The following is a 115,343-nucleotide window of genomic DNA, read 5'->3' as shown; positions in this document are numbered from 1 at the left end:
GCGTCGGGTACGTCATCGGGCGGCGCGGTTCTCTCGGGGAGAACGGGCGGGAGGTGCTGACGAAGCTGGCCTTCCATGTGGCGTCGCCCGCGCTGCTGTTCACGACGCTCGCGGGGGCCGACCTGTCGGTCGTCTTCTCCAGCCGGCTGCTGGTGACGGCGATGAGCACGGCCGCGGTGGCCGGGGTGTTCGTCACGGTGGGGGCCGTACGGGGCTGGGGCCTGGGCCGGACGACAATCGGCGCGCTCTGCTCCAGTTACGTCAACTCCGGCAACCTCGGTATCCCGATCGCCGTGTACGTGCTGGGCGACGCCTCGCTGGTGGCGCCCGTGCTGCTGTTCCAGCAGATCATGGTCACGCCGATCGCCCTGACCGTCCTCGATCTGTCCGGGGCGGGTGAGAAGGGCCCGCTGTGGCGGCGGCTGCTCACACCGCTGCGCAATCCCATCGCGGTCGGCTCGCTGAGCGGCGTCGCGGTCTCGGCGGCCGGGCTGAGCGTTCCGGGTCCGATCCTGGAACCGCTCCGGCTGATCGGCGGCATGTCGGTGCCCGCGGTGCTGCTGGCCTTCGGGATCTCGCTGTGCGGCAGTGCCCTGCCCGGGCGCGGCTCGGACCGGGGCCCGGTGCTGCTGTCGGTGGCGCTGAAGGCGGTGGGCCAGCCGCTGGCCGCCTGGGCGCTGGCCGTCGGCGTGTTCGGCCTCGGCGGCGCGCCGCTGCTCGACGTGGTGGTGACGTCGGCGCTGCCGGCCGCGCAGAACCTGTTCACGTACGCCTCGCGCTACCGGGTCGGCGAGTCCCTGGCCCGCGAGTCGATCCTGCTCTCGACGATCCTGGCCGTGCCGGTGCTCGTGGTGATCGCGGCCGCGCTCGGATGAGACGGCGACGGGGACCGGCGCGAAAGCACCGGTCCCCGTTCCTGGGTCTCGTGAGGATCAGGCGATCCGGTCCAGCACGATCGGCGTGGCCTTGAATTCCGTTCCGGCCGCGGCGACGTCGTACGAGCCCTCGACCGCCTGAAGCGCGTAGTCGAAGCGGTCCGGGGTGTCCGTGTGCAGGGTCATCAGGGGCTGGCCCGCCGTCACCGTGTCGCCCGGCTTGGCGTGCAGCTCGACACCCGCGCCGGCCTGCACCGGGTCCTCCTTGCGGGCGCGTCCGGCGCCCAGGCGCCAGGCGGCGATGCCGACGTCGTACGCGTCGAGGCGGGTCAGCACACCGGAGGCCGAGGCGGTCACGACATGCTGCTCGCGGGCGACGGGCAGCGTGGCGTCCGGGTCTCCGCCCTGGGCGGCGATCATGCGGCGCCACACGTCCATCGCGGAGCCGTCGGCGAGCGCCTTCGCCGGGTCGGCGTCCTTGACTCCGGCCGCGTCGAGCATCTCGCGGGCCAGGGCGATGGTGAGCTCGACGACGTCGGCGGGGCCGCCGCCGGCGAGGACCTCGACGGACTCGCGGACCTCCAGGGCGTTGCCCGCGGTCAGGCCGAGCGGCGTGGACATGTCGGTGAGGAGCGCGACGGTCCTGACGCCGTGGTCGGTGCCGAGGCCCACCATGGTGGAGGCCAGCTCGCGGGCGTCCTCGATGGTCTTCATGAAGGCGCCGGTGCCGACCTTCACGTCCAGGACCAGCGAGCCCGTGCCCTCGGCGATCTTCTTGGACATGATGGAGGAGGCGATGAGCGGGATCGCCTCGACCGTGCCGGTGACGTCGCGGAGCGCGTAGAGCTTCTTGTCGGCCGGGGCGAGGCCGTCGCCGGCCGCGCAGATGACCGCGCCGGTGGTGTCGAGGACGTGCAGCATCTCCTCGTTGGACAGCAGCGCGCGCCAGCCCGGGATCGACTCCAGCTTGTCCAGGGTGCCGCCGGTGTGGCCGAGGCCGCGTCCGGAGAGCTGGGGCACGGCGGCACCGCAGGCGGCGACGAGCGGGGCCAGCGGGAGGGTGATCTTGTCGCCGACGCCGCCGGTGGAGTGCTTGTCGGCGGTCGGGCGGGACAGGGAGGAGAACTCCATGCGCTCGCCCGAGGCGATCATCGCGGCCGTCCAGCGGGCGATCTCACGGCGGTTCATGCCGTTGAGCAGGATCGCCATGTTGAGGGCGGCCATCTGGTAGTCGGCGACCTCGCCGCGGGTGTACGCGTCGATGACCCAGTCGATCTGCTGGTCGCTGAGTTCGGCGCGGTCCCGCTTGGTGCGGATGACGGAGACGGCGTCCATGGCCATGACGTTCCTTCCGAAAGATGAGCGGCCCCTCCCGGATCGGTCGGTCGGGAGGGGCCGCGGGGCATTACTTGGTGAGATGGCCCGGCCCGAAGGCCTGCGGCAGCATCTCGGAGAGGGGCACGAGCCCGGCCGGCGTCTCCAGGATCAGGTCGTCCCCGCCGAACTCGAACAGCAGCTGCCGACAGCGCCCGCAGGGGACGAGGATCTCGCCCTGTCCGTCGACGCACGTGAAGTGCGTCAGCCGACCCCCGCCGGTGGTGTGCAGCTCCGAGACCAGCCCGCACTCGGCGCACAGGCTGAGACCGTAGGAGGCGTTCTCGACGTTGCAGCCGGAGATGACCCGGCCGTCGTCGACGCGGGCGGCGGCGCCGACCGGGTAGTGCGAGTAAGGGGCGTACGCGCGGGACATCGCCGTACGGGCCACCTCCCGCAGCTCGGCCCAGTCGACGTCCGCGGACTCCACGCCGGCGGCTGTCACTTGCCTTGTCCCTTCCGGTACGGCAGGCCGTCCGCCTTCGGCATGCGCAGGCGCTGCGCCGACAGCGAGAGGACGAGCAGGGTGATGACGTACGGGGTGGCGGAGACGATCTGGGTGGGCACCTCGTTGGTGTTGGCGTACCAGAGGAAGACGAGGACGCCGATGACCAGGGTGATGACGGCGGAGACGTACTTCTTCTTCACCGCGAGCCAGATCGCGCCGATGACGAGCAGGATGGAGCCGAGCAGCAGCAGGGCGTGGACGTTGTCCGAGCCGCCGCGCAGGTTGAGGCTGTCGGTGTAACCGAACAGACCGGCGCCGAGGGCGAGACCGCCGGGCATCCAGTTGCCGAAGATCATCGCCGCGAGACCGATGTAGCCGCGGCCGGCGGTCTGGCCCTCCAGGTAGAAGGGGTTGGCGACGATGGAGAGGAAGACTCCGCCGAGGCCGGCCAGTCCGCCGGAGATGATCACGGCGATGTACTTGTACTTGTAGACGTTCACGCCGAGCGACTCGGCCGCGACCGGGTTCTCGCCGCAGGACCGCAGGCGCAGACCGAACGAGGTGCGCCACAGGACCCACCAGGTACCGGGGATCAGCGCGATGGCGATCAGGGTCAGCCAGGAGACGTCGGTGACCAGACCGCCGAGCAGACCCGCGATGTCCGAGATGAAGAACCAGCCCTTGGAGTTCAGGGTGGTGAGCCAGTCGGAGAGCCCTGGCACGGTGAACTGGCCGAGCGAGTCGACCGGCGGGGACTGCTTGGCCGAGCCGCCCTGGACGCCCACGAAGGCGATCGGGGACAGGTAGCGGGTGACGCCGAGGGCCAGGATGTTGATGGCCACACCGGAGACGATGTGGTTGACGTTGAAGGTGACCGTGATGATCGCGTGCAGCAGGCCGCCGAGGGCGCCGCCGATGATGCCGACCAGGACACCGGTCCACGGGCCCCACTGGTAGCCGGCCCAGGCGCCGAACCAGGTGCCGAGGATCATCATGCCTTCGAGGCCGATGTTGACGACGCCGGAGCGCTCGGCCCACAGACCGCCGAGACCGGCCAGGCCGATCGGGACGGCCAGTTCGAGCGCGGTCGACATCTGGCTGACGTTGGTGATGCCGTCGGCGCCGGTGATGATGCGGACGATCGAGGTCAGCGCCAGGGCGCCCGCGATCACCAGCAGGAGGACGGGAAGCGACATCCGGCGGCCCTTGGGGGCCCCGGGCTGCAACGTGGGCTGGTTGACGTCGGTTGCGGTGGTCATCGACCCGCCACCTCCTTTTCGTTACCGGTGGCGCCGAGGACGTTGCCCGCGGCGAGTTCCGCGCCGACGCGGCGCTGCTGACGGCGCAGACCCCACTCGCGCACGGCCTCGTACGAGACCACGACCGCGATCACGATCAGGCCCTGCATGATGACCGCGATCTCCTTGTCGTACCCGTGGAAGTCGAGCTCGGGCGAGGCCTTGTCGAGCCAGGCCCACAGCAGGGCCGCGAAGGCGATGCCCACGGGACTGTTGCGGCCGAGCAGCGCGATACCGATGCCGAGGAAGCCGATGCCGACCGGGAAGTTCAGGCTGTACGTGTGGGTGTCGCCGAGCAGGATCGGCAGACCCGCGAGACCGGCGATGCCGCCGGAGAGCAGCATCGCGGTGAGCACCATGCGCTTGGGGTCGACACCGCTGGCCGCGGCGGCGGACTCGGAGGCGCCGGAGGCGCGCAGGTCGAAGCCGAAGCGGGTGCGGTTGAGGACGATCCAGTAGCCGATGCCGAGGACGACGGCGAGGATGACCAGACCGTAGATCTCGCCCGCGTCGCCCATGCTGAAGCCGGGGATCCAGCCGGACTTGTGCATCACGCCGGTGGTGTTGTTGTTGCCGAGCTTGACGCCGAAGACGTCGGGCAGCCACATGTAGGCGATGACGGAGGTCGCGATCGCGTTCAGCATGATCGTCGCGACGACCTCGCTGACCCCGCGGGTGACCTTGAGGACACCGGCGATGCCGGCCCAGAAGGCACCGGTGCAGATCGCGGTCACCATCAGCAGCGGGACCTGGAGCACGGCCGGCAGCGCGACGTGCGCGCCGACGATCGCGGCCATCATGGCGGCGAGCTGGTACTGGCCGTCGACACCGATGTTGAACAGGTTCATCCGGAAGCCGATGGCCACCGCGAGCGCCGCGATGTAGTACAGCGAGGCCTGGTTGATGATCAGGACCTGGATGTCGGAGTACGTCGCCTGCTGGAACATGATCGTGTACGGCTCGATCGGGTTCTTGCCCGAGGCGATCAGCACGATCGAGGTCAGCGCCACGGCGACGACGAGCGCGATGACCGGTCCGGCCACCCCGAGGAGCAGGCGCTCCTTGTCGAACTTCTTCATCAGCGGGCCTCGTCTTCCGGGGCGTCCGCCGGGTTCTCGGCGGGCTCTTCGAGCTCGGCCGCTTCGGCGAGCTCCTCGTTCTCCAGGTGTCCGGAGGCGGCGCCGGTCATGGCCGAGCCGAGTTCCTCCGGGGTGATGGTGGCCGGGTCCGCGTCCGCGACCAGCTTGCCGTTGTAGATCACCCGGAGCGTGTCGGACAGGCCGATGAGCTCGTCCAGGTCCGCCGAGATCAGCAGGACGGCGAGCCCTTCGCGGCGCGCCGCGCGGATCTGGTCCCAGATCTGCGCCTGCGCGCCGACGTCCACACCGCGGGTGGGGTGGGCGGCGATCAGGAACTTGGGCTTGTGGCTCATCTCGCGGCCGACGATCAGCTTCTGCTGGTTGCCGCCGGACAGGGAGGCCGCCGTGACGTCGATGCCGGGGGTGCGCACGTCGTACTCCTCGACGATGCGGCGGGTGTCCTGCTGGGCGCCCTTGATGTCGATCCAGACACCCTTGGCGTTGGGCTTCTCGGTGACGTGGCCGAGGATGCGGTTCTCCCAGAGGGGGGCTTCCAGGAGGAGGCCGTGACGGTGGCGGTCCTCGGGGATGTAGCCGATGCCGTTCTCGCGGCGCTTGCGCGTGGACTGGCCGGTGATGTCGTCGCCCGCGAAGCGGATGACACCGGAGTCGGCGCCCTTGAGGCCGATCAGCGCGTCGATGAGCTCGGTCTGGCCGTTGCCCTCGACACCGGCGATACCCATCACCTCACCGGCGTGGATGGTGAAGGAGACATGGTTGAGCACGAGCCGTACGGCACCGCGCTCCACCTCGTCCATGAGGAGGGCCGCGGAGCCCTTGCCCATCGACACGGAGCCCTTGGCGAAGACGACCAGGTCCTCGACCTCGATCACGGCCCGGTCGGTGACCGTCGACTCGGAGGTCTCGGGCGTCGGCAGTTCGCTGCCGACCATCAGCTCGGCGAGCTGACGCGGGGTCGTCTCGGACGGTACGGCGGTGCCGACCGTCGTACCGCGCCGGATGACGGTGATGTCGTCGGCTACGGAGAGGACCTCGCCCAGCTTGTGCGAGATGAAGATGACGGACAGGCCCTCGGCCTTGAGCTCGCGCAGGTTGTCGAATAGCGCGTCGACCTCCTGCGGGACCAGGACGGCGGTGGGCTCGTCCAGGATCAGGATGCGGGCGCCGCGGTAGAGGACCTTGAGGATCTCCACGCGCTGCCGGTCGGCGACACCGAGCTCCTCGACGAGGACGTCGGGGCGGGCTCCGAGGCCGTAGCGCTCGGAGAGCTCCGCGATCTTGCGGCGGGCCCTGGCGCCGATCCCGTACAGCTTCTCGCTGCCGAGGACGACGTTCTCCAGGACGGTGAGGTTGTCGGCCAGCATGAAGTGCTGGTGGACCATGCCGATACCGCGGGCGATGGCGTCACCGGGCGAGGAGAAGGTGACCTGTTCGCCGTCGACGGCGATGGTGCCCTCGTCCGGCTTCTGCATGCCGTAGAGAATCTTCATCAGCGTCGACTTGCCGGCGCCGTTCTCGCCGACGAGGGCGTGCACGGTGCCCTTGCGGACGCTGAGGTGGATGTCGTGGTTGGCCACGACGCCAGGGAATCGCTTGGTGATCCCGGCGAGTTCGACAGCGGTCGTCTGACCGTTGACCGCGCCGGCCGGAGGGCTGCTGGACGCGTTGATGGCGCACTCTCCTGAGGGAAAGGGGGTCGTCTACGCGCGTAGCGCCCCTACGGCAACGAAAGGGGCCACGTGCCGCGAGAACGGGACACGGGGAGCGAGGCTCCTCGTATCCCGTCGAACGGACGTAACCCCGCGATTACCAAGCGACTCCGGGGCGGAGCGGGCGCCTCCCCGTGCCGGACGGCACTGAGACTTGCCCGAACTTCCCCGGGACCGCATTGGCTGCTCCTGAGGTAACTCTCGTCAGCTGGTCTTGACCTTGATCGCACCGCTGATGATCTTCTCCTGGGCGGCCTTGACGGCGTCCTGGATCGCGGTGTTGCTCTTGAAGGACGGGTTGGAGTCGGCCAGGCCGACCTCGCCCGACTTCAGATCGCCCCGAACGATACCGCTCTCGGGCTTGCCGTCCTCGACCGACTTCGCCAGGTTGTAGACCGCCTTGGCGACATCCTTGGTCGCGGAGGTCAGGATCGAGTCCTTGTACTTGGCCAGCGCCTGCTGGTTGTACTGGTCCGAGTCGACACCGATGGCGAGGACCTTCGCGGCGGCGGCGGCCTCGATGACGCCCTGACCGGACAGACCGGCGGCGGCGTAGACGACGTCGGCCTTCTTCTCGATCTGGCCCTCGGCGGCCGTCTTGCCCTTGTCGGGGCTGGAGAAGCCACCCTCCTGGGCGGTCTGCGTCAGGTACTGCGAGAGGACCTTCACGCCCGGCTTGGTGTCCTTGACACCCTGCTCGAAGCCCGCCTCGAACTTGTGGATCAGCGGAACGTCCACGCCGCCGATGAAGCCGACCGTGTTGGACTTCGTGGCCTTGGCGGCGGTGACGCCGGCCAGGTAGGAGGCCTCCTGCTCGGAGAAGACCATGTCCGCGACGTTCTTCGCCTCGACGGTGGAGTCGTCGACGATGCCGAAGGTGGTCTTCGGGAGCTTCGCGGCGGCGGCCTTGACGGCCGGGCCGTAGGAGTAACCGATGCCGATGACCGGGTTGTAACCCTGCTTGGCCAGCGAGATCAGGCGCTGCGTCTTGTCCGCGTCCGTCTCGCCGTCGGTGGGCTCGAGGTCGGCGGTGTCGTACTTGAACTCGTCCTTCGCCTTCGTCAGACCCGCGAACGCGGCGTCGTTGAAGGACTGGTCGCCCTTGCCGCCGACGTCGTACGCGAGGGCGAGGCCCTTGTGACCGCCCTTGGAGTCCGAGGAGGACGAGCTGGAGGTCGAGGTGCCGCCACAGGCGGACAGAGCGAGGGCGAGAGAGGCGGTCGCAGTGCCTGCGAGCGCGATGCGGGTAACCCGGCGCATTACATGTACTCCTGTCGTACAGCGCCCGACGGTTCAGCTTCGGCGCTGGCTTCGCCGCAGATTAACGCGCGTAGACCAACTAGAAAACCCCTTCTGTCCACCTTGTTATCCGGCTGTGCCCGACGCCACTTGCCGGCGGGCCCGGGACGCGCCGATCGCAAAGGGAAGATCGCGGACGGTGACTCCGGGAGCGGACAGCGGAACGGGCGGGCACCAGGGGTGCCCGCCCGTTCCGCGGTACTTCGATCCTGTTCGCCCGCCCGGCGAGGGCCGGGCGGGCCGGGGCCCGCCGCGGTCACCCGCCGCTCACGCGACCGGTGCCGCCGCCCGCCTCGGCGTCGGACAGGTCCTAGGAGGTCTTGACCTTGATGTCACCGGCGATGATGGCCGCCTTGGCCTTGGCCACGGCGTCGTTCAGACCGGCGATCTGCGACATCTTCGGGTTGCTGTCGGCGAGGCCGACACCGTTGGCCTTGAGGTCGAAGGTCTGCGTGCCGGTCAGCGGCTTGCCGTCGTGGACCGACTTGGACAGCGTGTAGACCGCGCCGCCGACATCCTTGAGCGCGGAGGTCAGGATGAAGTCCTTGTACGACGCCAGCGCCGCCTGCTTGTACTGGTCGGAGTCGACGCCGATCGCCCAGACCTTCGCCTTGGCGGCGGCCTCGATGACACCCTGACCGGAGAGTCCGGCCGCGGCGTAGAGGACGTCCGCGCCCTTCTCGATCTGACCCTCGGCAGCGGCCTTGCCCTTGTCGGGGCTGGAGAAGCCACCCTCGGCGGCGGTCTGCGTGAGGTACTGCGAGAGGACCTTCACGCCGGGCTTGGTGTCCTTGACGCCCTGGGTGTAACCGGCCTCGAACTTGTGGATCAGCGGAACGTCCACGCCGCCGATGAAGCCGACCGTGTTGCTCTTGGTGGCCTTGGCGGCCGCGACACCGGCGAGGTAGGAGGACTCCTGCTCGGCGAAGACCAGGGAGGCCACGTTCTTGCCCGGCACGACCGAGTCCACGATGCCGAAGCTGGTCTTCGGGAACTTCGCGGCGGCCTTCTCCAGCGCGGGACCGTAGGCGAAGCCGATGCCGATGACGGGGTTGTAGCCCTGCCTGGCCAGCGACTCGAGGCGCTGCTGCTTGTCGGCGTCCGTCTCGTTGTCGGTGGGCTCGACGTCGGCCGTCTGGTAGCCGAACTCCTTCTTCGCCTTCTCCAGGCCGGCGAACGCGGCGTCGTTGAAGGACTGGTCGCCCTTGCCTCCGACGTCGTACGCGATGGCGAGGCCCTTGGCGCCGCCGCTCGAGCTGCTGTTGCTGCTGCTGTTGCTGTCGCTGCTGGTACCGCCGCAGGCGGTGGCGGCGAGTGCGAGCGACGCGACCCCCACCGCGACGCGGGTCAGGCTGGCAATCCGACGCATCTGAAGTTCCCCATTCTCCAAAGCCCCGCAGTGGGTGCTCAGTTCGGCGCACATTAACGCGCGTAGACAGTCCAGGGAACGGGATTCCGCCTGGCCGTTATCCATTCGTGCCGATGGCCGGTTACGTCCTTGTGAACCACGGGACCGAAAGGTGTGTTTGGGGATGCAGCGCCCACCACGTCCGACACGCGGGTTTCCGGAGGACGGAGCCCACGTGACGGAGCGGATGGTTCCTGCTCCACGGAGTGACTGCTGACGAAGAACTGCGGACCACGCTACTGCGGGCCACCGAGGGGCGCGACCGGAGTTCACCCGGCCGCGCACGGGGCTCGGACCCGGCCTGTCGCCCGCTGCGGTACTAGGACGAGGGCTGCTGGTCCAGGAGGGCGGCGGCGGTGAACATCTCGACGCCCACCGTGATCGCGTGCTCGTCGGCGTCGAAGTCGCCCCGGTGCAGATCGCGGGTGGTGCGGTCGCCGGGGCGCCGCACCCCGAGCCGGGCCATGGCGCCGGGCACGTGCTCCAGGTACCAGGAGAAGTCCTCGCCGCCGAGGCTCTGCTCGGTGTCCTCGATGGAGTGCGCGCCGCGCCGGGCCGTCATCGCGTCGCGGAGCAGGTCGGTGACGGCCGGGTCGTTGACGACCGGCGGGACGCCCCGGATGTAGTTGATCTCGGACTTGGCGCGGTAGAGGTTCGCGATCTCGTCGATGGCCGCGTGGACGAGGTCCGGCGCGGCGCGCCAGGCCTCGAGGTCCAGGCAGCGGATCGTCCCCGACAGTTCGGCGTGCTGGGGGATCACGTTGCAGGCGTGCCCCGACTCGATGCGCCCCCAGGTCACCGCGAGGCCGCTGCGGGCGTCCACGCGCCGGGCGACGAGCGCCGGCACGTCGGTGACGACCCGCGCGGCGGCGGTGACGAGGTCGGTGGTGAGGTGGGGGCGCGCGGTGTGGCCGCCCGCGCCGTCGAGGGACACCTCCAGCCGGTCGCAGGCCGAGGTGATGGCGCCGTGCCGCAGTCCGATGCGCCCCGCGTCGACCCTCGGGTCGCAGTGCACGCCGACGATCCGCCCGACCCCTTCGAGCACGCCCGACTCGATCGCGTCCGGGGCTCCGCCGGGCAGTACCTCCTCGGCGGGCTGGAAGATCAGCCGGACCCGCCGCGGCAGCAGGCCCTGGGCGTGCAGTCCGGCGAGTACGAGACCGGCACCGAGCACGACCGTCGTATGGATGTCGTGGCCGCAGGCGTGGGCGCGGTCGGGCACGGTCGAGCGATATGCGCAGTCACTCTTCGTGTCCGGGATGGGCAGCGCGTCGATGTCGGCGCGGAGCGCCAGCATGGGGCGTACGTCGTCCGCGTCCCCGATGTCACAGATGAGGCCGGTCCCGATGGAGAGGACCCGCGGCTCCAGGCCCGCCTGCTCCAGGCGCGCCTTGATGGCCGCGGTGGTGCGGAACTCCTGGTTGCCGAGCTCCGGGTGCATGTGCAAGTCGCGACGGAAGGCCACGAGTTCGGCGCGCAGTGCCTCGGGCAGCGCGCCCGGGAGCAGCGGCTCCCCGGGGAGATCGGCCTCGGACTCTCGGGACATCAGTTGGTTCACCCTTTGAAGGGTAGGACGATCGGGCGGCCAACTAACCCACGATCAACAAAAGTTCAGCCCGTTAGGGGAAGAAAATCTGGCCGCGCGGCGCATGGTCGGCTACGAGGATGGGTAAACTCGCCCGGCTCTTCGGGCGTTTGGATCTTGAACGGGTCCTGGTGACCGGCCGTGATCCGACCCGGCGGGTGGCGTCCGCCGATGTGCACCGGGGAACGCCCGGCGTGCCCGGGCCCATTCCCCTTCGTGGTCTCCACGGTCTCACACCCGGGCGGCCCGCTCCCGGAACCGTCACCGGCTCCGGCCTCCGAGGTGACGTTCCGTGATGTGAAGGCCCGGGGTGTCGGACTCGTGCCGTACGGCCGGGCGCGGTCCGGCCGGGTACGGCTCGACCCGGTACGGCTCGGCCCCGTACCGCTCAGCCGAAGCGGCCTGCCACGTAGTCCGCCGTGCGCTGGTCCTTGGGCGTGCCGAAGATGTCGGTGGTGGCGCCGTGCTCGACGATTCCGCCCGGGGTGCCCTGCTCGGCCAGGAAGAAGGCGCACTGGCGGGAGACGCGGGCTGCCTGCTGCATGTTGTGGGTGACGATGACGACGGTCACCTGGCCGGCGAGCTCGTGGATGGTCTCCTCGACGCGGCGGGTCGAGGTCGGGTCGAGCGCCGAGCACGGCTCGTCCATCAGCAGCACCCGGGGCCGTACGGCGAGAGCGCGGGCGATGCACAGCCGCTGCTGCTGGCCTCCGGAGAGCGCCCCGCCGGGCTGCCGCAGCCGGTCCCGGACCTCCTTCCACAGGCCTGCCCGGGTCAGGCTCTCCTCGACCAGCTCGTCCTTCTCCCGGCGGCTCGTACGCGTGCCGGTCAGGCGCAGGCCCGCGACCACGTTGTCGTAGATCGACATGGCCGGGAACGGGTTCGGCTTCTGGAAGACCATGCCGATCCGGCGCCGGGCCTCGGTCAGCCGCCGCTCGGGGGCGTAGATGTCCTCGCCGTCGAAGAGCACCTCGCCGGCCATCTGGGCGGAGGGGATCAGCTCGTGCATCCGGTTGAGGGTGCGCAGGAAGGTCGACTTGCCGCAGCCGGAAGGGCCGATCAGGGCGGTGACCTGTCCGGCGGGCATGGTGAGGGAGACCCGCTCAAGCACCAGGTGGCTGCCGAACCAGGCCGACACCTCGCGCGCGTCGAGCTCCGCCGGGGCCGCTCCCCGGCGGACCGGGAGGGGCACGTCCGAGTGGACGGGCGGGAGCGCGACGGTCTCGGCCGTGGCGGTCCCCGGGTCGATGACGGCGGTGGCGGTGTGGGCGGGGCCGGTCCCGGCTGTGGCGGCCGGAACGCTGTCGGTCGGGGCGGTCTCGGTCACGGCGCTGTCACGCGCGGCGGTCGCATCGGTCACGTCGGGCACCTCATGGCGGAATCGGGCCGGGCGGCTGGGTCCGGCGGGCGGGGCTGGGTGAGGCGGGGGCACATCGGGCGCCGGTTCGGGTCGGCTCGGGTCAGGTCGGCTCGGGCCGGCTCGGGTCTGGTCAGGTCGGGACGGAACGGGTCAGGTCGGGTCAGGTCGGGTCGGGTCGGGTCGGGTGAGATCACGTCAGGTTGGGGAGGAGTTCCGTGGCGCGGGTCGCCACTTGAAGGCCGAGGACCGCGACGACCGGGGCGAACACGATCCAGGTCTGGTGGCGGCCCCAGCGGTGCCAGGCCCACACCGCGGCGACCGCCATCGCCACCAGCGCCTGGAGCCACATCACCAGCGGCCACGGCATCCCGCCGGGCCGGGCCAGCGGCTGCTCGGACTCGGGGAGCGTGCCGGAGCGGATCACGGCGGACGGCGTCTGGGCCGGTGCGGAGACCAGCTCGGCGTCGACCCGCAGCACCCCGCCCGGCATGAAGTCCGTTCCGGTGGCCGTGAGGAGGACCATGCGGCCCTTGCCGGCGTCGAGCGGGGCGGGCGCGGGGTCCCCGGCGCGCCGGATGCCGAAGACCCGGTACTTCGCCCGGCCCTGTCCGGTGGTGACGCTGAACGTGTCGCCGGCGGCGAGGTCGCCGAGGCGTCCGAAGGCGCCGCCGTACGCGGCGGCGCGGCCCATCAGCACGCTGGTGCCGGCCTGCCCCGGCATCGGGGTGTCCCGGCGGTGGCCGGGGCCGTCGGTCATGACCCCGGAGTCGGTGCCCTCCAGGACCACCTGGCGGACGTGGAGGGCGGGGATGTCGATGAGCGCCACCGGCGTGCCGGGGGCGAGCAGGGCGCCCTCTTGGTCGGTCTGGGCCACCGGGGCGGTCCCCAGGGCCAGTTGGGCGCGCAGGGAGTCGTACGCGGCGTGCTGGACCGCTCGTTCCTGGAAGCCGCTGAGGAACAGCAGCTGCGCGGTGAGGCCGAGCAGCAGGGCCGCGAGGGTGAGCAGGCCGCCGCGGGCGAGATGCCGGACGGCGGTGACGCTGCGAACACCCGGTCGCGGCAGGGGTGTTGCGAGCGTGGTCTGTACGGCGACCGTCACGGCGGCACGTCTCCTTCACTCAACTCATGGAACGGGTGGGGCGGATCGGGGCCTCGCCGGGGGCGTCGAGCTGGACGCCCCCGGCGAGAGGGTGGTTCGACGGACCGTGGATCAGGTGGACTTGATCTTGAAGTTGGCGCCGTTCTTCGAGCTCACCGTGGTGGAACCCACGTACCAGACGTGCAGGGTGTGCGTGCCGCGGGACAGCTTGGGCAGCTTGACGGTGACCTTGCCGCCGCTCAGGGTGCCGGTGGCGATGACGCGCGAGCCCTCGTAGATGCGGACCGTGCCGGTCGGCGTGGTGCCCGTCGCGGTGACCTTGACGGCGACCTTGGCCTGCGAGAGGTGGCTGATCGAGGCCGGCGCCGTGGTGCCGACGCTCGGGGCCGCCTTCGAGACGGTCACCGAGGTGGTCGCGTTGGACGTCAGCAGCTTGCTGTTGCCGGCGTACGACACCGTGAGGTTGTGCTTGGCGACCTTCAGGTGGCTGGACAGGCTGACGGAGACCTTGCCGCTGCTGTCCAGGGTGCCCGTGCCGAGGGTGGTGGTGCCCTCCTTCACGGTGACCGTGCCGGTCGGGACGACGCCGTGCGTGTCGGCGACCGTGACGGCTACCTTCGGGGTCTTGCCGTACGCGGTCGTCGCGGTGGTCGCCTTCGTGGTGGTCGTGTACTTGATGTCGCCGGTCCAGGAGGCGGTGGCGCCGGTGCCGTTGAGGTTGGCGGCGGAGACCGTGGCCGTGTAGTGGCCGAGGGCCAGACCGCTGAAGGTGTACGAGGTGGTGGTGGCCGGGACGTCCTTGACGGCCACGACGGCGCCGTCCGAACCGGTCAGCGTCACGCGGTAGTCGGTGACGGGGAGGCCGGTGGCGGCCGGGGCGGTCCAGTTGAACTTGACGCTGCCGTCGCCGCGGGTGCCGCTCAGGGTCGGCGCGGCCGGCGTGGCGGCGTCGACGCCGGACTCCTCCAGGCCGCCGAGCTTGGCGTGCTTGGCGAGGTTGACCGAGCCGTTGTAGGACTCGTTCACGAAGCCGAACTTGGCGATGACGCCCTCGGCGGCGTCGGAGGCGAGGGCCGCCTCGTGGGAGCCGCTGGTGACGAAGACGTCGTAGAGGTCCTTGTCGAAGAAGATGCCGGTCGGGTCGATCGCCCGGCTCGGGACGACGTTGTAGACGTCGCGGCCGAAGGTGGCGTTCTCGTAGTAGGCGCCGACGGGGGCGAGCTTGCCGTTCACGGTGGCGATCGGGGTGGTGGCACCGGTGTCGCCGGGCAGCTGTACGGCGGCCAGGTGGGCGCCGGCGGCGGCCGCGGAGGTGCTGAAGTCCGGGGAGACGCCGTTGTTCTGGGCGATCCAGCTGCCCACCGAGAACGGGACGAGCGCGCCGTCCGCGTCGACGGCGCCGTTGGCCTGGTTCTCCTGGACGACCGCGACGGTCGGGGAGAGCGTGGCGTCGGTGAGGCCGATGGCGCCGAGGAAGAACTTGCGGGTGCCGGAGCCGCTCTGCGGGATCTTCGGGTGCACGGTCTGACCGTTCACCACGGTCAGCGAGCCCGAGTAGATGTCGTGCAGCTGGTCGACGGTCAGCGTGTTCAGGGCCGAGCCGCGGACCGCCACGCCGACCGCGTCACGCGCGAACGGAATGTAGGTGAAGGCGGTTCCGGAGGAGCTCGGGCCGCTGGAGGAGCGGGCAAAGTCGACCTGGCCCTTGATGGAGACACCCGAGCTGTCGGGGAACTTGTCGCCGGTCAGCGACATGCTCAGGGCGAGACGGCCCTTGCCGGAGCCGTTGGGGCGCAGGAAGGACGGGCCGCCCGTGCGGGTCTGGATGTTCGAGGTGGTGGAGCCGGTGCCGGGCTCGATCGCGTCGTAGGAGGCGACGCCCGCGCCGCTGGCCGCCTGCACGGCGGTGGCCGTGTAGGAGTTGCCGTTGACGGTGTCGCCGGCGAGGGCGTTGAGCACGTCCTGGGTGGTGTCCGAACCCACACCGACCAGCTTGCGGAAGGTTCCGGCGGGGGTGGGGTCGGCGGACGCCGGGCTCGCCAGAGCCAGCGTGCCGGACACCACGGCGGCGGCGACCATGGCCGCCGAAAGGCGCGTCGTGCGCATTGAGAGTCTCCAGAGGGTGTGCGAGTGACGTCGGGAGGATCTGGCAGGGTGGTACGGGCCGTCCGCCCCGACTGCCTTTCGGGGCGGACGGCCGTCTGTGGGGAGCGGGGCCCGGCGGGCCCGCGCTCCGGTGGGTCAGCTCCGGCCGGAGGGCAGCAGCCTGCGCAGCCACTCGGGCAGGGTGAACGCGGGGACGGTCACCGAACGCCCGCCGGGCAGCGGGACGCGCAGTGGGAGCCGGAGCCTGCCGCCGCCGGCGAACGGGGCGCCGATGCCGGCGAAGGCGCCGAGCGCGGCGCCGACCGGGACGGCGTACCGCAGGGAGTTGGCCGGGTCGTCGGGCGTGGTGCCCAGCGCGGTGGTCTGAAGCGCCTTGCCGCCGTCGTAGGACGGCGCGGCACTCGGCTTCGCGCTCGCGCCGGCGCTCGGCGTGGCACCGCCGCCGCCGCTGCCGCCGCCGGAGTCGCCGCCCGTGGAGCCGCCGGTGCCTGCGCCGCCCGATCCGCCGCCGGAGCTGTCGGAGCCGCCGCCGGTGGAGCCGCCGCTCGATCCGCCGCTGGAACCCGAGCCGCCGGTGGGCGTCGAGCTGGGTCCGGTGTAGTGGACGAGGGCGGCGGCGGCCGTGGTCGCCTTGGTGCGCAGGGCGGCGGAGAGCGGGGCGTAGCCGGCCGGGAGCAGGCCCGGGTCGGCGCCGCTGGTCTGTCCGTCACCGGCGGCGTACCGCAGCAGGGCCGCGTAGTCCTTGCGGGCGGCCGCGTCGACCCCGGCCGGCCGGACGGCCGCGTAGACGAGCTGGGCGAGCGGGTATGCGCCCGCGGCGTCGGCGCCCGCCGGGGTGATCTCGGGGGCTCCGGCGCCGGTGGCACCGGTGGCCGCCGCGGTCAGGGACGCCGTGGCGGGGCCAACGAACTTTCCGGCGGTGTTGCGCAGCCGGGCGGTCTGGAGGCCGTAGCGCGCCGCGGAGGCCGCGTCGGTGACGGTGATCACGAACCGGGAGCCGACGGTCTGGGGTCCGGGGCTCTTGAAGGCCGGCGGGTTGGCGAGCGCGTCCCAGCTGGACTTCCAGAGGGTGTCGGCGCGCCGGGTGTGCAGGGCACCGGAGTGCATGTCCTCGACGTAGGGGTGGAAGTCGGTCATGCACTGCTTGACGGTGGCGTCGGTACCCGGCGGGATCGTGCACCAGGGATCGCTCTTCGGGTAGTCGTCGGCGCTCGCGGGGTCGAAGGCGACGCCGGTCGGGTTCAGGGTCGCGGTGGTGCTGTAGTACGGGTTGACCCGGGTGCCCCAGGCGTCGGCCGTACCGGCCAGGAAGCCGCGGGCGTCCTTGTCGGCGAGGATCCACTGCCACAGCGCGCGGGCGGAGTCGCTGTGCCCGAGCGAGGTGATCAGGTCGGTGTCGGTGGACGGGGTCTCGGAGACCGACAGATCCGCGAACTCGGGGTTCAGGGAGATGAATTCGGGGTCACTGGCCAGGCCCGCGGGGTTGGTCCTCGCCCAGTCGTAGCCGGTGGCGGCGGACTCGCCGAGGACGGCTCCCCAGGGTGAGTTGCGGTACGACTCGGTGAGCAGTTTGGCGACCAGGCGCGGGGTGAGGTCGACGGACTCGACCTTGGTGCCCGCGAGCTTGCGGACGGAGTCCGGCGCGCCCGCCTTGGGCCTGCGTTCGACGGTGAAGCCGATGACGGTCCCGGAGAGCGCGACGGGCGCGTACACGGTCGGGTCGGAGGGTGCCGTGGTCCCGGTGTCGGCTCCGAGGGCGCGGGTGGTGAAGGCGAGCCCGGAGGAGCCGTCGTTGATGAGGCGGGCGCGGGTGTCCGGTTCGCCGAGCTCGGTGTAGCCGTACACCGTGCCGGTCGGGCACAGGGCCGCCTGCCAGCTGGTCATCGCGTCGGCGGCGAGCTCGCTGCCGGTGGTGGCGCGTTCCTTCGCGCCGAGCGCGCAGTTGGTGCCGACGGAGTTGAAGCCGAGCGGGATCGCCACCCGGTTCTTCCAGTTGGTGGAGGAGACGGGGGATCCGGCGTTGACCTGGCTGTGGTCGGCGTACGGGCTGCCGTCCAGGTCGAGGTGGCCCTGCGGGACGATGACCAGCCAGCAGGAACGGGGCCTGGTGCCCCCGTTGACCGTGACCGGCACACCGCAGCCCAGGTGCGGGGCCTCGTTGGCGGTCTGGACCTCGAAGTACTCCTTGCCGGAGCCGTCGGCGCCGGTGCGGGCGAAGTCGACCTCGTTGGTGGTGTTGCGGTTGAAGAAGGCGTTGTTCTGGGTGCCCGAGGTGATCACCGTGCCGTCGACGGACTTGAAGGGCACCTCGCCCGGGGCGTTGGGGTTGCCGGCCCCGTACCGGTTGTCCTGGCCGTAGTTGGTGGGTTCGGCGTTGTAGAAGACCTTGCGGGTGTCGTCGTAGTCGTTGCCCGGCCAGCTGCCGCGGTCGGTGGTCGGGGAGGCTCCGTACTGGCACTGGGTGCGGGCGGGGCCCGGGTTGTCAGGCACGGTGCCGTCGTCGTCGCCCCAGCACTGCATGATCTGCACGAAGTCGGTGTTGAACGACGTGCCGGCGAACGTGCTCGGGGTGCCGCCCGACCAGGAGACCGTGACCGCCTGGCTGGTCAGATGCGCGGTCTGGTCGACGGTGAACCTCATGTCCTTGAACTCGCCGCGGCCGGAGACCGTGATCGCCGAGGAGGTGGCGTCGGCGGTGCCCGCGGCGGAGGCGGGGCCGGCCGCCTGGGCCACCCCGAGACCGGCGAGGGCGCCCGCGGCCGCGCCGGCGACGACGCGCACGAGCAGCCGTCGTACGCGGGTTCCTGTGCTGCGGGAGCTCATCGCCGCCGCCCCTCTCCGGCGTCCTTGCCCGCGCCCCGCCCGGTGATCGCCCGGGACACCACGGAGGGCAGCAGGACGAGACCGAGCACGAGGAAGGCCGCGATCAGCATGAGCGTCTGGGTGGTGGTCCAGCCCTGGGTGCCGGACACGGAGACCGGCTGGGCGAGCGCGATGGTGTCGTTCACCGAGCCGTTCCCGCCGTTGCCGCCGCTGCCGCCGGAGGCGCCGCTCCCCGAGCCGCCGCCCGAGCCGGGCGAGAGCGTCTGGCCGGTGTCCGGGTCGACGACCGGTCCGGAACCGCCGCCGGTTCCGCCTCCCGAGGCGGTGCCACCACCGCCCGAACTCCCGCCGGTGGTACCGCCGCCGGAGCTGCCGCCGGTGGAGCCGCCGGAGCCGGAGCCGCCGCTCGTGCCGCCGGTGGATCCCGAACCGCCCGAGCCGCCGCCCGCCTTGGCGCCGCCGCTGCCGGTGGTGCAGGCCGGGGCGCCCTTCTTGTCGCAGGCGGCCGGATAGGGGGCGGTGTCGGCGAGCTTGTTGTGCCCGTCGCTGGAGAAGGTCGGGTTGTTGCAACCCTTGATGTTGACGCTCTGGGCCTGGACGCCGGGGATGCGGCGGATCTGGTCGAAGCCCGCCTTCACCAGGTTGATCGGCAGCGGCGAGTAGCCGAGCGAGGGCGCCTGTTGCTGGCCCTGGCACATGAAGTAGTACGAGAACGCGCCGAGCGTCTTGCCCTTGGCCTTGGTGAAGGTGCCCTGCACCTTCAGCGGCAGGATCATGTACGAGTAGCTGGACAGCGGGTAGTTGCGCTTGTCGGAGTCGTTGTAGACGCCGTCGAGCTTCTGGGTGAGGTAGTCCGCGGAGTTCTTGTCGTTGTTGATCCGCGCCTTGAGCAGCGAGACCGCGACGTTCTGCGGGGTCGGCTCGGTGTAGTAGCCCGCGTGGTTGAGGACCTTGGCGACCGGATAGTGCGCGTTCAGGGCGTACGAGTAGTTGACGTACCCGATCGCGCCCTCGCCGTAGTTCTGGGCGACGTAGCCCGCGACTCCGAGGTCGCCGGACTGGGCGATCATGCCGGAGACGGTCGGGTAGTACGAGGTCTGCCCGCAGGCTCCGGAGCGCCCGACCCTGCGGCAGTAGTCCTGCCACAGCGACTTGTGCTGGTTGGCCATCCACATCGTGAACTGGGCCGTGGAGCCCGAGCCGTCGGAGCGTACGACGGGGACGATGGTGCGGTGCGGGAGCTGGAGCCCGGGGTTGTCGGCCTTGATGACCGGGTCGTCCCAGGTCTTGACGGCACCGGTGAAGATCCTGGTGACCACGTCGCCGGACAGGCGCAGGTTGGTGACCCGCTTGCCGTTGACGGTCAGGTGGTACATGAAGACGGTGCCGCCGGCCACGATCGGCATGTAGGCGTACGACCCGGAGGCGGGCCGTTCGGCTGCCGAACCGTCGGTCGGGTGCGTCTGGAACGGGATGTCCGAGACGGCGAAGTCGACGGTGCCGCTGAGGAACTGACGGCGGCCGTCGGAGGATCCGGTGCCGGCGTAACTGATCCGCATGCCGTACTGGTTGACGGCGCGCCGCCATTCGTCGACGGCGTTCTCGGCCCAGGTGGAACCGGCGCCGGATATCGGCGTGTAGCTCTCTGCCGCGGCGGGGGCCGCCAGCGGACCGGCCAGCAGCCCGGCGATCACGCCGAGCAGCGCGCCGAGCGTCCCGAGCACCCGAAGGCGCCCGAGGGCGGTGTGGAGGTGGCTGCGCATCAGTCGGTCTCTCCGGTGGCGGGGGCGGACGGGGCGGTTCCCGCGGGCTGCGGTTCCCCGTGGGGCTCGAACAGGGACAGGCCGGGCGCGTGCAGATCCTCGAAGCGCCGTACGTCCGCTCGCGAGGCGCGGGCGGTGCGGCGGGCCTGGCGCTTGGTCTGGTGGCCGGGGCCGCGTCCGCCGATCACCCGGGCGATCACGAACAGCACCAGGACGAGGGCCATCAGCACGGCGGCGGCGCCGAAGCCACGGGCGATCATCGTGGGCTCGGGCGACTTGACGAAGTTGAAGACCGCGAGCGGCAGCGAGACCATCGGCCCGCTCGTCGCGTCCGCGTTGAGCGCGGCCGTGAAGCCGGCGGTGAGCAGGACGGGCGAGGTCTCGCCGATCCCGCGGGCGGTGCCGAGGATGACGGCGGTGGCGAGGCCGGAGCGGGCGGTGGGCAGCACGACGTGCCACACGGTGCGCCAGCGCGGCGCGCCGAGCGCCTCCGCCGCCTCGGTGAGGTTGCCGGGCACCAGGCGAAGCACCACGTCCGAGGCCCGGATCACGATCGGCAGCATCATCACGCTGATCGCGAACCCGGCCGCGAGGCCCGACTTCTGCATGCCGAGGCCGAGGATCCAGGTGGCGTACACCATCAGTCCGGCGACGATCGAGGGCAGGGCGGTCATCGCCTCGACGATCGTGCGGACGAACCGGGAGAACGGGCCCGGGATCTGGTTCAGATACACGGCGCAGGCGAGGCCCAGCGGCACGGTGATCGCGAGCGCGATGGTGATCATCGTGAGCGTGCCGAGCATCGCGTGGGCGATGCCGCCGTGGGTGAGCGGGTCGAGCGGGCCCGAGGCCTGCATGTCCTGGGTGAAGAAGTTGCCGTGCGGCAGTGCCTCGCGGCCGCGCCAGCCGGTGAAGCCGACGACCATGACGAGGCCGGAGAACAGCAGCGTGGCCGCCGTCCACAGCACGACGGTCATGACCCGGTCGCGTACGGCCTGGCCGTCCTCGTCCAGGCCGGTCAGCACCGCGTAGACCGCCAGGAAGACGAGGTAGGCGGTGACGGTGAAGCCCAGCGCGCCCGAGAACGGGGCGAGTTGGCCGAACAGCAGGATGGTGACGCAGAGTCCGGAGGCGGCGGCGCCGCACAGGGACAGCACCCCGGTGCGGGTGACCCCGCCGATGCGGCGCGGCCGCGGTGGCTGCGGCGCGTCCTCCACGGCGGGTTCCGCGGGTGCGGGCGCCGTGTCCCGTACGGCGGCCGGGGTCGTCTCTTCGATGACGGTCATCTCATGCCTCGCTCTGCGCGCCGGAGCGGCTGCGGGCCACCACGGAGGAGGCGGTGAAGTTGACCGCCAGGGTGAGCAGGAACAGCGCCAGGCCCGCGGCCATCAGCGCCGACATACCGAAGTCGGAGGCGTCTCCGTAGTGCAGGGCGATCAGCGAGGACACCGAGTTGGAGCCGGTCTGGAGGATGTGCGGCTGGATGACGAAGACCGGCGAGATGATCAGGTAGACCGCGATGGTCTCGCCGAGGGCCCGGCCGAGCCCGAGCATGGTGCCGCCGATGATTCCGCCCTTGCCGTACGGCAGGACGACCGAGCGGATCATGCCCCAGCGGGTGGCGCCGAGCGCGTAGGCGCCCTCGCGTTCGCCGGCCGGGGCCTGCGAGAAGACCTCGCGCATCACCGAACACTGGATCGGCGCGACCATCAGGGCGACGACGATCCCGGCGACGAAGGTGGACGCGGTGAACACGCTCTCGGAGGCGAGCGGTTCGCCGGGCTGGGTGCCGTCCACCTTGAACAGGGGGATCCAGCCCAGCCATTCGGACAGCCACCGCGACAGGCCGATCACGTGCTGCTGGAGGAAGAAGAGCCCCCACAGTCCGTAGACCACCGAGGGGACGGCCGCCATCAGGTCGACCATGGTCACCAGGGTGCGGCGCAGTTTGCGCGGGGCGACGTCCGAGATGAACAGGGCGGTCCCGACGGCCAGCGGTACTGAGATCGCCACCGCGACGCACGCGATCAGGACGGTGCCGGTGAGGACGGCCGCGATGCCGAAGTTGTGGACGTCCGGCTGCCATTGGGCGGTGGTGAGGAAGGCGAAGCCCCGGGCGCGCAGCGCCTGGCCGGCCCGCAGGAGGAGGAAGAGCCCGACACCCGCCATGACGGCGAGGACGGCGACGCCGGTGGCGGTGAGCTGGAGCCGGAAGACTCGGTCACCGAGACCGCGGGCCGCGTTGAGGCGCCGGGGAGTGAGCTCCCGGGACTTGAACCCGTACGCCGGTATACCGGACCCGGGTCTCCGGGACTCCGGTACGCCGGACCCCGGTCTGCCGGACTCCGGTCTGCCGGACCCCGATTCTTCGGACTCGGACTTTCCCGACTCCGGTCTGCCGGACTCCTCTTGCGCGGACGTCACGTACTGCCCCCAGTTCCGGAAACGGAATCCCCGCGCGGCCGACGGCCGGTACCGCGCGCTGCGATTCAATGGCCGGATCGTGTCGGTCCAACGCGCGCCTCATGGAGGACTGGTGAACACCACAAGACTGTTCGGTGCGTTCGTCGTGGAGGATGCGCGGAGGAATCCCGGGTGATGCGCGTAGATCATCGGGAGGACGAACGACGGAGCCCGGCGCGGTGCGCCGGGCTCCGAACGTCGAAATACTCGTGGCTCGAACTAGGACCCGTCCGGCCGATCAAGTTGCAGGGAACTGACGGTTCCGGGCAGTGCGGGTGAGCGGGGTCCGGTGCGTGTGGCTGCAAGGCGGAGGAGGGCGACGACGCGGAGCGTCGGCAACCGACGACAACGCCGCAGACGCGCGCACCGGACCCCGCGTCTGCGGCATGATCGGCCGGACAGGTCCTAGATAGCGGATACCGCTGACAGACGGTGCACGTCCCGGGCGGTGCCCGTGACGCCCGACAGGAAGCCCTGGGCCCTCGGCGAGGCGTTCTCCGTCAGCCAGGCCGGGTCGATGTCGCAGACCGCGACGCGCACCTCGGTGCCGACCAGGGCGAGCGGCAGCGTGTGGACGACCGTCGAGGGGAAGCTCAGGATCGTACGGCCGATGGGACCGCGCCGGGCGATCAGTTCGAGCGGCAGGTCGGGACGGACGATCTCCAGGCCCGTCTCGGCGGCCAGCCGGTGCAGTTTGTCGACGCTCTCGCGGCGGTGCGCGAAGTAGCGGGTCGCGCCGTGTGCCTTGGCGAGCGCGCGGACCGCGTCCAGATAGCGGTCGGGGTCGACCACGCCCGTCTCGACGAGCGAGGTTCCGACCAGGTCCGCGCCCTTGGTGATGCGCGGCGGGCCGAACCGGGCCCGGGTCCAGGAGAAGTCGTTGGCGGTGATCGTGACGCCGTGCGGAGCCGATTCGATCGGCATCGAGGAGAAGACCTCGACCTTACGGCGGTCACTGGGCGTCAGCCGGCGGCGGGCCGAGGCGGACACGGGGGCGAAGAGCACGTCCCGGAGGCCGGGGCGGCCACCGCGCCGGTGCCAGCGCACCAGGCGTTCACCGCGGGCCAGCTGGGAGACGAACTCCATCGTCGCCGTGCCGTCGTCGACCACGACCAGGTCCTGCGCCCTGGTGATGGTCAGCAGCAGCTGCACATAGCGGGAGAACGGGTCCCCCATGACGATCCGCCGGGCCCTGCGCAGCATCGGGGCCAGTCCCCCGATGGTGTGGAAGGGGGCCGTGGTGCCGCCGCGGGCCTCCTCCCAGCGGACCGCGTGGCCCTCGTCGCGGGCCAGTTCCGCCATCCGGCGGAGCTGGCCGCGGGTCATCGGGTCGTTGGGAGACAGGACGACGAGGGTGAGCCCCGCGCCGGGCGCCGCACCGTTGTGGGCATGTGTGTGCGCCCACTCCAGCACGTTCAGGACCTGTACCGGACTCTCGACGAAGGCGAGAGTGTGGGAGCCGGCGGAACCGGCGCGGGGGCTCATCGACGTACGACCGTCCCGTCGTAAGGAATTCAGGGTGTTCAGACCGAGACGGGCTCGCCCGCGGCCGCGGCGATCTCGGCCTCGGCGATGACGCCCGTGACGCGGCGCAGCTTCTTCATCGGGCCGAGCTCGGAGTCGTAGACCTTCTTGACGCCGTCGCCGAGGGAGGCCTCGATGGTGCGGATGTCGCGGACGAGGCGGGTCAGGCCCTGCGGCTCGACGGAGGCGGCCTGGTCGGAGCCCCACATCGCGCGGTCCAGGGTGATGTGACGCTCGACGAAGGTGGCGCCGAGGGCGACCGCGGCGAGCGTCGTCTGGAGGCCCGTCTCGTGGCCGGAGTAGCCGATCGGAACGTTCGGGTACTCGGCCTGGAGGGTGTTGATGACGCGGAGGTTGAGCTCCTCCGCCTGCGCCGGGTACGTCGAAGTGGCGTGGCACATCAGGATGTTGTCGCTGCCGAGGACCTCGACCGCGTGACGGATCTGCTTCGGCGTCGACATGCCGGTGGAGAGGATGACGGTGCGGCCGGTGGCGCGGAGCGAGCGCAGCAGCTCGTCGTCGGTCAGCGAGGCGGAGGCAACCTTGTGGGCGGGGACGTCGAACTTCTCCAGGAAGGCGACGGCCTCGGTGTCCCACGGGGAGGCGAACCAGTCGATGTTCTTGCTCTTGGCGTACTCGTCGATCTGGCGGTACTCGTCCTCACCGAACTCCACACGGTGGCGGTAGTCGATGTAGGTCATGCGGCCCCAGGGGGTGTCGCGCTCGATGTCCCACTGGTCGCGCGGGGTGCAGATCTCCGGGGTGCGCTTCTGGAACTTGACGGCGTCGCAGCCGGCCTCGGCGGCGGCGTCGATGAGCTTGAAGGCGTTCTCGAGCTCGCCGTTGTGGTTGATGCCGATCTCGCCGACGACGTAGACGGGGTGGCCGGGGCCGGCGGTCTTGGAACCGAAGGTGCGCAGACGGGAGTTGGTGCTCATGGTGGAGAAGTTCCTTACTTGTCGAGGGAGTCGAGAGAAGGGCCGAGGATCCAGCTGGCGATCTCTCGGATCGCGCCGTCGCCACCGGGGACGGTGGTGACCGCGCGTGCGGCGCCGCGCACGACGTCGTGGGCGCTCGCGACCGCCACCGGCCAGCCCACGAGGGCGAAGCAGGGGAGGTCGTTGACGTCGTTGCCGACATAGAGCACGCGCTCGGGCGCGATGCCCTGCTCCTCGCACCACTGCTTCAGTGCGAGGTCTTTCCGGTCGATGCCGTGCAGGACGGGGATCTTGAGCTTCCGGGCCCTGGCGGCGACGACCGGGTTCTGTTCCGTGGACAGGATCAGCATCGTCAGCCCGCTCTTGCGGAGGGCCGCGATGCCGAGTCCGTCCCCGCGGTGCACGGAGACGAACTCCCGTCCGTCGGAGTCGATCAGCACCCTGTCGTCGGTCTGGGTGCCGTCGAAGTCGAGGACGACCGCGTCGATGTCGTCGGCGGTCGGAAGCGAACCGGGGCGGTTCGCGTCGAAGAGGGGGGCCAGCGCGCGGGCGCGGGCGAGGTCGTGCGGGTCGTCGATCTCCAGCACACGGGCCGGGTCGGTGCGCACGAGTTCGGTGCGGCCGAAGAAGCGGTGCTTCGCCTCGCGGAAGCCGGCGGCCTCCATGGCGTAGACGGCTCCGGTCTCCAGGAGGTCCTGGGGCCGGTCCTGGCGGCGCGGACGGAAGGACTTGTCGTGGTTGACGCCGTAGCCGCCGCTGGTGGCGGTCTCGGCGACCAGGACGCCGGTGCCGCCGTCGAGGGCCGCGTGCCCGGTCTCGGCGGTCACCGCGGTGGCCTCGTCGTCGCCGTCGCGCCACACGAAGCCGTGGAAGGGGGCCACGGTCAGCGCCGTGTCCGCGCCGTTCGTGAGGATCGCGTCCACGACCCCGTCCACGTCCTCGCGGATGATGAACGGGCTGGTGCACTGCACGAGGAGCACCACGTCGACCGGGGAGCCGTGCAGCGCCTCGTGGGTGTCCATGGCGTGCACGACGGCGGCCTCGGAGGTGGCGGTGTCCCCGGCGATGGCGGCGGGGCGCAGCACGACCTCGGCGCCGGCCTGCCGGGCGGCGGCCGCGATGGCCTGGTCGTCGGTGGAGACGACGACGTCCGTCACGAGGCGGGCGGACCGGCACTCGCGCACCGCGCGGGCCACCAGCGGCACACCGCCGACGGGCAGGAGGTTCTTCGCGGGTACGCCCTTGGAGCCGCCGCGCGCGGGGATCACCGCGAGTACGCGGCGCACCGGCGCGGACTGACCCGCTTGCGAGTTGGTCATGCGCTGTTCTCCTTGACGAGGGAGGCGAGGAAGGCGTGGGGGGCGAGGGACCGCGGGCGGCCCGCTGCCGGGGCGCTCACAGTTCGCCCATCCGCCGGATCACCGGTGCCACGCGCTGGACGCCGTGGCGGTAGGCGCCGCGGGCGGCCCGGCGCACGAACTGCCGTACGGGGCTGGGTTCCCGGTCCGCCACCGGGGCGCCGGGCAGCGGACTGCCGTCGGGGCCGAGGTGGTGGCGGGCGAGGATGCCGGGCAGATAGCCGGGCGCGGTGACGGGGGTGTAGTAGGGGGCGAGGGGCGGCAGTTCGTCCGCCCCCAGCAGCGCGGTGATGCGCCGCCGTGCCGCGTCGAAGGCCGTCTCGTACGAGCCGTCGGCAGCGACTCCCTGGCGGGCCACCCAGGCGGCGTCGGGCGCCGGACGGTGTCCCGCGTCGAGCTGGTCCCAGGAGGCGAGGCAGCCGGAGCCCACGAAGTGGTGGTTGCCGAGCGCCTCGCGCACCCCGAGGTCGCTGAGGACGACGGTGGGGATACGGCGGTGCAGGGACTCCAGCGCGGCGGTGGAGCTGATGGTGACGAGCAGGTCGGTGCGGTCGAGGACCTCGCCCATGTGCCCGTACACCAGGCGGAAGTTGGCCGGCGGCTCCGCCTTCTGCACCAGCTTCTGGTACGGCAGTTCCTCGATGTGGGTGGTGTGTTCGCCCGGCTTGGAGCGCAGCTTGAGCAGGACCTCGCGGTCCGGGTGCAGCCGCGCGTGGCCGATCAGCCGGTCCAGCAGGTACGTACGGTCCTTGCGGCTCTCCGGTACGGAGGGCTGCGCGGCGAAGACGACCGTGTAGGGGTCGTTCCCCTTCGTGTACGCGGCCCCGCCGAGGAAGGGGAGCGCGACCTCGGTCACCGACCCGGCGTCCGCGCCGACCCCCTCGTACACGGCCCGGAAACGGTCCGCGTCCTGAAGGGAGTTGGCGAGGACGAGGTCCGCGCCGTGCCGCAGGAGCAGCCCGTCGGCGAGCTTCTCGTAGACGACGCCGACATAGCCGGTGACGACCAGGGGCCGCTTCGCCCGTCCGGCCCAGGCTCGGGCCAGGCCGTGCAGGACCGCCTGGACGGCACCGCCGACCAGGGCGAGGACGACCACGTCGTAGGCGTGGTCCTCCTTGCCCATCTCGCGCAGGAACTCGACGGCGGTGACCTCACGGAGGGAGTCCGCGCGGACTCCCACCTCTTCGAGCTGGCGGGCGGTCGGGGTGGCACGGCCGCGCAGGAGGAATCCGTCGAGGCGGATGTCCGATTCGGCCGGGGAGATACGGTTCGCGGTGAGCGAACCCCATTTCCACCTGGTGTCGGAATCCGCGAGAACGGCTACCCGTAGCGACTTCGTGGTACTTGCTGGCACGTCCTAGACGCTAGGAAGCCATTTCGAGGAGCGGCCCAACCTGAATACAACAAACGGTTAACAGCGCGTCGACGAATGGGGAATCAGCCCAGGATCGGCTGAGAAAACGATGTGGTTCACTGTTCCGCCACGCGTCGTTCACCTCGTATCTCACCAACAGTCAAGACGAATGCCGGGCCGCCCCCTAACGTCACAGGCGTGGTCAAGCTCTCCGTCATCGTGCCGTTCTACAACGTGCAGCAATATGCGCCCGACACCCTGAAGAGCCTGCGTGCGAACGCACGGCAGGATTTCGAATTCATTCTCGTCGACGACTGCTCGCGCGACGAGACACCGGACATCCTCGCGCGCGCGGAGCGCGAGCTCCCGGGTGCGGTGTATGTCAGACACGAGAAGAACGGAGGACTGGCCACCGCCCGCAACACCGGGATCGACAAAGCGCGTGGCGAGTACCTCACGTTCCTCGACGGGGACGACTGGCTCGCCCCCGGATACTACGAACAACTCGTCTCCTCCATCGAGGACCTGGGCTGCGACTTCGTCCGTACGGACCATGTCCAGTGCACCGCGCGGGCCCGCACCATCCACCGTGTTCCGCACGGGCGCCGCGGAGTCGTCATGAACCCCCGCGACGCCATCCTCCCCTCCGACCGTTCCACCTCCGTCGACTACGCCTACGCCTGGGCGGGCATCTACCACCGCCGACTGGTCGACCGGGGCCTGCTCCACTTCACCGACGGGCTGCGCACGGCCGAGGACCGGCCGTGGATCTGGAAGCTCCACCGGGAGGCGGAATCCTTCGCCACGGTGGGGCTGCTCGGCGTGTTCTACCGGCGTGGCGTGGCCTCCTCCCTCACCCAGATCGGGGACGTGCGCCAACTCGATTTCATTCGCGCATTCGACCAGGTCGTGGCGGAAACCGCCGGGGACCGGGACGCGGAAAAACTCCTCCCCAAAGCTGTGCGCACCTACTGCGCGATTATTTCCCATCACCTGGGATCCATCGAAAGGTTCGAGCCGGCAGTGGCACGGAAACTGAAGTCCATGAGTGCCGTCGCACTGCGCCGTATGCCCCAGGGCGTCCTCGACGAGGCCCTCGACTCGATGGACGTCCAGCGCGCCACCCGGCTGCGCCGGCTGCGCCGACGGCCCGCGCCCGCCGCGGGGGTGGCCGCGTGACCACCCAGATCTTCTTGGCGTCCACGCTGTACGGGACGGCCACGCTCGCCGCGGCCCTCGACACCGACAGCTTCGGACCCGCCGACCGGCGCATCCTCCTCGTCTCCAACAACGCGGCGACGCCCGAGACGACGTCCGCCGTGGACGAGATGCCCGGCTTCGAGAAGCTGCGCGGCCGCTTCGACGAGGTCATCTCGTGGAACGAGACCATCTCCCCCTTCCACCCGGGCGGCTGGGCCCCCCGGCCGGACGACGCGCCCTTGTGGGAACGGCATCTGCGGCTCGCCTGGAGCCTGGGCGACGACGACGTCGAACTGGCCGTGGAGTCGATCCAGGTCAACCCGGCGCTCGGCATCTCCCAGATCTTCATGGGCGCGCCCGTCACGGTGTACGCCGACGGCCTGATGAGCTACGGCCCCACCCGCAACAAGATCGACCCGCTGGTCGGCACCCGGGTGACCCGGCTGCTCCATCTGGACCTGGTCCCCGGCCTGACGCCGCTGCTGCTCACCGAGTTCGACGTCGAGCCGCAGATCGTGCCCACGGACGCGTTCGTGAAGGTGCTCGCGGAGCTGGTCGACACCGGTGACGAGCTGCCGTCGGCCGACGAGCCGGCCCTGCTGCTCGGTCAGTACCTCTCGGCGCTGGAGATCCTCACCGCCCAGGAGGAGGAGGAACTCCACGTACGGATGCTGAAGGGCGCCCTCGCGCTCGGCCACACCCGCGTGGTGTTCAAGCCGCACCCCTCGGCCCCTGCGCGCTGGTCGCGGATGCTGGAGAAGGAGGCCGAGAAGCTCGGCGCCGACCTCACCGTCCTCGACACCCCGGTCCTCGCCGAGGTGCTCTACCAGCGGATGCGTCCCGCGCTGGTCGTCGGCTGCTTCTCCACCGCGCTGCTCACGGCGTCCGCGCTGTACGGCCTGCCGGTCGCCCGGGTCGGGACCGGCTCGCTGCTGGACCTGCTCACCCCGTACGAGAACAGCAACCGGGTCCCGGTGACCATCGTCGACGCGCTGCTGCCGGACCTGGCGGACGGCGCGGCGGTCACCGGGCAGCACCCCGGCATGGACGTGGCGGACCTGACGAAGCTTCTGAGAGCCGTCGGCTTCGCGATGCAGCCGAAGATCTATCCGGAGCTGCGCCCGGCGGCCGAGAGCTACCTGACGACCCGGCTGACCCAGCACACCTGGCGCTACTTCAAGCGCAAGCGCCTCACCTCGCTGGCCCTGCCAGGCGCGGTCCCGGCCCAGCTCGCCTTCATCCCGCGCAACGCGACCGTGCGCCGGGTCGCCCGGCGGGCGCGCTCGCTGAAGCGGGCGGTGGGCCGCTGAGGCGGCCGTGCGGCGGGCGTTTCCCGCGGGACACCGAGGAGCGGGGCCGGGTCGGACACGACCGGGCCCCGCTCCTTTGCCATGACGGCCGTTCGGGGGCGTTCCGGGAACCCGGCACCACCGCTGCCGATTTGTCCTGATTCGGAAGAGTCCTCAACGCGAGAGCGTCACAGAGATGAACTCCCGTGGGCGAGACGACGAACCGGCCTCGCCGGGCCGTAAGTATCCCCGACTATCGGACTAACGTGCTGTGGGCCAGCTGAGTCCCACTGAGGGGAACCTTGTGATCGACACGCCCGAGGAGGCCCGCGGGACGTCGACCGGCACCGTGGTCCGTACCGTCCTGCCACCCGCCGAGACGTCCGCCGCCCCCCGACCCGCGGTGCGCCGGGAGAACCGGCTGCGCGCCCTCGACGGGCTGCGGCTCGTCGCGGCCCTGATGGTGGCGGGGTACCACTACGGCGGCCGGGACGGCGAGGTGGTCCAGGCCTGGGGCAGCTCGCCGAAGCACCAGTTCCCCACCCTGCACCATCTGTTCGCCTACGGCTGCCTGGGTGTGCAGGTCTTCTTCGTGATCAGCGGCTTCGTCATCTCCATGAGCGGCTGGGGCCGGCCGCTGCGCTCCTTCTTCGCCTCCCGGGCCTCGCGGCTGCTGCCCGCGTACTGGGCCGCGATCATCATCGTGACGGCCGTGTTCGCCCTGCCCGTCGTCGCGTATAAGGCGGTCTCCCCGAGCGACGCGCTGGTCAACCTCACCATGCTCCAGCAGCCGCTGGGCGTCGACCGGGTGCTGGGCGTGTGCTGGACCCTGTGGGCGGAGGTCCGCTTCTACGCCCTCTTCGCACTGTGCATCGTGCTGCCGGGGGCGAACCGGCAGCGCGTGATCCTGTTCTGCGCGGGCTGGACCCTGGCCGCGGCCATCGCGCAGGGCGTGAACGAGCCGCTCCTCAACATGGTCCTGATGCCCGAGTACGCCCCGTACTTCATCGGCGGCGTCGGCCTCTACCTCGTCCACCGCAACCGCCGTGACGCCTACGCCTGGGGCATCGTCGGCGTGAGCTGGCTGATCGGCCAGCACTACGCGGTCCAGCGCCTGTGGCACGCCCCGAACCCGGAGTTCTTCTCCAACCGTTCGTCCTTCGCCATCATCCTCGTCGTCACCTTCGGCTACGTCGCCGTCGCAGCGATCGCGCTGGGCTGGCTGCACTGGGCCAACTGGCGGTGGCTGACGGTCGCGGGCGCGCTGACGTACCCGTTCTACCTGGTCCACGAGCACCTGGGCTGGGTCGTCATCAAGGCCTACCACCGGACCCTGCACATCCCGTCGTACGGCACGCTCCTGGCCACGGTCGCCACAATGCTGCTGCTCGCCTGGCTGCTCAACCGCTTCGTCGAGAACCGGCTCACCCCGAAACTCCGCACGGCCCTGTCCAAGCCGCGCCTGTAGCCGGCTCCGGAGGTCCGGTGGCGGACGGGCCGGAGCCGGACGAGGAACCGCTCAGCCGATGCCGTAGCTCGCCTCGATGCCCGTGACGATCAGGGCGAGGCCTTCCTCGAAGTGCCGTTCGTAGTCCTCGAAGATCTCCGCGCCCGCCGCGGCCGACAGGGGGAAGTCGGCCATACGGCGGGCGCGTTCGTCCATGTCGTACCCCTCGCGGCGCTCACCCGGCAGTGGCTGGACGCCCTGCTCCTCGGTGACGAAGCCGATCGTGTAGAGGTACGTGGTGGAGGTCGCGCGCACCGCCTGCGTGAGGGTGAATCCCGCCCGGGTGAACAGCGTCAGCGTCCGCTCCATCTCGACGGCGTGCAGGGTGCCCGTGAAGCGTGAGCCGCTGAAGACCTTGGCGCCGTCGCGGTAGCTCAGCAGCGCGGCGCGCAGTCCCCGGTTGGCGGCGAGCAGCCGCTCCCGCCACCCCTCGCCCCCGGCCGCCCCGGGGGTGTCGACCATCCGGCGGTACATCTCCGTGGCCATCTCGTCGAGCAGTTCCTGCTTGTTCTTGAAATGCCAGTAGAGCGCCGGCGCCTGGACGTTCAGCTCCTTGGCGATGGCCCGCAGGCTGAGGCCGTCGAGGCCCGTCTCGTTGAGCAGCCTCAGTGCGGTCTCGACGACCTGCCTCTTGTCCAGCCGGGGGGACCGCGGGGGTCTCTGGGTAGCCACGCTTGACAGTTTAACGCTGTTAAGTGCATGCTCGCGGCATGGAACTTAACAGCGTTAAGGAAAGTGTCGCGGGCACCCCTCTGAACGGGGTGGACGTGGACGTACTCGTCGTCGGCGCGGGCCCGACCGGCCTCGCCCTCGGCGTCGATCTCGCGCGGCGGGGCGTGGACGCGCTCGTCCTGGAGCGGGGCGAGGGGCTCGCGCCGGGGTCGCGCGGCAAGGGACTCCAGCCGCGCACCATGGAGGTTCTCGACGACCTCGGCGTCCTGGAGGAGATCCGCGCGGCGGGCGGCGACTACCCGGTCGGGATGATCTGGCAGGACGGGAAACAGGCGGGCGAGCGGGCGATGTTCGACCCGGCCGAGGACGGCGAGGAGGGCTCGGCGTTCACCGAGCCGTGGATGGTTCCCCAGTGGCGCACCCAGGAGATCCTGCACGCGCGCCTCGCCGGACTCGGCGGCCGGGTCGTCTTCGGCCGCGAGGTGACCGCGCTCCACCAGGACGAGGACGGTGTGAGCGTGCGCTTCACCTCGGCCGACGGCGCGGGGACCGTCCGCGCGAGGTACGTGGTCGCCGCCGACGGAGGCCGGTCGGCCGTGCGCCGGGGCGCGGGCATCGCCATGACCGGCGCCGGGGCGGACGGCTCGGGCGTCGTGGCCCCGGAGCCGATCCTGGTCGGGGACGCCCGGATCGGCGGCCTGGACCGCGACCACTGGCATCTGTTCCCGCCGCGCGGGGACGGCGACGGCTTCATGGCCATCTGCCCGCTCGCGGGCACGGAGTACTTCCAGGTCGTCGCCGGATTCCCGGCCGGAACCACGGTCGACGCCTCCGCCGACGGTGTGCGCGAGGTCGTCGCCGCCCGTTCGCACCTGGCCGCCGACTCGGTGACCGAGGTGCGCTGGGTCTCGGACTTCCGGCCGCGCGCGGCGCTCGCGGACCGCTTCCGCGCCGGGCGGGTCCTCCTCGCCGGGGACGCGGCGCACATCCACTCCCCGGCCGGCGGGCAGGGGCTCAACACCAGCGTCCAGGACGCCTGCAACCTGGGCTGGAAGCTCGGCGCGGTCCTCGGTGGCGAGGCTCCCGCGTCCCTGCTCGACACCTACGAGGAGGAACGCCGTCCCGTCGCCGCCGAGATGCTCGGCCTGTCCACGAAGATCCACCGCGGCGAGGCCCGCCGCGGCAGGCAGACCCGTCAGCTCGGCCTCGGCTACCGCGGCTCCTCGCTCGCCGCGGAGACCCGTACGGACCTGCCGGACGAGGGGCTGCGCGCAGGCGACCGCGCCCCCGACGCGGCCGTGGACGGCGTACGCCTCTTCGACGTGTTCCGGGGACCGCACTGGACCCTGCTCACGGCCGGCCCGGTCACGCGGCCGCCGGTCCTTCCCGGCGTCCGCACCGCGCACATCGGATCGCACGAGCGGTACGGGACCGGGGTCTTCCTCGTCCGCCCCGACGGGTACGTGGGATGGGCGGGGACCGACGCGCGGGACCTCGGGGAGTACGCGGCCCGGGTGGGCCTGAGCGTCGGCTGACTACGCGCTGGCGAGCGTGAGCTTGACCGCGAAGCCGAGGAAGAGCGCGCCCGCCGCGGTCGTGGCACCGGCGGAGAGGCGCTTGCGCCGGCGGAAGGCCGCCGCGAGGCGCGTACCGCTGAATATCAGGGCGGTCAGATACAGGACGCTCGCGATCTGGGCGAAGGCGCCGAGCACGACGAAGGAGAGGGCCGGGTAGGCGTAGCCGGGGTCGACGAACTGCACGAAGAAGGCGATGAAGAACAGGATCGCCTTCGGGTTGAACAGGCTGATCACCAGCGCCCGGCGGAACGGCCGCTCCCCCGCCACCGTCTCGGGCTCCGCGCTCTCGGCGACGGCCTCCCGACGGGCCCGCCACATCGCCCGAGCGGCGCGCAGCATCCCGACCGCCAGCCAGGTCAGATATCCCGCACCGGCGTACTTCACGATGCTGAACAGCACGGCGTTCGCCTGGAGCAGCGAAGCCACACCGGCGGCCGACAGAGTCATCAGCACGGTGTCCCCGCACCACACACCCGCGGCGGCGGTATACCCCGTACGGACACCCCGGCGGGCGGCGACGGACAGCACGTACAGCGAGTTCGGTCCCGGGAGCAGGACGATCAGGACAAGACCCGCGAGATAGGTGGGGAGATCGATGACACCAAGCATGAGAGCGAGTGTCGCACGCGCCTGCGACAGTGCGTAGAGGCGTCTCGCGGGTCAGTCAGTCGCCGTCGAGGAGGGTGTCCACGGGCAGGTCGAGGGCGACACCGACGGACGCGGGGACCGCGAGGCTCTGGCCACGCTCGTAGCGCTCGGGCGCCGGGCATTTTGCCGTTGACCGGGTCCTGGTGGAGCAGGACCTCGTCGTGCTTGCGGTCGACGACGATGTAGACGGGGACACCGGCCTCGGCGTAGTAGCGCGCGGCTTCCGCCCCCGTTCACCCGTACGAAGGAATCTCCCAGGTCAGAAGGCATTCGAGGGCACGTAAGTCCCCCAGATCTCGCGCAGGGCGTTGCAGACCTCGCCGACCGTCGCGCGGGCGCGCAGGGCCTCCTTCATCGGGTACAGGACGTTGTCGGTGCCCTCGGCGGCCTTCTTCAGGGCGGCGAGGGCGGTGTCGACGGCCTTCTGGTCGCGCTCGGCGCGGAGCCGGGCGAGGCGTTCGGCCTGCTGGGCCTCGATGGCCGGGTCGACGCGCAGCGGCTCGTACGGCTCCTCCGCGTCGAGCTGGAAGCGGTTGACGCCGACCACCACCCGCTCGCCGGAGTCGGTCTCCTGGGCGACCCGGTAGGCGGAGCGCTCGATCTCGCCCTTCTGGAAGCCCTGCTCGATCGCTTCGACGGCGCCGCCGAGGTCCTCGATCCTCGTCATGAGGGCGACGGCGGCGGCCTCGACCTCGTCCGTCATCCTCTCGACGACGTACGAGCCCGCGAAGGGGTCGACGGTCGCCGTCACGTCCGTCTCGTAGGCCAGGACCTGCTGAGTGCGCAGGGCCAGCCGCGCTGACTTGTCGGTGGGCAGCGCGATGGCCTCGTCGAAGGAGTTGGTGTGCAGCGACTGGGTGCCGCCGAGGACCGCCGCGAGTCCCTGGACCGCGACCCGGACCAGGTTCACCTCGGGCTGCTGCGCCGTGAGCTGGACACCCGCCGTCTGCGTGTGGAAGCGCAGCATCAGCGACTTGGGGTTCTCCGCTCCGAACTCGTCCCGCATCACCCGGGCCCAGATCCGCCTGGCCGCGCGGAACTTGGCGACCTCCTCCAGGATCGTCGTACGGGCGACGAAGAAGAAGGAGAGGCGCGGCGCGAAGTCGTCGACGTCCATACCGGCCGCCACCGCCGTGCGCACGTACTCGATTCCGTCCGCCAGGGTGAACGCGATCTCCTGCGCGGGAGTCGCACCCGCCTCGGCCATGTGGTACCCGGAGATCGAGATCGTGTTCCACTTCGGGATCTCGGCCCCGCAGTACCTGAAGATGTCCGCGATCAGCCTGAGGGACGGCTTGGGCGGGAAGATGTACGTCCCCCGGGCGATGTACTCCTTGAGGACGTCGTTCTGGACGGTGCCGGTCAACTGGTCCGCGGATACGCCCTGTTCCTCGCCGACCAGCTGGTACATCAGCAGCAGCAGCGCGGCGGGCGCGTTGATCGTCATCGAGGTGGAGACCTTGTCCAGCGGGATCCCGTCGAACAGGACCCGCATGTCGTCGACCGAGTCGATCGCCACACCGACCTTGCCGACCTCGCCGTGCGCGAGAGGGGCGTCCGAGTCGTGGCCCATCTGGGTGGGCAGGTCGAAGGCGACCGACAGGCCCGTCGTGCCGTTGGCGATGAGCTGCTGGTAGCGGGCGTTGGACTCCACGGCCGTACCGAACCCCGCGTACTGCCGCATGGTCCACGGACGGCCCGTGTACATCGACGGGTACACGCCACGGGTGAAGGGGTACGCGCCCGGCGTGCCGAGCTTCTCGGCCGGGTCCCAGCCGGCCAGGGCCTCGGGGCCGTAGACCGGTTCGATGGGCAGTCCGGACTCGGATTCGCGCGCCATTGGTGTGCCTCCCGTGAAGCGGGCCGATGTGTCCGTGGTTCTCTTCCACCATGCCGTCCCGTTCGCAACCGGTCACCCGCGGGGAGCATCTCAGGTGACATGACGGCGGGACGGGGGCCTGGTGTGCACGACAGGACGGGTGGAACAGGGGACCGGATGCGTACGACTGGCTTGAAGAGATCGCTGGCCGCGCTCGCGGCGCTCGCCGTGATGAGCGGCTGCACGGCCCATGCCGTGGACGCGCAGGGAAGGAAGCCGCCGGGGCGGATCGACGGTTCGGCCCGCCCCGCCTCCGGCGCGAAAGGGGAGGGCGACGGCAAGTCCGGAGCTTCCCCGAAGGGCGAGGACGGCACGGCGGGCTCCGCCGGAGCGGGAAAGGACAGCGCGTCCTCGTCCTCCGCCGCCCCCGCCGAGGTCCTCTGGTCCAGGGGCGACCGTGGCGACGACATCCGCAGGGCGCAGGCCCGGCTGCACCAGGTCGCCTGGCTGATCACCCCGCCGACGGGGACGTACGACGCCCGGACGGCCGCGGCCGTGAAGGGGTTCCAGGGCAAACGTGGGCTGCCGCGCACCGGTGATCTGGACGCCGTCACCTGGCAGCGGCTGCGGGGGATGACGCACGAGCCGGCGGCCTGGGAGCTGTACCCCTATGGCGGGCAGCCGGCCGCGAAGCCCGACCCGCGCTGTATGACGGGCCGTGTGCTGTGCGTCAGCAAGACGAGCCGCACGCTGCGCTGGATGGTCGACGGCAGGACGGTCTCGGAGATGGACGTCCGGTTCGGCTCGCAGTACACGCCCACCCGCGAAGGTGTGTTCAGCGTCTACTTCAAGTCCCGCCACCATGTGTCGACGATCTACCACACGTCGATGCCGTACGCGATGTTCTTCAGCGGCGGCCAAGCGGTGCACTATTCCTCGGACTTCGCGGCCCGCGGCTACTACGGCGCCTCGCACGGCTGCGTCAACGTGCGGGACGAGAGCAAGGTCGCGGCGCTCTTCGCGCAGGTCCGCACGGGCGACAAGGTCGTCGTCCACTGGTGAGGGACCCCCGCGCGACGGCGGGGCGAAGGAGTGTGGGGCGCGGGCGGGACCGGGGGAACGTGTCCCGCCCGCGCCAGTTGCACGAAGCCGTGGGTACGGGGGGAACCCCGGCTCCGTGCTACGGCCGATGACCAGTCGGCTCACCACGTACTGCGTCGCGGCGGCCGAAAACGTCACACCCGGCCGATAAAAATTTCAACGAAACACGAAAGCGCAGGTCAGAGGGGTTTCTGGTGCGCCGCGAGGAGAGCTGACGGTGCGGCAGGGCGTCGGCCCGAGAACTGACAGAACGTCTGCCCGGGGGACGGCACGGCAGCACGTCCACCGGGGGATGCCGGCACGGCAGCACGTCTGCCGGGGGGTGACTGCACGACAGCACGCCGAGGCCGGGAGGCCGGCCTGCCGATCAGCGCCCGCGGAAAGGGCTGTTCACGAAAGCGCGCCGGCCAAGGGGCTCGGCGTCGCCTCGGGCGCCCGGCTCGGCGTCGCGGACCATATCGGCGCGACCGGCAGGAACGGGGTCAGTTCAGGGCGCAGTACGGACGGGATGCCGACACTGTCGCCCCGGGGGTCGTTGCCGCCGGGCGCTATGTGGTGGCCGTCGCCGTCACCGCCGCCCTGATCGCCCTGGCCGGAGTCCTGACCGGAGCCCTGTCCCGTCCCCTGGTCGCCGCCGCCCGTGCCGCCGGCTCCGCCCGGTCCGCGGCCGAGGACACCCGTGCAGTACAGCCTCACCCGGGCTCCGCCGCCCGCCACGTGTTCCAGGACGCGCCTGCGGTCCGCGTCGAGGTCCTTGCCGTCGAGGATGGCACGGCAGTACGAGCGTGTCCGGGCCCACCACTCGCGGGAGCGGTCGGTGTTCCCGGTGGAGCCGGGACTCGGCAGGCCGCTCGCGTAGCCGGATCCCGGGGACGCGGAGGTGTCGGCGGACGGTTCGCCCGACGGACCGTCAGGCACCGGCGCCACAGTGCCGTTGCCGCCGGAGACTCCGGGCGAGGGCAGGGGCGAGGCCGAGACGAGCGGACGTTCCGGAGTCCGCACCGCGCTGGCCGAGGCCGCCGGGCCCGGGTGTTCACGGGTGAACGGGGTCGGCAGCACTCCGGTTCCGGCCGCGACGGCGACCCCGCCGACCATGCCGACGGCCAGCACCGCGGCGAGCCCGAACCTGGTGGGCCGTCCCCAGCGCGTCCGGCGTCCGTGCGCGGCGGGACGCCCGATCCGTACGAGACCGGCGTCCGCGGCATGCGCGCCGGACCGGGCGCGACCGCGGTGGCCGAGCTCCGCGGGAGCGCCGTCGCCGTCCGCGCGTGCCTTGCGGAAAGCGGCCAACGCGGCTGCCTCGCCCGGGAGTTCGTCGCTGGTCGGCTCGGGTACGGCGGCCAGCGCGCCGAGGGCCGCGGTGAGGCGGTGCGCCTGGTCACGCGTGCCGGGGTCGACGGCTTCCAGCGGCTCCCCGTTCAGCAGACGCTCCGCGGCGTCCCGGTCCAGCCACCTGTACTGCTCGTCGGCCATCACATGTCCTTCTGCGCCCGCGAACGCGGATGCGTCACACCGGAGGACGTCACCGCGCGGGTGCGCGAACCTCGTTGCGGGGGAACGGCGTCGAGCGCGACGGCGGATTCCGGATCGGTGCCGAGCAGTTCCGCGAGCCGTTTCAGACCCCGGTGCGCGGCCGTCCGGACGGCTCCCGGGCGCTTGCCGAGAGTCTCGGCGGCCGACTTGGCGTCGAGTCCGACCACGACCCGCAGGACGACGGCCTCCGCCTGGTCCTGCGGGAGCTGGGCGATGAGCGAGAGGGTGCTGCCGGTGGACAGCGCCTCCATCGCCTCGGTCGCGGTGTCGGACTCGGCGGCCTTGCCGGTCAGCTCGGTCTCGTCGCCGCCTATCGCGGGACGGCGCCCGCGCATCCGTATGTGGTCCAGCGCCCGGTTGCGGGCGATCCGCGCCGCCCAGCCGCGGAAACGGTCCGCGTCCCCGCTGAAGCGTTCCAGGTCACGGGCGATCTGGAGCCAGGCCTCGGACGTGACGTCCTCGGCGTCCGGCTCACCCACCAGTGTCCGTACGTATCCGAGCAGGCGTGGGTGCACCGCTCGGTACACAGTCCGGAACGCGGTCTCGTCCCCGTCCTGTGCGGCCAGTACCGCGGCGGTCAGCTCCGCGTCGTCCCCCAGCACCCCCGCGCCCCTCTTCATGACTCAACCGGCGCCGCTCTCGCGGACCGGGTTCTCGCCGTCGTGCTTCGTGTGGCGGACGGTTGCGGTCTCGGGTCCGCGTGGTCTCTGGTCTCCTGCCCCACGCGGCTCCGGTACCGGCCCCACGTGGTCGCGGTACCGGGGTCCACACGGTCGTGGTCCCAGGTCCCCGTGGTTGCGGTCGTCCTGCTCCCGCACCGGCGCGAAAGGCACGTTACGGCCTGAAACAGCTCCCCGTCCATGTTCGTACAACCTGCAACTACGCGGTGACAGTGCGAGGTGTGACACAAAACGCAGTCGCGGCGCTGTAGAGAGTACGGGTCGCCGCGCGGCCCGTGCCGCGCGACGGTCGGGGCCTCTCCTGTGGGGGGTGGCGGCCCCGGCCGTTGCCATCGGCAGAGACGTCCGCCGCCACTGCGGCAGAGACCTCCGCCGTTACTGCGGCAGAGACGTCCGCGTCACCCTCGGATCCCGGCCCGGTGGCCCGTCAGTCACGCCTGGCCCTGCCTGCCCGTCAGCCCGCCGGTCACGCCCGGCCGCCGGATCGTCGGCCCGGCCACTGGATGATCGGCCCGCCCGGTCGTCACAGCCGCCGTCCGGCTACCGCTCGCTCCCGGACCTGCCCGGCTTCGGCGTCGCGGGCCCGCCCCCCGGAGCCGGCGTCCCGTTCGTCTTCCCTGGCTCGGCCGGGTTCGCAGCGCTCCCGGCCCCCTTCGCGCCCTTCTCCGCGGCGCGTGCGGCGAGTTGCCCGGCGCAGAACGCCTCGACCTTGTCCTCGCCGCCGGCGGCGGTGACGAGCCGCTGCCAGGCCCGGGAGTCCAGGGCGTCGCCCCGGTCCCGCACCGACGCGTACGCGCGGCAGTGGGCCTCCGTGTCCTGGGCACTCGGGGGACGGTTCAGCGGGTCGCCCGGGGCGGAGACACCGGGAGCGCCGGGGCCGACCGGTGGCACGGACCCGGGGAATCGGTCCGGGGCGCCTCCGGACGGCCGGGACGCGGCCGCGCCCCGGTGCCCGGTGTCCTCGCGCGCGAGCGGTCCGACGGCGGCGGCGGCGACGCCGCCCAGCGTCAGACCGGCCAGCAGTACGGCGAACGCGGCCCTCAGCGAACGGCGCTGCCGTCCCGGTTCCCCGGGACGCCAGTCGTCACGGCGCCGGGTGCGCGCGGTGTGCGCGCCACCGTCCCGCGCGGCCCGGAAGGCGGCCACGGCCTGTGTCTCGGCCGCCCTGCCGTCCGCCCTGTCCGCCCCCCGGTCCTCCGCCCGGCCGAGCATCGCGGCGGCGAGGAGTGTCTCCAAGGAAGGCCGGCCGACTCCGGGGGCCGCCGGGGGCGTGACGCGCCGGCCGGGGACCGCGCCGTCGCCGACGCGCCGTTCACCCGTGCCCGGTGGCACGACCGGTTCCCTGTGCGGTTCCACGTCCGGTTCCATCTCCGTCTGCCGCTCCGCCCCGCAACCCCTCGCCGTACCAGGACTCCGCTCCGAGCTCCACGCCGTGCAACCACCTCGCCCCACGTGCCGTCCCACGGCCGCTGGACGGCACTCCCGCGTCCGGCGTCCCGGCCGCGGCCGACGGCCCCCCGCCCTACCGCAGCCGTCCTCCGCGCGCCGGCCCTGCGCCGTGCACCATCCGTACACCGGTCGACTTCCCTCCGCCGTACGACGATGCGGTTCCGGACGACGACGCGGTGCCGGCCGTTCCGGATGTACTGCTCATCCCGACTCCCCCAGCGCCCGGGACTCCTCATCCGTCACACCCGCGTCGCCGAGCCTTCGCGCGAGCCGCTTCAGACCCCGGTGGGCGGAGGTGCGCACCGCGCCGGGGCGTTTGCCGAGCACCCGCGCCGCGGCCGGCCCGTCGAGGCCGACGACCACCCGCAGGAGCACGGCCTCGGCCTGGTCGCGCGGCAGTCCCGCGACCAGTTCGAGGGCGTACGCGGTGGACAGGCTCTCCAGCGCCTCGTCCTGCGTGCTGTGCCCGCCTGGCAGGTCGAGCGCGTCCTGTTCGAGGGCCGTTCCGCGGGGCCGCACGCGCATCCGTCGCAGATGGTCGAGTGCCCGGTGCCGCGCGATGGTCGCGGTCCAGCCGCGGAACCCCGCGCCGTCTCCCCGGAACCGTCCCAGGTCCCGGGCAATCTCCAGCCAGGCGTCGGACGCCACGTCCTCCGCGTCGTCGCCGACGATGCCGCGCAGATAGCCCAGCAGTCCGGGCTGCACGATCCGGTACGCGGCCGCGAAAGCGACCTCGTCCCCCTCCTGCGCCCGCGCCACGGCCGCGCCCAGCTCCGCGTCGTAGGGCTGCACGCGGCGGGATTCCCCTCCCTGGCCCAACACTGTCCTCGTTCGCACCGAGTTCGCCCGAATGTGCCTGCCGGCGCGGCCGTCCGCGTCGACACCCCCATGGTCATCAGCGTCGGGTCCCACGGAAGTGTCACAGTGCGTCAGCCACTCTGTCCGGACCGGCCGACGGGACCTCGTGAGGCACTCAGTGGGCGGCCTCGCGGCACAGCAGGCGCAGGGAACCGTCGCCCGCGTAGCGGCGGCGGGCCTCTTCGATCGGGTCCCACAGTCGTCCGTCGGGCGTACGGAGCCAGTGTTCGCCGCCGGTCTCCCACCACTCGGCGCCGGTGTGACGGGCCACCACCTCACCGGCGTACGCCCCGAATCCGCGCAGCACGCTCTCGACGGCGGCGTACGGGGCGCCGTCCCGGCGTATCTCGTCGATCACGCGGTCGACGCGCCACAGGCTCTGGGCCGAGTAGTCGAGGCGCAGCCGGGCGCCCTCACGCATGGTCGCGACCGTGTCGGCCGCCCAGCGAACGGGCTTCGTCGCGGCTGAGGGCCGGGGTGTTCGAGTTGCGTTCACACCACGTAGAGCGCGGCGGCGGCCGGATACGTCACGCGTCCGGGCATGGGTTCGCGACACCGGCCCAGGACCGCCATCTCCGCCCCAGGACCATCACAGGAACCCCTCGGGAAACGAGGTTTGGGGTGCGCCGGAGCCGTGTACCGCCTCCGGCGCACCCCAGCGCCCGTATGCCTCGGTTGCGGGGCTAGACCCGTCCGCGAGCCCTGCGTGAGACCACCGCTCGCAGTACGCGTCGTCCCTCCGTCGACGCGTCCAGCGCGAACCGCAGTCCGCCCTTGCCGTGCTCGTTGAGCAGTTCCAGGACGGAGACCTGGCGGCGCAGTTCGGCGGCGACGAGCGGGGACATGCCCTCCGTGCGCCCCTCACGGCGTGCCGTCACGCACGCCTCCGCGTCGTCGGCGTGGTCGAGGAACCGGTGCACCTGGAGCGCGGCCACGGAGCAGGCGTCCGACCAGGCACGCAGCTCCTCCTCGGAGGGCTTGTCGGGGACGGCGTCGAGCATGCCGCGGGCCAGCAGGGCGGCGTGGTCCTCGTCCGTCGCGGCCGGCTCGGGGTCCTCCGCGTCCATCTTGGCGCGCGCCTCCTCCAGGCGCGTTCCCCACTCGGCCCAGGTGTCCGGCTCCGCCAGGCTCGCCCACAGGGGCCGCAGGACGTCGTCGTCGCCGCCAAGCAGCGGTACACACCGATCCAAACAAGCCAGACCGCTCGCCGCCAGACCTCTCTCGTCGGCCTGAGCGATCAGTTCCACCAGACTCATCACGACTCCCTCGAAATGCGCTCGACAGGGCGCCCTTGCCTCACGGAGCCCGCACTTCCCCTTACTGCGTGCAACGGAGCAGGAGTGTCACAGTGCCACAGCGGCGCGCCGCCGGGGAGGCCTGAGCGACAGGTTTTCGGCCAACAGTGCGAACTCGTGACCTGGCACGGATCGGCACTTCTCAGCCGCCGGACGCGGCCGGGCCCTCCTGAGCCTTCCGGGTCTGCATCCGGGTCAGCTCGAGGACGACGACGATGGCGGAGACGGCGGCCACGATGTCGAGGCTGTCGCCGATCAGGGCCTGGAGGGCGGCGTCCCGTATCTCCTGGGCGGTCTCGGCGTGGCGGTAGAGCGCGGCGTAGAGCCGGCCGGCCACCAGGCCGGTGATCCAGAGCGCCCACCAGAGGTTGACGAGCCCGAGCCGGCTCCGTGTTCCCGCGGGACGGCTCGCGTCCCAGATCTCCCCCATGATCTGGCGCGGGCGCCACAGATTCACGATCGGCACGAACCAGCCCCCGACCACCCAGGCCCGGGACCAGGCGTGCCCCGCCGGGAAGAAGACCTCGGCATTGATCCGGACCCGCCGGAACCAGATCAGGAAGACGACACCGCCGACCAGAAGGGCGGTGGACTGAACCCGGGCGGCGGCCAGACTGAGCGAGTCCGCCTCATTGGCCCTTCGCACGAGGGAGGCGAGGGACTCGCCTCCGCCCGCGAGGCCGTCCGCGAGAGCGCCGACGACCGTGCTCGCCACGTCGTACAGCTTGTAGTCCGCCCAGACCCCGAAGAGGTCGGCGGCGATCACCAGACCGAGCACGGCGGCGGTGATCCATCCGAGGGCGACCGGCGACCGCAGCGAGGCGGGGCCGTGCAGCGACGGCAGCGGCGGCAAGGGGGGCCGTGCGGCGACCCCCTGCTCGGCGGGCTGCGGCGATGGCGGCATGGTCATGAGACCCCCCAGATCCGCCGTCACATCACGGTGACGGCACAAGAAGCCGGACGCACCCCTCCCCAGAGGTAACGTCCGGCCCACGAACAAGTAAACGGAAGATAAGGTTCCGAAGGTGGTCGCGTCCAGTCCTCTCCGGCGAACCCCACCGGCCCGCGGACCGGTTGCCGCTCCGGCCGTGCCGCGGCCCTCAGCCCAACTGGCTCGACAGCGCCTTGAACTGGGTCCAGGAGAGGGACGGCGTGCGCGGGTCCCACAGTTTCTGGGTCAGGGCGCGCAGCGGCATGCGGACGCCCGCCGCCACCTGGTCCTGGGTCTGGGAGTTCGCGAGGTCGCACCAGACCGCGAAGTACCCGCCGAGGATCTGGGAGTCGTACTTCGCGGGGACCGGCGTCGTTCCGCGCAGGACGAGGGGGGTCCACTGCTCGTAGATGCGCTGCCCGGTCGGATAGACGAACGTCTGGGGTTCACCGAGGACGTAGTACAGGTACTCGTCGTTGTAGTTGATGACCTTGCGGCCCGCGCCCAGGTACTCGAGCGGCTGCCGGGCCCCGATCTCCTTACCGGTCCAGTACGCCACCTGGAGGCCGCCGTCGGCCTGGACGGTGCCCCCGCGGAAGAAGCCGTCGTTCCAGGCCCGCGCGGTCCGGCCGTGGCCGTGGACCACCTTGGCGCGGTCGTTCAGCCAGCCGGTCGTGAGGTCGGTGATGCTCGCGCCCGCTCCGTACCTGTTCCTCGCCGCGCCGACCAGCTGTGGGAAGGACGCCGTCGGGTTCGCCACCGTCAGTGCCTGGTACTCGTCGCCGCCGAGATGCCAGTCGGTGCCGGGGAACAGACCCGCGTACTCATTGAGCAGGTCGTCGACGATCCTGGCCGCGGCGGGCTTGGAGATGTCGACGGCACCGCGGATGGGGACGCCCGACACATTGCGCAGCTGGAGATCGGGGTGCGCCGCGATGACCGCGCCGAGGTGTCCCGGCGAGTCGATCTCCGGCACGACGGTGATGTGCCGGCTCGCCGCGAGGGCGATGATCCGGCGCACCTCGTCCTTCGTCAGGTGCTGCTGCGACACGATCTCGGGGTGCGTGTCGGACTGGATGCGAAAGCCCTGGTCGTCGGAGAAGTGCAGGCCGAGCTGATTGAACTTCAGGTCGCCGAGCTCGCGTACCCGGTCCTCGATCCAGGCCGCCGTGAAGTGCTTGCGCGCGATGTCGAGCATGAACCCGCGGACCGGCTTCGCGGGCCGGTCGCGCACGACGCCCTCCGGCGCCGTACCGCCGCCGTGCACCTCCTGCTTGAGGGTGCGCGTTCCGTAGAAGACACCGGCATCGGCGGGCCCGGTGATGGTGACCCGGCCGTTCTTGACGGTGAGGGTGTACGACTCCGGGCCCGCGCTCCCCTTGTCGAGGCCCAGCTGGACGTCGCCGGCCTTGGCCGCGGCCCGCCCCGCGTACGTGAGCCTGAGTTCACCGGCGAGCAGCTTGCCCTCGTCGGCGAGGCCGTTGTCCTCCACGACCACCCGGGCGCCGGCGGCCGGGCGCCAGCCGGGACCGTGGGCCGCGATGTGCTCGCGTACGGCGGGGATGGTGCGAGGCGCCTTGGAGAGGGGGTAGCTCCGGGTCGGGGAGGGACTCGCGGCGGACACGCTCTGGGACCGGTCGGCGGACGGCACCTTCGACCCGGCCGGCTGCCCGCCCCCGTCGGGCCAGACCGCCACGGCCACCGCGACGACACCGGCGACCGCCAGACCGGCCGCGACGAGTTTGGCCCGCCCGTTCTGTGCCGTCCGCCGCTGTCGCGGCGCGCGCCGCCTGCCACTGCTCACTCCGCCACCCTCGTCTCACCGCGCTCACTTCACAGCGCCGACTTTCACCACGCCCGCTTTCGAGCGCCCACTTCACCGCGCCCGCCTCAGAACGCCGCCTTCACCACGCCCGGTTCCGAGCAGCGAATTCACCGCGCCCGTTCTAGAGCACCACTTCACCGCACCCGTTCTCGAGCGCCAACTTCATCGTGCCCCGGTTCCCGGCTCCCACTTCATCGTGCTTCACCGTGCCGTCGCCGGGTCGGCGCTCCATTCAGGTGCACTCCCCCTTCGCGGGTCCACCCCTTCGGAACGTCACGCCGGACCGGCTTCCCACCCCACGGCAACTCTGCCCCGCCCGCCCCCGCAACCGTCCACCACACGCTCCGAAACTCTCTCGTGCGGGTGAAATCCGGGCATCCGTCGGACAGGTCCCGACACACCTCGATAGCGTGAGCGGCACAGCTTTCACTTCTCCCCCTGCCGAAACACACGTATCGCACGCACGTCACGCTCACCGGACGTCGCGCGTCCCACCCCCACGCCGAGGACCCACGCTGACGTCTCACCGTCTCCCACGCCTCCCCGGCCAGGTCGCCCTGCCCGAGCAGAAGAGCGCGGTGCCGTCCCCGGTCCGCCTCGACGGGTTCAACTCCGCACCCGCCGGAGAGGTCACCCGCGCCCTGCTCGGCTGCTGCCACAGCCTGCGCTGGGTCCACCGTCTGGCCGACCACCGCCCCTACCCGGACCTCGGCGCCCTGCTGGCCGCGGCCGACGAGGCGGCGTACGACCTGACCCCCGCCGACCTGGCCGAAGCCCTGGCCGGCGAATCGCTCACGCCGCTGCCGGACGGCGCGTACTCCGCCGCCCACACGGCGCTGAGCGCCGCGCACGCCGCGTACGAGAGCAGATTCGGACACGTGTTCGTCATCTGTCTGGACGAATTCACTCCGGGCGAGGCGCTCGACCAGGTGCTCGGCGGCATCCGGTCGCGCCTGACGAACGACTCCGAGGAGGAGCGGGTCGTCACCGCGGACGAACTGCGCAGACTGGCCCGCGGCCGGCTGACCCGCCTCGTCCGCCAGTTCGCCCACGAGCCGCGACACGCCGACTTCCGGCGTCCGGAATAGCCCGAACGTGCCTGATTGATTGCCAGTTTGATCACATTGATAGGGCCGCTGTAAGCGTTCCGACAACACGTCGCTACGATGGCCGGGGCCGGTGGACCGTACCCGGCCGGGCCCGACCGACAGAGAAGCCGGCGCGGCCCCAATCCCCGCTCCCGGAGGGTTCTTCCGTGCCGGCTGGAACGCTGTACCGCGGCCGGGAAGGAATGTGGTCCTGGGTGGCTCATCGAGTCACCGGCGTCCTCATCTTCTTCTTCCTGTTCGTACACGTGCTGGACACCGCTCTCGTCCGTGTCTCCCCCGAGGCGTACGACAAGGTCGTGGCCACGTACAAGACGCCGATCGTCGCGCTGCTGGAATACGGCCTCGTGGCCGCCATTCTCTTCCACGCGCTCAACGGCCTGCGTGTCATCGCCGTCGACTTCTGGTCCAAGGGCCCGCGCTACCAGAAGCAAATGCTCTGGTCCGTCGTCGGTATCTGGGTCGTGCTGATGTTCGGGGCTCTTTACCCCGTCCTCGGTCACGCATTCCGCGAAGTATTCGGGAGCTGACGCAGATGTCCACTACTGACACCGCCGCTTCCGGCATCGGCCCCGTGGAGGGCGCCGGAGATTACTCGGCCTACAGCGTCGACAACCCGGCCCCGTTCATCGAGGCGCCGCGCAAGCGCACCAAGAAGACCCCGAAGTCGACCCGCGGCAACTTCGAGATGTACGGCTGGCTCTTCATGCGCCTGTCCGGCATCGTCCTGGTCGTCCTGGTCCTCGGCCACCTGCTGATCCAGCTCGTCCTCGACGGCGGCGTCTCCAAGATCGGCTTCGCCTTCGTGGCCGGCCGCTGGGCGAGCCCGTGGTGGCAGGCCTGGGACCTCGCGATGCTGTGGCTGGCCATGCTGCACGGCTCCAACGGCCTGCGTACCGTCATCAACGACTACGCGGAACGCGCGGGCACGCGCCTGTGGCTGAAGGGCCTGCTGTACACCGCCACGGTGTTCACGATTCTGCTGGGCACGCTGGTGATCTTCACCTTCGACCCGAACATCCGCTAGGCACGGGGCTGAGGCAACCACTCATGAAGATCCACAAGTACGACACCGTCATCGTCGGCGCCGGCGGCGCCGGCATGCGCGCCGCCATCGAGGCGACGAAGCGCAGCCGCACCGCCGTGCTGACGAAGCTCTACCCCACCCGCTCCCACACGGGCGCCGCGCAGGGCGGCATGGCCGCCGCGCTCGCCAACGTGGAAGAGGACAACTGGGAGTGGCACACCTTCGACACGATCAAGGGCGGTGACTACCTGGTCGACCAGGACGCCGCCGAGATCCTGGCGAAGGAGGCCATCGACTCGGTCCTCGACCTGGAGAAGATGGGCCTGCCGTTCAACCGGACGCCCGACGGGACGATCGACCAGCGCCGCTTCGGCGGTCACTCCCGCAACCACGGCGAGGCCCCGGTGCGCCGGTCCTGCTACGCCGCGGACCGCACCGGTCACATGATCCTCCAGACGCTGTACCAGAACTGCGTCAAGGAGGGCGTGGAGTTCTTCAACGAGTTCTACGTCCTCGACCAGCTGATCATCGAGATCGACGGGGTCAAGCACTCGGCGGGCGTCGTCGCCTACGAGCTCGCGACCGGCGAGATCCACGTCTTCCAGGCGAAGGCCGTGATCTACGCGTCCGGCGGCACCGGCAAGTTCTTCAAGGTGACCTCCAACGCGCACACCCTCACGGGTGACGGCCAGGCGGCCGTCTACCGTCGCGGGCTGCCGCTGGAGGACATGGAGTTCTTCCAGTTCCACCCGACCGGCATCTGGCGCATGGGCATCCTGCTGACGGAGGGCGCCCGCGGTGAGGGCGGCATCCTCCGCAACAAGGACGGCGAGCGCTTCATGGAGAAGTACGCGCCGGTCATGAAGGACCTCGCGTCCCGTGACGTCGTGTCCCGCTCCATCTACACGGAGATCCGCGAGGGCCGCGGCTGCGGTCCCGAGGGCGACCACGTCTACCTCGACCTCACGCACCTCCCGCCGGAGCAGCTCGACGCCAAGCTGCCCGACATCACGGAGTTCGCGCGGACCTACCTCGGCATCGAGCCCTACACGGACCCGATCCCGATCCAGCCCACCGCGCACTACGCCATGGGCGGCATCCCGACGAACGTCCAGGGTGAGGTCCTCTCGGACAACACCACCGTCGTTCCGGGCCTGTACGCCGCCGGTGAGGTCGCCTGTGTGTCGGTGCACGGCGCCAACCGCCTGGGCACCAACTCGCTCTTGGACATCAACGTGTTCGGCAAGCGGGCCGGTATCGCCGCCGCGGAGTACTCGGCGAAGGTCGACGCCCACATCGAGCTGCCGGAGGAGCCGGCCTCGAAGGTCGTGGCCCAGGTCGAGCGCCTGCGCAACTCCACGGGCACCGAGCGGGTCGCCGCCATCCGCCTGGAGCTCCAGGAGTGCATGGACGCCAACGTGATGGTGTTCCGCACCGAGCAGACGATCAAGACGGCGGTCGAGAAGATCGCGGAGCTGCGCGAGCGCTACAAGAACGTCTCGGTCCAGGACAAGGGCAAGCGGTTCAACACCGACCTGCTGGAGGCCATCGAGCTGGGCAACCTGCTCGACCTGGCCGAGGTCATGGCCGTCTCCGCGCTCGCCCGCAAGGAGTCCCGCGGCGGTCACTACCGCGAGGACTACCCGAACCGCGACGACGTCAACTTCATGCGCCACACCATGGCGTACCGCGAGGTCGGCGACGACGGCACCGAGTCCATCCGTCTCGACTACAAGCCGGTCGTCCAGACCCGCTACCAGCCGATGGAGCGTAAGTACTGATGGCTACTCCCACTCTGGACAAGGCGGACGCGGCCGGCGCACCCGAGCCCGGTTTCGCCGACTCCCCCTACATCACCGCCACGTTCCGCATCCGCCGGTTCAACCCGGAGGTCTCGGCGGAGTCGGTCTGGGAAGACTTCCAGCTCCAGATCGACCCCAAGGAGCGTGTCCTCGACGCGCTGCACAAGATCAAGTGGGAGCAGGACGGCACACTCACCTTCCGCCGCTCCTGCGCGCACGGCATCTGCGGGTCGGACGCCATGCGGATCAACGGCAAGAACCGGCTGGCCTGCAAGACGCTGATCAAGGACCTCAACCCCGAGAAGCCGATCACCGTCGAGGCCATCAAGGGCCTGACGGTGCTGAAGGACCTCGTGGTCGACATGGACCCGTTCTTCCAGGCGTACCGGGACGTGATGCCCTTCCTCATCACGAAGGAGACCAACGAGCCGACGCGCGAGCGTCTCCAGTCGGCCGAGGACCGCGAGCGGTTCGACGACACGACCAAGTGCATCCTGTGCGCGGCGTGCACGTCGTCCTGCCCGGTGTTCTGGAACGACGGCCAGTACTTCGGTCCGGCCGCCATCGTGAACGCCCACCGCTTCATCTTCGACTCGCGTGACGAGGCCGGGGAGCAGCGCCTGGAGATCCTCAACGACAAGGACGGTGTGTGGCGCTGCCGCACGACGTTCAACTGCACGGACGCCTGCCCGCGCGGTATCGAGGTCACCAAGGCGATCCAGGAAGTCAAGCGTGCCCTGATCACGCGCCGCTTCTGAGGTCTTCCTCCTCAGCCTGTACGTCGTGTGGGCCCCGCTTCCTCCGGGAGCGGGGCCCACTCACGTGCGGAGCCACGAACGGGCGAAACGGACCGATCACGGCTCAGGGCTGCCGACCGGCCTACGATGATGCTCTCGACACCAGCCCACAGGAGGCACGTGATGTCCGCAGCATCCGTCGAGCGGCCCCACGACGACCGTCCGCTGATCGCGGAGGCGAACCGTCTCATGGACCGCAACCCGGGCTACCGCGTCGAGATCATCGGAGGCCAGATCCTCGTGTCCCCGCCGCCGGACGGCCCACACGCCGAGGCCCTGACCAGTCTCACCGTCCCCTTCCTGACGGCCGGGCTGCACACCTCGGGAACGCGAGTGCTCCAGGGGATCGGGCTGTGGCTCCCCAGTGGCACGGAGGACTACGCGATTCCGGACCTGTCGGTAGTGGATGCCGACTACCGGGACAGCTACGTCGAGAACAACTGCTACGACCCCATCTGCTTCCGCCTCGTCCTGGAAGTCACCTCCAGCAACTACCAGTCCGACCTGCGCACCAAGGTCTCCGCGTACGCCGGCGCCGACGTGCCCGTGTACGTCATCGTCGACCGGAAGCACCAGCGCCTCCACGTCCTCACCGACCCGGCCGGGGGTGGATACGGCAGCCACCGCATCCACGCCCCCGGCGAAGTCGTGGCGCTGCCCGACTCCATCGGCGCCAAAGTCACCCTCGACGTGGCCGAGATCCTCGCGGCAGGCGGCCCCGAACCGGTGCTCTGATCAGAGCTGGCTGAGGATCGTCGGGTCCGTGATGTGCAGGTCGTCGGCCAGCAGCATCGCCTTGCTGAGGATCACCGCGAGCATGCGGTCGCCCTCGAACGGCAGATAGCCGGCCTGGGGGCCTCCCGCCGCGGACTTCGGGACGATGCACAGGTACTGGTCGTTCGGGCTCATCAGGATGTTCCCCGAGCCCAGATGGATCCTGTACGTGTGCCGCTCGCCCTTCACATGCAGGAAGCGGCCCTCCAGCATGCAGCGGTCGGCCATCGCCAGCCGGGGTATCAGGCGGTCGAGCAGGGCGCCGCGGGTCTGCGCGGTCTCGTTCAGGTCGCCGAAGCCGTACGACGTCCAGTACTCCTGGAAGCGGCCGCCGGGGCCGCCGTCCTGCCAGGTCGGGTCGTTGCCGACGCTGGAGACGCCGACGAACAGGTCGACGTCGCGCAGGACTTCGGACAGGACGAGCGGCGGGATCCCGGTCAGCGGCAGGGGTTCCACCGGGTCCGCGCCGTCGCGCAGCCGCATGCGGTACTCGCCGCCGTAGCAGTGCGCCGAGTTCTCGGGGGCATCGAGCGGATAGAAGCGCACCTGGTCGGTGCGCAGCCGCAGATAGCTGCCTGACTCGGTGGTGTCCTCGCCGTACTCGCCGTCGCCGGTGATCCAGTACTCGGCGCGCAGCCCCCACTGCGGCAGCTCCCGGGTGGCCGGGGGCGCCTCGTCGTCGACGCAGAGGCGGAGCTTGTTGCGCCAGCCTCTGACGGCGGCCAGGGAGTTGAACTGGTGCTGGCGCACGAAGTGAGCGGCGAAGCGGTTCGAGTACGTGCCCGTCGCGCGCTCGGCGTCCGTCAGGAGGTACACCTCGCGGTGGGCCTGCTTGAAGGGCTGGGTGATCTCGTGCCGCTCCAGCCAGTCCCGCCAGGCGACGACCTCGGCGCTGTCGCGGCCGGCCGGGTGCCAGAGGGTGACCTCCTCGCCCGACGTCACCGGGTCGTCGGTGAGGGTGGACAGCTCACCGTTCGCGAACCCGGCCGGTGTGCCGTCGACCGTCCACAGGAGCCGGCGGGCGAGGGTGCCGACGAGCGGGTGGTCGAGGTAGCGCTTGCGCCAGGTGTCGTACGCCCAGGTGCGCCGGCCGAGGAACTGCCGGTCCAGGCGCTCGGTCTGCGCCGAGAGCATCTTGTCGATGTCCTTGACGGCCGCCTTGAGCTCCTTGAGCTCCTCGGCGTGGTCGCGCCGCACGGCGGCGGGCACGCTCTTCACCGCCTTGCCGCTCGCGTTGCGCCAGCCCAGCACGGCACGCGAGCCCTGGACGTCGAGAAGCGCTGTGAACTCGCCGAGCTCGTGACGCGCCTGCCCGACCTCGGTGAGCCCGTACGCGGGGACTGCCAGTTCCTCGATCTCCTCCCGGCTCAGGCCGAGGGTGGTGGCCTTCGCCTCGAGGGAGCCGTCGATGAGCTTGGCCGTGGCCTTGTACGTCACCCGGGTGGCCAGCCGGGCCAGTTCGGCGAGGGCGGCCTCGCCGTCGACGCGGGAGAGCGCGATGACTCCGGCGTTGGCGACCTTCGGGTTGCGCGGGCCGAGTCCGGTGACCTTCTTCAGGGAGGTCTCGACGAGCGCGCCGAGGGCCCGTGCGGTGTCCGGGTGGGGCGGCAGCAGGGAGACCAGCCAGGCCAGTCCGCGCAGCCCGTTGGCGTTGTACGGGTCGTAGGCGTTGTTGATGTCCGCCTCGTACGGCTTGGGGTCCAGCGGGTGGGTGCGGGGGCGGCCGACGAGGGCGAGCCAGGACAGCGCGGCGTCGCGGACCTGTTCGGTGCCGAGGTTGTCGACGAGGGCGTGGGCCTGCCGGTCCCACTTGGCGGAGGGCTTGGAGGCGGTGGCCGTCATCAGATGGGCGAGCAGGGCCTGCCCGTCGGGGGTGGAGGCGTCCCCCATGGCCTGCTCTGCCCACTCCTCACCGACGTTGAGGACGGGCTCGGTGACCTGCTTCATCAGGTCGGCCACGTACGAGCGGCGGTAGGCGTCCATGCCCGTGCGGCGGAGGACCGCGACGACGGCGGGGTCCAGCCGACGGCCGGCCGCCAGCTCGGCCCCGGCCAGGACGTCCGTCCGCGTCGCGTACCAGACGGTGTTCTGCCGCCCGAGTTCCTCGAGTTGCTTCAGGCGTTCGTCCGCGAGCCGGTCCTCCGGGAGGCCACGGGAGACGACGGCGAGCATCGTCAGCACGTGGTTGCGGGGTCCCGATCTGCCGCCGACCGTGTGATAGCCCTCGGCCAGCGCGCCGGCCAGCCTCTCCCGCTGGTCGGCGGGAAGCGCGCCCAGCAGGTCGAGGATCTCGTCCCAACCGGTTCCCCACTGGCCCGTGTCGACCAGTGCGGCCCGCAGGAGGTCGGTGGCGAGCCCTCCCATGTTGCCCTTGGCCGCGTTCGAGCGGATCCACCCCAGATGCGTCCTGGTGTTGGCCATCGTCATCCCCCCACCAGCGCGACGAGCTTGAGGAAGGTGACCTCGGTGCCCAGGACCAGCTCGATCTCCTCGTCCAGCTCGGTCATCTGGCGCTCGCCCACGAGCACCAGGAAGCCGTTGCCCGCGAACGCCTTGAGCGCGAGCTCGCTCTGGGCCTCCGGGTCTATCCGGCGGGGCGTGCGCAGCGCGTAGCCGTTCAGCACGCGCTCGGTGTTCTCGGGCTGCACGAGCCCCTGGAACACCTCGGGCATACGCGCGTTGTACTCGGCGACCTCCTGGAAGACCCGCCGCCGGATCAGCTCGCGCACCGCGAGCCGCTCCTCGGCGATCTCGATCCCCCAGCCCGCGCCCCGGTCCCCACTGGTCGTCTCGTCGACGAACGTCACCATTCCCATGCCGAAGACAGTACGAGCCGCCACTGACAACCGGTCACCGGGCCGGTTCCACGCGGCCCCCGACCCCAGGCACGCGATGCGCTTCACCTCTCCCCGAACCGAAGAACGCGATGCGCTTCGCCTCAACGGGTGATCACGTGTTCGGGCCGCGGTCAGCCCCTCCCCGTCCCCCCGCGGCCCGCCCCTAGCCTGACGGCATGTCAAACGATGTGTCACATGAGGCGTACGAGCTGCTCGGGCTCGACAACGTGCTGCTGCCCGTCGGGGATCTCGGCGAGGCCGCGGGTTTCTACGAACGTGCCGGGTTTCCGCCGGCGTTCCGGCTGGACGAGGCCGGGATCGCGCTGCTGAAGGTCGGTAAGGAGACGCCCGGCGTGCTGCTGCGGCTGGACGAGGGGCTGGGTCACCGGCCGCCGCCGCGGGCGTCGCCCCGGCTGTGGCTCGAGGTGGCGGACGCCCGCGCCGCGGCCCGTTCGCTCGCGGCCGCGGGTGTCGCGACCCTCGGCGAGCCCTTCTCCGGCGCCACCGGCTGGACCGTCGAGATCGCGGACCCCTGGGGCAATGTCATCGGGCTGACGGACTACACCAAGCGGCCCGAACTCGCCCGCGGGGCACAGCGGTAGCCCAGGCGTCCGCCCCGGTCCGAGCCGCGGCGGACGGCCGCCGGGATCCGACTTGAACATGTTCAAAAGGAGGTCTACATTCATCCCAGACAGCGTTTTGAACGCGTTCAAGAAGGGGTGGGGACATGGACCTCACAGTCGTCGCGTACGTCATCTATCTGCTGGTCAGCATCGCGCTGACGGTCTGGGTGGCACGCACGCTGAGCCACAACGGCCGGATCTTCCTGTCGGACGTCATGCACGGCGACGAGAAGCTCGCCGACGCCGTCAACCACCTTCTGGTGGTGGGCTTCTACCTCGTCAACCTGGGCTTCGTCGCGCTCTATCTGCACCAGAGCGACAAGATCTCCAACGCCCGCGAGATCTTCGAGGCCCTGTCGACAAAGCTGGGCGTCGTCCTGCTGGTGCTCGGCGTCATGCACCTGGGGAACGTCTACGCGCTCAACAGGATCCGGCGGCGGGGCGTCATGGAGCGGGAGCAGACACCGCCGGTGCGGCCGACGGACTGGGCCGCCCCCGCGGCCGGGGCGTGAGACCGGTGAACGCCGCACCGGCCGGCCGGGACCGGGACGCCGAGCGCGTCCCGGTCCTCGGGCTCACCGTCCTCTACGACGCGCACTGCCCGCTCTGCGCCTTCCTGAAGAAGTGGCTCGCAGGCCAGGCCCAGCTCGTACCACTGCGGTTCGTGCCCGCCGGCTCCGAGGAGGCCGCCCGGCGCTGCCCTCGGCTCGACCACCGCGCCACCCTGGACGAGATCACCGTCGTGGGGGACGCCGGGCAGGTCTACCAGGGAGCCGCGGCCTGGGTCGTCGTCCTGTGGGCGCTGCGCCAGTACCGGCCGCTGGCCCACCGGCTGAGCACTCCCACGGGTGCGAGGCTGGCCAGGGGCGCGACCCTCGCCGCCGCCAAGTGGCGCGAGGCGCAGTCGTCCCGGCGGTGGGGCGGCGGCGTGTACGGCCGGGGCGACGGCTGGCGTTACGACCCCGCCGCCGGATGGATCTTCGAGCCGCCCGGCTGTGACAGCGGGGGATGCCGGACCGTTCCCAGTCGTTAGGCTCGTCCCGTGTCAGCACCGAAAGACAGCCCCGGCCCCATCGGGTCCCCCGAGCCCGCCGACTCCCCGGGCAAGGAGGCGAAAGGCCCGGCGAAGAGCGAGCAGACCCGGGCCCTGATCCTGGAGACCGCGATGCGCCTCTTCCAGGAACGGGGGTACGACAAGACGACGATGCGCGCCATCGCCCAGGAGGCCGGGGTCTCCGTCGGCAACGCGTACTACTACTTCGCCGGCAAGGAGCACCTGATCCAGGGCTTCTACGACCGGATCGCCGCCGAACACCAGGAGGCGGTCCGCGAGGTGCTGGACCGCGAGACGGACCTGGAGGCCCGGCTGGGCGGGGTGCTGAAGGTGTGGCTGGACATCGCCACGCCGTACCACGAGTTCGCCGTCCAGTTCTTCAAGAACGCCGCCGACCCTGACAGTCCGCTCAGCCCCTTCTCCCCCGAGTCCGAGCACGCGCGCGTGGAGGCCATCAGCGTCCACAGGGAAGTGCTGGCCGGGGCGAAGACCAAGGTGCCTGAGGAACTGCGCGAGGTCCTGCCCGAGCTGATGTGGCTCTCGCAGATGGGGCTCGTCCTGTACTGGGTCTTCGACCGCACCGAGGGCCGCGAGCGCAGCTACCGGCTCGCCGAACGCGGCGCGCGGCTGACGGCGCGCGGCGTCTCGCTGGCCCGCTTCCGGCTGCTGCGCCCCCTGGTCCACGAGGTGCACGAACTGTTCACGGACTTCCTGCCGGGAATGACGAAGGCCCTGCCGGACCCGGCCAAGAAGCCCGGCCCCACGAGAGAGAAGGGGTAGCGCCGGCCGCCACGCGAAAGGGGCGCCCGCTCCGGCGGACGCCCCTTGCCTCTCGTGGTCCCCGCGCCCGGCGGCGTCAGTTGACCGCGTCGGCGTCCACCTCTCCCTGCGCCAGCTCGACGTCGTGCACCAGCGGCTCGTCCGTGACGACGACGTGCCGTGCCCGTGCCCCGTACGAACGGGCCGTCGCCGAAAGCAGATACGTCCCCGGGGCCGGGACCGAGACGATGTAGGAACCGTCGGCCAGCGAGGTCACCCGGTCCAGCTGACGTCCGCCCTTGGACAGCAGCGTGAGAACCGCTCCGTCGACGGCCTCGCCGTCCGCGTCACGGACGAAGCCGTGCACGGCCGAGGCTCCGCCCGGCACCGGAGCCGTGTCCGCGGCGGGCTCCTCCGCGGGCTCCACCGCCAGGTGCGGCAGTCGCCTGTCCAGGGCCGCGGGCAGCCACCAGTTGGAGTTGCCGAGCAGATGCATCGCGGCGGGGACCAGCGCCGTACGGAGGATGAATGCGTCCAGGGCGACCGCGGCCGCGAGCCCGACGCCCGCCGTCGCCGCTCCCGCGTCACCGCTCAGGACGAAGGCGAGGAAGACGCAGACCATGATCAGGGCGGCCGAGTTGATGACCCGCCCGGTCTCGGCAAGTCCGACCCGCACCGCGCGCGCGTTGTCCTTCGTGTGCACCCACTCCTCGTGCATTCGGCTCACCAGGAACACCTGGTAGTCCATGGAGAGGCCGAAGAGCAGCGAGAGCATGATGACGGGCAGGAAGGCGTTGATCGGGCCCTCCTTGCCGAGACCCAGCAGTCCCAGGCCCCAGCCCCACTGGAAGATCGCGACCAGGACGCCGAAGGACGCGGCGGCCGCGATCAGGTTCATCAGCGCGGCCGTCAGCGGGACCATCAGGGAGCGGAAGGCGATCAGCAGGAGCAGGAAGCCGAGGCCGATGATCGTGGCCACGAAGTAGGGCAGCCGGTCGCCGGTGATCGTGGCGAAGTCCTTCGACACGGCGGTCACACCGCCGACGTGGGCCGTCACCCCGGCGTCGGGGATCACCCGGTCCCGCAGGGTGTCGATGAGACGGTCGGTCTTCACCGACTGAGGTGAGGTGGCCGGCACCACCTGGATCACCGTCACCCCGTTCGCGGGCGGCAGCGCGGCGACCGCCGCGACCCCGGGCGTACCGCTGATGCTCTTCGCCAGGGCATCCGTGTCACCGCCGGTCACGACCACCTGCAAGGGGCCGTTGAAGCCGGGCCCGAAGCCCTCGGCGAGCAGGTCGTAGGCCTGCCTGGTCGTCGTCCCGCCGTCGTCGTTGCCCTGGTCGGTGGCGCCGAGGTGCAGCGACAGGACCGGGATCGCGAGGATCGCCATCACGGCCAGCGCGAGGGCGGCGATCGTACGGGGACGGCGCTGCACGCTCATCGACCAGCGGGCCGCGGCCCCGCTCGCCCGCTCCGGTTCCGGGCCCCGCTCCGCCAGCTTGCGCCGCTGACGGCGGCTGAGCACCCGGGTTCCGAGAAGGCCGAGGAGCGCGGGCAGCAGCGTGACGGCGGCGAGCACGCTGAACACGACGGTCAGGGAGGTGCCGATGACGACGCCGTCCAGGAAGCGGAGGTTCGTCACGAGCATGCCCGCGAGCGCGATGCACACCGTTCCGCCCGCGAACAGCACCGCCCGGCCCGAGGTGTTGAGGGCTACCACCGCCGACTCCTCCGGCGCCAGCCCGCGCAGGATGCCGCGCCGGTGCCGGGTGACGATGAACAGCGCGTAGTCGATGCCGACGCCGAGGCCGATCAGGGTGGCCAGCAGCGGTGCCAGGTCCGGGATGTCCGTGGTGTGGCTGAGCAGCTGCGTGGAGAACAGCCCCGTACCCACCCCGAAGATCGCGATGCCGATCGGCAGCAGCATGGCGAAGAGCGAGCCGAAGGCGAGGAAGAGGACGACGGCCGCGGCCAGGATGCCGACCATCTCGGCGAGACCGGTGGGCGGTTCCTGGACCCGCTGGATCGCCTGTCCGCCCAACTCCACCTGAAGACCGGTGCGTTCGGCCCCCTGCGCGGTGTCCATGACCTTCTGCACCAGATCCTTGGGTACGGCGTTCGCCTGCTCGGCGAAGGTGATCTGGGCGTACGCGATCCGGCCGTCCTTGCTGATCTGCGCGGCGCCCCGCTCACCCTGGTAGGGCCCCGCGACCTGGCCGACGCCCTTCATGCCGGCGATCTCGTCCAGCACGGGCTGGATCCTGGAACGCACCGAGGCGTCCTTGACCGTTCCCCCGGCGACCTTCCACACCACCGTGTCGGTGTCCCCCGCGCTGTTCGGGAAGGCCTTCTCCATCTGGTCGTACGCACGCTTGGAGTCCGTGTTCGGAAGGGAGAACACGTTCGCGTAGTCCGTGCCCGCGGTGGTCGCCGCGAAGCCGAGTCCGAACAGCGCACCCACCCACAGCAACAGGACCACCAGCCGGTGCCGATAGCACCACCGTGCCAATACCGCCACGTTCAACGCTCCTTAGTCGGTCGGTCCCCCAGGTCCTGGACACCAGGATTCGCGGCCACGCACGCGGGTGGACACGACCCGCCCATGACTCTCAAGGAACTCCAAGGCGCGAACGGCACCGGTCACCAACGGCCCGGCCGATACTGGGGACATGACCGCACACGAGGGAGCCACCGTCCTCGTCGTCGAGGACGAGCCGAGCATCGCGGACGTCCTCACCATCGCGCTGCGCTACCACCAGTTCGAGGTGATGGCCGCGGGAACCGTCCGTGAGGCGCTCGCCCTCGCCGAACGCACCCGCCCCGACGCGGCGCTGCTCGACGTGATGCTCCCGGACGGCGACGGACGGGCCCTCGGTCGTGAACTGCGCCTGCGGCGGCCCGACCTGGCCGTCGTCTTCCTCACCGCGCGGGACGCGCCCGCCGAGATCGTCGGCGCCCTGGGCTTCGGCGACGACTACATCACCAAGCCGTTCAACATCGACGAGGTCGTCGCCCGGATCACCGCAGTCCTCCGCCGCACCCGGCCCGAGGACGTCCTGCCGCAGCGCCCTCCCCTGCGCTACGGCGATCTGGAGCTGGACGAGACGACGTACCGCGTCCACCGCGCGGGCACCACCGTCGAGCTCACCCCCACGGAGTACGCGCTGCTGCGCTTCCTCGTCCGCAACGGCGGCCGGATCGTGCCCAAGGAGCAACTCCTGCGCCACGTCTGGCAGTACGAGCACCCCGCCGAGTCGACGGTCGTCGAGACGTACATCAGCTACCTGCGGCGCAAACTCGAACCGCTGGGGCCACCGGTGATCGAGACCCGCCGGGGCGTGGGATACGGGCTCGCGTGAGGCCGCCCGTCCGGCCCGGCTGCCGTCCGCGTTCCCGGCACGGCGTCCATTCGCTGCGCGGCAAACTGACGATCACGAACGTGGGACTGCTGGCCCTGGGCATCGTGGTGGCGACCGCCGTGAGCCTGATGGGCATGCGGCACTATCTCCTCGACCAGGTGGACACCCAGCTCGTCAAGACCCGGGACTCACTGGGCGTCTCCCAGCTCACCATGCGCCAGATCGACTCGCTGAGCGCCCTCGCGTTCGTACGGGACCGCATCGGTCCCGCGGCGGACGCGTCGCCGAAGCCGGACTCGCTCTTCGCCGCCGTCGACCGGCACGGCGAGGCGGTCGAGGTGGCCGGCTTCCAGCCCAGCGGGACGCAGCGCGCGTTCGCCGCAGCCGTGGACGATCCCGCCGCTCTCGCCCGCGGCGGCGACCCGCGTGACATCACCGTGCGCGGCGCCGCCTACCGGGCCACCGGGGCACGGCTCGCCGACGGGACGTACGTCCTGTTCGCCGCGTCCACCGACGGACTGCACAAGGGCATCGCGAAAGCCCTCAAGCTCGATCTGGCCGTGGGCACCCTGCTGCTGGCGCTCCTCGCGTGTCTGACGATGTTCAGCGTGCGCCGCCGGATGCTGCCGCTGGAGGCCATGGTGGAGACCTCGTCCGCCATCGCCGAGGGTGATCTGACCCGGCGCGTCCCCTCCAGTCATCATCCGACCCAGGAGGTCGAACAGCTGCGGCTCGCGCTCAACTCCATGCTGCACCAGGTCGAGTCCGCCTACCGGACGCGCGAGGACAGCGCCGCCCAGCTGCGCCGTTTCGTCGGCGACGCCTCGCACGAGCTGCGCACCCCGCTGGCGGCGATACGCGGCTACCTCCAGCTGTACGAGAAGGGGATGCTGACCGATCCCGTCGAGCGCCGCAGGGCCTGGGACCGGATGAACGCGGAGGCCGACCGCATGGGCCGGCTGGTCGACGAGCTGCTCACCCTGGCCCGCCTCGACCAGCGGCCCGAGCTGCGCTTCAGGAACGTCGATCTGAGCCGGCTCGTACGGGACGCGGCCGCCGATCTGCGTGCCCAGCAGCCCGGCCGCCCGGTGACCGTGGACGCCGACGGCACGCTGCTCGTGCGGGCCGACGAGTCGGGGCTGCGCCAGGTGCTGGGCAATCTCGTGGGCAACGTACGTACCCACACGCCCGACGACGTACCCGTGCGGCTCGGCCTGGAGCGCGCGGACGGCGTCCTGCGGCTGTGTGTCTCGGACAAGGGTCCCGGGCTCACCGAGGAGGACGCCTCACGGGTCTTCGACCGCTTCTTCCGGGTCGGCGGCGGCGCGGGCAGCGGACTCGGCATGGCGATCGTGGAGGGCGTGGTGAGAGCGCACGGGGGAAGCGTCGCGGTACGGACCGCACCCGGCGAGGGCCTGACGGTGACGGTGGCACTGCCCGTGCGGTGAGGGAACCGCGGAGCCGGGGGCGAACCGGGACCGGTGAGGCCCGCGAGTGTGCCGCGCGGGCCGGGACGGCTGCGCTCGCACCGCTGTGACCTGCGGATACGGACTTGGGCAGAAGCTGACCCGCGCGGTTGAACACCGGCAGCCCAGGCCCCGTACACCACGATGAGGGCGAATCGGTCGCAACCGATCGGCCCGCCACGCCGCCACCGCGCATCGCACGGAAGGACCGCCGGGTTGTCGTTCAACACAAGCTCTCGACAGCTGCCGAACACGGACGAGACGCCTCCGCGCGACGAACCGACGCCGGACCCGCTCGCGGACACGGCCACCGGCGCGGAAACGAATACGGATACGGCCACGGATACGAATACGGAAACCGATCAGGACGCCGCCGCCTCCGGTGAGGGAGAGGCAGCGGCCGGGGCGGCCCCCGAGATCTCCGCGAACGACGGGGCCGCCTCTTCGGGTTCCGGGGCCCCGGAGGAAACTCCGGCCGAGGCCGAAGGCCCGTCCCCGAGCCCGGCCAAGGCCCTGGCCGAGGCCGACGTCCAGGCCCCGAGCCCGGCCGAGGCCGACGTCCAGGCCCCGAGCCCGGCCGAGGCCGAAGGCCCGACCGAGCCAAGTGCCCCGGCCGACGGCTCCACCGCGGTGGGCGCCCCGGCCGGTACCGAACCCGGCACCGGAACCGTTGCGCCGGCCGAGGTCGGCGCGGACGCGGACCCCTCGGACAGCGGCTCGGGAGTGGCTGCTTCCCCGGCCGAGGAGGCCCCTGCCGGGGAAGTCCCGGACGCGGCCGTCGGGGACGGGGCCGGTGACGGGGAGGAACCGCCGGGGGACGAGCCGCCCGGGCGCGGCCGGTGGCACGGATGGCGCGGCCGGCATCCCGTCGCCGCCCGCACCCTCGCGTGGTCCACGACCCTCGTCGCCGCCACGCTCGTCCTGTTCGCGCTGCTCATGCCGAGCCATGCGGACAAGTTCCGGCCGGCCGAGTTCCTGCGTCTCCCGGTGGAGGCGATCTTCGGCGCGGCGCTGCTGATCGTCCTGCCCCGCCGCCCGCGGATCGCGCTGTCGGTGGCCGCCGGACTGGTCCTGGGCGTGCTGACCGTCCTGAACATCCTCGACATCGGCTTCAACGAATACCTCGGGCGGGGCTTCAACGTCGTCCTCGACTGGTCCCTCTTCGGCGACGCGCAGGCCTACCTCCAGGACACGTTCGGCAACGACGGCGCGCTCGGCATCGCGGCCCTGGCCGTGACGCTCGTGATCGTCATACTGGCCCTCCTGACGCTGTCGGTCGTCCGGCTGGGCAACCTGGTCGCCAGGAACACCGTGACGGCGACCCGCACGACGCTGGTCCTGGCCATAGCCTGGGTCACCTGTGCGACGCTCGGCGTGCAGTACACCGGGGTGCCCATCGCCTCCGAGCACGTCGCCCTGGTCGTCCAGGACCGGGCGGAGCGGGTGCGGCAGACCCTGCGGGACGAAGCCGAGTTCGCGAAGATATCCAAGAAGGACAACTTCGCGAACACGCCGCCCAGCCAGCTGCTCACCGATCTGCGCGGCAAGGACATGATCATCACGTTCATCGAGAGCTACGGCCGCAGCGCCATCGAGGACCCGCTCATGGCACCGCGCGTCGACGCCACGCTGACAGCCGAGAACAAGAAGCTGACCCGGGCCGGTTTCGCGGCGAAGAGCGGCTGGCTCACCTCGGCGACGTACGGCGGCAGCAGCTGGCTCGGCCACTCGACGTTCCTGTCGGGCCTGTGGATCAACAACCAGCAGCGCTACCGCACCGTGACCGCGGGCGATCACCTGACCCTGCCCGGCGCCTTCAAGAAGACCGGCGACTACGACACCGTCGGCGTCATGCCCGGCGTGCAGAAAGCCTGGCCCGAACAGAAGTTCTACGGCATAGACAAGCTCTACGACGCCCACCACCTCGGCTACAAGGGGCCGAAGTTCAGCTGGTCGACCATGCCCGACCAGTACGCCCTGGCCGCGTTCGAGCGCCTGGTGCACAGCAAGAAGCACGACAAGCCGCTGATGTCGACGATCATCCTGACCTCGAGTCACCAGCCCTGGGCGCCCATCCCCGAGACCGTCTCGCAGGACCAGGTCGGCGACGGCTCGGTCTACAACGCCATCGAGAAGGCCGGCAAGAGGCCCGCCGACATCATCACCAGCTCGCCGAAGTCGAAAGTGGAGTACGGCAAGGCGATCTCGTACTCGGTGACGAGCCTGATCGACTACCTGGTGAAGTACGGCAACAAGAACACCGTGCTGATCTACCTCGGCGACCACCAGCCGATCGCCCGGGTCAGCGGCGACCACGCCAGCCGTGACGTGCCCGTCTCGATCGTCGCCAAGGACCCGAAGGTGCTCGACAGGATCGCCGACTGGGGCTGGACGGACGGTCTTCAGCCCGAGCACAACGCCCCGGTGTGGAAGATGAGCGCGTTCCGCGACCGCTTCCTGACGGCCTACGGATCGACTCCGCACCCCTAGGGCCTGACGGAACCGACTCCCCGTCCGCGGGCGGCGATCACGGCGAGGGCCGTCGACCGCCGCCCGCCGCCGTCACGTCGACCGGAGCGGGAACCACGGCGGCTGTCACAGCCAGCTCAGCTGCCAGAGGCGGAAGACACCGGTCCCGTCGGACAGGTACTCGCCGCCGCTGATGTCCTCGCTGCTGATGACGTAGTCCTTGCGCTGCCACAGCGGAATCAGCGGGACGTCCTGGGCCACGTCCGCCTGGAGCCGGCGGAACGCGTCCGCCGTACGGCTTCGGTCGGCGTCCTGCTGGGTCTCCTTGATCAGCCGGTCGACATCCTTGTTGCTGTAGCCGTTCTTCATGCTGTTGCCGGTGCCGACGAGCGGCGCGCCGAAGGTGTCGGCGTCGGGATAGTCGGCGACCCAGCCGACCGCCCAGGAGTCAAGACCGCCCTCCGCGTACTTCTTCTGGAACTCGGTCCACTCGAAGCCCTCGGTCGTCACCTTGAAGAGTCCGTCCGCCTCCAGCTGCCGCTTGAGCTCGGCCGCCTCCTCGCCCGCGGCACCCCGCCCCTCGGCGAAGCCGTAGGTGAAGCGCACGGGCAACGAGACGCCCGCCTCGGTCAGCAGGGCCCGCGCCTTCCGGGGGTCCGGTTTCGGGTAGTCGTCGAAGAACGAGGTCGCGTGTCCCGTGATCCCGGCCGGGATCAGCCCGTACAGCGCGTCGGTGGTCCCCCGGTACGTCCGGTCGACCAGCTTGTCGCGGTCGATCAGCGAGGCGAGGGCCTGCCGGACCCGCCGGTCGTGCAGCGGCGAACCCTCGCGCACGTCGAGGACGAGATTGCGGGTCTCGGCGCTGTCGGCCGCCATGACCCGCTGGGCGGGGTCGCTCGGCGAGAGGGCGGCGAGCACGGCGGGCGGCAGCTGACGGGCCACGACGTCCAGCTCCTTCGCCTTCCAGCCCACCTGGAGTGCCTGCGAGTTGGCGTAGTAGCACAGGACGACCGGCGTGCCGGGGCTGTCGACGGCGCCCTCGTAGCGGGGGTTGGGGGCGAGGACGGCCTTCGTGTTCGCCGAGTACGTCTTGAGGACGTAGGGCCCCGTGCCGTCGGCACCGGAGTCGGTGCGCAGGCTGCGCCTGGGGTAGCGGGTGCCGTCGACGATCGATCCGGCGCCGGTCGCCAGCTTGAACGGGAAGGTCGCGTCGGGCGAGGACAGCCGGAACGTGACGGTCAGGCCGCTGGCGTCCACGCTGCCCAGGGTGGAGAGCAGGGAGGCGGGTCCGACCTCGTCGTTGATGCGCTTGATCCGGTCGAAGGAGAACTTCACGTCCTCGGCGGTCATCCTGCGCCCGCTCGCGAACGTCAGGTCGTCACGGAGTGTGCAGCGATAGGTGCGCAGCCCCGTGTCGGTGAACGCGCAGCTCCTGGCGGCGTCCGGAACGGGCTTGACGCCGCCCGGCTCGAAGGTGAGCAGCGACTGGAAGAGATTGCTGAACAGGGCCCAGGATCCGGCGTCGTAGGCGCCGGCCGGGTCGAGCGAGGTGACGGCGTCCGTCGTGCCCACCCTGATGGTGCGGTCGCTGTTCTGCTTCGCGGGCAGCAGTTGCCAGCCGGCCACACCCGCGCCCGCCAGGACGAGCAGTGTCGCGAGAATCCATAAGCGAACCGATCGCATCGGTGCCCTCCCCAGGCGCCCCGCACGCCACTCCCCTAGTGGCGCGGATCACCTAACCACAGGAGTTTCAGCCGTGGAAGGGAATCGGGAAGAGTGCTCGGGTCCGATGAAAACGATCTTTTCCCGCCGTCCCACAGCCGGTTCTCAGGCTTCGAGCGACGCCAGCTCGACGACGGTGATGTCCGAGGGCGCGCCGACCCGGGTCGGCGGCCCCCAGGCTCCCGCGCCCCGGGAAACGTAGAGCTGGGTGTCTCCGTAGCGCTCCAGGCCGGCGACCGTCGGATTGGCGGCGGCCGCGACGAAGTTGCCCGGCCACAGCTGTCCGCCATGGGTGTGTCCGGACAGCTGGAGGTCGACGCCGTGGCGTACCGCCTCATGGATCTGCACCGGCTGATGCGCGAGCAGCACACAGGCCCGGGTCGTGTCGCGGTCTCCGAGCGCCCTGCCGAAGTCGGGTCCCTGCCCCTCGCTCTCGCCCTGGAGGTCGTTCACTCCGGCCAGGTCGAATCCGGCCAGCTCGGTCCGCGCGTTCTCCAGGGGATGGATCCCCAGCTCGCGCACCTCCCTGACCCACTGCGCCGCCCCGGAGAAGTACTCGTGGTTCCCGGTGACGAAGTACGACCCGTGCCGGGCTCGCAGTCCGGCGAGCGGTGCGGCCGCGGGGCCGAGGTTCTTCACGCTGCCGTCGACCAGGTCGCCCACGACGGCGATCAGGTCGGGCTGTGTGGAGTTGATGGTGTCGACGACCTTCTGGGCGAACCCGCGGCCCAGTACCGGCCCGAGATGGATGTCGCTCACGACGGCGATCCGGAAGCCGTGGGCGGACCGGGGCAGTTTGGCCAGCGGCACGGTGACCCGCTTCACCCCGGGCCCGCGCAGTACGCCGTACGTTCCGTAGCCCACGGTCCCCACCGCGACGGCCGCGGCCGTGCCGCCCACGACACGCGAGACGAACAGCCGCCGCGACGGCACCCGGAGGGCCTCCGCCGGTTCAGCCGGTTCCGCCGGGTCGGCCGGGTCAGCCGGGTCGGCCGGGTCGGCCGGTTCAGCGTCGGCCGGCTCGGTCGGTTCAGCCCGTTCGTTCGGGTCAGCCGGGGACACCGGCGCGGTCGGCCGGGCGGCCCGGCGCTCCAGGAACCGTCGCAGGACCGGCCGTACGAACTCCCCGGCCAGCAGCGCAAGGACGAGGTAGAGGCCCAGCGGCATCCACAGGAACCCGGGCCAGGACAGCGTCCGCTGGAGCCAGAAGGGAGCGCCCGCGCGCTCGCTCACGACGGCGCCCACCATCAGCAGCGGCCCGGCGACGAAGACGGCGGCGCCCAGCCTGCGGACCGGTCCGGGACCGCTCGTGGTGTCCCGCACCAGCCGGCGATAGGCGTACCAGTGCAGCCCGCCGAGCACGGCCAGCGCGGCCAGACCCGCAGACACGAACAAGATGACCATGACGCCGTATCCCCCGTTATGACGTCTGGCGCAAAGCGCGTACTCCGCGCAACCCGATGACCCCGACGACCGTCCCAAGGACAAACGACACGACGGTGAGCGTCAGATGCACCCAGAAGTACGCCGTCGGATCACCCGCGTCGTCGAACGCGAGCCCACTGGCGTCTTCCCAGAGATTCTTAGCGAAAGTGACCCAAATGACCCAACTCCACACCCCGAAGGCGAGCAGGAACCAGGACACGGGGCGGCTGAGCTTCATGCGTTCAGTATCGCCGTCGCCCACCGTCGTCCGGCGCCGGGGTGGAGAGGGCGGGGCGGCTTCCCCGGACGGTGACGGGAATTCCGGTCACAACCCCTGTACTTTCTCGATCGTGCCCGTCTCGAAAAAGATCATTCGGCGATCCCTGCTGACCGCATCCGCGACTTTGCTGGCCCTTTCTCTCACCGCGCCCGCGTTCGCCGACACCGCCGACGCGAGCCCGTCGGAGAGCCCCACGGCCTCTCCCTCGGCCACACCCCCGGCGAACATGTCGAGCCTGGGCGGTGAACGGCTCGGCAGGCCCGGCAACCAGGTGGCCCTCGGCGGCGGCGCCCCCGTCCTGCCCGCGGACATCACCGCCCGTTCCTGGATCGTCGCCGACGCCGAGTCCGGCGACGTCCTGGCCGCGCACAACGCCCACTGGCGGCTGCCCCCGGCGAGCACCCTGAAGATGCTGTTCGCCGACACGGTGCTGCCCAGGTTCCCGAGGACCACCTCGCACAAGGTGGCCCACTCCGACCTGGCGGGCATCGGCGCGGGCTCCAGCGTGGTGGGCATAAAGGAGAACCAGACGTACACCGTCCACGACCTGTGGCTCGGTGTCTTCCTGCGTTCCGGCAACGACGCCGTGCATGTGCTGTCCGCGATGAACGGCGGCATCGACGAGACGGTCAAGGACATGCAGGCGCACGCCGAGGACCTCCAGGCCCTCGACACGCACGTGGTGAGCCCGGACGGCTACGACGCCGGGGGCCAGGTTTCGTCGGCTTACGACCTGACCCTGTTCGCCCGTTCGGGACTCCAGAAGAAGGACTTCCGGGAGTACTGCTCGACGGTGCGGGCCAAGTTCCCCGGCGTGGCGGCCGGGAACCGGAAGGGCACGGCCGGCCGCGCGCCCTCCGAGATCCAGAACACCAACCGGCTGCTGACCGGCGACAGCGACGTCACCGCATACCAGGGAATCGCGGGCGTGAAGAACGGCAACACCACCAACGCGGGCGCCACCTTCACGGGTGTCGCCGAGCGCGGCGGCAAGGTGCTGCTCGTCACGGTCATGAACCCGGAGAAGAAGGAGCACAACGAGGTCTACAAGGAGGCCGCGCAGCTGCTCGACTGGGGATTCCAGGCCGCGGGCAAGGTCCAGCCCGTGGGTGAACTGGTCCCGCCCAAGGGCGTCGACACCACCGCCCAGCCGGGCGCGAACGCGTCGGACGGCGCGAGCCCCGGCACGAACTCCGGCACCGGCGGGGCGAGCGCCTCCACGAAGCCGGTGGCGGCCTCCACCGCCGTCGCGAAGGGCGGTTCGAGCGGCATCGGCGTCGCGCTCGGGCTGGCGGGCGGCTTCCTCGTGCTGCTCGCGGCGGGCGTCTTCCTGGTCAACCGCCGCTGGCCGCTGCCGGACCTGATGCGCCGGCGCCGTTGATCACCCCGGGCTCCGGAGCCCCGCGTTCTCCGGAGCCCCCGGGTCCGTCCGGTCGCGCTACGGGGCCGCCGGTTCCCGCGAGCCGGCCGGCTCGTCCGGAGCCGCCGGTCCCTCCGGACGAGCCGCCTGCCGGTCCTGGCCCTTGCTGCGGGTCGCCGTCCAGGCGGCGGAGTACAGGAGCAGTTTCGAGGTGAAGTTGATCCACAGGAGCAGTGCGATCGGCACTCCGAAGGCGCCGTACATGCTCTTCGACGCCACACCCCGCATATAGCCGCTGAGCAGCAGCTTGAGCAGTTCGAACCCGACGGCGCCGATCAGCGCCGCCACGATCAGCCGGCGGCGCGGCGGCTCCACGCCGGGCAGCAGCGTGAGGACGTACAGCAGGACCAGGAAGTCCGCGAGCACGGCCACCGCGAAGGCCACGAACTGGAGCAGCGTGGTCCCCCAGCCGTGCTCGTCCAGGCCGAGGTGCCGCGCCGACCAGCCCATCGCCGTGGACGCGAGGGTGGAGACGGCGATGGTGAGGAGCACCGCGCCGCCGAGACCGACGAGGATTCCACCGTCCTTGAGCTTGCGCAGCAAGGGGTTCTCCTCGCCGTCGGGCAGCTCCCAGACCGCGCGCAGGCAGTCCCGCATCTGGCCGACCCAGCCGATGCCGGTGATCAGCAGCAGGACACCCGCGATGAGCCCGATCGTGCCGGCGTTCTGGACCAGGCTGTGGATGTCCAGCTGGTCGGAGATGCCCGGCACCTGCTCGGCGAGTTTGTCCTGGAGGTCCTTCTGCTGCTGGGCGCTCAGCGTGGCGGCGGCGACCGCCGCGGCCACGGTCAGCAGCGGGAACAGCGCCACGAAGCTGATGAAGGTCATCGCCGCGGCGAGCCGCGTCCACTTCACGCGGTCGAGCCGCTCGTACGACCGCCACGCGTGCGTGGTCATCAGGCGCACGACCAGGGGCCCCACGCCGGGAATCTTTTTCAGCCAGTCCATGATCCGACTCTGTCCTCACCTCGGAAAACCAGTGACCGGGTACCCCAAAATCGCAGGACGGTGGCGAGCGCCATACCGATTCCCGCTCCGGAGACGGTGTCCGCGCGCGGTGAGGTGAAACCGAAGCCGTAGTGACTGACGGCGATGCACAGCAGCTGCACGAGCGCGCCCGCGATGTTCACCGCGAAGAAGATCACGTACTGGCGGGGGCCACGGGCCGCCGCGTGCCGGTAGGTGCCGAGCGCGTTCCCCGCGTACGCGACCGAACAGCCGGCGAGGAAGGACAGTGCCTTGGCGGTCAGCGGGTCCAGACCGGCCGGGCCGCGGAGCCAGACGAAGAGGCCGAGGTCGGCGGCGTAGGCGAGGGAGCCGACCGCGGCGAAGCCGAGGAGCTCACCCAGGAACGGCTTCCGGGGACGGGCCGCCCCGGGGACCGAAACCGGTTCCGTGGCCCCCGGGGCGGCCCGCGCCCCGGTGTCCGTCCCGCGCCCGTCGAGGAGCCCGGCGCCGGGCCGGTCCTCGGTGACGCTCACCAGTTGGCCACGGCGAGCCCGTACATCGCCAGCCACACCAGGCCGATGAGGGCGAGCGGACGGTCGCGCAGGACCACGTCCTCCGGCTCGCCCGCCGTGCCCCGGTCGGCGAAGACGGCGTAGCGCAGGACGGCCAGGATGAAGGCGACCATGGACAGCTGACGCCACGGCAGCAGGCCGGTGCTCGGCACCCCGCCCTCCTCCAGGGCCCACAGGCAGTAGCCGAGGACGGAGACCCCGGCGGCCAGCTGCCAGACGAAGCGCAGATAGCCGGTCGTGTACTCGGTGAGCAGCGCGCGCGTGGCGCCCGCCTTCCCCGTCATCTGCACGGCCTCGGAGTAACGCTTCGCCGAGACCATGAACAGCGCCCCGAACCCGGTGGTGATCAGGAACCAGCGCGAGAGCGGGATACCGAGGGCCAGGCCGCCGACCATGGCCCGCATCAGGAATCCGGTCGTGACGACGACGAGGTCCACGACGAGCACGTGCTTCAGGCTGACGCAGTACGCCAGCTGCATGCCGATGTACGCGGTCAGCAGCGCGCAGACGGCCGCCGAGCAGAACCAGGCGGCGGCCGCGGGGGCGAGGACCCCGAGGGTGCCGCCGACGGCGTACGCGGCCGTGACGGGGACCTGGCCGGCGGCGACCGGGCGGTGGCGCTTCACGGGGTGGGCGCGGTCGGCGACGACGTCCCGGGCGTCGTTGATCAGGTAGACGGCGGCGGCGCAGGCCGTGAACAGGACGAACACCAGGGCGAGCCGGCCGAACGCGTGCGGCGAGAAGAGCCGGCCGGCGGCGGCCGGGGCGGCCACGACGAGCACGTTCTTCACCCACTGCCGGGGACGTGCGGTCCTGACCAGGCCCAGCAGCAGCCCGGTCAGGGTCCTCGGCGGCGGGGCTAGGGCCGGGCTGCGCTCCAGGAGCGCGGTGCGCTCAGCCATGGCCGGCTCCGATCCAGCGGACGCCCAGCCGGGCCGCCGCGGCGCCCAGGGCCGCACCGGCGGCGACGTCCGTGGGGTAGTGGACGCCGACGACGAGGCGCGAGAGGCACATCGCGGCGGCGAGCGGCGGCACGGCGTACGCGCCGAGCGTGCCGTAGGCCACCGCCGCGGCGGCGGCGGAGGCCGCGTGCGAGCTGGGGAAGGAGTGCCGTCCGACGGTGCGGACCCGGGGCGCCACGTGCGTGGGACGCGGGCGGCGCACGATCCGCTTCACACCCATGCTCGCGAGGTGAGCGCCTGCGGTGAGCGCCGTGGCGCGCAGCCACGCGCCGCGCCGGCCGCGGTCGGCGGCCGCCCCGGCGAGCCCCGCGGCGAGCCACAGGGCGCCGTGCTCCCCGCTCCAGGACAGGGCGCGCGCGGCGGCCGCGACGTGCGGGTCCCCGCCGTACGCGTGGAGTGCGGACAACAGCCGGCGGTCCACACCGTCACGTCGACGGTCCGCACCGTCATGTGGACGGTCCGCACCGTCATCTGGACGGTCCGCATGGTTACGTGGATGGTCCACGCCGTCATGTGGACGGTCCGCATGATCACGTGGACGGTCCACACCTTCACGTTGATGGTCCACAGCGTCGAACCCGCGGTCCATGCCGCCACCCCGGTGGCCGTGGCCGTCCGGGCTTCGATCCATGTCGCCCCGGTGGCCATGGTCGTCAAGCCGCCGATCCGTCTCGTCACGGTCGTCAAGGTCGTCCATGCGATGTCACTCTTCTAGGGAGTGGTCGCAGAACTACGGCAATCTTGGACGACATCCCATTAATCACCCATTTCGGTGAGGAGCCGGGAGCGCTGGGTAGATTGCCCCGTTGTGCACCCCCGGCAGCGCTACGGTCACGGTCATGCCTGCCGACTCCGTCTCCGTCACGGGTTGGGGCCGCACCGCCCCGACCACCGCCCGTCTGGTCCGCCCGCGCACCTACGGCGAGGCGGCGGCCGCCGTCCGGGAGTGCGGCGCACGGGGAGGGATCGCCCGGGGGCTCGGACGGGCGTACGGCGACGCCGCGCAGAACGCGGGCGGGGCCGTGCTCGACATGACGGCCCTGGACCGGATCCACGCCATCGACGCGGACGGCGGCACGGTCCTGTGCGACGCGGGGGTCTCCCTGCACCGGCTCATGGAGGTCCTGCTCCCCCTCGGCTGGTTCGTGCCGGTGACGCCCGGGACCCGCTATGTGACCGTGGGCGGCGCGATCGGAGCGGACATCCACGGCAAGAACCACCATGTGTCGGGCTCCTTCTCCCGTCACGTCCTGTCGTTCGAGCTGCTGACGGCGGACGGCGAGATCAGGACGGTGGGGCGCGGCACCCCGCTGTTCGACGCCACGGCGGGCGGCATGGGCCTGACCGGCGTGATCCTGACGGCGACCGTCCGCCTCCAGCCGGTGGAGAGCGGCCTGATGTCCGTCGACACCGAACGCGCGGCGGACCTGGACGACCTGATGGCGCGCCTCACCGCCACCGACCACCGCTACCGCTACTCGGTGGCCTGGATCGACCTTCTCGCGCGCGGGGCGAGGACGGGGCGCTCGGTCCTGACCCGCGGCGATCACGCCCCGCTGGACGCGCTGCCCGCGCGGGCCCGCCGGCACCCGCTGGCGTTCCGCCCGCCGCGGCTGCCGGCCGCCCCCGCCTTCGTGCCCGAAGGGCTCCTCGGGCGGACGACGGTGGGCCTGTTCAACGAACTCTGGTACCGCAAGGCGCCTCGCGCGCGGACCGGCGAACTCCAGCCGATCCCGGCCTTCTTCCATCCCCTGGACGGGGTGCCGCACTGGAACCGCGTCTACGGGCGCGGCGGTTTCGTCCAGTACCAGTTCGTCGTCGGACACGGCCGGGAGGAGACCCTGCGCCGGATCGTGCGGCGCATCTCCGGACGCCGCTGCCCGTCCTTCCTCGCCGTCCTGAAGCGCTTCGGGGAGGGCGATCCGGGCTGGCTTTCCTTCCCCCTGCCCGGCTGGACCCTCGCCCTGGACATCCCGGCGGGCCTGCCTGGCCTCGGCGCCTTCCTCGACGAGCTGGACGAGGAGGTGGCGGGCGCCGGAGGGCGTGTGTACCTCGCCAAGGACGCGAGGCTGCGGCCCGAGCTGCTGGCCTCGATGTATCCGCGGCTCGGCGCGTTCCGGTCGCTGCGGCGGGAGCTGGACCCGCGAGGCGTCTTCACCTCGGACCTGTCCCGCCGTCTCGGCCTGTAGCGCCCCCGCGCCGTTCCCGACCCGCACGGCGCCACGTTCCCGGCCGCCCGTCCGGTTCCCCTGTCTCTAGGAGCTCGCTGTCATGAAGGACGCCTTCGGTATCCCCCAGTCCCTGCTGGTCCTCGGCGGCACGTCCGAGATCGCGCTGGCCACCGCGCGCCGGATGATCGCCCGGCGCACCCGCACGGTGTGGCTCGCCGGTCGGCCGACGCCCGCCCTGGAGGAGGCCGCCGGGCGGCTGCGCGGGCTCGGCGCACAGGTCCGTACCGTCGCCTTCGACGCCCTCGATCCCGAGTCCCACGAGGCCGTGCTCGGCAAGGTGTTCGCCGAGGGGGACATCGACATGGTGCTGATGGCCTTCGGGGTGCTCGGCGACCAGGCCGTGGACGAGAAGGAGCCGGTCGCGGCGGTCCGGGTCGCGCAGACCAACTACACCGGCGCGGTGTCCTCGGGCCTGGTGTGCGCGCGGGCGCTCCAGACACAGGGGCACGGCTCCCTGGTGGTGCTGTCCTCGGTCGCGGGCGAACGCGCCCGCCGCTCGAACTTCATCTACGGCTCCAGCAAGGCGGGCCTGGACGCCTTCGCGCAGGGCCTGGGCGACGCCCTGCACGGCACCGGCGCGCACGTCATGGTCGTACGCCCCGGGTTCGTCCGTACGCGGATGACGGCCCATCTGCCGAAGGTGCCGCTGTCGACCACTCCGGAGGCCGTGGCCGCGGCGATCGAGCTGGGGCTCAGGCGCCGCTCCGAGACCGTGTGGGTGCCGGGGGCGCTCAGGATGGTCATGTCGGCGCTGCGGCACACACCACGGGCGGTGTTCAGGCGGCTGCCGGTCTGAGGTTCCGCGGACCTGTCAGAGCGCCGGGAGTGTGGTGTCCCGCTCGGGCGAGGAGGCCTGCGGGGGCACCACGGAACCGCCGAAGGCGAACTCGCGGAGCTTGCGCCACACACCGTCGGCGCCCTGTTCGTAGAGGGCGAATCCGGTGCAGGGCCACCCGGCGTCGTACCCGGACAGCGCCTCGAAGGCCTGGTCCATCGCCTCTTCGCCGATGCCGTGCGCCACGGTGACGTGCGGGTGGTACGGGAACTGGAGCTCGCGGGCGACGGGGCCCGAGGCGTCCCGGACCTGCTTCTGAAGCCAGGTGCAGGCCTCGGCGCCCTCGGCGACCCTCACGTACACGACCGGCGACAGGGGGCGGAACGTGCCCGTGCCGGACAGCCGCATCGGGAACGGGCGCCCGGCGGCGGCGACCTCGACGAGGTGCGTCTCGATCGCGGGCAGCGCCGACTCCTCGACCTCGGTCGGCGGCAGCAGGGTGACGTGCGTGGGAATGCAGCAGGCCGCGAGGTCGCCGAAGCCAGCGCGCCGCTCCTGGAGCAGGCTGCCGTGAGGCTCCGGGACCGCGATCGACACACCGATCGTTACGGTCCCCACGTCGTCTCCTGTCGTTGTCGATGGTCAGGCTGTTCGGTGGTGCTGCGCGGCGGAGGCGATTCCTCGGCCTCCCCGGCTTTCGACTGTACGGCGGTATGCCCCACGATCGGCCGTCGCGGGAGTGTCGCGCTCGTCTCGTACTGACTGCCGAAGGTGGTGTGGTAGGGGCCGTGCCGCCGCCGTGCGGCCCGGGCACGGCCACTCCCGCGGCGGCGGCCCCGGCCGTCAGTGCTTGGCGGGCAGGAATCCGACACGGTCGTAGGCCTGGGAGAGCGTCTCCGCGGCGACGGCACGCGCCTTCTCCGCTCCCTTGGCCAGGATCGAGTCGAGCGTCTCCGGGTCGTCCAGATACTGCTGGGTGCGCTCCCGGAACGGCGTCACGAAGTCGACCATGACCTCGGCGAGGTCCGTTTTCAGCGCACCGTAGCCCTTGCCCTCGTACTTCTGCTCCAGTTCGGCGATTCCCGTGCCGGTGAGCGTCGAATAGATGGTCAGCAGGTTGCTGACACCCGGCTTGGCGCTCGCGTCGTACCTGATGACGGTGTCCGTGTCGGTGACCGCGCTCTTGACCTTCTTGGCGGTCACCTTCGGGTCGTCGAGCAGATTGATGAGGCCCTTCGGCGTCGACGCCGACTTGCTCATCTTGATCGACGGGTCCTGGAGATCGAAGATCTTCGCCGTCTCCTTGAGGATGTACGGCTTGGGAATCCGGAACGTCTCGCCGAAGCGGCCGTTGAAGCGCTCCGCGAGGTCGCGGGTCAGCTCGATGTGCTGGCGCTGGTCCTCGCCGACCGGGACCTCGTGGGCCTGGTACAGCAGGATGTCCGCCACCTGGAGGACCGGGTACGTGAACAGGCCCACGCTCGCACGGTCGGCGCCCTGCTTGGCGGACTTGTCCTTGAACTGGGTCATGCGGGAGGCCTCGCCGAAACCGGTGAGGCAGTTCATGACCCAGGCGAGCTGCGCGTGCTCGGGGACATGGCTCTGGACGAAGAGCGTGCAGCGCTCGGGGTCGAGGCCGGCGGCGAGCAACTGCGCCGCGGCGAGCCGGGTGTTGGCACGCAGGTCCGCGGGGTCCTGCGGAATCGTGATCGCGTGCAGGTCGACGACCATGTAGAACGCGTCGTGGGACTCCTGGAGCGCCACCCACTGACGGACGGCGCCGAGGTAGTTGCCGAGGTGGAACGAGCCTGCCGTGGGCTGGATTCCGGAGAGCACGCGAGGACTGTCAGAGGCCATGTTCACCATTCTCTCAGGTACCGGGGTCCGCTCCGGAACTGGCCGGAAAGAGATGTGCCGGCGGCGGGAGGCAACAGGGACAGCCCGGGTAGGAACCCGGCATGTCGAGCTGGGTGCCCGTGGTGGCGCACGGCCGGCGGACGAGGGGGAATCATGGAGTGGCGGGCCGGACGGATCGGGGCGAGGGCGGGGAGCCTGCTGGGCGCTCTCATGGTGCTGGCGGTGGTCGGGGCGCCCGGGGTGCGTGCCACGGCGGGCACCGGGCCGTCCGGGAAGGCGGTCGCGGTGGACGGCGGGGCGGTCCCGGCCGCCCCGTCCGTCTCCGACAGCCCGGACCTGGCCCTGGTCATCGCGGGGGACACGGGCCTGACGACCACGCTGCACGCCGACCAGCGGGACTTCGGACGGCTGTGGCGGCTGCTCTCACCCCGGTACACGGGGACGGAGCCGGTGCCCGAGGCTTGGACGCGGGGCCGTTTCCCCCAGGTGCGGGCCACGGTGATCTGGGGGCTGACCGGTGTCGGGGGCTGGCCGCGGACGAGCCGGGCGCCCGGCGGCGACGTCGCCATCGAGCGCCAGGACCAGGTGTTCCTCGCCCCTGACGGTACGCCGTGGGTGCGGTCGGACCCCTCGCCCGACGTGGCGGACGACGACATCCGCTGGCATCGGGCGCCGCGCTCGGTGTTCGGGCAGCTGACGGAGGAGGGGACGCTGTTCGGCGCCGCACCGACGGTGGTGGCCGCCGTGGCGGAGCCCGGTACGGCGGACCGGGCGCGGTGGGTGCTGCCCGGGCTCGCGGCGGGCGTGGTTCTCGGGGCCGGTGTGCCGTGGCTGCTGCGCCGCGCGGCGGCCCGGCGTGAGGACGCCGGGTCACCGCGCGAGCCGCGCCAGGAGCTGATCGACCTGTAGGGACCCGACCGGAGCGGCCGCACGCGTGCGCGGCCCGGTCGGGTGCCGGTGCCACACCGGCGGTACGGCGCCGGTGCGGTCCGGCGCCGTACGTCAGCAGGTGTCGTACGTCCGGTGTCGCACGACAACCGGTGCCGCGCGTCGGCCGAGGTCGTACCTCAGCCGAGGTCGATCTCCGGGTAGAGCGGGAACGGCGCCAGCAGGTCGGTGGCGCGGTGGGCGATCTCGTCGGAGATCTTCGCGTCCAGGACGTGCTGGGCCTTGGACGGGGCGCCCTTGGCGGTGGTCCCGGCCTCGGCGGCGGTCAGGACCCGGTCGATGAGACCGGCGATCTCGTCCATCTCGGTCGCGCCGAGACCACGCGTGGTCAGCGCGGGGGTGCCGATGCGGATACCCGAGGTGTACCAGGCGCCGTTGGGGTCGGCGGGGATGGCGTTGCGGTTGGTGACGATGCCCGAGTCGAGCAGGGCCGACTCCGCCTGGCGGCCGGTCAGGCCGTAGGAGGAGGCGACGTCGATGAGGTTGAGGTGGTTGTCGGTGCCGCCGGTGACCAGCGTGGCGCCGCGGCGCATCAGGCCCTCGGCCAGGGCACGGGAGTTGTCGACGACGGCCTGCGCGTAGGTGCGGAACTCGGGGCGGCGCGCCTCGGCGAGCGCGACGGCCTTGGCGGCCATGACGTGCGGGAGCGGGCCGCCGAGGACCATCGGGCAGCCGCGGTCGACCTGCTCGGCGAGGGTCTCGTCGCACAGGACCATGCCGCCGCGCGGGCCGCGGAGCGACTTGTGCGTGGTGGTGGTGACGATCTGGGCGTGCGGGACCGGGTCGAAGTCGCCGGTGAGGACCTTGCCCGCGACGAGGCCCGCGAAGTGGGCCATGTCGACCATCAGGGTCGCGCCGACCTCGTCGGCGATCTCCCGCATGATCCGGAAGTTCACCAGACGCGGGTAGGCGGAGTACCCGGCGACGATGATCAGCGGCTTGAACTCGCGGGCGGACGCGCGCAGGGCCTCGTAGTCGATGAGACCGGTGGCGGGGTCGGTGCCGTAGGAGCGCTGGTCGAACATCTTGCCCGAGATGTTCGGGCGGAAGCCGTGGGTGAGGTGACCGCCGGCGTCCAGGGACATGCCGAGCATGCGCTGGTTGCCGAAGGCCTGGCGCAGTTCGGCCCAGTCGGCCTCGGAGAGGTCGTTGACGTTGCGAACGCCGGCCTTGGCCAGGGCAGGAACCTCGACGCGAGCGGCGAGGACGGCCCAGAAGGCGACGAGGTTGGCGTCGATGCCGGAGTGCGGCTGGGCGTAGGCGTGCTCGGCCCCGAACAGCTCGCGGGCGTGCTCGGCGGCGAGGGCCTCGACGGTGTCGACGTTGCGGCAGCCGGCGTAGAAGCGGCGCCCGATGGTGCCCTCGGCGTACTTGTCGCTGAACCAGTTGCCCATGGCCAGCAGGGTGGCCGGGGAGGCGTAGTTCTCGGAGGCGATCAGCTTCAGCATGTCGCGCTGGTCGGCGACTTCCTGGCCGATGGCGTCGGCGACGCGGGGCTCCACGGCCCTGATCACGTCGAGGGCGCTGCGGAAGGCGGTGGACTCGGTGGAAAGGGGCTCTGGCATGACGGCCTCCGGACGTTGCGTTCAGCGTTCACGGGTCGGCCCAGGCGCACGGCACTCGGTTGCCACGGCTCCCCGCCCGGACACTCCGGGCTCCTCGGGACGGCCTGTCTCTCCGTCCAGAGGTCCGGGATCGCCCCGGGAAAAGCCACAGCGCGGGTGCCGCTCCCCGATGGTCGGTCCCATCCCAGCGCGCCAGTCACGGCCCCGCCGGGAAGCCTACCGGGCGCGCCGGATCACCGGGGTCCCCGGTCCACCATGCGAGCGACGGTAGGAAATAGGCCATGAGCCCGTCAGAGAACGGAGATCCCGTGACCACCATGGATGCCAGGGAGACGACGGAGGCGTTCATCGCCTCGGCCGACGCGCACAGCGCGCACAACTACCACCCGCTGCCGGTCGTCGTGTCGACGGCGGACGGGGCCTGGATGACGGACGTCGAGGGGCGCCGCTTCCTCGACCTGCTGGCCGGATACTCGGCGCTGAACTTCGGCCACGGCAACCGGCGGCTGATCGAGGCGGCCAAGGCGCAGCTGGACCGGGTGACGCTGACCTCCCGCGCGTTCCACCACGATCGGTTCGCGGACTTCTGCCGGGAGCTGGCGGAGCTGTGCGGCATGGAGATGGTGCTGCCGATGAACACCGGCGCGGAGGCGGTGGAGACGGCGGTGAAGACGGCCCGGAAGTGGGGGTACCGGGTCAAGGGCGTCCCCGCCGAGATGGCGAAGATCGTGGTCGCGGGCAACAACTTCCACGGGCGTACGACGACGGTCATCAGTTTCTCGACGGACGCGGAGGCGCGGGCCGACTTCGGCCCGTACACGCCGGGATTCGAGATCGTGCCGTACGGGGACCTGACGGCCATGCGGGCGGCGGTCACGGAGAACACGGTGGCCGTGCTGCTCGAACCGATCCAGGGGGAGGCGGGGGTGCTGGTGCCCCCGGCCGGCTATCTGCCGGGCGTACGGGAGCTGACGCGGGAGCGTGACGTGCTGTTCGTCGCGGACGAGATCCAGTCGGGGCTGGGGCGGACCGGCCGTACGTTCGCGTGCGAGCACGAGGGCGTGGTGCCGGACATGTACGTCCTCGGGAAGGCGCTCGGCGGCGGGGTGGTGCCGGTGTCGGCGGTGGTGTCGAGCGCGAAGGTGCTCGGGGTGTTCCGGCCCGGGGAGCACGGGTCGACCTTCGGCGGGAATCCGCTGGCCTGCGCGGTGGCGCTTGAGGTGATCGCGATGCTGCGGTCGGGCGAGTACCAGCGGCGGGCGGCCGAGCTCGGTGAGCGTCTGCACCGTGAACTGGGCCTGCTGAAGGACTCCGGCCAGGTCACGGCGGTGCGCGGGCGCGGCCTGTGGGCGGGCGTCGACATCGCCCCCGTCCACGGCACGGGCCGGGAGGTCTCGGAGAGGCTGATGGAACGGGGCGTCCTCGTCAAGGACACCCACGGCGTCACCGTCCGGATCGCCCCGCCGCTGGTCATCTCCGAGGAGGACCTGGACTGGGGCCTGGCCCAGCTGCGCATCGTGCTGGGGGGCTAGGCCGGTACAACCAGGGCCGGTCCGACGCCGCGGCGGGCGACGGACCCGTCCGGCCGGATCCCGCACGGCGGGTCCGCGACGGCCCTGCGGCGACGCACCGTCCCCTACAGTCACTTCGTGCTCTTTGGAATGGTGTGCGCCCTTGGCGCGTCGGTCTGTTTCGGTACGGCGACGGTTCTCCAGGCGATGGCCGCACGGGCCGCGGGCGGGACGGGCGGCGGGGCCGGCGGAGCGGCGGCACTGCTGCTGCGGGCGCTGCGGCAGTGGCGCTATCTGGCCGGACTGGGCCTCGACGGGGTCGGGTTCCTGCTCCAGATCGTCGCGCTGCGGGCGCTCCCGATCTACGCGGTCGGTGCGGCCCTCGCGGCGAGCCTGGCCGTCACCGCGGTGGTCGCCTCGCGGCTGCTCCATGTCCGGCTGAGCCGGGTCGAGTGGAGCGCGGTGGCGGTGGTGTGTGCCGGGCTCGCGATGCTCGGGCTGGCGTCCGGGGCGGAGGGGGACCGTACGGGGTCCCTGGCGCTGAAGTACGCGATGCTCGGGACGTCCGTGGCCGTCCTGGCGCTGGGGCTCGCCGGCGGACGGCTGCCCGACCGGGGGCGGGCGCTCGCGCTGGGTCTCGGGGCGGGGTTCGGGTTCGGGGTGGTCGAGGTGGCGGTGCGCCTGATCGCCGACCTCGATCCGGGGACGCTGCTGGCCAATCCGGCGACGTACGCCCTGCTGATCGGTGGCGGTGCGGCGTTCCTGCTGCTCACCACGGCCCTGGAGCGGGGTTCGGTGACGACGGCCACCGCCGGGCTGGTCATCGGGGAGACCATCGGGCCCGCGCTGGTCGGCGTGGTGTGGCTGGGCGACCGTACCCGCGAGGGGCTGGCCTGGCTGGCGGTTCTCGGTTTCGCGGTGGCGGTGGCGGGGGCCCTGGCGCTGGCGCGGTTCGGCGAGGCGCCGGAGACGGCCGCCCCTTCCTCGTCCGGGGCGCCGGCCGAGGAGTCACGGAAGGCATGAAGCTGCCGCGAGGGTGAGCCGACCTGGCGCACGTCACGATCAGGGCCGCGCTCAGGCACCCCGTCTCAGGGAAGCGCCCGGCACAGTGCGTCCAGGGCGCCCGACCAGGCGTGGTCCGGCGGGGTGCCGTAGCCGACGACCAGGGCGTCCTGGCGCGGGGTGAGCGCGTCCGGGTGGCGATGGCGGGCGAGGCCGTGGACGGCCAGGCGCTGGAAGGCGGCGGCCTGGACGACCGACTCCTCGGTGCCGGGCGGGAGCCGGAGCACGGCGTGCAGCCCGGCGGCGATGCCGGTGGCGCGCACGTCGGGGGCGTGGACGGCGAGCGCGGCGATCAGAGCGTCCCGGCGGCGCCGGTAGCGCAGGCGGGCGGCGCGGACGTGGCGGTCGTAGGCGCCGGAGGTGATGAACTCCGCCAGGGTCAGCTGGTCGAGCACCCCGGTGGACCAGCCGCCCTCCCCCTTCAGGGAGACGACCTCGTCCACGAGCGACGGCGGCAGGACCAGCCAGCCGAGGCGCAGCGCGGGCGCCAGGGACTTGCTGGCGGTGCCCAGATGGACCACGTGGTCGGGGTCGAGGCCCTGCAACGCGCCGACGGGCTGCCGGTCGTAGCGGAACTCGCCGTCGTAGTCGTCGTCCAGGACGAGGCCGCCGGTACGGCGGGCCCAGGCCACGACGGCGGCCCGGCGGTCCGGGTGCAGCGGCACGCCCATCGGGAACTGGTGGGCGGGGGTGAGGAGTACGGCTCGTACACCCGTCATCTCGCGTGTGTCGGTGCCGAGTCCGTCGAACGGCAGGGGGGTGGTGCGCAGGCCCGCCCGGTGCAGGAGGTTCCAGTGCGTGTCGAGCCCGTACGACTCCACGGCGAGCGAGCGCAGTCCCCGCCGGCGCAGGATCACGCCGAGCAGTGTGAGTCCGTCCGAGAAGCCCGAGCAGACGACGATGCGCTCCGGGTCGGCGCGGACGCCCCGGGCGCGGGAGAGATAGCCCGCGAGGGCGGTGCGCAGTTCGGGGCGACCGCGCGGATCGCCGTAGCCGAGGGCGTCGTGCGGGGCGCGGGCCAGGGCACGGCGGGCCGCCTTGAGCCAGGCGGCCCTCGGGAAGGACGCGAGATCGGGGTGGCCGGGGGTGAGGTCGAAGGCCGGACGGCCCTGTTCGCGCCGACGCGGCGCGGCCTCCGGCGCCGGTCGTACGACGCTCCGCTCCGCCACCCGGGTGCCCGAGCCCTGACGCGCGGTGAGCCAGCCCTCGGCGACGAGGTCGGCGTAGGAATCGGCGACCGTGTTACGGGCGACGCCGAGGTCGGCGGCCAGCGAGCGGGAGGACGGGAGACGGGTCCCGGGGGCCAGTCGGCCGCCGCGGACGGCCTCGCGCAGCGCCTCCGTCAGCCCCTTGCGGATGCCGGACCCGGTCGGCTCGACATGAAGGTCGACGCCCAGAGTGGCCCACGTTTTCGCCATGGAAATGGACCATACTCCTGGGCTACTCCCCTCGTAGAGTCGATCGCATGACAACGCACGGGACCACCACACAGGACACGACGACACAGGACACGACCGCACAGGACACGACCGCGCGGCACACCCCGGCGGCCCCCGCCGGTCCCGGTTCCCCGGCTTCCGCCGGCGCCGCGCCCTACGCGCCCGAGCACAGGCCCCGGCTGCCGTGGGCCGAGCTCGCCCCCGATGTCTACAAGGCGATGGTCAGGCTCGACGCGGCGGCCCGCCGCGGGGTCGACCCCACGCTTCTCGAACTGGTGAAGATCCGCGCCTCGCAGCTCAACCACTGCGCGTTCTGCCTGGACATGCACACCAAGGACGCGCTCGCGGCGGGCGAGAGCGTGGAGCGGATCATTCAGCTCAGCGCCTGGGAGGAGTCGCGGCACTTCTACACCGAGCGGGAGATCGCGGCGATCGAGCTGACCGAGGCCGTCACCGTGATCACGGAGGGCTTCGTGCCGGACGAGGTGTACGAGCGTGCCGCCCGGCACTTCGAGGAGGCCGACCTGGTCCAGCTGATCGCCGCGATCACGGTGATCAACGCCTGGAACCGGTTCGCCGTCACCTGCCGCATGGTGCCGGGCCACTACCGGCCGGGCGGGCACAAGTAACGGCTCGCCGGGCGATCCGCCGGTGCAGCCCGGCCCCCGCGCCGGTGCAGCCCGGCCCCGGGGCGCGGTGGCCCCGCGAGGGCCGCGACCGGCCCGGTGGCCGGGTCACGACGGCAGCCACGCCCGCCAGGTCGACCGGTGCCGCTCCACCCACTTCCTCGCCGCCTCCTGAGGGGTCAGCTTGTCGTCGGCGATCATCAGGGAGACCTCGTTCTGGTCCGCCGTGGTCCACCTGAACTTCTTCAGGAAGGCCGCCGCCCTGCCGCCGGTCCGCGCGAAGTCGGCGTTCAGGTACTTCTTCAGCGGGGTGTGCGGGTAGGCGCAGGCGACCTTGGCCGCGTCGGCGTCGCAGCCCTCCTTGTAGGCGGGCAGTCTCACCTCGGTCATGGGGATCTTCTTGAACAGCCACTGCGGGGAGTACCAGTACGTGAGGAAGGGCTTCTCCTCCTTCGCGAACTGCTTCATCTGCGTGATCTGCGCGGCCTCCGAACCGGCGAACACCACCTGGTAGTTCAGGTGCAGGTTGTCCACCAGCGCCTTGTCGTTGGTGACGTACGAGGGGGAGCCGTCGAGGAGCTGTCCCTTGCCGCCGCTCTCGGGCGTGCGCATGCGGTCGGCGTACTTGTCGAGGTTCTTCCAGTTCGTGACGTCGGGGTGCTGCTTGGCGAAGTACGTCGGCACGTACCAGCCGATGTGCCCGGTCACGCCCAGGTCCCCGCCGGGCGCGATCGTCTTCTTGTCCTGGACGTACCGCTTCTCCTGGTCGGGGTGGCCCCAGTCCTCCAGGATGGCGTCGACGCGGCCCTGACTGAGCGCGTCCCAGGCGGGCACCTCGTCGACCTGCACGGTGTCGACGCGATAGCCCATCTTGTGTTCGAGGAGGTACTGCGCCACGGCCACGTTGGACTGGGCGCCGACCCAGGACTGCACGGACAGGGTCACCGTCTTCGCGCCCTGGGCGTTCGCGAAGGGCGAGGCCTGCTTGGTCATGTCGGCGGCGCCGCAGCCGGTGAGCAGCAGCAGGGCCGAAGCGCCGGCCACCGCGAATGTCGTACGAAGTCGCATGTCACGCTCCCTTCTTCGCGCGGCGCCCGGTCGGCTGGGTCACCCGGTCGAGCATCAGTCCGAGGCAGACGATCGCGGCGCCCGCGACCAGTCCGGTGGCCAGATCGCCCTGGGCGAGGCCGAACACGACGTCGTAGCCGAGCGCGCCCCCGCCGACCAGGCCGCCGATGATGACGACGGCGAGGACCAGGACGACGCCCTGGTTGACGGCCAGCAGCAGCGCGGGCCGCGCCAACGGCAGCTGGACCTGGCGCAGTTGCTGCCCGGCCGTGGCACCGAGGGAACGGGCCGACTCCAGTGCGGCCGGGTCGACGGCGCGCAGCCCCTGGGTGGTGATGCGGACCACGGCGGGCAGCGCGTAGACGACCGCGGCGGCGACGGCGGGGGCGCGGCCGACTCCGAACAGCGCGACCACGGGGATCAGGTACACGAACTGCGGCATGGTCTGGAACACGTCGAGGACGGGCCTGAGCAGGCGCTCGAACCGTTCGCTGCGCGCGGCCGCGATCCCGGTGGCGAAGCCGAGCACCAGGGTCACGGCGACCGCCGCGAGCACCTGGGAGAGCGTGTCCAGGGACGGCTCCCACTCGCCCAGCACACCGATCGCGGCCATGGCTAGGACGGCGGTCAGGGCGGTGCGCCAGGTGCCGATCAGCCAGGCCAGGGCGGCGACGGTCAGCAGCACCGCCCACCAGGGCAGCCACTGGAGTCCGTCCCGGAGCGGGTCGAGGACCCAGGTGGTGAAGCGGCCCGCCCAGTCGGCGGTGCCGCCGATGTACGGGACGCCCGAGTAGAGGTGGCCGGTCATCCAGTCGACGGCCGTGTTCACCGGGCCGGCGATGTTCACCGCCCACGCGTCGGGCCATTCCGGCCGGCCCGCGAGGTGTCCGGCGACGGCGACGGCCGGGACGGCCAGGGCGGCGAGTGCCGTGTACAGCCCGGGAGTGTTCTCGCGGGGCGCTCCGACGCGGCCGCCGGCGGCGGCCGTGACCCGGTCGAGGACGACCGCGAGGAGCACGATCGGAATGCCGGCGGCCAGCGCGGCGCCCACGTCCACGGAGGCGAGGGCCTGGTAGACGCGGTCGCCGAGACCACCGGCGCCGATCACGGAGGCGATGACGGCCATGGACAGCGCCATCATGATCGTCTGGTTGAGACCGAGGAGGAGTTCCTTGCGGGCCAGCGGAAGGCGGGCGGTGAACAGGCGCTGGCGGGCGGTGGCACCGAGCGAGGCGACGGCCTCCATCACACCTTCGTCCGCGTCACGCAGGCCGAGCGCGGTGAGGCGGGCCATGGGCGGGGCCGCGTAGACGACGGTGGCGAGCACGGCCGCGGGAACGCCGATGCCGAAGACCAGCACGACGGGCAGCAGATACGCGAACGCCGGAAGCACCTGCATGGTGTCCAGTACGGGGCGCAGCGCGCGGTGGGTGCGTTCGGAGAGCCCGGCGGCGAGGCCGAGCAGCAGGCCCAGCACGACGGAGGCGAGGACGGCGACCACCATGACCGCCAGCGTCTGCATGGTGGGCACCCACATGCCGAGCAGTCCGCAGACGAGGAACGCGGCGCCGGTGCCGAGAGCCTGGCGTACTCCGGCGGCCCGCCAGGCCACGAGGGCGGCCAGGGCCGTCACTCCGGCCCAGCCGGCCGCGAGAAGCAGCAGATAGACGGCGCGTACGGACAGGACCACGGCGTTGCTGACGTAGCCGAAGAAGTACAGGAACAGCGGGTGGCTGTCGCGGTTGTCGATGATCCAGTCGCCGACCCGCCCGAGCGGCCCGGTCAGGTCGACGGTCAGGGCGCCCGGCCAACTGCCGCCGGGCCAGTGGGCCTCGGCGAGGGGCACGAGCACCGCGGCGACGAGGGCGAGCAGCGCGAGCTTGCCCACGGCCGGACGCCTGAGGCGGCCGGGCAGGGCCGTACGGGGAGCGGCTGCGGTGACCACTGCCATCACGACGCCTCCTCGGTGACGTCCGGGCCGGCGACGACCAGGAGCAGCCGCTCGTGGTCGACGACGCCGAGGCATCGGCCGTCGGCCACGACGCAGGCGGGCCGGCCCGAGCGGGCGACGGCCTTGATGGCGTCGGCGACCACCGTGCCGGGGGCGAGCGCGCCGGGGTGGTCCGGGCGGCCGCAGTCCCCGGCCCGCATGGCCGTGCGGACCGTCATGACCTGTTCCCGGGGCACGTCCCGGACGAACTCGCGTACGTAGTCGTCGGCCGGGGAGCCGACGATCTCCTCGGGGGTGCCGAGCTGGACGATCCGGCCGTCGCGCATCAGGGCGATGCGGTCGCCGAGGCGCAGGGCCTCGGTCAGGTCGTGGGTGATGAAGACCATCGTGCGGCCCTCCTCGCGGTGCAGCCGGACGACCTCTTCCTGCATGTCCCGCCGGATCATCGGGTCGAGCGCGCTGAACGGCTCGTCGAAGAGCAGGACTTCGGGGTCGACGGCGAGCGCCCGGGCCAGTCCTACGCGCTGCTGCTGACCGCCGGAGAGCTCTGCCGGCCTGCGCTGCTCCAGGCCTTCCAGGCCGACCTTGGCGACGACCTCGGCGGCCTTCGCCCGGCGTTCTCCGCGCGGGACGCCCTGGATCTCCAGGCCGTAGGCGACGTTGTCGAGGACCGTGCGGTGCGGCAGCAGGCCGAAGTGCTGGAAGACCATGGCGGCCCGGTGGCGGCGCAGTTCGCGCAACCGGCCCTTGTCCATCGCGAGGACGTCCTCGCCGTCGATCGCGAGGCTGCCCGAGGTGGGTTCGATCAGCCGGGTCAGGCAGCGCACGAGGGTGGACTTGCCCGAACCGGACAGGCCCATGACGACGAAGACCTCGCCCTTGCGCACGTCGAAGCCGACGTCGCGTACGGCGGCGGTGCAGCCGGTGGCCTCACGCAGCCCGGCGGCGTCGAGGGCGGCGAGTTCGGGGTCGCCGGGGACGCGGTCGGCCTTCGGACCGAACACCTTCCACAGGCCGCGCACGGAGAAGACGGTGCCGGCCGCGGGCGTGGGGCTCTCGGCGCCGGTGGGCGAGGGGCCCTCGGAGGGCGTGGGCGTGGCGCTCTCGGCGCCTGTGGGCGTGTTCATCGCGCGTCGCCCCCGATCAGGTCGGCGGCCTTCTCGCCCACCATGAGCACCCCGATCATCGGGTTGACCGCGGGCATGGCCGGGAACACGGAGGCGTCGGCGATCCGGATGCCTTCGAGGCCGCGGACGCGCAGTTCTGGATCCACCACGGCGCGTTCGTCGGAGAGTCCGCCGATGCGGCAGGTGCCCGCCGGGTGGTACACGGTGTGGGCGACCTGCCGTGCGTACGCGCTGAGTTCCTCGTCGCCGGTGACGGCGGGCCCGGGGCACACCTCGCGCTTGAGCCACCCGGCGAGCGGTTCGGCCTCGGCGATCTCACGGGCGATCTTGATGCCGTCGACGAGGGTCCGGCCGTCATAGTCGTCCTCGTCCGTGAAGTACCGGAAGTCGAGGGCGGGTTTGACGGCCGGATCGGCGCTGGTGAGGTAAAGACGGCCGCGGCTGCGCGGCTTGGGGATGTTGGGGGTCATCGAGACTCCGTGCGCGGGACGTTCGTAGCCGATGCGCTCCGGATTGTCCGTGAAGGGGATCTGGTAGAAGTGGAACATCAGGTCGGGGCCCGGCTGTTCGGGGTCACGGCGCACGAACAGGCCCGCGTCGGAGTCCATCGCGGAGTTCTCCGGGATCGGTCCGTTCGTCTCCCAGACGATCACCGACTCGGGGTGGTCGAGCAGGTTCTCGCCGACGCCCGGCAGATCGTGCACGACGGGGATGTCCAGCTCCTCCAGGTCACCGGCGGGCCCGATGCCGGAGTGCAGCAGCAGCCGCGGCGAGTCGACGGCGCCCGCGCACAGCAGCACCTCGCGGCGCGCGCGGACGAGAACCTCCTCGTCGCCCTTCGTGCGGACGTGCACGCCGGTGACGCGCTTGCCGTCGAGTTCCAGCTTGTACGCCCAAGTCTCCAGCAGGAGCGTCAGGTTGAGCCGCTCGTCCATCACCGGGTGCAGATAGGCGACCGAGGCACTCGACCGCTTGTTGTCCTCGGGGTGATAGGCGAGGTCGAAGAAGCCGGCGCCCTCCGTGAACGGCTGCCGGTTGAAGCCCTCCACCAGCGGCACGTCGAGGGCGGACCGGGCGGCGGCCACGAAGTCCCTCGCGATGGCGTTCCGGTCCTTCTCGTCGACGGGGACGATGTTGTTCAGGAGCCGCGCGTAGTACTCCTCCATCGGCACCGCGCCCCAGCCCTTGGCGCCGGCCGCCTCCCACTCGTCCCAGTCGGACGGCAGCGGCTTGAACGCGATCAGCGTGTTGTGCGACGAGCAGCCGCCGAGCACCCGGGCGCGGCTGTGCCGGATGTGCGAGTTGCCGCGTGGCTGCTCGGTGGTCGGGTAGTCGTAGTCGAGCTCCCCGCCGAGCAGGCCCATCCAGCGGCGCAGGGTGAGGACGTCCTCGCGCCCCACGTCGCTGGGGCCGCCCTCGATGACGGCGACCGTGACATCCGGGTTCTCGGTGAGGCGTGACGCGATCACGGAGCCCGCCGTACCGCCGCCGATGACGACGTAGTCATACGTGTTCTCGTGCTGGGACATGAAGGGGTGCTCCCAAAGGCCTTGGAAAGTGGGGGTGTTTGCCGGGTGCCGGAGTGGGTCAGCCGGTGAACCAGCGGACAGGCTTCGGAGCGAGGTTCTGGTAGATGTGCTTGCTCTCGCGGTACTCGGCGAGCCCGGCGGGGCCCAGTTCGCGCCCGACGCCGCTGCGGCCGAAGCCGCCCCACTCCGCCTGCGGGAGGTAGGGGTGGAAGTCGTTGATCCAGACGGTGCCGTGGCGCAGCCGCCCCGCGACACGGCGGGCACGGCCGGCGTCGGTGGTCCAGACGGCGCCCGCGAGCCCGTACTCGGTGTCGTTGGCGAGCGCGACGGCCTCGTCCTCGGTGGCGAACGTCTCCACGGTCAGGACGGGCCCGAAGACCTCCTCGCGCACGACCCGCATCCCGCGGTGGCACTGGTCGAGCACGGTCGGCTCGTAGAAGTAGCCCGTGGCTGGCCGGACTTCGGACGGTTCGGGCCGCTTGCCGCCGGCCCGCAGGACCGCGCCCTCGGCCAGCGCGGAGGCGACGTACGCCTCGGTCTTCGCGCGCTGTGCCTCGGAGACCAGCGGCCCGCACTCGACGCCGTCCCCGGTGCCGCGGCCGAGCCGGATCGCGCCTGCCCTGCGGGCGAGTTCGGCGACGAAGCGTTCGCGCACCGACTCCTCGACGATGAGCCGGGAACCGGCCGAACAGACCTGACCGCTGTGGATGAAGGCGGCGTTGAGGGCCTGGTCGACGGCGGTGTCGAAACCCTCCTCGGTGGCGCAGGCGTCGGCGAAGACGACGTTGGGGTTCTTGCCGCCGAGTTCGAGCGCGACCTTCTTGACCGTGTCGGCGGCGGCGCGCGCCACCTTCGTACCGCTGGCCAGGCCGCCGGTGAAGGAGACGAGGTCGACGTCGGGGTGCTCGGCGAGGCGGGCGCCGACGGTGTGTCCCGGGCCGGTGACGAGACCCGCGACACCGTCGGGGAGGCCCGCCTCGGCCAGCAGCCGGAGCAGGGCGACGGTCGTCAGCGGGGTGATCTCGCTCGGCTTGACGACAAAGGTGTTGCCGGCGGCGAGGGCCGGGGCGATCTTCCAACTGGCTTGCAGCAGCGGGTAGTTCCAGGGGGTGATCAGGGCGCACACGCCGACGGGCTCGTGCACGACCACGCTGTGGACATCGGCCGAACCGGCGTCCACGACCCGCCCGCCGCCCTCCCCCACCACGAGGTCGGCGAAGTAGCGGAAGGCGTCGGCGACACAGTCGATGTCGACGCGCCCCTCCTCCAGCGTCTTTCCCGCGTCACGGCTTTCGAGCAGCCCGAGCGCCTCGCGGTCACGGACCAGGAGGCCGGCCACGCGACGCAGCAGGGCGGCGCGCTCGGTGACGGGGGTGTGCGGCCAGGGTCCCTCGTCGAAGGCGCGGCGCGCGGCGGCGACAGCGAGGTCCGCGTCCTTCTCGTCCCCCTCCGCGACCACGGCGAAGGGCTCGGCATCGGCGGGGTCGAGGATCTCGCGTGTCGCTCCGGAGAGCGCCGCACGCCACTCGCCGCCCACGTGGATGGTCTGCTCCACCCGCTGTTCCGCCTGCTGCCGCGCCTGCTGTTCCGCCTGCTGTCCTGCCATGGTCGGTGTTGCCTTCCGTTCCTGTTCGATCCCCCTGTGTCACGGGGGTGTCGCCCCCGTGAGCTGTAAGCACCTGCCCCTCGGCCCCCGCCACATGCGCGGCCGTCACCCGAAGTGCGCCGGGTCACTGATAAATCATCCGAAAAGGGACGAGGGCGGGCGATGGACAGCCCCTTTTCCTTTGACTAAAGTCAAAGGAAAAGGCGGCAGGCGTGGGATCGAAAGAAGATGGAGCCGGTGCCGACGGACTCGGAGACCACGGACCAGGTGACGGCGCTGCGGCGGTTCAACCGCTACTTCACGCGGCGCATCGGAGCCCTCGACGACCACTACCTCGGCCAGGACCGCCCGCTCGGCGAGGCCCGGCTGCTGTTCGAGATCGGCGGGGCGGGAGCCTCACTGCGCGAGCTCCGGGCCCGACTCGGCCTGGACGCCGGGTACTTGAGCCGGATGGTGCGGGCCCTTGAGAGCCAGGGCCTCGTCCGGACGAGCGTCCACCCCGGTGACACCAGACTGCGGGTCGCCGGGCTCACGGCCGCCGGGCAGGCCGAGATCAAGGAGCAGAACCGGCTGGCCGACACGCTGGCCGAAGGGCTGCTCAGCGGTCTCGGCCCGCACCACCGGGCGGAGCTGACCGCGGCCCTGGACACGGCGCACCGGCTGCTCCGGCTCGCCACGATCACCGTCGAGACCGTCGACGGCGCCTCCCCCGACGCCCGCGCCTGCCTGGACGCGTACGCCGCCGACATCGACGAACGGTTCCCCGAGGGCTTCGACCCCGCCACCCTCGTCCGGCCCCACGAGGTGTCGGGCGACGCGGGCGCCTTCCTCGTCGCCTACGAGGAGGGCCGGCCCGTGGGCTGCGGCGCGCTGCGGCGTCTGGGTCCCCGGGCGGGCGAGATCCGCCATGTCTGGGTGGACGCCGGGGCCCGTCGGCTCGGCCTCGGACGCCGCATCCTCGACGGACTCGAACAGCGGGCCGCGGAGCGCGGGTTCAGCGTCGTACGACTCGACACGCACTCCGCGCTCACCGAGGCCCAGCGGATGTACCGGGCGTGCGGATACACGGAGATCCCGCGGTACGACGACAACGTGTACGCGGCGCACTGGTTCGAGAAGCGGCTGCCCGGCACCACGCAGGAACCGCCCGCGCGGTAGGCGTCCCGCTTCTCAGGTGAGGTTCGCGCAGGCGGACCCGGTCGGGCAGAAGGAGTTCACGGCTGTCGTGAGCTGCTCGGTCATGTCCGTGCCCGGTGGGCTGCTGGCGACGATGGCGTACGGCGTACCGTCGGCGGCCTGGAAACGGTGGTCGATGTTCTGGGTGGGCCCCTTCTCCTTGCTGTCGTAGCGGTAGCTGAACTCCGTCCAGTCTGCGCCGCTCCGCCGGTCCAGGTACTGGTAGCCCCGGGCTCCCTCCGCGATGGACTGGGCCTGCGCCGAGGACTCCGACACGGAGTCCTCCTTGATCTCGAACACCAGGAGGCTGCGGTCACCGCCGGGTGCCGTGTACGTGACGACGGGCGCCAACTTGCCCTGCTTCTCCTCACGCCCCCAGCCGGCCGGCACGTCCACGGTGTAGCCGACCGGATCGACCGAGCGGCTGTACCCGGGAGCCGGCGCCGGTGCGGTGGTCACGGCCGGAGCGGTGTACGTGCCCTCACCGCCGGAGGTGTTCGAGGTGCCCGGGATCACCCCGGGCTGGGTCGCCGGGACGGTGACCGAGGGACTGGACGCGTGCGCGTCCGGATGCCTCGTCGAGTCGCCCCGGGTAATCGCCCAGAGTCCGCCGCCCACACCGCCCGCGAGGACGGCCACGGCCACGATCACCAGAATCAGCCGCCGCGAGTCACCGGACCCCGGCGGCCGGCCACCGCCACCCGGCGGCACGAAACCGCCGGGCCACGTCTGCGGCTGCGACTGCTGGTGCGACCAGGCGGCCTGGGCCTGCTGCTGCGACTGGGCCCACTGCTGCTGATGGTGTTGCGGCGGCTGCGGCGGATGTGGCGGCGCCGCGCCCGCGGGCGGATGGACGTCAGGCCGCGGCGGACCCGCCTGGGTGGCCGCCGCCCACCACTGCTGATCCCCGGCCGGCGGAACTCCGCCGGCGTCCGCACCGTCCTGAACTCCACCGTCCGGCAGGCCCGTACCGTCGTCGACCCATTGCCGCCGGTCCGCGTCCCATCGCTGCGCCATCCCGTCACCCCCCGCTCCCCGTCGGCCCCACCCGACGCCCCGATCTCGGCACGTTTCCCGCCGAACCCCTGCCCTGCCCCGCCCCCCGGCGGACCGTACGTAACGACGATAGTGAGGATTCCGCCATCGGCACCCCTCTTTATGGCGACAAAGCACATACGTTCGCTACGTACTTTCCATACGCCCAATGCCCCGAACACACCGATGCCCGGGTGGTGTTCACCACCCGGGCATCGCCGGTACTGCTGCGGAACGAACGCCGCCGAGCGCAGCCGGCCGGACAGCGGTCCGGCTCAGCTCAACTCGGTTCGCGTCGGATCAGATCAGGCCGAGGGCGCGGACCGCCTCGCGCTCCTCCTCGAGCTCCTTCACGGAGGCATCGATGCGGCTGCGGGAGAACTCGTTGATGTCCAGGCCCTGGACGATCTCGTAGCGGCCGTCCTTCGTGGTGACGGGGAAGGAGGAGATGAGGCCCTCCGGCACACCGTACGAACCGTCCGACGGGATACCCATGGAGGTCCAGTCGCCGTCCGCCGTGCCGTTGACCCAGGTGTGGACGTGGTCGATGGCGGCGTTGGCGGCCGAGGCGGCCGAGGACGCGCCACGGGCCTCGATGATCGCCGCGCCACGCTTGGCGACGGTCGGGATGAACTCCTCGGCCAGCCACTTCTCGTCGTTCACGACCTCGGCGGCGTTCTTGCCGGCGACCGAGGCGTGGAAGATGTCGGGGTACTGGGTGGCCGAGTGGTTGCCCCAGATGGTCAGACGCTGGATGTCGGCGACCGTGGTGCCCGTCTTCTTCGCGAGCTGGGTCAGCGCGCGGTTGTGGTCCAGACGGGTCATCGCGGTGAAGCGCTCGGCGGGTACGTCCGGAGCGGCGGCCTGGGCGATCAGCGCGTTCGTGTTCGCCGGGTTACCGACGACCAGGATCTTGACGTCGTCCGCGGCGTTGTCGTTGATGGCCTTGCCCTGCGGCTTGAAGATGCCGCCGTTGGCCGAGAGCAGGTCGCCGCGCTCCATGCCCTTGGTGCGGGGGCGGGCGCCGACGAGCAGACCGACGTTGGTGCCGTCGAAGGCGACGTTCGGGTCGTCCGTGATGTCGATGCCCTGAAGGAGCGGGAAGGCGCAGTCGTCGAGCTCCATGGCGGTGCCCTCGGCGGCCTTCAGCGCCGGCGTGATCTCCAGGAGGCGCAACTTGACCGGCACGTCCGCGCCGAGCAACTGGCCGGAGGCGATGCGGAAGAGCAGGGCGTAACCGATCTGGCCGGCCGCGCCGGTGACGGTGACGTTCACGGGAGTGCGAGTCATGGCGTTCTCCGTATGACAGCTGGCGGTGGGGCGTCCCTGCCCCGGGTGCAGGATCGTCCCCTGCAACCACCGCAATGATCGATCAAAGGTTCCGATGATCGATCTCTCGGCGTCAAGAGAGATCCGCCGCCAGGCTATCGCGCATCCGGGACGCCGGACGTCAGGGTCCGTGTGGCCCACCCCACAGATGCCCCGCGGATCCCCCGGGTGGGCGGTCGCCGGGCTCGGGAGAGGGTGAACTCGGCGACCGCCAAAGGGGGTACCAGGAACTCCGGGAAGGGATCTCCCCCCTTCCCGACAGCGCCGGATCCCGTGGGGGTACGGTCCGCCTGCCCCCTCAGAACCAGCTCAATCCCCCAAACCCGAAGTTTTCTCCACCCACCACCAAAGCACCTTCCGACCCCCACACCTCAAGCACCGAAGGTCCCCCACCAAGCCACCACGCAGCCGAAGCCGCAGCCGGAAACGCTCCCGCAGCCGGAAACGCACGGAAGGGGCCGTGCCGGTACATCAATGCCCGTCGCCACCGACGCTCACGCCTCACCCAACGGCGACGGGCTGATGCACCGGCACGGCCCCGACCCAACCACCGGACCGGAACCGCGGGCCGCACAACACCGTTGCCCAGCACCGGCACCGGCACAGGCACAGGCACCGAACGCCGGCGCGAGCGCACCCGCTACGAGGTGCACCCCCGCTGCCCCGACCTGAGCACCGCGCAAGCCTTCGCGGAACCGGCGACCTTCACAGCGACCATCGGCGTGTACGTGTACACGTCCGCGCCCGCCACAGCCGTCTGCGTCGCCGCTCCCCCCGAGGACACCTCGACCCGGTCCCCCGCTCCCGCCCGCGTGGCCCGGGCCCAAGCCGCCCCGCACGTCTTGCTGTACCGCACCTCCACCAGCGTGGTCCCCACCGTCACACTGGTCGTCGTCGTGGTCAGCCGGCCGCCGCAGCCCATGGTCTCGGGGTCCTTCCCGGTGCACGAGGCCCCACTGCACTTCACCCCGGGCGGCAGATCGGGCCGAGCGCTCACGGAGGCCGCCGGCGTCTTCGGCGTACCGCCCGCGTCCTTCTTCTCCCCGCCCCGGGTGAGGTAGACGGCGGCCGCGCCAACGACCAGGACCCCCACGACACCGGTGAGGAACACGGTCAGTCGCCGCTTCCGCCGGGCGGAGCCGGCACCCGCGGGCCGCGCGTCCTCCGGCTCAGGCCCTCCGCTCCCAACCTCGCCCCCGCCCTCGCCCTCGACAGCCCCCCAGCCGCCCTTCTTGGCCGAAGGCGGCCCGAACTCCCCCAGCGCGGCGCGCGCCCGGGACACCCGTATCGCCTCCATCGTCGAGTCGTGACGCATCTCCGAACGGCTCCAGGCACGCTCGGCCAGCTCCCACATCGTCGCCAGATGCACGGGACTGGCCCCGGTCGCCTCGGCCAGCGCGACGACCGCTCCCTTGGGCGCGAGCAGCCCGCCGTTCAGGTAGCGCTCCCAGGAGGTCCTGCTGTAGCCCGTGCGGTCGGCCACCGCCGCGATGCCCAAGCCGCTCCGGTCGACGAGCAGTCGCAGCTGACCGACGAACTCCGTGACCCGCGGATCGAGTTCATCCGGCAGGGCCTTCCAACGAGCCATTCATTTCCCCCTACTTCCCCCGGAACGTGCCCAATTGTCGTCGCACGCCCGCCGGGCCACGGTCCAGTGTTCCACCGGCGCGGACGGGAGGGCAGAGGGCGGTGGATCAAGAGGTCAACGCCCCTTCTGCCAGCCAGAGTTGAACGGTTCCCGTCATACGGCGCGCACACCGTGCCGGAATGGTCACTTCCGTGCCACAGGGGACCGCGAGCTGTTGAACGGCACGTACTCGTGCACAAGGGTTGACCCCGGGCGGAACACTCGCCCGACCGCGGCCCGTCCTTGACTCGGGGGAGAGGACGGGCCGCCGTCGTTTCCGGAACGAGAACCCGAACCACGCGCGTGGACGTGGACGCAGATCCGGACGCAGACGTGAAGGTCACGGAAACGACGAGGCCCGCCCTCCCCGAAGGAGAGGACGGACCACCGGCACGCACAGCCGGGCCGGCACGCAAGCCGGCCCGGGCTCAGCGGACCGTGAAATGCAGGGTGTCGTCCAGGAACGGGATCACCAGCCACGGGTTGGGCTGGGCCATCAGCGCGAGCACCACGATGGCGACGCCCAGGACGCTGTAGGTGAGCATGTCCGTGAAGCGGGAGCGGACCGCGAGCATGCCGACGCTGGGCAGCATCCATCGCATCACGGCACCCGCGAGCAGCGCGGCGCCGATCAGGATCGTGCCGACGCGGAACACGTCGAGCGCGGTGAGCAGCAGGCCGAGCGCGACGGCGGACAGCACGGTGAGGATGGGCCACTGGCGCGCGGGCGCCGGGGCGTCCCCGGACGCCGCCCGGCCGCCGCCCTCGGGACGTGCAGTGTCGCGCGTGAAGAGCGGGAAGCGCCGAGTGACGCGCCGCGGCTTCCCCTGGGCATCGGGCGCGCTGATCGCGTCCCGGACGGTAGCCCCGTCCTCAGCCTCAGCCTCAGACCCGCCCGCAGCATCAGACTCGGCTTCGTCCTCGGACACAGACCCAGACCCAGCCCCGCCCACAGCCTCAGACTCGCCCTCGTCCTCGGACACAGACCCAGCCCCACCCGCGGCCTCAGCCACAGACTCGGCCTTGCTCTCGGTCGCAGCCTCGGCCCCGGCTACGGACCGGACCCCGGCCGCGACCTCAGCCCGGCCCTCAGCCTCAGCCCCGGTACCAGCCCCAGCCCCGGTACCTGCCTCGGCCCCAGGACCCGGCTTCGCCTCGGTCTTCAACTCCGCCTCCCGCACAGCCGACTCGGTGCCGGCGCGCCCCGCGCCGGCCCCGGACTCGTTGGTGTTGCCGTCAGCCGACACTGCGCTCCGCCGCTTCCACCACGTTGACGAGCAGCTGGGCCCGGGTCATCGGGCCGACACCGCCCGGGTTCGGGGAGATCCAGGCGGCGACCTCGGCCACGTCCGGGTGGACGTCGCCGACGATCTTGCCCTCGGCGCTGCGCGAGACACCGACGTCGAGGACGGCGGCGCCCGGCTTCACGTCCTCGGCCCGGATGAGGTGCGCGGAGCCGGCGGCGGCGACGATGATGTCGGCGCGCTTGAGGTGCGCGGAGAGGTCACGGGTACCGGTGTGGCACTGGGTGACCGTGGCGTTCTCGCTGCGCCGCGTCAGCAGCAGCGGCATCGGGCGCCCGATGGTGACACCGCGGCCGACGACCACGACCTCGGCACCCTTGATCTCCACGCCGTAGCGGCGCAGGAGCGTGAGGACGCCGTTGGGGGTGCAGGGCAGCGGGGCGGGCTCGTTGAGGACGAGACGCCCGAGGTTCATCGGGTGCAGGCCGTCCGCGTCCTTGTCCGGGTCCATCAGTTCCAGGATGCGGTTCTCGTCGATGCCCTTGGGGAGCGGCAGCTGGACGATGTAGCCGGTGCAGGCGGGGTCCTCGTTCAGCTCGCGGACCACCGCCTCGATCTCTTCCTGCGTGGCGGTGGCGGGCAGTTCGCGCTGGATGGAGGCAATGCCGACCTGGGCACAGTCGCGGTGCTTGCCCGCTACGTACTTCTGGCTTCCGGGGTCGTCCCCGACCAGGACCGTCCCGAGGCCGGGCGTGACGCCCTTCTCCTTCAGGGCCGCCACGCGGACGGTCAGGTCGGACTTGATCGCGGCTGCGGTGGCCTTGCCATCGAGAATCTGGGCGGTCATGACCCCCATCCTCCCGGATGACGCGGCCCAGGTCCCAATCCGGGGCCGCGGCAACCACGGAACGGCCCGCCCCGCTGCCCTTCCGCCGCACTTCAGCGGCCTCGCGGCGGCCTCCCGGCAGCCGCCGGACGACCGATTCGCCCGTATCCGGCCATGATCACTCATGTTGCACTTGGACAACACATACGGAATCGCGCTGGACAAGTAAGAGACTGCTAAAGAACGATGAGCACATACAGTGCCGCGGGCAGTACCGGGGGGACGGACCGCTCTGTAGAAATTCCTCCGAACCGTGCCGCGCGTAGTCCCCGCACCAGGCAACGGAGGAACCCCGCCATGAGTTTCGGCGACCCGAACAACCCTTACGGCCCGCCGCCGCAGCAGCCTCCCGCCGCACCGCCGGCCGCTCCTCCGGGCTACGGGTACCCGCAGGCCCCGCCGAGCGTGCCCCCGCAGGGCTACGGCTACCCGCAGCAGCCCGCGTACCCCGGCTACCCGGGCGGCAACATGATGCCGCAGACCATGCCGGGCCTGATGGTGACCGCCCGCGTGCTGCTCTACATCGTGGCGGGCGTCCAGATCCTGATCGGCATCTTCGCCATCTTCGGTGCCGCCACGATCAACGACGCGTCCAACGCGGGCGAGGACACCTTCGGCAACAACGGCCTGTCCAACATCGGCCACGACTCCGCGGGCATCATCTTCGTGATCGCGCTGCTCTTCCTGGCCCTCGCGGGTCTGTCGATCACGCTGGGCGTCAAGTTCACCAGAGGCGGCCAGGGCATCCGTATCACCACCATGGTGTACGGCATCCTGGGCTCCCTGTTCGGCGTCCTCGGCCTTATCAACGCGGCGAACGCCAGCTCCTCGGCGGCGCTGGTGTTCTCGCTGCTGTGGATCGGCTTCGGCGGCGTGATGGCGGCGGCGATGATCGCGCCGTCCGGCGCCGCGTGGTTCAACCGCCCCCGCTACTGAACGTCCGCTGCGCACCGAGGGCCGTGTCCACCCCGTACCAGGGGGGACACGGCCCTCGCGTTTCCTGCCGGCTCGGTGGGCCCGGATCACCGGTTCACCGGATCACCGGAACCGGATCAGTGGAACCGGATCAGTGGAAGAAGTGGCGCGTACCGGTGAAGTACATCGTGACGCCGGCCTTCTTCGCGGCCTCCACGACCAGCTCGTCGCGGACCGAGCCGCCGGGCTGGACCACGGCCTTGACGCCCGCGTCGGCGAGGATCTCCAGGCCGTCGGGGAACGGGAAGAACGCGTCCGAGGCGGCGTACGAGCCACGGGCACGCTCGGCGCCCGCCCGCTCGACCGCGAGCTTCGCGGAGTCGACCCGGTTGACCTGGCCCATGCCGACGCCGACCGAGGCGCCGTCCTTGGCGAGCAGGATCGCGTTGGACTTCACCGCGCGGCAGGCGCGCCAGGCGAAGGCCAGCTCGTCGAGCTCGCCCTCGCTGAGGGTGTCACCGGTGGCCAGGGTCCAGCTCGCCGGGTTGTCGCCGTCGGCCTGGAGCCGGTCGGTGACCTGGAGCAGCGCGCCGCCGTCGACGGGCTTGATCTCGACGGGGGCGGCCGGGGCCTTGTGGGCCCGCAGCACGCGGATGTTCTTCTTCTTGGTGAGGACTTCGAGGGCGCCGTCCTCGTACTCGGGCGCGACGATGACCTCGGTGAAGATCTCCGCGACCTGCTCGGCCATCTCCTTGGTGACCGGGCGGTTGACCGCGATCACACCGCCGAACGCGGACAGCGGGTCACAGGCGTGCGCCTTGCGGTGCGCCTCGGCGACATTCGACGCGACGGCGATCCCGCACGGGTTGGCATGCTTGATGATCGCGACGCAGGGGTCCTCGTGGTCGTACGCGGCACGGCGCGCGGCGTCCGTGTCCGTGTAGTTGTTGTACGACATCTCCTTGCCGTGCAGCTGCTCGGCCTCGGCGAGACCGCCCGTGCCGGAGGTGTAGAGCGCGGCGGGCTGGTGCGGGTTCTCGCCGTACCGGAGGGTGTGCGCGCGCTCCCAGGTGGCACCGAGGAAGTCGGGGAACCCGGAGTCGTCGGCCGGCGCGTACGAGGAGGCGAACCAGGAGGCGACGGCGACGTCGTACGCGGCCGTGTGCTGGAAGGCCTCGGCGGCGAGCCGCTTACGGGTGTGCAGGTCGAAGCCGCCGTGCTGGACGGCGCCGAGGACGTCGCCGTAGCGGTCGGGGCTGGTGACGACGGCGACGGAGGGGTGGTTCTTGGCCGCCGCGCGGACCATCGAGGGACCGCCGATGTCGATCTGCTCGACGCACTCGTCGGGGCTCGCCCCGGACTCGACCGTCTCCCGGAACGGGTAGAGGTTGACGACGACGAGGTCGAACGGCTCGACGCCGAGCTCGGCGAGCTGCTGCCGGTGGCTCTCCAGGCGCAGATCGGCGAGGATCCCGGCGTGGACCTTGGGGTGCAGGGTCTTGACCCGGCCGTCCAGGCACTCGGGGAAGCCGGTGAGCTCCTCCACCTTGGTGACGGGCACCCCGGCCGCGGCGATCTTCGCGGCGGTGGACCCGGTGGAGACGAGCTCGACGCCGGCCGCGTGCAGCCCGCGGGCCAGCTCCTCGAGACCGGTCTTGTCGTACACGCTGACGAGCGCGCGACGGATGACCCGCTTGGTGCCCTCGGTGCTCTCGGCCGTGACTGTGCTGTCGGCGGTCACTGGATAACTACCTTTCGTCCCTCGATGCGATAGCCGTTGCGGGCGAGCCGCCCCACGACATCGACGAGCAGCCTTCGCTCGACTTCCTTGATGCGCTCGTGCAGAGCGCTCTCGTCGTCCTCGTTGCGGATCTCGACCACGCCCTGGGCGATGATCGGTCCGGTGTCGACGCCGTCGTCGACGAAGTGGACGGTGCAGCCGGTGACCCGGGCTCCGTACGCGAGCGCGTCACGGACGCCGTGGGCGCCGGGAAAACTGGGGAGCAGCGCGGGATGCGTGTTGACGAACCGGCCGCCGAACCGGGCGAGGAATTCCTTGCCCACGATCTTCATGAACCCGGCGGAGACGACGAGGTCGGGCTCGTACGCGGCGGTCGCCTCGGCCAGTGCCTGGTCCCACTCGTCCCGGCTGCCGTGGTCCCTGACCTTGCGCACGAAGGTCGGGAGCCCGGCACGCTCGGCCCGCGCGAGCCCCTCGATGCCGTCCCGGTCGGCGCCGACGGCCACGATCTCGGCACCGTAGGCCGCCGGGCCCGCCTCCGCGACGGCGTCGAGCAGTGCCTGCAGATTCGTACCTGATCCGGAGACCAGCACGACGAGGCGCTTGGTCTTGGCCACGAGAGGGCCCTTTCTCGGGGGAGCGTTTGTACGGTCGTACGAATGCTTCGCGCCCCGGGATACGGGGAAGTCTACGAAGCGGCCGACCGTCAGCAACGATACCGGCACACCGGGCGGCCCCCACGGGACGGGGGCGAGGCCGGAAGGTAGCGTCTGGGGAGGATCCACCCGGGGACGCCTCCGGCACGGGGAACGCCCTGCGCGCGCGGGACGTTGACCTGGGACGAGGACGAACGTCCGGGGCGTGGCCCCGGCACCACCTGTGACACGGGCCCCGGAGACATCCGGAGCGTGTGTCCGGGGGTACGAAGCTCGGGGCGCGAGTCCGGAGTGCGAAGCTCGGGACGTCTGTCCGGGGCGGACCGGCCCGAGGCGTCAGCCCGGGAGGACCGGCTCGGGGCGCGCGTAACGAGCGGCCAAACCGTGTGGACACGCCTGCCAGAACCACCAAGGGGAAGACGCTCACCTGATGCCGGACCGCAGTCTCCGACTCCCTCCGCTCCTGCTGCGCGAGCGGCGTCCTTCGTCCACCCCGCCGAAATCGGGCGGGGACGGCTCCACAGGCGGGCCCGGCTCCGCGGACGGGAACGACGGCGGCTCGGCGGGAGGAGGCGGCGGCCCCTCGGAAGAGCACGGCCCCGACGCGCCCGGCACTCCCCCTGCCGGCCCGGCCTCTCCCTCCGGCCAGGACGACAACCCGTTCGCGCCGCCGCCGGAGGGGACACCCGACCGGCCCTGGCAGCCGCGCCGGCCCGGACAGGGCTCCGGCGAGAGCGGCGGGGACGGACAGCAGGACCCCGGCAACTCCCCGTGGGGCAGCCAGTGGAGCGACCGGCAGCCCGGACCTTCAAGCGGCGGCGGTTTCGGCGACCGGCCGGGCGCGCCGCAGGGGCAGGGGCAGGGGCAGGACGGTCCCGAAGGTCCGGGCGGCACGCCCGGCGGGGGCATGCGCTGGGACCCGACGGACCCGGCCCAGCGCCGCGCCCGGTACGCGCTGCTCTCCGGCATGTGGGCGTTCTTCTTCGTCCTCTTCGGCTGGCCGTATGTGGCGCTGCTGCTCGGCGCGCTCGCCCTCTACTGGGGCGGCAGCGCGCTGCGTTCCAAGGCCCGCGCGGCGAACCCGGACGCCCCGGCACCCGATCCGAACAATCGCCCGCAGATGACGGCCGCGGTGAGCGGCATCGTGACCGCGTCGCTGGCCATCGTGCTGGTCGCCGGGGTCTTCACGGCCCACCTCGTCTACAGCGACTTCTACTCCTGCACGAACGACGCGCTGACGAACGCCGCCAAGCAGTCCTGCAACGACCTTCTGCCGAAGGACCTGCGCGGACTGCTGGGCACCCACAACTGACGCCCCGCCTCCCGCCCGGCTCCGTCGCCGGGCAGGAGGCCGGTGCCTCGCCGGGCAGGAGGCCGGTCCGCCGCCGGGCTCCCCGGAGCCCGGCGGAACCCGCCGGAACCGCCCGGACCCTCGTGGTCGGGAAACGGTCCCGGGTCAGCGGGCGAGCTGTCCCCATGGCGTCCGGGCCCGAATCCTCCGGCCCGCCCCCGGACCCGGAGCCCTACCCCTCGGGACTCTGGGGGCTCTCGTACGGATTCCCCTCGTCCGCCGGGCCCTTCCGGTCCTCCGGACTCTCCGGCCCCTTCGGCCCGTCCGGCCCGTCCGGCTCGGGAGACCCGCTCGCCTTCCTCAGGGCCTCCCAGCGGGTCTCTCTCGACAGATCCCCGTACCAGGTGCCCGGCGTGGCCTCCCCCGGCAGCGGGTCGTACGGCTCGAACGGGTCGTAGGAGTCGTCGGGGTCGTACGACTCGTACGGGTCGAAGCTCTCGATGACGGACTCCAGCACCCCGGGCTCGACCCGGCCGGCGCCGGACCGCGACCCCTGGAGCGGAACCGGCGTCGGCATCGGCATCGCGGAGGCGTTCCCTCGCCACGGCGTCCAGGCACGCGCCCTGAGCCACGCAGTCCGCCCGATCGCGCGCCTGTCCCGGCGGGCACCCGCACGCCTGACGGCCGCCCGTCCCCGGTCCCTCCATGCGGCCGCGCCCGCCGCGACGGGAATCCCGACGACCGCCGTCCACAGCGCCGTAGCGGGCCCCACCTGCCACCACACCGGCCCGAAATGGGTCAGGGCGCGGACTCCCAGCGGCCCGCCGGCCAGCCCGGCGAGCACACCGAGCGCGACACCGCACCATCCGGCGGCGATCGACACGGCGGTCACCGTCCGCCCGAGCGGCCAGGGCTCCTCCCGGCCCGGGACTCCCTGCGCGGCCCCCGCCTTCACCGTGAACCACGCCACCGTCACACCGGCGGCCAGCGGCACCAGCCCGCTCAGCCAGACCGACGGCGCGCCCGATCCCGCCTGCGGCAGTGCCGCGAGCAGCGGAAACGCGGGGAGCAGCTCGGTCGATGCGTGCGCCCCCGGGACGGTCGCGGTGAGTGGGCCGGCGACATGACCCGCGCTCAGGACGACACCGGGTCCGAGTCCGTAAGCGGCCCCCCACACGGCCGCGTTCGGCACCAGGACCAGGCACAGCAGGAGTACGGCGAACCGGCCCGACCACCCCCCGGTGAGCTGGACGAACGAGGCGCGAGCCGTGTCGCCGTGCCACACGAGCGACGTCGCCACGAGCAGGGCCCCGCCTCCGACGAGGACCGCGACCCCGGCCGCGGCGGCCCGCGCGGCGCCGCCGAGCACCCGGTCGTCGGCGGTGACGAGACGGCGTACGGCCGAGACCGGACGCCCTCCGAGGGGACGCCCCCCGGCGGGCGGAAGGATCTTCGCCGCCCGCTTCCCCCGGAACGGCCTCGGTCCCCACGGGCGCCCGTACGCCGTCCAGACCCCCGCACCCGCGGCGATCACCGCGAGGAGCGGGAGGCAGATCGCCGCCCAGGCCCAGGAGGGACGCAGCGTCCCGCCCGAGGCGTACAGGACCGCGGCCCAGGCGACGGACAGATAGCCGGCCACGACGCCGGCCCACGCGGTACGCGGCGACGACGCCGCCGTGACGTCGGCCGCCTCCCGTGCGGCCCGGTGCAGCAGCCACACCGGAAGGGCGAGGAGAAGAAGAGGAGTCACACCCACCGGCATCGGCAGGCCTGACAGGGTGTCGGTGCGGATCAGCTCCACGCCGTGGGCGAGCAGCCAGAGGGCGGCGGCGGCATGCAGCGCCCCGCCCGGACCGCTGTCCGGATATGGCGAGCTGATCCACAGGACCATGACGAGTACGGCGAACGAGGCGAGCCCCAGCCCCGCGGCGAGGACGCCGCCCAGGAGGCTCGCGGCCAGTCCGGGTGATCGGTCGCGCATCCGGGTGAGCAGGTGCGACAACGAGAGCCTGCGGTCGGTGATTTGGGTCACGGCCCTCATGTTCCCAACGACACGCGCTTTCCCGTCGTAACAGGCGAACCCCGGATGTGTCGCTCAATATGCAGTTATGTACTTTTTCGTACGAAGGGGCAATCTGTGGAACCCGACGTGACACAGAGCCCCGCCACCCCGCTGCCGGCGCCCAAGGAGCGCCGCCGTCTGCGCGAGGAACAGTCGCTGACCCAGACCGACGTGGCGACCCGGCTCGGCGTCAGCCGGGCGACGGTGCGCTCGTGGGAGACCGGCCGTTCGGCCCCGCGCGGGCACATGCGGGAGGCGTACACAAGGCTCCTCACGACCGATCCGGCCCGCGTCCGGGCGGAGGTGAGCATCCCTCAGGAGGAAATCGGGTCCGAGCTGGTGGGGGCCGCCGCCTGCGGGGAACCGGCCACCGTCGACCGCGGGGAACCGGCCATCGCCGTCCCCGGGGAGCGGGCCGCCGCGGGAAGGAAACGTTCCGCCCGAGCCGGGGAGCGATCTGCGCGGCACCTGGCCGAGGAGATGCTCCTCGAGGAGCATCTCGCCGAGGACGGACCCGCCGGCCTCTCCGAGCCGTCCCTGACACCCGCTCAGGCCTTCGACGCGCTCTACGCGTTCTGCGCCCCCGCCCTCGTACGACAGGCCTATCTGCTGACCGGGCGGCGCGAACTCGCCCGCGAGTCCGTGGAACGAGCCTTTCAGCAGGCCTGGTACCGCTGGCCCGAGGTCGCCGTGGACCGGGACCCGGCCGGATGGGTGCGCGCGACGGCCTACGAGTACGCGCTCTCCCCCTGGCACCGGCTGCGCCCGCGCTACCGCCATCCGGAGGCACCGCCCGCCGCGGCCGCGGACCGCGCCCTGCTCGACGTACTCCTCGATCTGCCGCCCGTGTACCGGCGCACGCTGGTGCTGTACGACGGTGTGGGGCTGGGGCTCCCGGAAACCGCGGCCGAGACGGAGGCGAGCACGCCCGCGGCGGCCAACCGGGTGCTGCACGCGCGCGAGGCCGTCACCGCGAAGCTGCCGGAACTGGCGTCGCCGGAGGACCTGCACTGGCGGCTCGCCGAACTCGCGGGCGCGGAGCGGCTGCGGGCGGCGAAGCCCCGCACGGTCCGCTGGTACGGCGAGCGCCGGGCCCAGCAGTGGACCCGGGCGGCGATCGCCTTCACGGTCCTGCTGATCGGGGTGACCGCCCTGACGCTGGGCACGGCCCCGGACCACTACGAGGCTCCCCTCTCACCGCCGGAGACCATCCACGGCCTGCCGCCCAGGGCCGCACCGGGGCCGCTCTCCGCGGCGGAGGTGAAGCTCCGCGCCCGGCTGAGGTCCCAGGAGATGAAGGGCCCGGAGCGGCTGGTCCCCGAGAACCGCTGACGCCCCGGACGGAGAACGCCGGTGGGCCCGCACCCCCCAAAGGGTGCGGGCCCACCGGCATACGGTCTGGCGTCGGCTCAGCCCGCGAGGATCTCGCGCGCGAGCTTGGCCGTCTCGGTCGGCGTCTTGCCGACCTTGACGCCCGCGGCCTCGAGGGCCTCCTTCTTCGCGGCGGCCGTGCCGGAGGAGCCGGAGACGATGGCGCCGGCGTGGCCCATGGTCTTGCCCTCGGGCGCGGTGAAGCCGGCGACGTAGCCGACGACCGGCTTCGTCACGTTCTTCGCGATGAAGTCAGCCGCACGCTCCTCGGCGTCCCCGCCGATCTCGCCGATCATGACGATCAGGTCGGTGTCGGGGTCGGCCTCGAACGCGGCGAGCGCGTCGATGTGCGTCGTACCGATGACCGGGTCGCCACCGATGCCGACGGCGGACGAGAAGCCGAGGTCACGGAGCTCGTACATCATCTGGTACGTCAGCGTGCCGGACTTCGAGACCAGGCCGATGCGGCCCGGCTTCGTGATGTCGCCCGGGATGATGCCGGCGTTGGACTGACCCGGGGTGATGAGACCGGGGCAGTTCGGGCCGATGATGCGGGTCTTGTTGCCCTTCGACTTCGCGTACGCCCAGAAGGCGGCGGAGTCGTGGACGGCGATGCCCTCGGTGATGACGACCGCGAGGGGGATCTCCGCGTCGATCGCCTCGACGACGGCGGCCTTCGCGAAGGCCGGCGGCACGAAGAGGACGGACACGTTGGCGCCCGTCTTCTCCATCGCCTCGGCGACCGTGCCGAAGACCGGGATCTCGGTGCCGTCGATGTCGACGGACGTGCCCGCCTTGCGCGGGTTCACACCACCGACGATGTTGGAGCCGTCCGCGAGCATGAGCTTGGTGTGCTTCATACCCGTGGCACCGGTCATGCCCTGGACGATGACCTTGCTGTCCTTGTTGAGGAAGATAGCCATGGCTGTTTAGTCCCTCGTCCCTTACTTCGCAGCCGCGAGCTCGGCGGCCTTGTCGGCCGCGCCGTCCATGGTGTCCACGCGCTGGACCAGCGGGTGGTTGGCATCCGAAAGGATCTTGCGACCCAGCTCGGCGTTGTTGCCGTCGAGACGCACGACCAGCGGCTTGGTCACAGCCTCGCCCTTGTCGGCGAGCAGCTGGAGCGCCTGGACGATGCCGTTGGCGACCTCGTCACAGGCGGTGATGCCACCGAAGACGTTGACGAACACGGACTTGACGTCCGGGTCGCCCAGGATGATCTCCAGGCCGTTCGCCATGACCGCGGCAGAAGCGCCGCCGCCGATGTCGAGGAAGTTGGCCGGCTTCACGCCGCCGTGGTTCTCACCGGCGTACGCGACGACGTCGAGGGTGCTCATGACGAGACCCGCGCCGTTGCCGATGATGCCGACCTCACCGTCGAGCTTGACGTAGTTGAGGTTCTTGGCCTTGGCGGCGGCCTCGAGCGGGTTGGCCGAGTCCTTGTCCTCGAGCGCGGCGTGGTCCGGCTGGCGGAACTCGGCGTTCTCGTCCAGGGACACCTTGCCGTCGAGGGCGATGACCTTGCCGGAGGCGACCTTGGCGAGGGGGTTGACCTCGACGAGGAGGGCGTCCTCCTTGATGAAGGTGTCCCACAGCGTCACCATGATCTCGGCGACCTGCTCGGCCACCTCAGCCGGGAACTTCGCCTGGGCGACGATCTCGCGGGCCTTCTCGATCGACACGCCTTCGTTGGCGTCGACCGGGACCTTCGCGAGGGCCTCGGGGTTTTCTTCCGCGACGACCTCGATCTCCACGCCGCCCTGAACGGACGCCATGGCGAGGAAGGTGCGGTTCGTACGGTCGAGGAGGTACGAGACGTAGTACTCCTCGATGATCTCGGGCGCGGTCTCGGCGATCATCACCTTGTGGACCGTGTGGCCCTTGATGTCCATGCCGAGGATGTCCGTCGCGCGGGCGACGGCCTCGTCCGGGGTGGCGGCGAGCTTGACGCCGCCGGCCTTGCCGCGGCCACCGACCTTCACCTGGGCCTTGACGACGGACTTGCCGCCAAGACGCTCGGTCGCCTCGCGGGCTGCCTCAGGCGTGTCGATGACTTCACCGGCCAGCACCGGTACACCGTGCTTGGCGAAGAGGTCCCTCGCCTGGTACTCGAACAGGTCCACGCGCGTCCGTCCCTATCAGTGATCTCGCGGTTCGTTGGATGCGTGGGCGTGCCGCGAAGGGCAACGTGACGTCCGCTTGTCACAAGGGTGGCGCACACGGTGTCCGAGCGCGCGGCATGTCCGTCTCGCAGGTTATCGCCGTGGGGCGCGGGTCCCTAAATCGCAGGTCACACCTCAGCGGTGATACCTGTCACAGATCGGGCCGACACGGGTCCTCACCAGGCCGGGGATCGCCGGGTGAGGGCCCTGTGAGCAGCCGTCCAGCACCCCACGCGGCCGACTGCACCCCTCGGGGAGACCGTCGGCGGGCGCACAGAGGTCCGGTCGGGTGGATCCGCCGCCCTTCGGCCGTCCGGGTTCCCGAACCGGGCGAAACCGGTCGTCCGCGGTCACGCCGGAAGCCCTCACCCGGCGTCCGGTATCGGAAGCGGCCGCTTCTCGATCGCCGCCGCCATCACCTCGGGAAACAGATCGGGTGTGCAGGCGAACGCCGGCGCGCCGAGCGCCGCGAGCGCCGCCGCGTGCTCACGGTCGTACGCGGGCGCCCCCTCGTCGGACAGCGCGAGCAGCGTCACGAACTGCACCCCCGACGCCTTCATCGCCGCGACCCGCTTGAGCATCTCGTCGCGGATGCCGCCTTCGTACAGGTCGCTGATGAGGACGACGACCGTGTCGGCCGGTCTGGTGATCTGCGACTGGCAGTAGGCGAGTGCCCGGTTGATGTCCGTGCCGCCGCCGAGCTGGGTGCCGAAGAGGACGTCGACCGGGTCGTCGAGCTGGTCGGTGAGGTCGACGACGGCCGTGTCGAAGACGACGAGCCGGGTGGCGATGGACCTCATCGACGCCAGCACGGCGCCGAACACGGAGGCGTAGACGACCGACGCGGCCATCGAGCCCGACTGGTCGATGCAGAGGACGACCTCCTTCTTCACGGACTGCGAGGCACGCCCGTAGCCGATCAGCCGCTCGGGCACGACCGTGCGGTACTCGGGCAGGTAGTGCTTCAGGTTGGCCGCGATCGTGCGGTTCCAGTCGATGTCGTGATGGCGGGGTCTGCTGATCCGGGCGCTGCGGTCGAGGGCGCCCGTGAGCGTGGCCCGGGTGCGGCTGGCGAGGCGCTTCTCCAGGTCCTCGACGACCTTGCGCACCACGGCCCGCGCGGTCTCCTTCGTCGTCTCCGGCATGACCTTGTTGAGGGAGAGGAGCGTGCCCACCAGGTGTACGTCGGCCTCCACCGCCTCCAGCATCTCGGGCTCCAGGAGCAGGGCGGACAGCCCGAGCCGGTCGATGGCGTCCCGCTGCATCACCTGGACGACGGAGGAGGGGAAGTACGTCCGGATGTCGCCGAGCCAGCGCGCGACCGACGGCGCCGACGCCCCGAGCCCCGCCGACCGCTCCCGCCCCGGGCGCCCCGGGTTCCCCTTCCCGTAGAGCGCGCTCAGCGCCCCGTCCATGGCCGCGTCCCGGCCGGAGAGCACGCATCCGGTGCCGTCCGCCTCGTCGCCGCCGAGCACCAGCCGCCATCGCCGCAGCCGCTCTTCCCCGGCGTCCGCCACCACCTCGGTCATGGAGCCACCCTCACAAGATCGTTTTCGGTACCTATGTCGGTGCCGGCGGCGGTGGTCCCGGTGCCGGTGCCGGTGTCGGTGCCGGTGTCGGTGTCGGTGTCGGTGCCGGCTCTGGTCCCGGTGCCTGAGCCGGCGTGGGTGTCCGTGCCTGAGCCGGCTCCGATGCGCGTACTGATGTCGGCGTCGGCTCCGATGCCGACGTCGATGTCGGCAGCGATGTCTGCGGCGGTGGTGTCGGGATCGCCCAGTCCCAGGAGCAGGCTCAGCGTGGACAGCACGGCGTCTGCGCGCGCGGGGTCGAGATCGGGGGCGTAGCCGGGTATGCCGGAGCCCGTGGCCCCGGCGTTCGCCCGCGGCGCCGGGCCGCGCCGGACGAGCTCCCCCAGGGTTCTGCGCACCCCTGCCTCGTACGCCGAGAACGTCCGGCGCAGCAGCGGCAGCACATCGGTGAACGCCTCCGTCGGCACCCCGGTCAGCCAGGTGTCGACCAGGGCGAGCAGCCGTTCGTCGTGCACGAGCAGCATGCCGCCGGAGCCGCCGCCGACGAACCCCTCGATCCACGCGGCCCCGTCCGCGGGCTCCGTGCCGGGTGACAGCACGAGACCCATGAGCCGCGCCGCCTCCCCCTGTGACAGCTCCCCTTCGTCCAGGAGCAGCCGGACCGCCCGGCCTCTGAGCACCCCCGGCACGGTGTCCCGCGTCGCGAGCACCCGCAGCACCGAGTGCCAGCGGCGGCGGACACCACCGGCCTCGGCGGCCCGCCCGGTCGCCTCCCCCAGCAGTCCCACCGCCCCGTGCACGGCGTCGACGTGGCCGCGCATCTCCTCGGCGGCGTCGCTGTCGAGAGCGGCACAGGCCGGGGGGAGGCCGACGAAGACGCGCTCGGCGAGGCCGGCCGCGACATCGGCGAGGGCGTGGGTGTCGGTGCCGCGTACGTCGCCGTAGCGCAGGGAGCGGACCAGCGCGGGCAGGGCCTGCGCGAGATGGCCCACGTCCGTGTCGAGGGCGGCGCGGTCGGCGAGCACCCGCATCACCGCGGGCAGCGCGTCCGGGAGTTCGGCGAGGAGGCAGTGCTCGGCGAGCGCCGTGACATCCGCGAGGGACGGCGCGCCGACGGCGTCCGCCTCGGCCTTGGCCGTCGCGGCGGCCGGAACGGTCGTCCCCCAGACACCTGCCTCGGCGACCCGCACCGAAAGCTCCGGCTCCCAGCGGAGCCGCCAGGTCTCCCGGAAGGTGCCCGTGCTGCCGCGTGACACCGCGGGTTCGCCCCAGTCGACCCCCAGGAGCCGCAGCCGGTGCAGCAGAGTGCTGCGCCCCGCGTCGGTCTCCTTGCGCAGGTCGAGCTCCACCTCCCGCTCCAGCGCCTCGGGCTTGAGCCTCAGCCGCCGCTGCGAGCGGGTGAGGTCCCGCTGCAACGGCACCGCCGGTGCGGACTCCGGCACCTCCCCGAGCACCTCGCCGACCACGAGCCGGTCCCGCACCAGTTCCAGGGGGACGTCCGAGCCCTCGCACATCACGGCCCGGACGGCGTCGGTGGTCTCGGTCAGTCCGGGCAGCGGGCGACCGCGCATGGCGGCGAGCGTGTCGGCAAGTCGCACGGCCTCGATGACATGGGCCGACGACACGCCCCGGTCCTCGTCACGCAGCAGCCGGGCCACCTTGGTCATCCACCGCTCGATGGGGCGGTCGGGGGCGCTGAACAAATGCCCGTACCAGCCCGGCGAGTCGATGCCCGCCCCGTACCCGCCGGCCCGGGACAGCCTGCGGTGCGTCCACGGCACCCAGGTCAGCTCGGCCTTGGCCTTGGGCAGGCCCTTGAGGAGCGCCCGGTCCGCGCCGACCGTGGCCCGCTGCCGCAACGCGGGCACGTGCCAGGCCCCGCACACCACGGCCACGCCGTCCCCGTGCTCCCGCTGCGCCGCCCGGATCTGGAGCCGCATGTACGCCTCGCGCACCAGGTCCCGGTCGTGGCCCCCGGTCCCGAACACCTCGCGCAGCGAAGCCATGGCCTCCTCCAGCACGGCGAACGGCGCGAACGGGTCGTCCGCCGCACCGGCCCGGTGCTCGACCACGTCCTCCCACCAGCGCTCCGGGTCGTCGTACCCGGCCGTCTCGGCGAGCATCGCGAGAGGGTCGATCCGAACGGCCGCCGCGTCGAGGGGACGTCCGGAACCATCGGCCGGGTCCGGTGCTCCGGGATCACCCGCCGGGGCGGGATCGCCTGCCGGGCCCAGGTCTCCTTCCGGGCCGGACGCTCCGGGGTTCCCGGCGGAGGGCGATGTGCCGGCGGGCGCGCTCCCCGCCCCGTCCCCGTCGGGGTCCGTCTCCTCTCTCCCCCAGGCCAGGGTGTGGGCGGCCGGGAGGTCGATGAAACGGGCCGCCACCCCGTGCTCCAGGGCCCACTGGATCGCCACCCACTCGGGTGAGAACTCGGCCAGCGGCCAGAAGGCCGAGTGCCCGGGCTCGTCCACGACATGGGCGAGCAGCGCCACGGGGGGCCGCATGTCCTTGTCGGCGGCCAGCGGGACCAGCGCGTCCGCCTCGGGCGGCCCCTCGATCAGCACGACCCGGGGAGCCGCCGCCTCCAGCGCCGCCCGTACGGCCCGCGCCGACCCGGGTCCGTGATGCCGCACACCGAGCAGCAACGGACCCGGGGCCCGGACCCGCGTGCCGCCCTCCGTCACGGGCGGCCCGGTGTCCAGCCCGGCACTCATACGCTCACCTCGCGGCAGGCGCGGTAGAAGTCCTTCCAGCCGTCCCGCTCGCGGACGACCGCTTCCAGATACTCCTGCCAGATGACGCGGTCGGCCGCCGGGTCGCGCACGACGGCTCCGAGGATGCCGGCGGCGACATCACCCGCCCGCAGGACACCGTCGCCGAAGTGGGCGGCCAGGGCGAGGCCGTTGGTGACGACGGAGATCGCCTCGGCCGTGGACAGTGTGCCGCTGGGCGACTTCAGCTTCGTCCGGCCGTCGGACGTGATGCCGTCACGCAGCTCGCGGAAGACGGTGACGACCCGGCGGATCTCGTCCACGCCGTCGGGCACGGCGGGCAGATCGAGGGAGCGGCCGATCTGGTCGACGCGGCGCGAGACGATGTCGACCTCGGCTTCGGCGCTCTCCGGCAGCGGCAGGACCACCGTGTTGAAACGGCGGCGCAGCGCGCTGGAGAGCTCATTGACACCGCGGTCGCGGTCGTTGGCCGTGGCGATCAGGTTGAACCCGCGCACGGCCTGCACCTCCTGACCCAATTCCGGTATCGGCAGGGTCTTTTCGGAGAGGATCGTGATCAGGCTGTCCTGCACGTCCGCGGGTACGCGCGTGAGTTCCTCGACGCGGGCCGTCATGCCCTCGGCCATGGCCCGCATGATCGGGCTCGGCACGAGCGCGTCCCGGCTGGGCCCGTGGGCGAGCAGCCGCGCGTAGTTCCAGCCGTACCGGATGGCCTCCTCCGGTGTGCCGGCCGTGCCCTGCACGAGCAGCGTCGAGTCACCGCTGACGGCGGCCGCCAGATGTTCGGACACCCAGGTCTTCGCGGTCCCGGGCACACCGAGCAGAAGCAGGGCCCGGTCGGTGGCGAGGGTGGTGACGGCGACCTCGACGAGGCGCCTCGGCCCCACGTACTTGGGGGTGATCACGGTGCCGTCCGGCAGTGTGCCGCCCAGCAGATAGGTCGCCACGGCCCAGGGCGAGAGCAGCCAGCGTTCCGGGCGGGGCCGGTCGTCCTGCGCTGCGAGTGCGGCGAGTTCGGCGGCGAAGGCGTGCTCGGCGTGCGGCCGCAGCGCCTCGCTCGGCCGGCTCGCCCCCCTCTCTCCCGCGGGTGCGTCAACGGACGTCGGTTCAACGGACACGGACATGCCTCGGTCCCCCTCCAGCTCGGCCGGTTCGGATCTGGTTCCACCGTGCACCACGCCACTGACAATGCGCCCTGACCTGCGCGAATACGCTCGCGAGCATCGATTGTCAGTGGCGGGATCTACCTTCGATGACATGACACAGCAGGCGGTGCGCTGGACGGCGGATCAGGTGCTGGCACTGGCGCCTGACGCCGCGTCACGCAAGGCGGGGAGCAAGCTCGGCGCGGCCGGACCGTGGTCGCAGGCGGGCACCACCGAGGAGGGGACGGTATGGGGACTGTGCAGGGGAAGTGGCAGCAAGCCGTATCAGACGGTCGTCGACATCGCGGACTCGGCGGGGCCCGCTTACAAGTGCAGTTGCCCGAGCCGGAAGTTCCCGTGCAAGCACGCGCTGGGACTGCTGCTGCTCTGGGCGAGCGCGGACGGAGCCGTGCCGTCGGGGCAGGCGCCGGACTGGGCCGCCGAGTGGCTGGAGGCAAGGCGCAGTCGCGCGCAAAGCAGGAGCGCGGCGGGCGGGGGATCTGGAGCTTCCTCGACGGGTGATCCCGAGGCGGCGCGGCGCAGGGCGGAGCGGCGGGCCGAGCGGATCACCGCGGGGGCGGCCGAGCTGGAGCAGCGGCTGGCGGATCTGCTGCGCGGCGGCCTCGCCTCCGCGGAGCGGGCGGGGTACGGGATGTGGGAGGAGACGGCGGCCCGGATGGTCGACGCACAGGCGCCCGGTCTGGCCGCGCGTGTGCGGGAGTTGGGGGCGATCCCCTCGTCGGGACCTGGCTGGCCCGTCCGGCTGCTTGAGGAGTGCGCGCTGCTGCATCTTCTCGACCAGGGCTGGCTGCGGCGCGAGCGGCTGCCGGACGGCCTGGCCGCGACGGTCCGTTCCCGCGTCGGGGTGCCCGGCTCCGCGGACGGGCCGCCGCTGCGGGACCGCTGGCTCGTCCTCGCGCAGTACGACACGGCGGACGCGCGGCTCACGACACGCAGGATCTGGCTGTACGGCGCCGAGTCGGGCCGCACGGCCCTGCTCCTCTCCTACGGCGCGGCAGGCCGGGCACCCGAACTGGCGCTTCCCGTGGGGCTGGCCTTCGAGGCCGAGCTGTCCGCGTACCCGGGTGACGGCCGGCTGCGGGCGGCGCTGGGCGAGCGGTTCACCCCTCCGGCGCCCGAGACCCTACGGCCGACAGGGCTGACCACGCTCCAGTCAGCCGCCCGTTACGGAGAGGCCCTGCGGTCCGACCCCTGGCTGGACTCCTGCCCGGTCACCCTGGAGCGGGTGGTCCCGACCCCGGACGGCGACTCGTGGCAACTCGCCGACGCGGACGGCGAGTCGGCCCTTCCGCTCAGCCCTTCCTCGCTGTCCCGCCCGGAACTGTGGCGCCTGGTCGCCCTGTCCGGCGGGGCCCCGGTCACGGTCTTCGGCGAGTGCGGCCACCGCGGCTTCACTCCGCTGACCGCATGGCCACTGGGCGAGGGCGAGGCGGTGCCGCTGTGCTGACCGCGC

Annotated in this window: 94 protein-coding genes (1 of these 94 only partly in view); 32 read left to right on the top strand and 62 right to left on the bottom strand. The window is 71.6% G+C overall.

Annotated features, from left to right (window positions below):
• A protein-coding gene (locus ABZV42_RS23240) for an AEC family transporter (RefSeq protein ID WP_355975876.1) crosses the window boundary here: on the top strand, window positions 1-875 show its 3' portion. 46 nt of this gene lie to the left of the window's left edge; only the last 875 of its 921 coding nucleotides appear in the window; the start codon falls outside the window, past its left edge; it ends in the stop codon at window positions 873-875.
• Between the two features lie 57 nt (window positions 876-932).
• Here ABZV42_RS23240 and ABZV42_RS23235 read toward each other — a convergent pair whose 3' ends face one another.
• From ABZV42_RS23235 to ABZV42_RS23145, 19 genes are all read right to left on the bottom strand, one after another.
• Window positions 933-2,216, bottom strand: a complete 1,284-nt coding sequence (locus tag ABZV42_RS23235; RefSeq protein WP_355975878.1) for a thymidine phosphorylase — start codon at window positions 2,214-2,216, stop codon at window positions 933-935.
• Between the two features lie 64 nt (window positions 2,217-2,280).
• On the bottom strand, window positions 2,281-2,694 hold the full coding sequence (locus ABZV42_RS23230; protein WP_355975880.1) for a cytidine deaminase: 414 nt from the start codon (window positions 2,692-2,694) through the stop codon (window positions 2,281-2,283).
• Entirely contained in the window at window positions 2,691-3,956 is a 1,266-nt protein-coding gene (locus tag ABZV42_RS23225; protein WP_355975882.1) for an ABC transporter permease, read from the bottom strand. Before ABZV42_RS23225 ends, ABZV42_RS23230 begins: the two co-directional genes overlap by 4 nt.
• Window positions 3,953-5,074: an ABC transporter permease gene (locus ABZV42_RS23220; RefSeq protein WP_355975884.1), complete on the bottom strand. Its 1,122-nt coding sequence runs from the start codon at window positions 5,072-5,074 to the stop codon at window positions 3,953-3,955. The genes ABZV42_RS23225 and ABZV42_RS23220 overlap by 4 nt, the downstream gene beginning before the upstream one ends.
• Window positions 5,074-6,765 (bottom strand): ABC transporter ATP-binding protein, encoded by a 1,692-nt coding sequence (locus tag ABZV42_RS23215; RefSeq protein WP_356053425.1) that lies wholly within the window; start codon window positions 6,763-6,765, stop codon window positions 5,074-5,076. Before ABZV42_RS23215 ends, ABZV42_RS23220 begins: the two co-directional genes overlap by 1 nt.
• A gap of 243 nt (window positions 6,766-7,008) precedes the next feature.
• Window positions 7,009-8,064, bottom strand: a complete 1,056-nt coding sequence (locus tag ABZV42_RS23210; protein ID WP_355975886.1) for a BMP family ABC transporter substrate-binding protein — start codon at window positions 8,062-8,064, stop codon at window positions 7,009-7,011.
• Between the two features lie 349 nt (window positions 8,065-8,413).
• Window positions 8,414-9,472, bottom strand: a complete 1,059-nt coding sequence (locus tag ABZV42_RS23205; protein WP_355975888.1) for a BMP family ABC transporter substrate-binding protein — start codon at window positions 9,470-9,472, stop codon at window positions 8,414-8,416.
• A gap of 358 nt (window positions 9,473-9,830) precedes the next feature.
• Window positions 9,831-11,057 (bottom strand): M20 family metallopeptidase, encoded by a 1,227-nt coding sequence (locus ABZV42_RS23200; protein ID WP_355976147.1) that lies wholly within the window; start codon window positions 11,055-11,057, stop codon window positions 9,831-9,833.
• A 427-nt stretch (window positions 11,058-11,484) separates the two neighbouring features.
• Entirely contained in the window at window positions 11,485-12,288 is an 804-nt protein-coding gene (pstB, locus tag ABZV42_RS23195; RefSeq protein WP_356053423.1) for a phosphate ABC transporter ATP-binding protein PstB, read from the bottom strand.
• A gap of 358 nt (window positions 12,289-12,646) precedes the next feature.
• Window positions 12,647-13,555 carry a sortase gene (locus ABZV42_RS23190; RefSeq protein ID WP_356053383.1) on the bottom strand — a complete coding sequence of 303 codons (909 nt, stop codon included), beginning with the start codon at window positions 13,553-13,555 and terminating at the stop codon, window positions 12,647-12,649.
• Window positions 13,556-13,666: 111 nt separating this feature from the next.
• Entirely contained in the window at window positions 13,667-15,661 is a 1,995-nt protein-coding gene (locus tag ABZV42_RS23185) for an Ig-like domain repeat protein (protein WP_356053382.1), read from the bottom strand.
• A 135-nt stretch (window positions 15,662-15,796) separates the two neighbouring features.
• Window positions 15,797-18,484 carry a hypothetical protein gene (locus ABZV42_RS23180; protein ID WP_356053380.1) on the bottom strand — a complete coding sequence of 896 codons (2,688 nt, stop codon included), beginning with the start codon at window positions 18,482-18,484 and terminating at the stop codon, window positions 15,797-15,799.
• Window positions 18,481-20,247 (bottom strand): substrate-binding domain-containing protein, encoded by a 1,767-nt coding sequence (locus ABZV42_RS23175; protein ID WP_356053378.1) that lies wholly within the window; start codon window positions 20,245-20,247, stop codon window positions 18,481-18,483. The genes ABZV42_RS23180 and ABZV42_RS23175 overlap by 4 nt, the downstream gene beginning before the upstream one ends.
• The gene (gene pstA / locus ABZV42_RS23170) at window positions 20,247-21,533 is read right to left on the bottom strand and encodes a phosphate ABC transporter permease PstA (protein WP_355975898.1); all 1,287 of its coding nucleotides are present in this window, start codon (window positions 21,531-21,533) and stop codon (window positions 20,247-20,249) included. Before pstA ends, ABZV42_RS23175 begins: the two co-directional genes overlap by 1 nt.
• 1 nt (window position 21,534) lies before the next feature.
• Entirely contained in the window at window positions 21,535-22,671 is a 1,137-nt protein-coding gene (gene pstC, locus ABZV42_RS23165) for a phosphate ABC transporter permease subunit PstC (protein ID WP_355975900.1), read from the bottom strand.
• Window positions 22,672-23,115: 444 nt separating this feature from the next.
• Window positions 23,116-24,195 carry a hypothetical protein gene (locus ABZV42_RS23160; RefSeq protein WP_355975902.1) on the bottom strand — a complete coding sequence of 360 codons (1,080 nt, stop codon included), beginning with the start codon at window positions 24,193-24,195 and terminating at the stop codon, window positions 23,116-23,118.
• A 38-nt stretch (window positions 24,196-24,233) separates the two neighbouring features.
• Entirely contained in the window at window positions 24,234-25,172 is a 939-nt protein-coding gene (locus ABZV42_RS23155) for an N-acetylneuraminate synthase family protein (protein WP_355975905.1), read from the bottom strand.
• Between the two features lie 14 nt (window positions 25,173-25,186).
• Window positions 25,187-26,491 (bottom strand): N-acylneuraminate cytidylyltransferase, encoded by a 1,305-nt coding sequence (locus ABZV42_RS23150; protein WP_356053376.1) that lies wholly within the window; start codon window positions 26,489-26,491, stop codon window positions 25,187-25,189.
• A 76-nt stretch (window positions 26,492-26,567) separates the two neighbouring features.
• Window positions 26,568-27,884 carry a DUF6716 putative glycosyltransferase gene (locus ABZV42_RS23145; protein WP_356053374.1) on the bottom strand — a complete coding sequence of 439 codons (1,317 nt, stop codon included), beginning with the start codon at window positions 27,882-27,884 and terminating at the stop codon, window positions 26,568-26,570.
• A 198-nt stretch (window positions 27,885-28,082) separates the two neighbouring features.
• On the opposite strand from ABZV42_RS23145, the gene ABZV42_RS23140 reads away from it, so the two are divergent.
• The 3 genes from ABZV42_RS23140 to ABZV42_RS23130 all read left to right on the top strand — a co-directional run bounded on the left by ABZV42_RS23140 (window position 28,083) and on the right by ABZV42_RS23130 (window position 31,841).
• The gene (locus ABZV42_RS23140; protein WP_355975911.1) at window positions 28,083-29,063 is read left to right on the top strand and encodes a glycosyltransferase family 2 protein; all 981 of its coding nucleotides are present in this window, start codon (window positions 28,083-28,085) and stop codon (window positions 29,061-29,063) included.
• Window positions 29,060-30,394, top strand: coding sequence for an alpha-2,8-polysialyltransferase family protein (locus ABZV42_RS23135; protein ID WP_355975913.1), 1,335 nt, complete (start codon window positions 29,060-29,062; stop codon window positions 30,392-30,394). Before ABZV42_RS23140 ends, ABZV42_RS23135 begins: the two co-directional genes overlap by 4 nt.
• A gap of 343 nt (window positions 30,395-30,737) precedes the next feature.
• On the top strand, window positions 30,738-31,841 hold the full coding sequence (locus ABZV42_RS23130; RefSeq protein ID WP_355976151.1) for an acyltransferase: 1,104 nt from the start codon (window positions 30,738-30,740) through the stop codon (window positions 31,839-31,841).
• Between the two features lie 51 nt (window positions 31,842-31,892).
• Here the strand turns inward: ABZV42_RS23130 and ABZV42_RS23125 are convergent, their stop codons facing one another.
• Window positions 31,893-32,552: a TetR/AcrR family transcriptional regulator C-terminal domain-containing protein gene (locus ABZV42_RS23125; protein ID WP_355975915.1), complete on the bottom strand. Its 660-nt coding sequence runs from the start codon at window positions 32,550-32,552 to the stop codon at window positions 31,893-31,895.
• Window positions 32,553-32,590: 38 nt separating this feature from the next.
• Here ABZV42_RS23125 and ABZV42_RS23120 point away from each other — a divergent pair, with 38 nt between their 5' ends.
• Window positions 32,591-34,087, top strand: a complete 1,497-nt coding sequence (locus tag ABZV42_RS23120; RefSeq protein WP_356053372.1) for an FAD-dependent monooxygenase — start codon at window positions 32,591-32,593, stop codon at window positions 34,085-34,087.
• On the opposite strand, the gene leuE is transcribed toward ABZV42_RS23120, so the two are convergent.
• Entirely contained in the window at window positions 34,088-34,738 is a 651-nt protein-coding gene (gene leuE / locus ABZV42_RS23115; protein WP_355975919.1) for a leucine efflux protein LeuE, read from the bottom strand.
• Between the two features lie 298 nt (window positions 34,739-35,036).
• Complete coding sequence (locus tag ABZV42_RS23110; protein WP_356053370.1) at window positions 35,037-36,617, bottom strand: methylmalonyl-CoA mutase family protein; 1,581 nt, start codon at window positions 36,615-36,617, stop codon at window positions 35,037-35,039.
• A 156-nt stretch (window positions 36,618-36,773) separates the two neighbouring features.
• On the opposite strand from ABZV42_RS23110, the gene ABZV42_RS23105 reads away from it, so the two are divergent.
• Window positions 36,774-37,658 carry a L,D-transpeptidase family protein gene (locus ABZV42_RS23105; RefSeq protein WP_355975923.1) on the top strand — a complete coding sequence of 295 codons (885 nt, stop codon included), beginning with the start codon at window positions 36,774-36,776 and terminating at the stop codon, window positions 37,656-37,658.
• 429 nt (window positions 37,659-38,087) lie between these two features.
• On the opposite strand, the gene ABZV42_RS23100 is transcribed toward ABZV42_RS23105, so the two are convergent.
• The 8 genes from ABZV42_RS23100 to ABZV42_RS23065 all read right to left on the bottom strand — a co-directional run bounded on the left by ABZV42_RS23100 (window position 38,088) and on the right by ABZV42_RS23065 (window position 46,169).
• The gene (locus ABZV42_RS23100) at window positions 38,088-39,170 is read right to left on the bottom strand and encodes a hypothetical protein (protein WP_356053368.1); all 1,083 of its coding nucleotides are present in this window, start codon (window positions 39,168-39,170) and stop codon (window positions 38,088-38,090) included.
• Window positions 39,170-39,832: an RNA polymerase sigma factor gene (locus ABZV42_RS23095; RefSeq protein WP_355976153.1), complete on the bottom strand. Its 663-nt coding sequence runs from the start codon at window positions 39,830-39,832 to the stop codon at window positions 39,170-39,172. The genes ABZV42_RS23100 and ABZV42_RS23095 overlap by 1 nt, the downstream gene beginning before the upstream one ends.
• A 618-nt stretch (window positions 39,833-40,450) precedes the next feature.
• Window positions 40,451-41,266: a hypothetical protein gene (locus tag ABZV42_RS23090; RefSeq protein WP_356053366.1), complete on the bottom strand. Its 816-nt coding sequence runs from the start codon at window positions 41,264-41,266 to the stop codon at window positions 40,451-40,453.
• Window positions 41,267-41,560: 294 nt separating this feature from the next.
• Entirely contained in the window at window positions 41,561-42,178 is a 618-nt protein-coding gene (locus tag ABZV42_RS23085; protein WP_356053365.1) for an RNA polymerase sigma factor, read from the bottom strand.
• A 154-nt stretch (window positions 42,179-42,332) separates the two neighbouring features.
• On the bottom strand, window positions 42,333-42,713 hold the full coding sequence (locus ABZV42_RS23080) for a hypothetical protein (RefSeq protein WP_355975931.1): 381 nt from the start codon (window positions 42,711-42,713) through the stop codon (window positions 42,333-42,335).
• A 187-nt stretch (window positions 42,714-42,900) separates the two neighbouring features.
• A complete protein-coding gene (locus tag ABZV42_RS23075) occupies window positions 42,901-43,473 on the bottom strand; it encodes a hypothetical protein (RefSeq protein ID WP_355975933.1) in 573 nt (190 codons plus the stop codon).
• A 181-nt stretch (window positions 43,474-43,654) separates the two neighbouring features.
• On the bottom strand, window positions 43,655-44,422 hold the full coding sequence (locus ABZV42_RS23070) for a DUF4328 domain-containing protein (RefSeq protein WP_356053363.1): 768 nt from the start codon (window positions 44,420-44,422) through the stop codon (window positions 43,655-43,657).
• A gap of 190 nt (window positions 44,423-44,612) precedes the next feature.
• The gene (locus tag ABZV42_RS23065) at window positions 44,613-46,169 is read right to left on the bottom strand and encodes a glycoside hydrolase family 20 protein (protein ID WP_356053421.1); all 1,557 of its coding nucleotides are present in this window, start codon (window positions 46,167-46,169) and stop codon (window positions 44,613-44,615) included.
• 677 nt (window positions 46,170-46,846) lie between these two features.
• Here ABZV42_RS23065 and ABZV42_RS23060 point away from each other — a divergent pair.
• From ABZV42_RS23060 to ABZV42_RS23035, 6 genes are all read left to right on the top strand, one after another.
• Window positions 46,847-47,356 carry a 2-oxo-4-hydroxy-4-carboxy-5-ureidoimidazoline decarboxylase gene (locus ABZV42_RS23060; RefSeq protein ID WP_355975935.1) on the top strand — a complete coding sequence of 170 codons (510 nt, stop codon included), beginning with the start codon at window positions 46,847-46,849 and terminating at the stop codon, window positions 47,354-47,356.
• Window positions 47,357-47,523: 167 nt separating this feature from the next.
• Window positions 47,524-47,904 (top strand): succinate dehydrogenase, cytochrome b556 subunit, encoded by a 381-nt coding sequence (gene sdhC, locus ABZV42_RS23055; RefSeq protein ID WP_103550164.1) that lies wholly within the window; start codon window positions 47,524-47,526, stop codon window positions 47,902-47,904.
• A gap of 5 nt (window positions 47,905-47,909) precedes the next feature.
• Window positions 47,910-48,401 carry a succinate dehydrogenase hydrophobic membrane anchor subunit gene (locus ABZV42_RS23050; RefSeq protein ID WP_328671047.1) on the top strand — a complete coding sequence of 164 codons (492 nt, stop codon included), beginning with the start codon at window positions 47,910-47,912 and terminating at the stop codon, window positions 48,399-48,401.
• A gap of 23 nt (window positions 48,402-48,424) precedes the next feature.
• Entirely contained in the window at window positions 48,425-50,182 is a 1,758-nt protein-coding gene (sdhA, locus tag ABZV42_RS23045) for a succinate dehydrogenase flavoprotein subunit (protein ID WP_355975938.1), read from the top strand.
• On the top strand, window positions 50,182-50,961 hold the full coding sequence (locus tag ABZV42_RS23040; RefSeq protein ID WP_355975941.1) for a succinate dehydrogenase iron-sulfur subunit: 780 nt from the start codon (window positions 50,182-50,184) through the stop codon (window positions 50,959-50,961). Before sdhA ends, ABZV42_RS23040 begins: the two co-directional genes overlap by 1 nt.
• Window positions 50,962-51,123: 162 nt before the next feature.
• Complete coding sequence (locus ABZV42_RS23035; protein ID WP_355975944.1) at window positions 51,124-51,735, top strand: Uma2 family endonuclease; 612 nt, start codon at window positions 51,124-51,126, stop codon at window positions 51,733-51,735.
• On the opposite strand, the gene ABZV42_RS23030 is transcribed toward ABZV42_RS23035, so the two are convergent.
• Both ABZV42_RS23030 and ABZV42_RS23025 read right to left on the bottom strand, forming a co-directional pair.
• Window positions 51,736-54,201 (bottom strand): DUF4132 domain-containing protein, encoded by a 2,466-nt coding sequence (locus tag ABZV42_RS23030; RefSeq protein WP_356053361.1) that lies wholly within the window; start codon window positions 54,199-54,201, stop codon window positions 51,736-51,738.
• Complete coding sequence (locus ABZV42_RS23025; RefSeq protein ID WP_355975949.1) at window positions 54,198-54,590, bottom strand: hypothetical protein; 393 nt, start codon at window positions 54,588-54,590, stop codon at window positions 54,198-54,200. The genes ABZV42_RS23030 and ABZV42_RS23025 overlap by 4 nt, the downstream gene beginning before the upstream one ends.
• A gap of 197 nt (window positions 54,591-54,787) precedes the next feature.
• Here ABZV42_RS23025 and ABZV42_RS23020 point away from each other — a divergent pair, with 197 nt between their 5' ends.
• The 4 genes from ABZV42_RS23020 to ABZV42_RS23005 all read left to right on the top strand — a co-directional run bounded on the left by ABZV42_RS23020 (window position 54,788) and on the right by ABZV42_RS23005 (window position 57,068).
• Window positions 54,788-55,213, top strand: a complete 426-nt coding sequence (locus tag ABZV42_RS23020) for a VOC family protein (RefSeq protein ID WP_355975952.1) — start codon at window positions 54,788-54,790, stop codon at window positions 55,211-55,213.
• Window positions 55,214-55,338: 125 nt separating this feature from the next.
• Window positions 55,339-55,746, top strand: a complete 408-nt coding sequence (locus ABZV42_RS23015) for a hypothetical protein (RefSeq protein ID WP_355975955.1) — start codon at window positions 55,339-55,341, stop codon at window positions 55,744-55,746.
• 5 nt (window positions 55,747-55,751) lie between these two features.
• Window positions 55,752-56,267 carry a DCC1-like thiol-disulfide oxidoreductase family protein gene (locus ABZV42_RS23010; protein ID WP_356053359.1) on the top strand — a complete coding sequence of 172 codons (516 nt, stop codon included), beginning with the start codon at window positions 55,752-55,754 and terminating at the stop codon, window positions 56,265-56,267.
• Window positions 56,268-56,399: 132 nt separating this feature from the next.
• Window positions 56,400-57,068 (top strand): TetR family transcriptional regulator, encoded by a 669-nt coding sequence (locus ABZV42_RS23005; protein ID WP_355976157.1) that lies wholly within the window; start codon window positions 56,400-56,402, stop codon window positions 57,066-57,068.
• Between the two features lie 76 nt (window positions 57,069-57,144).
• On the opposite strand, the gene ABZV42_RS23000 is transcribed toward ABZV42_RS23005, so the two are convergent.
• Window positions 57,145-59,559, bottom strand: a complete 2,415-nt coding sequence (locus ABZV42_RS23000) for an MMPL family transporter (protein WP_355976159.1) — start codon at window positions 59,557-59,559, stop codon at window positions 57,145-57,147.
• Window positions 59,560-59,719: 160 nt separating this feature from the next.
• On the opposite strand from ABZV42_RS23000, the gene ABZV42_RS22995 reads away from it, so the two are divergent.
• From ABZV42_RS22995 to ABZV42_RS22985, 3 genes are all read left to right on the top strand, one after another.
• Window positions 59,720-60,409: a response regulator transcription factor gene (locus ABZV42_RS22995; protein WP_355975961.1), complete on the top strand. Its 690-nt coding sequence runs from the start codon at window positions 59,720-59,722 to the stop codon at window positions 60,407-60,409.
• Window positions 60,406-61,857, top strand: coding sequence for a HAMP domain-containing sensor histidine kinase (locus tag ABZV42_RS22990; RefSeq protein WP_356053357.1), 1,452 nt, complete (start codon window positions 60,406-60,408; stop codon window positions 61,855-61,857). The genes ABZV42_RS22995 and ABZV42_RS22990 overlap by 4 nt, the downstream gene beginning before the upstream one ends.
• A 234-nt stretch (window positions 61,858-62,091) precedes the next feature.
• On the top strand, window positions 62,092-64,365 hold the full coding sequence (locus ABZV42_RS22985) for a sulfatase-like hydrolase/transferase (RefSeq protein WP_356053355.1): 2,274 nt from the start codon (window positions 62,092-62,094) through the stop codon (window positions 64,363-64,365).
• A gap of 105 nt (window positions 64,366-64,470) precedes the next feature.
• Here the strand turns inward: ABZV42_RS22985 and ABZV42_RS22980 are convergent, their stop codons facing one another.
• The 3 genes from ABZV42_RS22980 to ABZV42_RS22970 form a co-directional block, all read right to left on the bottom strand.
• Entirely contained in the window at window positions 64,471-66,027 is a 1,557-nt protein-coding gene (locus ABZV42_RS22980; protein ID WP_356053353.1) for an ABC transporter substrate-binding protein, read from the bottom strand.
• A 144-nt stretch (window positions 66,028-66,171) separates the two neighbouring features.
• Window positions 66,172-67,470, bottom strand: a complete 1,299-nt coding sequence (locus ABZV42_RS22975) for a metallophosphoesterase (RefSeq protein WP_356053351.1) — start codon at window positions 67,468-67,470, stop codon at window positions 66,172-66,174.
• 16 nt (window positions 67,471-67,486) lie between these two features.
• Window positions 67,487-67,729, bottom strand: a complete 243-nt coding sequence (locus ABZV42_RS22970; protein ID WP_328449026.1) for an SCO4848 family membrane protein — start codon at window positions 67,727-67,729, stop codon at window positions 67,487-67,489.
• Between the two features lie 112 nt (window positions 67,730-67,841).
• Here ABZV42_RS22970 and ABZV42_RS22965 point away from each other — a divergent pair, with 112 nt between their 5' ends.
• Window positions 67,842-69,152 (top strand): D-alanyl-D-alanine carboxypeptidase, encoded by a 1,311-nt coding sequence (locus ABZV42_RS22965; protein WP_356053349.1) that lies wholly within the window; start codon window positions 67,842-67,844, stop codon window positions 69,150-69,152.
• Between the two features lie 57 nt (window positions 69,153-69,209).
• Here the strand turns inward: ABZV42_RS22965 and ABZV42_RS22960 are convergent, their stop codons facing one another.
• The 4 genes from ABZV42_RS22960 to ABZV42_RS22945 form a co-directional block, all read right to left on the bottom strand.
• Window positions 69,210-70,139, bottom strand: a complete 930-nt coding sequence (locus tag ABZV42_RS22960) for a YihY/virulence factor BrkB family protein (protein WP_355975979.1) — start codon at window positions 70,137-70,139, stop codon at window positions 69,210-69,212.
• On the bottom strand, window positions 70,127-70,540 hold the full coding sequence (locus ABZV42_RS22955) for a GtrA family protein (protein WP_356053418.1): 414 nt from the start codon (window positions 70,538-70,540) through the stop codon (window positions 70,127-70,129). The genes ABZV42_RS22960 and ABZV42_RS22955 overlap by 13 nt, the downstream gene beginning before the upstream one ends.
• Window positions 70,541-70,668: 128 nt before the next feature.
• Window positions 70,669-71,613 (bottom strand): decaprenyl-phosphate phosphoribosyltransferase, encoded by a 945-nt coding sequence (locus ABZV42_RS22950; RefSeq protein WP_356053347.1) that lies wholly within the window; start codon window positions 71,611-71,613, stop codon window positions 70,669-70,671.
• A complete protein-coding gene (locus ABZV42_RS22945; RefSeq protein WP_356053345.1) occupies window positions 71,606-72,079 on the bottom strand; it encodes a phosphatase PAP2 family protein in 474 nt (157 codons plus the stop codon). Before ABZV42_RS22945 ends, ABZV42_RS22950 begins: the two co-directional genes overlap by 8 nt.
• Before the next feature lie 90 nt (window positions 72,080-72,169).
• Here ABZV42_RS22945 and ABZV42_RS22940 point away from each other — a divergent pair, with 90 nt between their 5' ends.
• From ABZV42_RS22940 to ABZV42_RS22930, 3 genes are all read left to right on the top strand, one after another.
• Window positions 72,170-72,388: a hypothetical protein gene (locus tag ABZV42_RS22940; protein WP_356053344.1), complete on the top strand. Its 219-nt coding sequence runs from the start codon at window positions 72,170-72,172 to the stop codon at window positions 72,386-72,388.
• 124 nt (window positions 72,389-72,512) lie between these two features.
• Complete coding sequence (locus tag ABZV42_RS22935; protein ID WP_355975989.1) at window positions 72,513-73,862, top strand: FAD-binding oxidoreductase; 1,350 nt, start codon at window positions 72,513-72,515, stop codon at window positions 73,860-73,862.
• Between the two features lie 82 nt (window positions 73,863-73,944).
• Window positions 73,945-74,700, top strand: coding sequence for a decaprenylphospho-beta-D-erythro-pentofuranosid-2-ulose 2-reductase (locus ABZV42_RS22930; RefSeq protein WP_355975991.1), 756 nt, complete (start codon window positions 73,945-73,947; stop codon window positions 74,698-74,700).
• 15 nt (window positions 74,701-74,715) lie between these two features.
• Here ABZV42_RS22930 and ABZV42_RS22925 read toward each other — a convergent pair whose 3' ends face one another.
• Together ABZV42_RS22925 and trpS are read right to left on the bottom strand one after the other, a co-directional pair.
• Window positions 74,716-75,297, bottom strand: coding sequence for a 2'-5' RNA ligase family protein (locus tag ABZV42_RS22925; RefSeq protein ID WP_355975993.1), 582 nt, complete (start codon window positions 75,295-75,297; stop codon window positions 74,716-74,718).
• Between the two features lie 225 nt (window positions 75,298-75,522).
• The gene (gene trpS, locus ABZV42_RS22920) at window positions 75,523-76,536 is read right to left on the bottom strand and encodes a tryptophan--tRNA ligase (RefSeq protein ID WP_355975995.1); all 1,014 of its coding nucleotides are present in this window, start codon (window positions 76,534-76,536) and stop codon (window positions 75,523-75,525) included.
• 153 nt (window positions 76,537-76,689) lie between these two features.
• On the opposite strand from trpS, the gene ABZV42_RS22915 reads away from it, so the two are divergent.
• Complete coding sequence (locus tag ABZV42_RS22915) at window positions 76,690-77,445, top strand: hypothetical protein (protein ID WP_355975998.1); 756 nt, start codon at window positions 76,690-76,692, stop codon at window positions 77,443-77,445.
• 158 nt (window positions 77,446-77,603) lie between these two features.
• On the opposite strand, the gene ABZV42_RS22910 is transcribed toward ABZV42_RS22915, so the two are convergent.
• Window positions 77,604-79,049, bottom strand: coding sequence for a glycine hydroxymethyltransferase (locus tag ABZV42_RS22910; protein WP_355976001.1), 1,446 nt, complete (start codon window positions 79,047-79,049; stop codon window positions 77,604-77,606).
• A 317-nt stretch (window positions 79,050-79,366) separates the two neighbouring features.
• Between ABZV42_RS22910 and rocD the strand changes: the two genes are divergently transcribed.
• Window positions 79,367-80,581: an ornithine--oxo-acid transaminase gene (gene rocD, locus ABZV42_RS22905; protein WP_355976161.1), complete on the top strand. Its 1,215-nt coding sequence runs from the start codon at window positions 79,367-79,369 to the stop codon at window positions 80,579-80,581.
• Window positions 80,582-80,710: 129 nt separating this feature from the next.
• Window positions 80,711-81,583: a hypothetical protein gene (locus tag ABZV42_RS22900; protein WP_355976163.1), complete on the top strand. Its 873-nt coding sequence runs from the start codon at window positions 80,711-80,713 to the stop codon at window positions 81,581-81,583.
• A gap of 65 nt (window positions 81,584-81,648) precedes the next feature.
• Here ABZV42_RS22900 and ABZV42_RS22895 read toward each other — a convergent pair whose 3' ends face one another.
• Complete coding sequence (locus ABZV42_RS22895) at window positions 81,649-83,040, bottom strand: PLP-dependent aminotransferase family protein (protein WP_356053342.1); 1,392 nt, start codon at window positions 83,038-83,040, stop codon at window positions 81,649-81,651.
• A gap of 47 nt (window positions 83,041-83,087) precedes the next feature.
• Here ABZV42_RS22895 and ABZV42_RS22890 point away from each other — a divergent pair, with 47 nt between their 5' ends.
• Window positions 83,088-83,690 (top strand): carboxymuconolactone decarboxylase family protein, encoded by a 603-nt coding sequence (locus ABZV42_RS22890; protein WP_356053340.1) that lies wholly within the window; start codon window positions 83,088-83,090, stop codon window positions 83,688-83,690.
• Window positions 83,691-83,795: 105 nt separating this feature from the next.
• On the opposite strand, the gene ABZV42_RS22885 is transcribed toward ABZV42_RS22890, so the two are convergent.
• The 5 genes from ABZV42_RS22885 to ABZV42_RS22865 are packed head-to-tail and all read right to left on the bottom strand — an operon-like array spanning window position 83,796 to window position 90,968.
• Window positions 83,796-84,755, bottom strand: coding sequence for an ABC transporter substrate-binding protein (locus tag ABZV42_RS22885; RefSeq protein WP_355976007.1), 960 nt, complete (start codon window positions 84,753-84,755; stop codon window positions 83,796-83,798).
• A gap of 1 nt (window position 84,756) precedes the next feature.
• Window positions 84,757-86,706, bottom strand: coding sequence for an ABC transporter permease subunit (locus tag ABZV42_RS22880; RefSeq protein ID WP_356053338.1), 1,950 nt, complete (start codon window positions 86,704-86,706; stop codon window positions 84,757-84,759).
• A complete protein-coding gene (locus tag ABZV42_RS22875) occupies window positions 86,706-87,833 on the bottom strand; it encodes a glycine betaine/L-proline ABC transporter ATP-binding protein (protein WP_356053336.1) in 1,128 nt (375 codons plus the stop codon). Before ABZV42_RS22875 ends, ABZV42_RS22880 begins: the two co-directional genes overlap by 1 nt.
• Entirely contained in the window at window positions 87,830-89,362 is a 1,533-nt protein-coding gene (locus ABZV42_RS22870; RefSeq protein ID WP_356053335.1) for a GMC oxidoreductase, read from the bottom strand. Before ABZV42_RS22870 ends, ABZV42_RS22875 begins: the two co-directional genes overlap by 4 nt.
• Window positions 89,363-89,420: 58 nt before the next feature.
• On the bottom strand, window positions 89,421-90,968 hold the full coding sequence (locus tag ABZV42_RS22865) for an aldehyde dehydrogenase family protein (RefSeq protein ID WP_356053333.1): 1,548 nt from the start codon (window positions 90,966-90,968) through the stop codon (window positions 89,421-89,423).
• Between the two features lie 228 nt (window positions 90,969-91,196).
• On the opposite strand from ABZV42_RS22865, the gene ABZV42_RS22860 reads away from it, so the two are divergent.
• Window positions 91,197-92,126 (top strand): helix-turn-helix domain-containing GNAT family N-acetyltransferase, encoded by a 930-nt coding sequence (locus tag ABZV42_RS22860; RefSeq protein WP_356053331.1) that lies wholly within the window; start codon window positions 91,197-91,199, stop codon window positions 92,124-92,126.
• Between the two features lie 12 nt (window positions 92,127-92,138).
• On the opposite strand, the gene ABZV42_RS22855 is transcribed toward ABZV42_RS22860, so the two are convergent.
• From ABZV42_RS22855 to ABZV42_RS22835, 5 genes are all read right to left on the bottom strand, one after another.
• Window positions 92,139-93,161 carry a hypothetical protein gene (locus ABZV42_RS22855; RefSeq protein WP_355976025.1) on the bottom strand — a complete coding sequence of 341 codons (1,023 nt, stop codon included), beginning with the start codon at window positions 93,159-93,161 and terminating at the stop codon, window positions 92,139-92,141.
• Between the two features lie 318 nt (window positions 93,162-93,479).
• The gene (locus tag ABZV42_RS22850) at window positions 93,480-94,469 is read right to left on the bottom strand and encodes a malate dehydrogenase (protein ID WP_355976028.1); all 990 of its coding nucleotides are present in this window, start codon (window positions 94,467-94,469) and stop codon (window positions 93,480-93,482) included.
• Window positions 94,470-95,148: 679 nt separating this feature from the next.
• Entirely contained in the window at window positions 95,149-96,096 is a 948-nt protein-coding gene (locus tag ABZV42_RS22845; RefSeq protein WP_355976031.1) for a DUF2690 domain-containing protein, read from the bottom strand.
• A gap of 467 nt (window positions 96,097-96,563) precedes the next feature.
• A complete protein-coding gene (locus tag ABZV42_RS22840; protein WP_356053329.1) occupies window positions 96,564-97,064 on the bottom strand; it encodes a DUF3017 domain-containing protein in 501 nt (166 codons plus the stop codon).
• Window positions 97,065-97,371: 307 nt separating this feature from the next.
• Window positions 97,372-98,226, bottom strand: a complete 855-nt coding sequence (locus ABZV42_RS22835; protein WP_081218974.1) for a bifunctional methylenetetrahydrofolate dehydrogenase/methenyltetrahydrofolate cyclohydrolase — start codon at window positions 98,224-98,226, stop codon at window positions 97,372-97,374.
• A 336-nt stretch (window positions 98,227-98,562) separates the two neighbouring features.
• Between ABZV42_RS22835 and ABZV42_RS22830 the strand changes: the two genes are divergently transcribed.
• Window positions 98,563-99,201, top strand: coding sequence for a hypothetical protein (locus ABZV42_RS22830; protein ID WP_355976036.1), 639 nt, complete (start codon window positions 98,563-98,565; stop codon window positions 99,199-99,201).
• Between the two features lie 130 nt (window positions 99,202-99,331).
• On the opposite strand, the gene purH is transcribed toward ABZV42_RS22830, so the two are convergent.
• On the bottom strand, window positions 99,332-100,921 hold the full coding sequence (gene purH / locus ABZV42_RS22825; RefSeq protein ID WP_355976039.1) for a bifunctional phosphoribosylaminoimidazolecarboxamide formyltransferase/IMP cyclohydrolase: 1,590 nt from the start codon (window positions 100,919-100,921) through the stop codon (window positions 99,332-99,334).
• Window positions 100,918-101,538 carry a phosphoribosylglycinamide formyltransferase gene (gene purN, locus ABZV42_RS22820; RefSeq protein ID WP_355976042.1) on the bottom strand — a complete coding sequence of 207 codons (621 nt, stop codon included), beginning with the start codon at window positions 101,536-101,538 and terminating at the stop codon, window positions 100,918-100,920. The genes purH and purN overlap by 4 nt, the downstream gene beginning before the upstream one ends.
• Before the next feature lie 469 nt (window positions 101,539-102,007).
• Between purN and ABZV42_RS22815 the strand changes: the two genes are divergently transcribed.
• Window positions 102,008-102,889, top strand: a complete 882-nt coding sequence (locus ABZV42_RS22815; RefSeq protein ID WP_355976045.1) for a hypothetical protein — start codon at window positions 102,008-102,010, stop codon at window positions 102,887-102,889.
• Between the two features lie 211 nt (window positions 102,890-103,100).
• Here ABZV42_RS22815 and ABZV42_RS22810 read toward each other — a convergent pair whose 3' ends face one another.
• The gene (locus tag ABZV42_RS22810) at window positions 103,101-104,909 is read right to left on the bottom strand and encodes a DUF6350 family protein (RefSeq protein WP_356053327.1); all 1,809 of its coding nucleotides are present in this window, start codon (window positions 104,907-104,909) and stop codon (window positions 103,101-103,103) included.
• Between the two features lie 108 nt (window positions 104,910-105,017).
• Here ABZV42_RS22810 and ABZV42_RS22805 point away from each other — a divergent pair, with 108 nt between their 5' ends.
• Window positions 105,018-106,262, top strand: coding sequence for a helix-turn-helix domain-containing protein (locus ABZV42_RS22805; RefSeq protein ID WP_355976049.1), 1,245 nt, complete (start codon window positions 105,018-105,020; stop codon window positions 106,260-106,262).
• Window positions 106,263-106,339: 77 nt separating this feature from the next.
• Here ABZV42_RS22805 and sucD read toward each other — a convergent pair whose 3' ends face one another.
• The 5 genes from sucD to ABZV42_RS22780 form a co-directional block, all read right to left on the bottom strand.
• Entirely contained in the window at window positions 106,340-107,224 is an 885-nt protein-coding gene (sucD, locus tag ABZV42_RS22800; protein WP_355976051.1) for a succinate--CoA ligase subunit alpha, read from the bottom strand.
• Window positions 107,225-107,245: 21 nt separating this feature from the next.
• On the bottom strand, window positions 107,246-108,424 hold the full coding sequence (gene sucC, locus ABZV42_RS22795) for an ADP-forming succinate--CoA ligase subunit beta (RefSeq protein ID WP_355976053.1): 1,179 nt from the start codon (window positions 108,422-108,424) through the stop codon (window positions 107,246-107,248).
• Window positions 108,425-108,828: 404 nt separating this feature from the next.
• The gene (locus ABZV42_RS22790) at window positions 108,829-109,992 is read right to left on the bottom strand and encodes a VWA domain-containing protein (RefSeq protein WP_356053325.1); all 1,164 of its coding nucleotides are present in this window, start codon (window positions 109,990-109,992) and stop codon (window positions 108,829-108,831) included.
• Window positions 109,989-112,637, bottom strand: a complete 2,649-nt coding sequence (locus tag ABZV42_RS22785) for a DUF5682 family protein (RefSeq protein ID WP_356053416.1) — start codon at window positions 112,635-112,637, stop codon at window positions 109,989-109,991. The genes ABZV42_RS22790 and ABZV42_RS22785 overlap by 4 nt, the downstream gene beginning before the upstream one ends.
• Before the next feature lie 65 nt (window positions 112,638-112,702).
• Window positions 112,703-113,848, bottom strand: a complete 1,146-nt coding sequence (locus ABZV42_RS22780; protein WP_355976057.1) for an AAA family ATPase — start codon at window positions 113,846-113,848, stop codon at window positions 112,703-112,705.
• 133 nt (window positions 113,849-113,981) lie between these two features.
• Here ABZV42_RS22780 and ABZV42_RS22775 point away from each other — a divergent pair, with 133 nt between their 5' ends.
• Window positions 113,982-115,337 carry an SWIM zinc finger family protein gene (locus ABZV42_RS22775; RefSeq protein ID WP_356053323.1) on the top strand — a complete coding sequence of 452 codons (1,356 nt, stop codon included), beginning with the start codon at window positions 113,982-113,984 and terminating at the stop codon, window positions 115,335-115,337.
• Window positions 115,338-115,343 lie beyond the last annotated feature (6 nt).

The sequence above is a fragment of the Streptomyces sp. NPDC005281 genome (genome assembly GCF_040607495.1).
GTDB lineage: Bacteria > Actinomycetota > Actinomycetes > Streptomycetales > Streptomycetaceae > Streptomyces.
The sequence above is the reverse complement of the archived record's forward strand: the minus strand, read 5'-3'. Positions and strand labels throughout refer to the sequence as shown.

What these genes read in the sequence shown, in the direction of transcription:
- ABZV42_RS22810 (WP_356053327.1), bottom strand. Translation starts at nt 104,909, where the DNA reads ATGAGGGCCGTGACCCAAATCACCGACCGCAGGCTCTCGTTGTCGCAC.
- ABZV42_RS23155 (WP_355975905.1), bottom strand. Translation starts at nt 25,172, where the DNA reads ATGAGCACCAACTCCCGTCTGCGCACCTTCGGTTCCAAGACCGCCGGC.
- trpS (WP_355975995.1), bottom strand. Translation starts at nt 76,536, where the DNA reads ATGGCCTCTGACAGTCCTCGCGTGCTCTCCGGAATCCAGCCCACGGCA.
- ABZV42_RS23020 (WP_355975952.1), top strand. Translation starts at nt 54,788, where the DNA reads ATGTCAAACGATGTGTCACATGAGGCGTACGAGCTGCTCGGGCTCGAC.
- ABZV42_RS23035 (WP_355975944.1), top strand. Translation starts at nt 51,124, where the DNA reads ATGTCCGCAGCATCCGTCGAGCGGCCCCACGACGACCGTCCGCTGATC.
- ABZV42_RS23050 (WP_328671047.1), top strand. Translation starts at nt 47,910, where the DNA reads ATGTCCACTACTGACACCGCCGCTTCCGGCATCGGCCCCGTGGAGGGC.
- ABZV42_RS22880 (WP_356053338.1), bottom strand. Translation starts at nt 86,706, where the DNA reads ATGGCAGTGGTCACCGCAGCCGCTCCCCGTACGGCCCTGCCCGGCCGC.
- ABZV42_RS22980 (WP_356053353.1), bottom strand. Translation starts at nt 66,027, where the DNA reads ATGCGATCGGTTCGCTTATGGATTCTCGCGACACTGCTCGTCCTGGCG.
- ABZV42_RS22910 (WP_355976001.1), bottom strand. Translation starts at nt 79,049, where the DNA reads ATGCCAGAGCCCCTTTCCACCGAGTCCACCGCCTTCCGCAGCGCCCTC.
- pstA (WP_355975898.1), bottom strand. Translation starts at nt 21,533, where the DNA reads ATGACCGTCATCGAAGAGACGACCCCGGCCGCCGTACGGGACACGGCG.
- ABZV42_RS23110 (WP_356053370.1), bottom strand. Translation starts at nt 36,617, where the DNA reads ATGGCGCGCGAATCCGAGTCCGGACTGCCCATCGAACCGGTCTACGGC.
- ABZV42_RS23160 (WP_355975902.1), bottom strand. Translation starts at nt 24,195, where the DNA reads ATGAGCCCCCGCGCCGGTTCCGCCGGCTCCCACACTCTCGCCTTCGTC.
- ABZV42_RS22940 (WP_356053344.1), top strand. Translation starts at nt 72,170, where the DNA reads ATGGTCCACGCCGTCATGTGGACGGTCCGCATGATCACGTGGACGGTC.
- ABZV42_RS22775 (WP_356053323.1), top strand. Translation starts at nt 113,982, where the DNA reads ATGACACAGCAGGCGGTGCGCTGGACGGCGGATCAGGTGCTGGCACTG.
- ABZV42_RS23005 (WP_355976157.1), top strand. Translation starts at nt 56,400, where the DNA reads ATGCGCCTCTTCCAGGAACGGGGGTACGACAAGACGACGATGCGCGCC.
- rocD (WP_355976161.1), top strand. Translation starts at nt 79,367, where the DNA reads ATGGATGCCAGGGAGACGACGGAGGCGTTCATCGCCTCGGCCGACGCG.
- leuE (WP_355975919.1), bottom strand. Translation starts at nt 34,738, where the DNA reads ATGCTTGGTGTCATCGATCTCCCCACCTATCTCGCGGGTCTTGTCCTG.
- ABZV42_RS23070 (WP_356053363.1), bottom strand. Translation starts at nt 44,422, where the DNA reads ATGACCATGCCGCCATCGCCGCAGCCCGCCGAGCAGGGGGTCGCCGCA.
- ABZV42_RS22935 (WP_355975989.1), top strand. Translation starts at nt 72,513, where the DNA reads ATGCCTGCCGACTCCGTCTCCGTCACGGGTTGGGGCCGCACCGCCCCG.
- ABZV42_RS23235 (WP_355975878.1), bottom strand. Translation starts at nt 2,216, where the DNA reads ATGGCCATGGACGCCGTCTCCGTCATCCGCACCAAGCGGGACCGCGCC.
- ABZV42_RS22875 (WP_356053336.1), bottom strand. Translation starts at nt 87,833, where the DNA reads ATGAACACGCCCACAGGCGCCGAGAGCGCCACGCCCACGCCCTCCGAG.
- sdhA (WP_355975938.1), top strand. Translation starts at nt 48,425, where the DNA reads ATGAAGATCCACAAGTACGACACCGTCATCGTCGGCGCCGGCGGCGCC.
- ABZV42_RS22780 (WP_355976057.1), bottom strand. Translation starts at nt 113,848, where the DNA reads ATGTCCGTGTCCGTTGAACCGACGTCCGTTGACGCACCCGCGGGAGAG.
- ABZV42_RS23100 (WP_356053368.1), bottom strand. Translation starts at nt 39,170, where the DNA reads ATGGCCGACGAGCAGTACAGGTGGCTGGACCGGGACGCCGCGGAGCGT.
- ABZV42_RS23210 (WP_355975886.1), bottom strand. Translation starts at nt 8,064, where the DNA reads ATGCGCCGGGTTACCCGCATCGCGCTCGCAGGCACTGCGACCGCCTCT.
- ABZV42_RS22850 (WP_355976028.1), bottom strand. Translation starts at nt 94,469, where the DNA reads ATGACTCGCACTCCCGTGAACGTCACCGTCACCGGCGCGGCCGGCCAG.
- ABZV42_RS22900 (WP_355976163.1), top strand. Translation starts at nt 80,711, where the DNA reads ATGGTGTGCGCCCTTGGCGCGTCGGTCTGTTTCGGTACGGCGACGGTT.
- ABZV42_RS23200 (WP_355976147.1), bottom strand. Translation starts at nt 11,057, where the DNA reads ATGTCCCGAGAGTCCGAGGCCGATCTCCCCGGGGAGCCGCTGCTCCCG.
- ABZV42_RS22915 (WP_355975998.1), top strand. Translation starts at nt 76,690, where the DNA reads ATGGAGTGGCGGGCCGGACGGATCGGGGCGAGGGCGGGGAGCCTGCTG.
- ABZV42_RS23075 (WP_355975933.1), bottom strand. Translation starts at nt 43,473, where the DNA reads ATGAGTCTGGTGGAACTGATCGCTCAGGCCGACGAGAGAGGTCTGGCG.
- ABZV42_RS23150 (WP_356053376.1), bottom strand. Translation starts at nt 26,491, where the DNA reads ATGACCAACTCGCAAGCGGGTCAGTCCGCGCCGGTGCGCCGCGTACTC.
- ABZV42_RS23030 (WP_356053361.1), bottom strand. Translation starts at nt 54,201, where the DNA reads ATGACGATGGCCAACACCAGGACGCATCTGGGGTGGATCCGCTCGAAC.
- ABZV42_RS22835 (WP_081218974.1), bottom strand. Translation starts at nt 98,226, where the DNA reads ATGACCGCCCAGATTCTCGATGGCAAGGCCACCGCAGCCGCGATCAAG.
- ABZV42_RS22860 (WP_356053331.1), top strand. Translation starts at nt 91,197, where the DNA reads ATGGAGCCGGTGCCGACGGACTCGGAGACCACGGACCAGGTGACGGCG.
- sucD (WP_355976051.1), bottom strand. Translation starts at nt 107,224, where the DNA reads ATGGCTATCTTCCTCAACAAGGACAGCAAGGTCATCGTCCAGGGCATG.
- ABZV42_RS22995 (WP_355975961.1), top strand. Translation starts at nt 59,720, where the DNA reads ATGACCGCACACGAGGGAGCCACCGTCCTCGTCGTCGAGGACGAGCCG.
- ABZV42_RS23225 (WP_355975882.1), bottom strand. Translation starts at nt 3,956, where the DNA reads ATGACCACCGCAACCGACGTCAACCAGCCCACGTTGCAGCCCGGGGCC.
- ABZV42_RS23105 (WP_355975923.1), top strand. Translation starts at nt 36,774, where the DNA reads ATGCGTACGACTGGCTTGAAGAGATCGCTGGCCGCGCTCGCGGCGCTC.
- ABZV42_RS22890 (WP_356053340.1), top strand. Translation starts at nt 83,088, where the DNA reads ATGACAACGCACGGGACCACCACACAGGACACGACGACACAGGACACG.
- ABZV42_RS22895 (WP_356053342.1), bottom strand. Translation starts at nt 83,040, where the DNA reads ATGGCGAAAACGTGGGCCACTCTGGGCGTCGACCTTCATGTCGAGCCG.
- ABZV42_RS23015 (WP_355975955.1), top strand. Translation starts at nt 55,339, where the DNA reads ATGGACCTCACAGTCGTCGCGTACGTCATCTATCTGCTGGTCAGCATC.
- ABZV42_RS22845 (WP_355976031.1), bottom strand. Translation starts at nt 96,096, where the DNA reads ATGGCTCGTTGGAAGGCCCTGCCGGATGAACTCGATCCGCGGGTCACG.
- ABZV42_RS23185 (WP_356053382.1), bottom strand. Translation starts at nt 15,661, where the DNA reads ATGCGCACGACGCGCCTTTCGGCGGCCATGGTCGCCGCCGCCGTGGTG.
- ABZV42_RS22975 (WP_356053351.1), bottom strand. Translation starts at nt 67,470, where the DNA reads ATGGTCATCTTGTTCGTGTCTGCGGGTCTGGCCGCGCTGGCCGTGCTC.
- ABZV42_RS23025 (WP_355975949.1), bottom strand. Translation starts at nt 54,590, where the DNA reads ATGGGAATGGTGACGTTCGTCGACGAGACGACCAGTGGGGACCGGGGC.
- ABZV42_RS23120 (WP_356053372.1), top strand. Translation starts at nt 32,591, where the DNA reads ATGGAACTTAACAGCGTTAAGGAAAGTGTCGCGGGCACCCCTCTGAAC.
- ABZV42_RS22830 (WP_355976036.1), top strand. Translation starts at nt 98,563, where the DNA reads ATGAGTTTCGGCGACCCGAACAACCCTTACGGCCCGCCGCCGCAGCAG.
- ABZV42_RS23040 (WP_355975941.1), top strand. Translation starts at nt 50,182, where the DNA reads ATGGCTACTCCCACTCTGGACAAGGCGGACGCGGCCGGCGCACCCGAG.
- ABZV42_RS22970 (WP_328449026.1), bottom strand. Translation starts at nt 67,729, where the DNA reads ATGAAGCTCAGCCGCCCCGTGTCCTGGTTCCTGCTCGCCTTCGGGGTG.
- ABZV42_RS22870 (WP_356053335.1), bottom strand. Translation starts at nt 89,362, where the DNA reads ATGTCCCAGCACGAGAACACGTATGACTACGTCGTCATCGGCGGCGGT.
- ABZV42_RS22855 (WP_355976025.1), bottom strand. Translation starts at nt 93,161, where the DNA reads ATGGCGCAGCGATGGGACGCGGACCGGCGGCAATGGGTCGACGACGGT.
- ABZV42_RS22950 (WP_356053347.1), bottom strand. Translation starts at nt 71,613, where the DNA reads ATGGCTGAGCGCACCGCGCTCCTGGAGCGCAGCCCGGCCCTAGCCCCG.
- ABZV42_RS22815 (WP_355976045.1), top strand. Translation starts at nt 102,008, where the DNA reads ATGCCGGACCGCAGTCTCCGACTCCCTCCGCTCCTGCTGCGCGAGCGG.
- ABZV42_RS22790 (WP_356053325.1), bottom strand. Translation starts at nt 109,992, where the DNA reads ATGACCGAGGTGGTGGCGGACGCCGGGGAAGAGCGGCTGCGGCGATGG.
- ABZV42_RS22865 (WP_356053333.1), bottom strand. Translation starts at nt 90,968, where the DNA reads ATGGCAGGACAGCAGGCGGAACAGCAGGCGCGGCAGCAGGCGGAACAG.
- ABZV42_RS22885 (WP_355976007.1), bottom strand. Translation starts at nt 84,755, where the DNA reads ATGCGACTTCGTACGACATTCGCGGTGGCCGGCGCTTCGGCCCTGCTG.
- ABZV42_RS23220 (WP_355975884.1), bottom strand. Translation starts at nt 5,074, where the DNA reads ATGAAGAAGTTCGACAAGGAGCGCCTGCTCCTCGGGGTGGCCGGACCG.
- ABZV42_RS23205 (WP_355975888.1), bottom strand. Translation starts at nt 9,472, where the DNA reads ATGCGTCGGATTGCCAGCCTGACCCGCGTCGCGGTGGGGGTCGCGTCG.
- ABZV42_RS22960 (WP_355975979.1), bottom strand. Translation starts at nt 70,139, where the DNA reads ATGGACTGGCTGAAAAAGATTCCCGGCGTGGGGCCCCTGGTCGTGCGC.
- ABZV42_RS23175 (WP_356053378.1), bottom strand. Translation starts at nt 20,247, where the DNA reads ATGCGCAGCCACCTCCACACCGCCCTCGGGCGCCTTCGGGTGCTCGGG.
- ABZV42_RS23180 (WP_356053380.1), bottom strand. Translation starts at nt 18,484, where the DNA reads ATGAGCTCCCGCAGCACAGGAACCCGCGTACGACGGCTGCTCGTGCGC.
- ABZV42_RS22930 (WP_355975991.1), top strand. Translation starts at nt 73,945, where the DNA reads ATGAAGGACGCCTTCGGTATCCCCCAGTCCCTGCTGGTCCTCGGCGGC.